Source organism: Dactylosporangium sucinum (assembly GCF_014647515.1).
Taxonomy (GTDB): Bacteria; Actinomycetota; Actinomycetes; order Mycobacteriales; family Micromonosporaceae; genus Dactylosporangium; species Dactylosporangium sucinum.
On the sequence record NZ_BMPI01000023.1, the window covers coordinates 1 to 115,343 of the forward strand.

The following is a 115,343-nucleotide window of genomic DNA, read 5'->3' on the forward strand; positions in this document are numbered from 1 at the left end:
CGAAGCGTTCATGAGCCTGGCCTGCTCCATCATCTGCTACCGCCGACTCATCAAATGATCATTCTGTTAGGACTTGTTAGGCCTTGCCCGCCCAGAACCGGTCCGGCTGGTCGCAGATGATGCTGGACGTCCATCACGTCATCTCCTGGGCCTGCCGGTGGGGGTGTGCCCCTACCCACCCCCGCGCGCCCGAACGGGCGTCACGCGCTGTGCAGTGCGAGCTCCAGTCGTGAGTACTCCTTGTGCGTGATGGGGGTCGACGTAGAGCAATGTTGGCGCTACGTTAGGTACCTCGCGATCTCTGTGCGTGATGTTCGTGCAGGGATGCCGCTCGTTGGGCAGGCGCCGCCGGACGTTGCCGCGGCCCGACGAGAGGTCGGCTGGACGGTTGAGCTCCGGAGGTGAGCGACGTGGATGAGCTGCCCATCGGCCGCCGCGTGGCGTACTGGCGGAAGCGGCGGAAGTTGTCGCAGCAGGTCTTCGCCGATCGGCTCGGCAAGTCGAAGAGCTGGGTCGACAAGGTGGAGCGCGGCGTGCGCCGGCTCGACAAGTTCTCCGTCGTGCACGAGATCGCCGACGTGCTGCAGCTCGACGCGCAGATTCTGCTCGGCAACGGCTCTGAGCGCCGCCCCGAGAACCTCAACGGTGTCGACCAGGTCGAGGTCGAGGAGATCCGCGCGGCACTGGAGCGCTACGACCAGATCACCGCCTTCTTCTACGCCCCGCCGGAGCCGCCGCCGCTGAGCGAGCTGCGCAAGGCGGTCACCCACGCCTGGCTGTCCTACCAACACGCGAGCTACGGCATGCTTGCCCGGACGTTGCCCCGCCTCCTGCGGGAGGCGCAGGCCGCCGACATCGCCTACAGCGACGGCCCGCACGCGAGGGAGGTCGCCCACCTGCTCGGGCAGGTCTACCAGATCTCGTCGGCGATGCTGCGCAAGCTGGGCGAGCACGAACTGTCCCGGATCGCCGCGGACCGCTCGGTCCTCGTTTCGCAGCGTACCGGCGACGAGATGCTGGCCGGTGTGGCCAAGACGCGGGTCGCGATGGCGCTGCTGTCCCTCGGGCGGGCCCGCCCCGCGCTGGAGATGACCCTCAACGTCGCCAACCGGCTGGCCCCCGGGACCAACGGCGGCGACAGCTCGCCTGAGCGGTTGTCCGTCTTCGGCAACCTGCTCCTGCAGGCCTCCCTCACCGCGGCCCGGATGGGTGACAGCGCCACCGTCCGCGACCTGCTGGGCAGCGCGCAGGAGGCGGCGACGGCCCTGGCCGGCGACCACAACCACTACCGGACCAGCTTCGGTCCGACGAACGTGCAGCTGTACCGCGCCGCCGCGGCCTTCGAGCTCGGCGAGGGCCGGGCGGCGGTGCAGGTACACGAACGGCTGGACCTCGACGGGTTCAACGCGCTGCTGCCGGAGCGCCGAGCGCAGCACTATCTCACCCAGGCCCGCGCCCGGGCGTTGATCGGCGACATCGACGCGGCCGGCGAGATGCTGCTGGAGGCCGACCGGCTCGCCCCGTCCGAGATCCGCTGCCGGCCGTTCGCTCACGAGGTGCTCAGTGACCTGCTACGCCGCACCCGGGGCACTCCGTCGGCCGCACTTGCCGAGCTTGCCGCACACCTGAGCGTCGGCGTGTAGAAGCCGAGCGCCGCCTGCCGACCTCCGCAACGGCGACGGTCGCCCGAGGCTCGATCGCGGTCAGCGTCGGGCCTCGAAGGCATGCGCGATGCGCAGGCAGTCCGCCTCGCGCCACGGCGCGGTGGCGATCTGGAGCGATATCGGCAGGCCGTGATCATCCGAACCGCACGGAACGACGACGCTCGGGTTGCCGGCGAGGTTGAAGACCGACGTGGTGCGGGCGACGACGGCGGCCAGCGGGTAGGTCTGCCCACCCAGCGTCACCGTCTCCTGCTCCAACAACGGCGCGGTGATGACGGACCCGGGCGTCGCCAGCGCGTCCACGCTCGCGAAGACCGCGGCGAGCTCGTGCTGGATGAGCGCGCGCATCCGCAGCGCGCGCAGGTAGTCGGGGGCGGCGACGAGCTGCCCCTCCAGCAGCAGCCCGCGGAACGCCTCGTCGAACTCGCCGATTCGGGTCAGGTGGCCCTCGTGCATCGAGGCGGCCTCGGCCGGGACGATGAGGTGCTTCAGCGCGTCCGGGTTGATCCGCCGCAGCAGCGGCAGCGAGACCGGCACCAGGGTCGCCCCGGCTCGGGCGAGCTCGTCGCGCGCGGCGGTGACCGCGGCCGCGATGGCGGGCTCGCACACCTCTTCGAACCACTCCTGCGGCACGCCGATCCGCATGCCCGTGATGTCGCCGTCCAGGCGGGCGGCGTAGTCGGCGTCCACCGGGGCGTCCACGCTGTACGGGTCGAGCGGGTCGTGGCCGGCGAGCACGTTGAGCGCCAGCGCCGCGTCCCGCGTCGACCGGGTGATCGGACCGAGGTGACCCAGGGTCCAGGAACAGGACACAGCGCCGCGGCGGGAGATTCGGCCGTAGGTCGGTTTGAGGCCGACCGCGCCGCACCAGGCGGCGGGCACCCGGATCGAGCCGCCGGCGTCGCTGCCGATCGCGAGCGGTAGCTGACCGGCTCCGACCGACGCGCACGGTCCGGAGGAGGAGCCGCCCGAGTTGCGGGTGAGGTCGAAGGGGTTGCGGGTCCGGTCGTTCTTGCCGGCCTCGAACTCGTAGGTCGCCAGCTTGGCGAGCAGGACACCGCCCGCCTCCGTGAGCCGGCGGTGGACTTCGGCGTCGGCCGCCGGCACGTGGCCCCGGTAGAGCGCGGACCCGTACTCGGTCGGGACGCCGGCGGTGTCGATGGTGTCCTTGAGCCCGTACGGCACGCCTTCCAGCGGCCTCGCGGTGCCGGCTCGCCAGCGTCGGCCGGCCTCGTCGGCGGCGGCCCTGGCCCGGTCGGCGAGCAGCGTGACGACCGCCCCGAGTTCCGGCTCGGTCGCTGCGATGGTGGCCAGGCAGTCCTCGACCGCGTCGCGTGGGGAGATGGTGCCGTCGGCGTAGCCGGCCAGCAGGTCGGCGACGCCGGGCATGCTCCGTCGGGTCGGTGTGGTGGCCGCCGTGGTCATGGCCGTCGCTCCGGGCGCAGCCAGCGCGCCGCGCTGGCGGGGAACACCGGATCGGCCGTCAGGTCGAGCGCGACGGCGCGGAGCCGGTCGCGGTCCGCCGCTTTGGCGGCCCAGCTCCGGACCGCCCGCGCCGTCGACTCCGGGTCGGCGGCCGGCACGCGGTCGCGGATCCAGCCAGCTGGGTCAGTGTTCGTCGGCACGGTTCACCGCCCGTACCGCTGGGTCAGGTGCTCCCGGTACGGTTCGGCGGACAGCGGGCCACCGGTCGCCCGTTCGACCAGCTCGGCCAGCGTGTACGTCCGGCCGGGGGCGTGTACGTTCCCGCGCAGCCAGTGGAGCACGGGACTGACATCGCGGGCGGTGAGCGCCCGGGTCACGCTGATGCCCTGGGTCTCCATTGCCCGCCAGAGCTGAGCCGACACCAGGTTGCCGATGACGTACGCCGTGAACAGTCCCATGTAGCGGTGGCACCAGTGCGGGTCCTGGAGGCAGCCCTCGCGGTCGCTGGGCACCGGCCGGCCGAAGTACCGCTCCGCGCGGGCGTTCCAGAACTCCGGCACGTCGTACACGTCGAGCTGCCCGGTCAGCAGCGCGCACTCGATCTCCCAGCGCAGCACGATGTGCAGGTTGAACGTCAGCTCGTCGGTGCCGGTGCGGATCAGCGACGTCGGGCCGTGGACCGCCGCCCGGTGCAGCGCCTCCGGCCCGAACCCGGGCGGCGGGTCGGGCACGTGGGGGACCAGCAGGTCGTAGGCCAGTGCGGCGAACTCGGGGGTGCGACCGACGATGTTCTCCCAGAACTTCGCCTGCGACTCGTGGACGTAGGGCATGATGCCCTTCGCCGCGGATGTGCCCCACAGGCCGGGCGAGATGCCCTGCTCGTAGAGGGCGTGGCCGAGCTCGTGGATCGCGGCCTTCAGCATGTCCGGGAAGGGAACGTCGTCGCGCAGGGTGAATCGCACGTCCCGGGGACCCGACGGGCTGGTGAACGGGTGCGGCGAGATGGCCAGCCCGCCGCGGTTCCAGTCGTAGCCGACCTGTTCGGCGAGGTCGTGCACGAACGCGAAGACCGCCTGCCGGTCGAGCACCGGCATGGGGTCCGCCGGCCGGGCGTTGACCGCCTCCTGCCGCTGCTCGTTGAGCCTGATGACGTCGTCGACCAGCGAATCGAGCAGTGCCTGCGTGTCGCGCCAGGACAGGGCCGGCTCGTACAGCGACAGGAGGGCGTCCATCGGGTGCTCGGGATAGCCGATCGCGTCGGCCAGGCGCAGGTTGATGTCGACGAGCTTGCGCAGCCACGGTGCGAATGCCGCCCAGTCCGCGTCGCGGCGGGCATCCCGCCAGACGACGAACGCTTCGGACGCGACGACCTGGAACTCGGTCAGCGCGTCGACCGGACGGCGCAGCTCGGCCTCGTAGTCGCGCCGGGCGACCCGGGCGATCGCCCAGGTGGCGAAGTCCCGCTCCGGATCCGGGTTGGTGGACTCGACAGCGGCGACCAGTTCGTCGAGCCGCGGATCGGCGGTGCGCTCGCGCATCCGCCGCTCCATCAGCCCGATCTGCCGCGCGCGGTCGGTGGTGGCCTGGTCGGGGAGGTAGGACTGCTGGTCGAACCGCAGGTGCTCGAAGACGCGCCGGTAGTCTTCGGTCTCACCGAGGTAGTCGCGCAGTTCGTCGATCTCGGGCATCGGTGCAGGAGCTCCTCCCGGTTGGTTCATGACCACACCGGTGCGCCGGACGCGGCCGGGGCCAGGTCGGCGGCGCCGGGCCGGAACGCCGTGACCACCTGTTCACCGGTCTTGATCATGAATTCGCTGACAAGGCGTTCGACCGCCGAGGTGTCGCCGTCGATCGCGGCCTGGGTGACCCGGACGTAGAAGGTCATGGCGAGCGTGATGTGCGCCGGGTCGTTGCGAAGCACCTGCGGGATCGAGTGCAACCGGGTCCGCAGGGACCGCACCAGGTCGAGGGCGGTGCGGTTGGTCGACGGCCGATACAGGGTCTCGCGAAACTCCCAGCAGGTGGTGAGCATCTCGTCGATGCGGTCGCCGTTGCGCAGCGCGATGATCTGGTCGAGCAGGGCGCGGAGCCGGTCCTTGTCCGCTTCGGACAGTCGCGGCACCGCCGTCCGGCAGATCAGCGCCTCGATGTGCGCGCGCAACTCGTAGACCTCCGTGATGGTGCTGCGCGACATCCCGTTCACCACCGCGCCGACCCGGGGGGCGAGCCGCACCAGCCCGCGCTCGTTGAGCACCCGGAGCGCCTCGCGGACCGGGCCGCGGCTGACGTTCAACTCGGCGGCGATCTCCGCTTCCCGCAGCCGGGCGCCGTCGGGCCACCGCTCGGCGACGATCCCGCGGGCGATCCAGTCGGCGATGGCGGCCGGAAGCGTCGGTACGTCCGTCCAGCTGTCGGGGGTCATCACGGTGGTTCTACCTACACCTTCGGTTGATGGTTGATTGTCAACAGTATGGGGGCACGACGCCGTGGCGTCGAGGTAACCGCCATGTTTCCGGTGTTTCGGCTGCTAGCTGGCCTGCCGAAGACTATTGACACTCACACCGGGAGATGTCAACAATCGACCACCTGCTTGTCGACAATAAACTTTCAACCGCAGGAGGAGTCATGGGAACTACGCTCAGTAGGCGCGGTCTGCTCTCCTTAGGCCTGGGCGTCGGCGCGGGCACCCTGCTGGCCGCGTGTGGCGGCGGGGAGTCCCCCAAGGCCGCCGGCAACACCCGCATCGTGGCCCGATGCTGGGGTGGCGTCTGGGAAACCGCCCTGCGGAAGGTCTCCCCGGGGTTCACCGCCGCCACCGGCGTGGAGGTGCTCAACGACCCCGGCAGCGACACCGTGCCCCTGCTGCAGCAGAAGCCCGGGCAGTACGACCTCGCGTGGCTGATCGGCAACGAGGCGGCCCGCGGCCTGACCAGCGGCGTGCTCGAACCCATCGACACATCCCGCATCGAGAAGTGGGATTCGATCGTCAAGCGGCTGACCGAGGGTCAGACCAAGGACGGCAAGGTCAGTGCCGTCCCGATCAGCTACACCGCGTCCGGAATCCTCTACAAGACGGACAAGGTCCCATTCAAGATCACCTCGTGGAAGGACCTCTGGCGGCCCGAGCTCAAGGGCCAGGTCGCGCTGCAGAACGCGCCGTCCATCGGTGGTCTCTTCCTCGTCTTCACCGGCGCCCGGCTGTTCGGCAACGGTCCGACGGACTACGAGGCAGGCTGGGCGGCCCTGGAGCGGCTCAAGGACAACGTCCAGTTCCTCTTCACCACCAGCACCGACGGCGTCAACAAGCTGGCCGCCGGCAGCGTCGCAGCGGTCGTCACCATCGCCGACCAGGGCATCCCGCTCAAGAGCCGGGGCGTCGAGACCGTGGTGCCGGCGGAGGGCTCGACCTGGAGCGTGCAGAACCTGACGATCCCCGCCGCCTCCAAGAACAAGGACCAGGCGTACGACTTCATCAACTACATGCTCAAGGACGAGACCCAGGTCCAGTGGGCGAGGGAGGGCAAGGCGGCGCCGGGCTCCACGACCGTGACGCTGCCCGCGGACGTCGCGGCCAACCTGGTCGAGACCCCGCAGATCGCCGAGAGCCTGTGGCCGATCGACTGGTACGAGTTCGGCGACAAGATCACCGAGTGGACGACCCGCTGGCAGAGGATCTTCGGCAAGTGACGGTCACTCCCGCTACCCGTCGGGCCGGAGGGCCTCCGGCGAGCGGCGCCCGCGACGCGCAGGGCGGCTGGCTGCTCGCCGCCCCGCTGCTGCTGTTCACCGCGTTCATGTTCCTCTACCCGGCGATCACCGTGCTCCGTACCAGCCTGGCCGAGAGCAACGACGTGGACGCGGGCGGCTTCACGTTCGGCCACTACATCTCCTTCTTCTCCGACGAGCTGTACGTCAAGGCGCTCACCAACACGATGCTCATCGCGGTGCTGACCGTGGTCATCACCGGCGCGATCGGCCTGGTCTACGCGTACCAGCTCGTCGTGCGACCGGGGCTGCGCCAGCTCCAGCTCGCGCTGTTGCTCACGCCGCTGCTCGTCAACGGCGTGGTGCGGATCTTCGGTCTGCAGCTCGGGCTGATCTCGGTGGACGACCTGCTGATGCGGGCCAACCTCGTCGACTCGCCGCTCGGCCTCAACTATTCGTTCGCCGGCATCGTCATCGCCCTGGTCATGTTCCAGTTCCCGTTCATGGCGATGGCGGTGTACGCGAGCCTGTCCAGGCTGGACACCTCGCTGCTGGAGGCGGCGCGCACGCTCGGCGCGGGCAGGCTGTCGGTGCTGGTTCGGGTGGTCTTCCCGCTCGCTGTGCCGGGCCTGGTCGCCGGCGGTGTGCTGACCTTCGCGGCGGCGGCGGGCACGTTCATCGTGCCGGCGATGATGGGCGGCGGCCGGGTGAACACCGTGCCGCAGATGATCTACACGTCGGTGAGCCAGTCCCAGCTGTGGGCGACCGCCTCCGCGTTCGCCGTGATCCTGGTCGTCGTCCTGGTCGTCCCCATCATGCTCGGCACCCGTTTCGGCAGCCGCGACACGTCGGGGGCGCGCTGATGGCCACCACGAACGAGACCCTGGTCGGCCCGCGGCGTCGCGTCGGGAAAGAGCGGCAGAAGGTCTCGGTGTTCACCCTCGTGATCACCGTGCTGCTGCTCCTGCCCCTGGTGGTCGTGGCCTTCGCGTCCCTGAACCCCGACCCCTACCTGCTGTTCCCGCCGGAGGGATTCTCGCTGCGCTGGTTCCGCGAGGCGTTCGCGTACCCGAGCTTCCGGACGTCGCTCACCCTCAGTCTCCAGATCGCGCTGATCGTGGTGGTGGTCGGCCTGCTCATCACGGTTCCCGCGGCTGTCGCGCTCACCCGGGGGAGCGGGCGGGTCCAGCGGACCGTCCAGCTCGCCATGGCCACGCCGCTCGTCACCCCGGACATCCTGCTGGCGCTCGGCCTGCTCATCATGCTGAGCCAGTTGTCGCTGTCGAACAGCCTGGTCGGGCTCGTGCTCGGGCACGTGCTGGTCGGCCTGCCGATCGCGCTCCAGGTGCTCGTCGCGGGTCTGGCCGCGGTCGACTCGAACCTGGAGTCCGCGGCGGCCACGCTCGGCGCGTCCCGGATGCGGGCGTTCGTCGCCGTCACGCTGCCCAGCATGCTGCCCGCGATCGGCAGCGCGGCGGTCTTCCTCTTCATCTTCTCGTTCGACAACGTGTCGATCTCGCTGTTCCTGTCCTCGCCGGGTCAGACGACGCTGCCGATCACCCTCTTCCAGTACCTGGAGAACAACGCCGATCCGACCGTAGCCGCCATGTCCACGATCCTCGTCATCGTGGGCATCGCCGCCGCCCTGCTCCTCGGGCGGCTCGGCGGCCTCGGCCAGCTCGCGGGCGGCGCCGAAAGGAGACGCCGATGACCGGAACCGACTACCTGACCATCTCGGGCATCAGCAAGCAGTACCCCACCGGTGGCGGCGTGACCGGCGTCGACCTGACGCTGCCACGCGGTGAGATGCTCGTACTGCTCGGGCCCAGCGGATGCGGCAAGACGACATTGCTGCGCGTGCTGGCCGGCCTGCTCGAGCCGGACGCCGGGCGCGTCCTGCTGGACGGCCGCGACCTCACAGCCGTGCCGACCCACCGACGCAACATCTCCATGGTGTTCCAGACCTGGGCGTTGTTCCCGACCATGTCGGTCCGCGACAACGTCGGATTCGGGTTGCGCATGCGGCGAGTGCCGCGCGTGGAGCGGCAGCAACGGGTCGACGAGGCCCTCGCGCTGGTCGGCCTCGCCGACTTCGCCGGCCGCAAGCCCAAACAACTCTCCGGCGGCCAGCAGCAGCGGGTCGCGCTGGCCCGGGCGATCGTCACCAGGCCCACGGTCATGCTGCTCGACGAGCCGCTCAGCAGCCTGGACCACCGGATCCGCGTCCAACTGCGCGGGCAGCTCAAGCGGCTGCAGCGGGAACTCGGCCTCACCGGTGTGTACGTCACGCACGATCACACAGAGGCGCTCGCGCTCGGCGACCGGATCGCGGTGATGGACTCCGGTCGGGTGGTCGAGACCGGCACCCCGATCGACGTGTTCAGCCGGCCCCGTCACCGGTACACGGCCGAGTTCCTTGGGCTCGCCAACGTCATCCCGGTCGTGCCGGACGGACGCCACCTGCGCACCGGGTTCGGCGACGTGATCGAGACGGACGCCCGGTCGGACACCGACGCGCCGGTGGTCGCGGTCGCGGTACGGCCGGACGCGATCCGGATGGTCGAAGCCGACCCGGGTGCGGGCGCCGGCGCCGACGTGCACCGCGGCGTCGTCTCCGCCGTCGAGTACCAGCCCGGCGGCGTCCTGCACGACGTGCGCCTGCCGGACGGCACGACCGTCCAGGTGGTGGTCGCGCCCGGCGAAGGGGTGTCCGTCGGTACGCCGGTCGACCTCGCCTTCGAGTGGAAGAAGGCCGTCCCCCTCATCGACTGAACAGCCCCGTCAGCCCCGATCCGAAAGGTCGCCATGAAGATCGACTTCCACACGCACGTCTGGAACACACAGCTCGACCAGGTGGACGAGTTCACCGGACGGTTGACCGAGTTGGGTATTGACGCCGGAGTCGTGCTGCCGATCGCCCCGTACATGACCAACGAAGCCGTCGCGGACCTTGTGACGAAGGGCGCCGGGAAAGTCATCGGCTTCGCCTCGGTCGTTCCGTTCGCGGAGACGACCGGCATTCCCCGCGAGGACCCGTTGGCCACGCTCGACCATGCGGTCAACACGCTCGGCCTGCGCGGCCTCAAGCTGCACCCGTTGATCCAGGGCTTCGCGCTCAACGACCCGGGCCTGGTGCCGGTCGTGTCGGCCGCCGGTGATCTCGGCATCCCGGTGCTCTTTCACACCGGCCCCGCCAACGGCCGCGCCGGGCGGATCGAGAACGGCCGGATCACCCTGCTGGACGATCTGGCGATCATGTGCCCGAACACGGTGCTGATCGCGGGACATGCCGACCCGCTCGGCGACGCGCCGTACCTCGCCCGTAAGCACAAGAACGTCTACCTGGAGACCTCGATCTCCTGGTCGCGCTGGGGGAAGTTGATCCCGGGCCTGGTCCGGCAGGTGGTCGAGGAATCCGGCCCGGACAAGATCCTGTACGGCACGGACTTCTCCCTCGGCCGCGACCAGCGCGTGGTCGACACCGATGCGGTCTTCGAATCCTCCGGCCTGTCCAGCGACGCCCTCGCGCTCGTCTACGGCGGCAACGCCGTCCGGCTGCTCAACCTGTCCTGACGTCCACTCCGCGAGAGGAGCAATCCATGACGCACACATCGTCCGAGCCGGCCGCGCCCGCACTCAAGTCGCCGAAGGAACTGCTGGACATCGACAAGGCGAGTCACGCACAGTTCCGGCTGCCGGTCGCGCGCCGGGCGTCCGGCGAAGACCTGTCGATCCGCGTGCACGTCGCCAAGGGCGCGTCGGACGGACCGACGCTCGGCCTGGTGGCCGCCGTGCACGGCGACGCCGTCTTCGGCAGCCACATCATCCGGCTCGCGATGCAGCGGCTCGACCTGACCAACCTGCGCGGCACGGTCGTCGCCGTGCCGGTGGCCAACCCCGTCGCGTTCGAGTCCGGCACCCGGACCACGGGCCAGGGCTGGAACACCGACATGAACAACATGAACCGGGTCTTCCCCGGTTCGGCCGAGGGCTGGATCTCACAGCAGATGGCGGCCGCCCTGTCCGAGAACGTGATCGGCCAGCTCGACGCGCTCATCGACTACCACTGCGGCGCGGACACCTCGATCAACTACACCCTCATCGACGGCGACAAGACGCAGGACGCCCAGCGCAACATCGACTTCAACCGGCTGATGGCCACCGACTTCATCTACACGCACGACGTCAACCCGTTCTCCGGCACCATCACCGGGCACGCGCGCGGCCTCGGCATCCTCAGCGTGGTCGCCGAGCAGGGCGGAAACATCCTGCCGCCGGGCTTCGACGAGCTGTCGCTGACGCGGATCGAAAACTACCTCAAGGCGCTCGGCATGATCGACGGCGAGCCGGTCCTGCCCGACACGCAACTCGTGATGAGCGGCGGCCGGACCCTGCAGCGAATCCGCCACGGCGGGCTCTTCTACCCCGAGGTCGGCATCGAGGGGCTCTCGGCCGTCGTCGAGGGTGGCACGGTGCTGTCCAGGGTGGTCGACCCGCACAGCTTCGAGGTCCTGCAGGAGATCCGGGCGCCCTACGAGAAGTCGGCCATCTTCCAGACCCGGCCGGGCTTCGGTCAGGTCAATCCCGGCGACTATGCGTACATCATCGGCGACGCCACCAAGGCGGTGGAGATCGAGCGGCTCAGCAGCTGGAGGTTCGAGCTGTAGGGAACCCCGCCGCACCGGGCCGTGAACTCGCCTCGTACGCGGGGCACAGGGGTGGGATGCCGACGACCGGGCGTCCCGCCCCGGCAGACCATCAACCCGAACACGGCGCGGCCGTCCAGAATCCGGGCGCGATCGGGCTATCGGGAGGTGTCGGCGCTCGCAGCGGTGATGGGAAGTTCTACGCGAAGGCTGGTGCCCGTCCCGCGGGGGCTGCGGAGAACGATCCGGCCGCCGAGCGTCTCGACGCGGTCCTTGAGCCCGACCAGGCCGGTGCCACCGGCGAAGTCGGCCCCGCCGATGCCGTCGTCGCGGACCGTGACGCGCAGGACGGCGCCGGCGGCGCCGGCGGTGTCGGCGGTGTCGGCGGTGTCGGCCTCGACGGTGACCGCGACGGCCGAGGCGTGCGCGTGTTTGGCCGTGTTGGTCAGCGCCTCGGCGACGACGTAGTACGCGGTGACCTCGAGGTGCTCGGGCAGCCGCCCGTCGGCGCGTATGTCGACGTCGACCGGGATCGGTGAGCGGCGGGCGAGCACGCGCAGCGCGGCGCCGAGGCCGCCCTTGGTCAGGATGGCCGGGTGGATGCCACGCGCGATCTCGCGCAGTTCGTCCAGCGCGCTGGTCGCCCCGGCGACGGCGAGGTCGAGGTGCGCGCCGAGCGGGGCCGGCATGGCCTCCTGCGCCGCGCGCAGCTGCAGCCTCAGCGCGACCAGTCGCTGCTGGGCGCCGTCGTGCAGGTCCCGCTCGATGCGCCGGCGGGTCTGGTCGGCGGTGGCGACGATCCGTGCGCGCGATGCGGTGAGGGCGGCCCGGCTTTCGGCGTTGGCGATGGCGGTGGCGATGAGCTCGGTGAAGTCGGCCAGCCGTTGCTCGGTGTCGTGGGGCAGCCGTTCGCGCCGCGACCCGACGCGCATGGCGCCCCAGACCCGGCCCTCGACCACGATCGGGCTGGCGACCGCGGATCGGAGCCCGGCGGCGAGGTCCTCGGGCGGGCCCGCCGTTATCAGGTCGTCCGGCAGGTCGTCAGCGTCGCGGCGAGCCGCGCGGCCGGTGGCCTGGACCAACCCCATCTCCGAGTCGGGGTCGGGCCGGCCGCGCGCGCCCGGCTGGGAGCGGTCGAGGCCGTGGCGTCCCATCACGGTCGTGTCCCCGTCCGGCTCGAACCGCACGATCGCTGTGCTGTCGGCGCCGAAGAGCGCGCCGACCTCGTCGGCGACCGCGGCGAAGACGACGTCGGGCCGGACGCCGCGGGCGACGAGTGTCGCCACTCGTCGCAGGGTTGTCTGCTCGTCGGCGATCTGACGGAACTCGGCGTAGAGCTGGGCGTTGTCGAGGGAGACGGTGAGCTGGCCGGCGATGAGCTTGACGCCGTCGAGCCGGTCGGTGGTGAAGGCGCCGCGCATGAGGCGGTTCTCGAGCAGCAGCACCGCTTGCAGCTTGCCGCGGCTGAGGATGGGCACGGCCAGCAGAGAGCAGCGGGTGACGTCGGCGAAGTACGGGTCGCGGGCGAAGCGCTCGTCGCGGGTGGCGTCGCCCACGACGAGCGGCGCACGCATGCGCCGGGCGTACCGCAGCACGGACATCGGGACCGCGTGTTCGTGGCCGGTGCCGATGTCCGTGGTGACCGGGATGACGCCGCCGCCGGGCGCGGGCAGCAGCCAGGCCTGCCGGTCGTCGCTCCACAGCAGCAGGTGTACATCGGTGGCGCCGGTCATCGCGCTGAGCACGTGGGCGACCCGCGAATGGAGCCCCTCGACGCTGGTCTCCGAGCTCAGCGCCTGCGACGCCGACAGGATGCCGAGCAGGTCGATGGTTCCGGTCGTGACAGTGGAGCGACGGCGGGATCGATCGTCGCTCTGGTCGGGATGTGGTCGCAGGGTGGGGTAGGCCCAGTCGAGTTGGTCGACCTTCGCGGTCGCGCCCCATGCGAGGTACTCCTGGCGGGCCTCGGCGAGCAGTTCGTAGCCGGCGTGCTCGAGGCCGTGGGCGAGGTAGAAGCGGGCCGCGCGTTCGGTGATCAGGGCCTGATGCCATGGGCGCTGCCGCTGGGCGACGTCGCGTCGCGCGGCGTCGAAGCCGAGGGCGGCGACGCGGAAGTCGCCGACCGCCCACGCCCGTTCCGCCTCGAGCAGCCGCAGCAGGTGCTGGAAGTTCTCCGGCGCGTCCGCGGCGCGTGCGGCCAGCCATCTCGTTACCTCGTCCAGCTCGGACAGCAGACGCGCGCGCTCGGCACCGTGGCTGGACCGGGCCTGCCCGGCGAGGGCCAGCCCGCGCAGCAGGCGTGCCAGGGCGGTTGCGTAGAAGCCCTGCTCGATCGCCGGGAGCCGCATCGCCGCCGCGCTGTGGCGTGCCAGGCCGGCCAGGTCATCGAAGACGGCGGCGGCGATAGCGCTGGTGATCTGCACCTGGAGCAGCGCCTGCGGGTTGTCGGCGTACCGGTCGGAGGGGACCGCCTCACCGGCCGCAGCAGCGCTTTCGCCGCGCAGCACGCCGGCCAGCCACCGGTACGCCTCGAGCCACTGGACGGTCTGCTCGCTGCCGGTTCGGTGCACGAACGCGAGCCCGGCCCCCAGCCGGCTGACGAAGTCGTCCAGCGATGGTGCGCATTCCAGCAGGCCCGTCGCGGTCGTGTAGTAGGTGTATCCGGCGTTGGCCAGGTCGCCACCGGCGATCAACCCTTCGCGGGCCCGCTGGGCCGCTTGGACACTGCTTTCGATCGGCTCGAACCAGAAGTTCAGCAGCGCGAACAGGAGACGCGTGTGCGAGGTCGTGGGCTCGTAGCCGCGCGCTTCGCCCAACGCCAGGAACCGCCGCAGCGTACGGTACGCGGCGGCGTAGTCGCCGCGCACCGTAATCGCGGCGAAGCTGATCTGGTTCACCGCGCCGAGCAGGACAGGGGCGGGGCCGTGCTCGGTCCAGATCCGTAGCGCCTCCAGGCTCAGCCAGCTGGCCGTGGTGTGATCGGCGCCGATGTAGGTCGACGGCAGGATCGCGTGGATCAGGCGGCTGGCGGCGAGCAGCTTCGGGTCGGTGATGTCCGGCCGGGTCAGTTCGTCGGCGTCGTCGGTGTGGTCCAGCCACCGGTACATGGCGTCGAGCCGGCGGTCGAGCTCCAGCTCGATCCGGTCCGCGGGCGGCACGGCGATGCCCAGCTCACGCAGCGACTTCAGGCAGAGCTCGATCGCCTCGGCGAAGCGGTTCCGGTGGGTGAGGCTGCGGGTCTGCACCGCCGTGGCGTCCGCGTGGTCCAAGGCGGTGGTGCACAGCCCCTCGATCGTGCGGTACTCCTCGTCCGCCTCGTCCAGGCGGCCCAGGCTGTACAGCGCGGCGTGGCGGCCGGTATGGACCTCGACGAGCGTGGCGTTCGCATCCGGGGCGATCAGTAGTAGCGCCGCGGTGAGCAGCGTGTTCACCAGCGCGTAGTTCCCGGTCAGCCGCGCCTGGTCGGCGGCCCGCCGCAGCAGCCCCACCACCACCTGCCGCTCGGCGGGGTCGTCGACCGCGTCGACCACCGGCAGGTACTGCTCCGCCGCGACCGCGAACAACTCCGGCACGGCCGCCAGCCGCCGGGCCATCGCCAGCCGCAGGGTCCGGAGCCGCTGCGGGCCGAGCCCGCGCAGGGTCGCCTCGCGGATCCGGTCATGGTGAAACCGCACCGCCGGACGCATCCCGGGCTCCACCACGAGCACGCCATCGTCGAGGGCGGGCGCCAGCCGCTGTTCCACCAGGTCCGCCGGCTCGGCGGTGGCGGTCTGCAACACGCTCAGCTCGACCCGTCCACCCAGACCCGCCATCGCCTCCACCACCTGCCGCGACTCCGGCGGTATGGCATCGACCCGCGCCGTCAGCAGCCCGGCGACCTCGGACCGACCCAGATGAGCGCGCACGGCCGCCGCGTCCCATCGCCAACCGGCGGCCGTGGCGGTCAGCACGCCGTCGTGTCGCAGCGCGTTGAGCAGCTCCACGATGTCGAACGGGTTGCCGGACGCGTACGGGTTGATCACGTCGACCAGGCCCTCCGCCGTGGCCCGGTCCGCGCGGAGCATCTCGGCAACCATCGTGACCGAGGCGGATACCGGCAGATTGGCCAGGCGCACGTGCCGCACTCCGGGCTGTTGAAGCCATCGGGACAGCGGCGCCGCCAGCGACTGCGCCGCGTCCACGTCGGCGTCGCGGTACGCGCCCACCAGGAGCAGGCCGTCGATCTGCTCCTCGCCGAGCACGAGGTCGACGAAGCCGAGCGGCGTGCGCCCGGCCCACTGCAGGTCGTCGACGAACATCACCACCGGCCGCTCTCGCGAGACGACCGCGCGCAACACGTCCACACCCATTCGCTGCGCCCGAACCTGCGCGGTCAGCGGATCCCCCGCATCGGGCGGCACGGCCAGCAGCGCCGCGAACTCCGGCGTTATCGCGGTCGCCAGCCCCGCGTTCGCGCCGAGCGACTCCAAGATCCGTTCGCGAAGCTTGCCGAGGTCGCCCTCCGGCTCGGCCAGCAACAGCCGACCCAACGCCCGAAACGCCTGACGGACCGCGTCGAACTCCAGATCCCGCCGATACTGGTCGGACTTGCCGGCCACGAACCAGCCGTCGCTGCCCGTCACCACCGGACGCAGCTCATCGACCAGCGCCGTCTTGCCCATCCCCGGGGCCCCACTGACCAGCACCCCCCGGCACCGGCCCGCCAGCGCATCCGCAAACGCCGCCGCCAGCTCCGCCACCTCGTCGTCGCGGCCCACCAGCCGCGACGGCGGCAACAGCCGCAGCGAGACATCATGCTCGCCGATGCGCAGGTCGGCGTCCCGCAACCGCTCCAGGTCGTAGACCACGCCGTCGGCCGTCTGGTACCGGTTGTCCGGTTCCTTCTCCAGCAGATGCATGATGATCTGGGACAACGGGCCGGGCACGGCCGGATTCACGTCGGCGGGCGGCGCCGGCGTCCGAGCCAGATGATCATGCGTGAGCCGCAACGGGTCTCCGGAACCGAACGGCGGCTCACCCGTGGCCAGCTCGTACAGCGTCGCACCCAGCCCGTACAGGTCGGCGCGCTGGTCCACCGACCGGCCGGTGCGTCCGGTCTGCTCCGGCGCCAGATACGCCAGGGTCCCGACGATCTCGGTGTGATGCGTGAACTCGGGACGAAGCTCCGCCAGCGACAGGGCCAGCCCGAAGTCCACCAGGCACACCGCGCCGTCGCCTGACATCACGACGTTCGCCGGCGTGATGTCCCGGTGCATCACACCCCGCCGATGCATCCCAGCCACCGCGTGGCCCAGCCCGACCGCGAGCCTGATCAGGTCGTCGACGGCCAGGGGTTTGGTGAACCCGGCCAGGCAGGTGCCACCGGCGTCCTCCACCACGACGGCCCCCGGCCACCGCGGCGGCTCCACCGGCTGCGCGACCCCCGCGACGCCGCGCAGCCGCTCCAGGATCGCCAGCTCGTGCCGCACGCGCCGCTGCGCATCCGGTCCCAGCGGCTCCTTGCGGATGACGGTGCGTCCAGCAAGAAGTACCCGGGCAACGCGCGTGCGTTCGCTCTCGTGCAATATGTCGGTCCGAACGGGTGGAAAACGGCCGGGCTGCACCTCGCCGACGCCCATCCGACACCTCCGCGGACGGTCGGATCTCATCTCGTACCGTTGTCAAGAGTGACACGAAATTACCTGACGTAGCAGGTCACGGGCCGATCGTGGAGGGCCTGCGACGACGGCCACGACCGCGGCGCGCGCATTGACAGCGGCCTGCCGGCTGCACTCCCGGCCCGCCTCCGTCGCCTCCCGGTATGCCATCGGGAATAAGGCACAAAATGTACAACTAAAGCATTCTACTTTTATCTCCCTATTTTGCGTGCGCGCCGAATCGCGAGTTTCCGCCGGACGAATCCGGGAAGCACGCCCACCGCGACCCGGCCAACTGTCGCTTGTACACACGGCGAACTGCGACAACGGGCGCGTACCTGTCCGATCCGAGGACCGGAGAACCGTGCCGTCGCGGACTCCGGCCGTCCGAGCCGGACGATCCACGCAACAGGGAGGCAAGCACAATCGTGAAGTTCGCACTCAAGGCCGGCGTTTGCGCGGCAGCGACCGCGCTCGCGGTCGGGGCGTTCGCTCCGAGCGCGTCCGCCCATTCGACGGACGAATGGCGCTTCTGGAAACCGTTCATCAACCAGTTCAAGAAGGTCGACGTCATCGCGTCGACGGTGCCGGCCAACGGGGATGTCAACCCGTACGGTGTCGCGGTGGTACCGCGCAGCAAGGACAAGCTGCGCAAGGGCGAGGTTCTCGTCAGCAACTTCAACAACAGCGACAACCACCAGGGCACCGGCACGACGATCGTGCAGATCAGCCGCGAGGGCAAGGTGAGCCTGTTCGCCCAGATCGACGCCAAGAAGCTGCCGGGCGCGTGCCCGGGCGGCGTCGGGTTGACCACCGCGCTCGTGGTGCTCCGTACCGGCTGGGTCATCGTGGGCAGCCTGCCCACCGCGGACGGTACCTCCGCGACGGCCCAGGCTGGGTGCCTGATCGTCCTCGACAGCAAGGGCCAGGTGCGCGAGACGTTCTCCGGACACGGCATCAACGGCCCATGGGACATGACCGCGGACGACAAGGGCGAATCGGTCAACCTGTTCGTCACCAACGTGCTGAACGGCATCGTCGGCGGCCAGCCCGCCACCACCAAGCAGGGGACCGTGCTGCGTCTCGAGTTGAAGATCAAGGGGGACCGGCCCCCGGTGCTGCGCAAGATCACGACCATCGGCTCGGGATTCACGGAGAAGACCGACCCGACCGCGCTGATCATCGGCCCGACCGGGGTCGGCCTGGGCAAGGACGGCACGCTGTACGTCGCCGACACCGTCGCCAGCCGCATCGCCGCCATCCCGGACGCGGACGACCGCAGGACCAGCGCCGGCACCGGACGCACGATCACCCAGGGCGGACGCCTGTCCGGCCCGCTCGGGCTGGCGATCGCACCCAACGGCAACGTGCTCACCGTCAACGGCGGCGACGGGAACATCGTCGAGACCAACCCGCGCCTCAGGATGCAGGTCGCGTTCCGCACCCTTGTCGAGAACGGTGCGGGCGCCCTGTTCGGTGTCGCGATCGCACCGGACAACCGCGGTGTCTACTTCGTCAACGACAACGACAACACGCTCGAACTGCTGCACTGACCCGAAGGCGCCACCGCCGGCACGTGCGCACCGACAGTCAGCTGCCGGTGCGCACGTGCCGCCACTACCACCGGGCAAGTCCGTCGGCCCGCACGCGGCCGTCGACGTCAAGGTCGCGGCGGGGGCGCGTCGTGTTCGAGGGTTGCCAGGGAGCATCACATCGGCGGGATCTGGGCCAGGTTCGGGTGGGGGCGCGGGCCGCCCTCGGCGAGGAGCGCGGTCGGGGCCGGGTCGCTCGCCACGTCGGCGAGCATGCCGGTGGCCGCCGCCCAGAACGCGGCGCGGTCCTCGGGCTCGTACCACTCGATGCCCGCCGACCACGGGTCGTACGGGTAGCCGGCGTCCGGGCCGGGCAAGGTGTCCGGCGACGCCAGCAGGTCGTCGTAGGCGGGAGCGTTCTCGTGCACGGCGTGGCGCAGGTTCTGGGCGTTGTCCAGGCCGATCCGCAGCCGCAGCCAGCGGTAGCGGGTCCACTGGGCGCCGTTGGCGAAGCGGCGGCTCAGGCGGGCGCCGGCCAGCGCGCCCCGCAGGGCCATCGACGCGATGATCTCGCGGGGCATGAACAGGTTCTCGCCGCCCTCGTCGGGGCGCTGGCGCACCCAGGCGACGCGCCCGCGATACCCCGGCATCCCCGTCTGCATCGTGTCACGCCAGTTCCGCGCGGTGTCGAGGATGGTCATGACGAAGCCGAACAGGGACCTCGGGACCGTCGTGGACGGCGCGCGGCTCGCCTGCCAGTCCTGCGGCAGCCACACGTCCTGGTGCGGGAACGCCTCCGGGTGGTCGCCGAGGTTCAGGCCGAAGGTCGGCCACGCCGGCAGGAGCGTGTCGAACAGGTGCACCGGGAAGTTCGACGTGATGCCGCCGTCGGAGAACCACAGCTCCTCGGGCAGCCGGTCGCCCTCCGCCGGCCACCGCAGGACGGTGCCGGACGCCGTGATGCCCCGGCCCAGGTCGTCGCGGATCGTCGTGGCGGGGTTGAGCCGGTACAGGCGGACCGCCTTGAACAGACCGGGCAGCGCCATGCTCAGCCGCACGGCGACGACCACGGGCAGGTCCCACGGGTCGGGCAGCCGGTGCAGGACCAGATCGCCGACCTTGACCTGCTGGGTCGCGCACATCGCGGTGACGACCGGCTCGGCGAAGACGCCCTCGATGTCCCCGGGGTAGAAGTACAGCGGCTCGGCGTCGGGGTCGAGGGGGAACACGTAGGGCCGCTGCCGGGTCAGGTCGGTGGTGACCAGCTGCAGGTTGACCAGGCGGGTGCGCGGGCCGGCGCCCCGCTGCCCGCCGCCCGGCCGGTACTGCGGCCCGTGCCACAGGTGGCCGAAGCGCAGCACCTCGCCGTGCTCCAGGCCGGCCAGCTCGCTGAAGCAGTCGCCGAGCCAGTGCACGACACCCCGGTCAACGTCGGGGTCGGGCGCCCCGGCGAGGAACTCGGCGAGCGTGCGCCGCACCCGGCCGGCCTCCGGCGCCCCGGCGAGCAGGCCGTAGCCGTAGTCGTGCTGCTTGCCGAGGTACGTGAGGATGGCGACGAGCACGACGGCGGCCATCGCGGTGCCGAGCACGATGCCGACGAGCAGCGCCGCGACCCAGTTCCACCAGCCGATCGCGGCGGCCGCCACGAGCGCGGCGGCGACCAGGAGCGCCGCGACGGGACCGAGCCTCCCCGATCTGGTGGTGATCCGACGGTACCGGCTGGAGACCGATCGCAACCGCTCCACCCACGGGGGCAGGCCGGTCGGTGCGGCGGCCTTCCGCGGCAACAGCGGCGCCGCGGTCAGCAGCGCGGTCGCCAGCACGAACGCCAGCAGCAGGTCGAGCGGGCCCCACCAGAACGACCCCGGCCGGTGCGGCGACGGCCAGGCCAGGTGCGTGCCGACCCACCCGGTGAGCAGCACCCCGGCCACGGTGAGCAGGGCGAGCGCGAGCTTGGACTTCCAGCCGAACGCGAGCAGCGCGGTGACCGGCACGGCCCACAGCCGCTGCCGCATCACGGCGACGATGATCGCGAACACCCGCCGGTCCCGCGGCTCGGGGCCGGCCCGGAACAGCTGCGCGAGCCGGTACCGGTCGCCGGTGCGCTGCTCGTCGCCCTTGCGGTCGAGCTGGCTGAGCCACGCGATGAGGTCGGACAGCCCGGCGAACCCGGACCGCACGTGCCCGGCCCGCCGGTCCTCGTCCGACAGCTCGGCATAACGCGCGTCGGCGACCCGCCCGGGCGCCAGCATCCGCCCGCTGCGTCCGAGCTCCGCGGCCGCGGTCGCCGCCGCCGCGATCGCCCCGGCCGACGCGCCGCCGACGTTGCGGACCCGGTACGTGCGGGCGATCTCGCACACGGCGAGCGGATACACGACCCCGGACGTCGTGCCGCCGCGCATCGCGAGGTCGACACTGCGCCGCCGGTACTCCTGCCGCTCCTCGCCGGTCCGCCCGGAGCCCTCCGGCAGCACGTCGTCGGGCGCGAGCCAGACGGCCGGCCCGGCCCCGTCCAGCGCGAACCGCTCCGGGTCCCCGTATCCACCGACGTCCATCGGCGGCGGGTCGGTCCACAGCCACTGCGTCCCGTCGACCCGCGGGTCGATGAGGCCGAAACCCTCGGGGAGATACCCCGGGAGCCGCCCGTCCGCACGCAGCAGCTCGGTGTAGGCCACCGGCTCCGGCCCGAGCAGCTTGCGCAGCACCTTGAGTGCTTGGTCGGAACTCGGCACCGCCATGGCGCGCTCCCTCGATGACCGTCAGCACGGACGTCCGGCGCCAAGCTACCGCGTCGCCGTACCGGAACGACACGCTCCATCGGTCTCGATCGGTCATGGTTCGGACGGGACGCCGCGGCAACCGGCCACGCGAAACCGGACAGGTCCGCGAGCGCTCAGCGGTGGGAGAGCCAGGCCCGAAGGTTGCCGACCCACAGCGCCACGGCGCTCGCGGCCAGCAGCGCGGCCACGGCGGTCCGCCAGTGGTTGGCGACGACCTCGACGACGGTCCAGCCGGCCAGCAGTACCGCGGCTGTCAGGGCGGCCCGCCACAGCAGGCGCAGCAGCCGGGCACGGGCCGCGGCCTCGACGGCGACGAGCAGCGCGAGCAGCGCCACGACCGACCAGAACACGCCGAACGGCGGACTGAACACGATCAGCGCGGCCCCGCCGAGCAGGACCGACGCCGACGCCGCCGACCACAGCAGCAGGAACCGGCGGCGCCCCACCCGCTCGGCGGGCGACGGCAGGCGGCGGTCCGGCGGCTGCGCGGGCGTGGGCGGCGGCTCGCCGTCCTCGAGCGCCACCCGCTCCGCCTGCAGGCGCTGGAGCTCGGGGTCGGCGCGGGTGCCGGCGGGTCGGCCCATCGCCCGGATGCCGGCGCTGCTGCGGCGGATTTCCCCGCGGTACCGCCGGATCAGCCGGACGACCTCGTGCAGGCGCTCGTCGGCGGCCGCGCCCGGATCGGGGCCCTCGGCGTCCAGTCCGGCCCAGGTGACCGGGTAGGCCCAGGAGGCGCGCACCGTCCCGTCGCGTTCGTAGCGGGGGCCGGCCGGGGCCCGCTCGCCGCCGAAGCGGTCCTCGGTGTCCAGCCCCCACAGGCCGCGGTACCCACGGATCCAGGGAGTGTCGTCGTCGACCACGACCGGCGTCCATGCGTGCTGTTCACCGGGTCCGATGCCGGGACCGTCACCGCGGTGGTAGTCGAGGAACGGCAGCCCGAGACCGGCGCCCGGGCCGTCGGCGGCGCGTCGGCGGGCCGACCGCCACCATCGGGTGACGGACTCCAGCCCCGGCCAGGTGACCGTCGTGACGTAGTCGCCGGGTGCGTAGGCGCCCGCGTGCGAGCCGCCACCGGCGTAGACCACGGGGTGGTCGCCGACGCGTTCCAGGCGCGGGTCGTCCCAGCGGCGGCGCAGCTGCGGGCCGGGCTTGTCGTGCGAGGAGTACACCACCCAGGCCGGGTCCGGGCCGGGTTCGGGGACGAAGACGGTGACCTGCTCCCAGTCGGCCTCGTGGTCGTTGACCCCGCCGAACGTGGAGCGCCAGTCGTTCATGGCGTAGAAGAACCAGTACTGCAGGACCAGGTAGCCGCCGTCGCGGAAGACCCGGCCGTAGTACGGGCGGACGCCGGGCGACGGGCGCCGGTCGTACTCGACGTGGGCCGCGGCCCGCGTTCCGCCCGGCACCGCGCCGCGCACGAGCAGCGACAGCCGCAGGGCCGCGTCGACCAGGCGGGCCGTCAGGCCGACGGCGGCGAACCGCTCGCCGGGCCGGAAGGCGCTCTCGCCCCGCTCGCGCCGCCAGCGCCGGTACTCCGCCCCGCGCAGCGGCCGCTCCACGTAGCGCAGGTACAGCACCTCGCCGCGGTGCCGGTCGCCGTACTCGGCGAGAGTGCGGGCGTCCAGTTCGCCGGCCGGCACCAGGCACTCGGTGTCCCCGCCGCGCCACAGCGCGGCCCGGTCCAGGAAACCGTCGACGTGCGTCGGCAGGAACAGCTCGCCCGCCGTGTATCGGATCACCGGCTCGTAGCGGGCGAGCAGTCGCAGTTCGTCGGACACCGGGCGCCGGTACCCCGGAGCGCATGGAAAAACCTGCGAGGCGGAGTTGCCGGTGATCTCACCGATCCTCCCGGCCGGACCATGCCGTTGCTACCAGCTTCGCCCGGTACGACCGTCTCGCAGGCACTTTTCATTCTATGCGCGGGTTTGCCGGGTGCGGGGTGAGCATCCGGGTGATCGGCGGCGCCGCGCGCGTCGGCATCGGCACGCTCGCCGGTGCTCGTTCGGGGCGTGGCTGTCCGACGTGCTGCCGCACCTCGCGTACGGCGGCGTCACCTACGCCGTCCTCGCCGTCCTGGACCGGGGCTCCGTCAGGCCCATTCCCAGTGGAAGCCGACGATCGCGCGCTCGACGGCGGTGAACCGGCAGTGCACCGAGCCCTCGTCGTCGAGCTCGACCGGCTCCTCCTCGGTGATCCGAGCGTGGTCGAGCGCGTCCCAGCGGGCCAGCCACACGCGGCGCGGCAGCCGGTCCGGGTGGAACGTCACCCAGATCGTGAGATCCTTCGTCGAGTTGAGCACCCCGCGGCGGAACTCCGGCGGCGGCGCCGTGCGGTAGAAGAAGTTCGTCCGGTACTGCATGAGCGTGCTCCGGCCGCGTCGCAGCGGCTCGGCGAGCAGGATGTCGACCGCGTACAGCGTGTCGGTGAGCCGGTAGACGTCGCCGACACTGCCGCCGCGCACGACCTCGACGACGAGCTCGTCGGTGTCGAAACGATAGGGCAGCGAGGCCAGGCCGTCGACCCGGGAACGCAGCACCTGGATGGTCTGGTGCTCCGCCGGCCGGCCGTCGGGGCCGAGCGTGTGCCGCTCGTGCAGCGACAGCGACTCGTATGCGGTGGCGTCGACCGCCCGGCCGAGCACGGCCGGCACGCGCACATCGTCATTGATCATCCGGAGGTTCGCCGATCCGCGCATGAGCCCGGCGAGGCGCTCGGCGTGCCGCGGGCGGACCCGGAACGCGGTGACGAAGCGGGTCAGCGTGTCGGGCGCGAGCGCCGTGCCCTCCAGGGCCTGGCGCGTGGCCTGGAGCGTCGAGCCCGGCGCGAGCGGGCCGGCCGGGGCGCCGTCGGCCTCGGCCAGGACCCGGGCCACCGCCGCGTAGTCGATCTCCTCCGGGGCGACCGGCCCGGCGAACCGCTGCCACGCGGCCCGGTAGTCGCCCGACCGGCGCAGCAACATCCGCAGGTACGCGCCGGTCTGCCGGACCCGGTCGTCGCCCACCGCAAGCCCTCCGTCGTCCGCGTGACGTTCCCGTGAGCTTAACCGGCCCGCCGGCTCGCCCGCATCGCCGCTCACCGCACGTCCGGCGACCCGAACAGACGATGGCCGATGCGGCGACCGGCGATGCGCCACGCCGCAGTTCGTCGGAGGCCGGGCGGTGGTAGCCCGGAGCGCATGGAAAAACCTGCGAGGCGGAGTTGCCGGTGATCTCATCGATCCTTCCGGTCGGACCTTGCTGTTGCTACCAGCTTCGCCCGCTACGACCGTCTCGCAGGTACTTTTCATCTTATGCGCGGATTTGCCGCGTGCGGGGTGAGCGTCCGGGTGATCCGAGCCGGTCCACGATCGAGGTCCCGAAAGTGTGCCAGGTGGGCGCGGCGCGGGCCGGCGGCGCCGGTGGATCGCGCATTGTCGGCGGTACCACCGGATCCACCGTCTGAAGGAGCACGCCGTGTCCCGCTCTCGCCGCCCCCGCCCGCCCGTTCTCGCCGCCGTCGCGTTCGCCGCGCTCGGGCTTGCCGCCTGTGACAAGCTGCCCGGCGCGTCCACCGAGTCGTCCACGCCCGCCGCTGCCCCGGCGTCGTCCGCGGCTGCTCCCGCGGCGTCTTCCGCGGCGTCGGGGAAGGCCTCGGCCAAGCCGTCCGGATCGGTGCAGGCCGCCGGGCTGCCCGACATCTGCACGCTGCTGACGAAGGCCGAGGTCGGCAGCCTCACCGGTGAGCAGGTCACCCTCATGACCGACGAAGGGGGCAACTCGCCGAACGCGCGGTACTGCCAGTGGCAGCTCAGCCAGGGCCAGCTCACCGTCACCGTGAACGTCGAGGACCGGGACAACTTCGAGATCCAGCACAAGGACGCCAAGAAGGTCGTCGGGCTCGGCGACTCGGCGTACTCGCTGAGCGGGCACCTCTACGTGTGGGAGGACGGGCGGGACGTCGACGTCTACGTGTCGTCGGAGTCCAGCGACGCGGCCAACCTCAACGTCGCCCGCCAGACGGCGCAGAAGGTGCTGCCCCGCCTCGCCGCGAAGAAGTAGCCGACGCCACCACGGCCTCGGCGACACCCGTTGCCGGGGCCGGGTTCCGGCCACGCGGGGCTGCCGGTCGGGCGGGGCTGACGAGCTGCACGCGGATTGCACGCGGGGTCACGCAGGCTCGCCCGCATGAGACGAATACTGACCGTGGCCGTCATGGCCATGCTCTCCGGAATAGCGCTGGCGGCACCCGCGGAGGCGGCGTCGATCTGCAGCCAGCCCGATCCGCCGCCGAGCTGCGAGGCGCCCGACCCCGACCCCGAGACCGGCGACAGCACCCCGCGCGGCGGGTTCGAGTCGGTGACGTTCACCGGCAACGGCGTGCGGGTGGTCGGCTGGGCGTTCGACTTCGACGAGCCCGGCGCGCTGCAGGTGCACGTGTACGTCGACGGTGCGTTCAAGGGCGCGCTGTCGGCCGGGGTCTACCGCCCCGACATCACGCGGACGCATTCGTACGTCGGCCCCTACCACGGCTACGACGGCGTGGTGCCGGCCCCGCACGGCGCGCACACCGTCTGCGTCTACGCGATCAACGTCGTGCCGCCGAACGCGTCCCCGCTGCCGAACCGCGAGCTGGGCTGCAAGCCGTACAACGCGCCCGCGATCAGCAACATCCAGTCGTACTACAGCGGCCAGTGGCTGCTCGCGTTCGACGACAACGTGCTCGGCGAGTCCGGCTTCCAGGTCACCTGGCAGTACTACACCTGGTACACGCTCCCCGGCGGCACCCGGATCGCCACCCCCCGCACGTACACGTACAAGGCGCCGGCCCACGAGGGCATGGGCCGGGTCACGGTCGCCGACTTCCGGCCCGCGAACTCGTACCGGGTCACCGTGACGGCCCCGGGATTCGGCAGCGCGAGCGCCGACCTGTAGGACCATGTCCCGGTACCACGACTCGGTCCTGGGACGGCCGCTCCGGCCGAGTGCACGCGAACTGCACGCGCCCCCCGCGACGCTGGCAGGCATGAGACGAACTCTGACGGGCGTCGCCCTGGCGGCGCTGCTCATCGCGCCCGCCGCGGCGGCGCCGGCACAGCATCGGCGGGCCGTCGCCGAGAACCAGGAGACCGAGGGCCCGCGGGAGCCTCCGGTACGGGGGTTCGCCGCCGACCGGCGCATCATCGTGTACTCCACGACCAGCTGACCAAGCGCCGGTCCGGCCCGGCGCGATACCCCCGAAGCGCCGGAGGAGCGGCGCGTCAACGGCGCTCCTCCGGCCGCGGTGGTGCTCAGCCCTGCGGGTTGAACGGGATGCCGGCGGGCTTGGACGCGGTGAGTAGCGACTCGAACCGGCCGTTGCTGATCTTGATAGTGGCCGAGCCGAAGTCGGCCGTCATCAGCCGGTCGCGCAGCGCCGCGGTGGGCCAGCCGTTCCAGTCCACCAGCGGCGGGTAGCGCCAGTTGTGGTAGTGGTTCTCCGGCGGCTCGTCGTTGGCGTTGGCGAGCCGGAAGAAGTGGGTCGACGCGCCGTCCTTGTGGTAGACGGTCTTGGGGTGGGTCCCGTCGAAGCGGACCTGCGAGCGCGGGTACGTCACCTGGCTGCTGTGCTGCGTGGTGGTCACGTACTCGACCTGGTTGCTCGCCTGGTTCACCCAGGAGATGACGTGCTCCCAGTCGTGCCGGTGGCCGCCGAGGCTGATGCCGGGCAGCGCCTGGTCCTTCTCGAAGTAGCTGGCGTAGACGATCGCGCACCAGCCGTTGTTGCACTTCGACCGGGCATACGTCTGCGACCGGTCCAGATCCGACTGGTCCCGGCAGTTGCCGTTGAGGGCGCCGGTGGGGTTGAGGCCCCCGTTGAGCGTGCCGGTGGGGCTGATGGCCGCGACGGCGTAGCAGCCGTCGGTGTCGTAGTCGTACGCGGGCGAGAACGACTGCTCGTACCCGCCCGCGTTCTGCGGCAGATTGGGCAGCGACTCGGCGTAGGCCGCCGTCGCGGGCAGCAGGACCCCGACCGCGGCCAGCACGGCCACGACGCATGCCGCGGCCCGGCGCCGTCCGGCGAGAACTGACACGTGTTCCAACGCTTACCTCTCGTTGATCGAGACTCGTGGTCTCGACAACTATCGATGAATAAGAGCGTGCACGCGACCGGCAAGGCGTGAACATCCCGTGGCCGCCTGACGAAACCGCGACCACTGAAGCCCATCAATGTTAGCGCTAACAGGATAGGTTCAGGCAGTTGTTATCACTGTTGACCACCAGCCGAGTGAGCGTTAACAATGAGCCGGTACACCCCTGAGGAAGGACAACCTTCAGTGGCCAATCGACGTCAGTTCCTGCAGGCCTCCGCGCTCGGTGCCGCCGCCGGCGCGGGCCTGCTCGCACCCGACTCCGCCTTCGCGGCGCCCGCCGGCGCCCTCCCCGCCGCCACCACCGTTCCGCCGCAGCCCGGGCCGGGCGGCACCGCGCCCGTCCGCCCGTTCCAGCTCGGCGAGGTCCGGCTCGGCGGCGGGCTGTTCCAGGAGAAGCGCGACCGCACCAAGGCGTTCCTGCGCGCCTACGACGAGCGCCGGTTCCTGGTGCTGTTCAACAACCAGGCCGGCCGGCCGAACCCCGCGGGCGTCTCGGTGCCGGGCGGCTGGGAGGACGGTGGGCTGCTCAGCGGCCACTGGGCCGGGCACTACCTGACGTCTCTCGCCCAGGCGTACGCCGACCAGGGCGAGGCCGTCTACAAGAACAAGCTCGACTGGATGGTGACCGAGCTCGCTGCGTGCCAGGCGGCCATCACCGCCCGGCTGGGCACCGGCGGCGGGGGCGAAGAGCCGCCGGCGCCGCAGATCGACCGGGTGCAGGGCCGGTTCGGCAACGCGCTCAAGCTCAACGGGACGAGCAAGGCGCAGTACTGCACCCTGCCCCAGGAGGCCATCAACCAGCTCACCGACTTCACGATCGCGACCTGGATCAACCTCGCCTCCACGGCGACCTGGACGCGGCTGTTCGACTTCGGCCAGAGCACCACCGTCAACATGTTCCTGACCCCCCGGGCCGGCGTGACCGGCAGCGTGCCGCGCTTCGCCATCACCGTCGGCGGGTCCGGGCAGGAGCAGCGGATCAACGGCACCACCGCGCTGCCGACCAACCAGTGGGTGCACATCGCCGTGACGCTGTCGGGTCAGACCGGCACGCTCTACGTCAACGCGCAGCCGGTCGGCACCAACACGAGCATGACGCTCAACCCGTCCAACCTCGGCAACCCCGGCAACCGGTGGATCGGGCGGTCGGCCTACGGCGACCCGTTCCTCGACGCCACCGTCGACGAGTTCCACATCTTCGACCGGGCGCTGAGCCAGACCGAGCTGCTGTCCATGCTGGACTCCGCGGCCGGGAGCACCGGCGGGGGCAACATCGCGTGGTACAAGTTCGACGAGGCCGGCGGCACCGCGCTCAAGGACGCCTCGCCCAACGGCCGCGACGCCGGCATCGTGGCCGCCTCCACGGCCGGGGCCGCGGACTGGATCCCGACGTTCCCGGGCTACCTCGGCGCGATCCCGGAGGACGCCGTGCTGCGCCTCGGCCCGCCCCGCTGGGCCGTCTACGGCGGCAACGCCCAGACGAACACGTGGGCGCCCTGGTACACCCAGCACAAGATCATGCGTGGCCTGCTGGACGCGTACTACCACACCGGCAACGCCCAGGCCCTCGAGGTCGTCACCAAGATGGCCGACTGGGCGCACCTGGCGCTCACCATCGGCGACAAGAACCACCCCGACTACCCGGGCCCGCTGACCCGCGACGACCTCAACTACATGTGGGACCTGTACATCGGGGGCGAGTTCGGCGGCGCCAACGAGGTCTTCCCGGAGATCTACCAGCTCACCGGCGACGCGAAGCACCTGGAGACCGCCAAGTGCTTCGACAACCGCGAGTCGCTCTTCGGCGCCTGCGTCGAGGACCGCGACATCCTCGTCGTCACGCCGCAGAACCGGCCGGGCCGCCGCCGCGCCGAGCGCCTGCACGCCAACACGCACGTGCCGCAGTTCATCGGCTACCTGCGCGTCTTCGAGCAGGGCGGGGGACAGGAGTACTTCGCCGCCGCGAAGAACTTCTACGGCATGATCGTGCCGCACCGCATGTTCGCCCACGGCGGCACCGGCGGCAACTACCCCGGCTCGAACAACAACCTCGAGCTGTTCCAGAACCGCGACAACATCGCCAACTCGGTGGCGACCAGCGGCGCGGAGACGTGCACCACCTACAACGTCATGAAGCTGGCGCGCAACCTCTTCCTGCACGAGCACGACCCGGCGTACATGGACTACTACGAGCGCGGCCTGGTCAACATGATCCCCGGGTCGCGGGCCGACACCAGCTCCACCGGCGACCCGCAGGTGACCTACTTCCAGCCGGTGGCGTCCGGCACCCAGCGCAGCTACGGCAACACGGGCACCTGCTGCGGCGGCACCGGCCTGGAGAACCACACCAAGTACCAGGAGACCATCTACCTCAAGTCCGACGACGGCAGCGCGCTGTGGGTCAACCTCTACCTGCCGTCGACGCTGACGTGGGCCGAGAAGGGCTTCACCGTCACGCAGGCGACCGCGTTCCCGCGGGAGGACCGCACGACGCTGACCGTCAACGGCAGCGGGCCGCTCGACCTGAAGCTGCGGGTGCCGGGCTGGGCGCGGCGGGGCTTCACCGTCACCGTCAACGGCGTCGCCCAGAACCTGAACGCGCAGCCGGGCACGTACGTGACGCTGAGCCGCACCTGGAACACCGGCGACGTGGTCGAGATCCGGATGCCGTTCAGCATCCGCGTCGAGCGGGCCGTCGACCGGCCCGACACGCAGGCGCTCTTCTGGGGGCCGGTGCTGCTGCAGATCCTCGGCAACCCGGGCAGCGGGGCGTGGCGGGAGCTGTCGCTGTACCGGCACCTCAAGCGCGACGGCGACTACTCCCGCGCGGCGGTGACGGCGGGCGCGGTGACGGCGGCCGGGGACCCGACGTTCACCGCGGGCGGGTTCTCGCTGCGGCCGTACCACATCAGCGACACCCAGGCCGCGTCGTCGTACTTCCGCCGGGTCGAGCCGACGATCGTCTTCGGCTCGATCGACTCGGGCGTGCCGAACCGCAAGCGCAACGACGGCCTGCCGAGGTACGACGTGCCCGTCTCCGGCGTCACGTCCCCCGGCACCGACGGCCCGACGTTCCTGGACCTGCTCTGGGACCAGGCGCCGTTCGCGAGCCACGCGCAGTTCGTCGCCGCGGTCACCAGCCTCGCGAACGCGTTCGTCGCCGCGGGCGTGTTCACCGCGGCCGAGAAGGACACGGTGGTGGCCAAGGCCGTCTCGGCCAACCAGGAGCTGTCCACCGGACCGGTCCTGGAGGTCGAGGCCGAGGCGAGCACCCGGCGCATCGGCACGACGATGTACGTCGCGGTCACCGCCCGCAACGCCGACAGCGTGCCGCTCACGCTGGAGCTCATCACGGCGTACGGCTCGCGCACCGTCGCCGACGTGGCCCCCGGCAAGTCGGCCTACCAGTCCTTCAACTCCCGCGCCGCGTCGATCCCGGCCGGCACCGCGACGGTCAAGGCAACGGGCGTGGTCGACGGCCAGACCGTGACCGCGCAGTTCGAGGTCGCCTACAGCTGAACCTTTCACGGCGCGGTGCGCCGGCACCTGGGTGGTCGAAGCGCTTCCTTGACACGGGTCCCGAGGGTCCCAAGCATGGGAGCGCTTCCATCCACCGTCTCCGATTGGACCGCCATGCAGATCGGAACTGCCCGCCGCACGGCCGTGGTCGCGGCGGCGTTGCTCCTCGGCGGAGCCGGGGCCGCCGTCGGGCTCGCGGCGCCCGGTGCGGCCGCCGACCCGCCCGCCACCGTCGTCACCGTCAACGCCAAGGCGGGGCTCGCGACGGTGCCCGACACCGCGTTGGGCGTCAACCACGCCATCTGGGACACCGAGCTCGGCACCACCGCCGTCTCCGGCCTCCTGCAGAGCGCGGGCGTCCAGATGATGCGCTACCCCGGCGGCTCGTACGCCGACATCTACCACTGGCAGACCCACACCGCCCCCGGCGGCTACGTCGCCCCGAACACCGACTTCGACACGTTCATGGCCGGCGTCAGAAGAGCCGGCGCCCAGCCGATGATCATCGCCAACTACGGCACGGGCACCGCGCAGGAGGCGGCCGACTGGGTGCGGTACGCCAACGTCACCAAGGGCTACGGCGCCAAGTACTGGACGATCGGCAACGAGAACTACGGCAACGGCCACTACGGCACCGCCTGGGAGGCCGACAACCGCGCCGACAAGAGCCCCCGCCAGTACGCGGAGGAGGTCGTCGCCTACGCCACCGCGATGAAGGCCGTCGACCCCACCATCAAGGTCGGCGCGGTGCTCACCACGCCCGCCAACTGGCCCGACGGCCTCGTCGGCGGCGGCGACGCCGGCACCTGGAACCAGGTGGTGCTGTCGATCGCCGGGCCGCACATCGACTTCGTGGACCTGCACTGGTACCCGGGCGGGAGCACCGCCGCCGAGTCGCTGGCGAAGACGGCGCAGATCGAGGACATCATGTTCCTCGCGCGGCAGCAGATCCAGCGGTACGGCGGGGCGAACGCCGACCGCATCAAGGTCAGCTTCACCGAACTGAACGTCGGCGTCGGCCAGAACACCCAGCCGGGCGCCCTGTTCCTCGCCGACGCCTACAGCTCGCTGCTGGAGCAGGGCGTCTTCACCGTGCAGTGGTGGAACGTCCACAACGGCATCGGCACCCCCTCCACCGTCGCCGGACAGCCCGACTACAACGACTTCGGCCTGCTCTCCAGCGGCACCTGCACCGCCGACAACAGCGTCTGCGAGCCGCCGCTCAACACGCCGTTCGCGCCGTACCACGCGCTGAAGGTCATGTCGCAGTTCGCGCGCACCGGCGACCAGCTCGTCCGGGCCGGCTCGCCGGACCCGCTCGTCACCGCGCACGCCGCCCGCCGCGCCAACGGTGATCTCACGGTACTGCTGGTGAACAAGGATCCCGACAACGCCCGCCCGGTCACCATCCGCTACTCGGGCTACAGCCCCTCGTCCGCCGCACCCGCCGTCGTGACGTTCAAGAACGGCGACTCGGCGCCGACCAGCGCGACGAGCGGCTCGGCCACCGCGCAGACGCTCCCGCCGTACTCGCTCACCCTGCTGACCCTGCACCCGAACGGGTCGACCGCCGGTGCGCCGGGCGCGCCCGGCAAGCCGACCGTGACCACGGTGACCGACCGCACGGCGACCATCGCCTGGCCGGCGGCCCCGGCGGGCGCCAAGCCGATCGCGAAGTACGAGGTCTACCGGCAGAACGGGACCGTCAGCGAGCAGCTCGGCGAGACCGCCTCGACCTCACTCACGGTGTACAACTTGAATCCCGGCAGCCGCTACACCGTCAACGTCGTCACGCGCGACACCGCCGGCAACGTGTCGTGGTCCTCGCCCCCGCTGACGTTCACCACCGGCGCCCCGGCGACGAGCACCTGCGCCGTGCGGTTCACCGACGCCAACGACTGGGGCAACGGCTACGTCGGCAACATCGACATCCTCAACACCGGCACGTCGGCGATCAACAACTGGACGCTGACGTTTAGCTGGCCCACCGGCTGGCAGAGCCTCAACAGCGGCTGGAACGGCACGTGGACCCAGACCGGCTCGACGATCCGCGTCACGCCGGCCGACTTCAACACCACGATCGCGCCGGGGTCGTCGACGAGCGTCGGCTTCGTCGGCTCGTACAACGGCCCGAACATCCTCCCGGCGGCGTTCACCCTGAACGGCGTCGTCTGCTCCGCGGCCTGACGAACGGACGGCGGGCGGTCCCGGGTCACCGGACCGCCCGCCACCGCGCGGAGGTCGTCGACACCGTCGCTAGGCTCGGCCCTGTGACGATCACGGACGGGGAGCTGGCGGTCGCCGCGGCCCAGGCGGGCGCGGCGGTGGTGCGGGCGCGGTACGGCACGGCGCTGGAGCGGTTCGGCAAGGGCGGCGGGGACTTCGCGACCGCGGCCGACATCGAGGCGGAGCAGGCGATCCACGCCGTGCTGCGCGCGGCCCGGCCCGGCGACGCGTTCGTCGGCGAGGAGACCGGGCAGACCGGGGACGCGCCGCGGACCTGGCTCGTCGACCCGCTCTGCGGGACGCTGAACTTCGCCGCCCGCACGCCGCTCGTGGCGGTCAACGTCGCGCTGCGGACCGCGGCCGGGGTGACGGCCGCGGCCTCCGCCGACCCGTTCGCGGGCGAGGTGTTCTGGACCGACGGCGACGGCGCGTTCCGGCGGCGGGACGGCCGCGACGAGCCGCTGGTGCCGGACGCCGGCTCCGCCCTCGCCGAGCTCGACGTCGACCCGCCGACCCCGAACGGGCCGGCGTTCCTCGCCGAGCGGCTGCTGCTCGAGCCCTCGTTCCGGGCGGCGTTCCGGCCCCGGGTGCTGTCGACCTCGCTGGGCCTGCTGTGGGTGGCGGACGGGCGGCGCGCGGTCTACGTCATCGACCGGGACCTGCGCGACGACGTCCACTTCGCCGCCGGGATCGCGGTGTGCCGGGCCGCCGGCTGCGCGCTGTCCGGGCTGCGCGGCGAACCGGTCGGCGCCGGCGCGCACGGCCTTGTCGCCGCGGCCGACGCGGGCACCCACACCGCGGTGCTCGCGGCCGTGGCCGCCGTCTGGGCCGGGGTCTAGCGGGCCGCCGCGATCAGCAGCTCGACGAGGTCTACGGTGGCCTCGCCGGTCCACACGACCGACGCCAGGGCCAGGGCCGGGATCAGGGCCAGGGCCGCCAGCAGCGCCATCCGGCCGGCGGCCGGGCGGGGGTGCAGCAGCAGGGCCACCCGGCGCGGCACCACGCCGGCCGGGAGGGCCGCGTGCAGGCCGCGCGGCCGGCCGCCGGAGGTCGCCAGCGCGGCCGTGCCGATCGCGTGGGCGACCGTCCGGCGGTTGCCCACGTGCGCGGCGGCGTCCTCGTCGGCGGCCCGCTCCACCAGGTACGCGACGTGGCGGCGGACCCACCACAGCGCCGGGTGGGCGGCGCCGGCCAGGTTGGCCAGCAGGACCAGTCGGTGGTGGCGGCCGGCGAGGTGGGCCCGCTCGTGGGCCAGCAGCGCCTCGAACTGCGGGTCGGTGAGCAGCTCGCGCATGCCGGTCGTGACCACCACGTGGCCGCGCCGCCCGTGGCCGCCGGGGACCGCGAACGCGTCGGCGGTCTCGTCGGGCACCAGGACCAGCGGGCGCTGCGCCGGGCCGCCCGCGGCGGCGAGCCGGAGGATCCGCAGATGGCCGCGCCAGCGGCGGCCGGCGGCGGCGGTCACCGCCGCGAGCATGGCCAGGCTCACCCACGGCACCCAGGGCACCGACGCGGTGTCGTGCGCCACCACGGCCGGCGACCAGCCCAGCACGGCGGCAACGGCGGGGACCTCGGCCAGGGCGGCCACGGTGAACAGCGCCAGGTTCGCGGTGCTCGCGGTCGCGGTGACAGCGGCGGACCAGGCGATGACGGCGGCGGCGCGGCCGGGCGGCAGCCGGTCGGCGAGCAGCCGGACGGCCACGACGACCAGTGGCGGTACGACCAGGACCGACCAGACGAAGTGATCGAACATGCCTCTCCGTTCCTGCCTCGCCGGGCCGATACAGTCGGTGCCGTGAGCACATCACACTCCGCCGACGACGACAAGGACGACAAGCCGGTCCGGCGCCGGCCGGGGCAGCTCGAGGCCGAGGTCATGCGGGTGCTCGGCGCCGCGTCTGGGCCGCTGACGCCGGGGGAGGTCCGCGACGTGCTCGACCCGGCGGGCGCCCTGTCGTACAGCACGGTGGTGACCGCGCTCAGCCGCCTGCACGAGAAGGCCGTCGTGACCCGGCACCGCGGCGACGGCCGCGCGTTCCGGTACGGCGCGCTCAGCGACCCCGCCGGCCTGGTCGCCGAGCGGATGCGCCGGCTGCTGGCCCGCGAGCCCGACCGCGCGTCGGTGCTGCGCCGGTTCGTCAGCACCCTCGACGCCGGCGACGAGCAGGTGCTGCGCGACTTGCTCAGCGAACCGGAGTAGCCTGGTTGACTTCTACATGACTGTAGAAGTCGGGAGGTCCGTTGAGCGTGACGCTCGACGACGCGCTGCTCGTCCTGCTCGGACGGGGGCCGTCGAGCGCGTATGAGCTGTGGCACGAGCACGCCCGCGTCCTCGGCACCGCCCGCCGGGTCGACATCGGCCGGGTCATGGCCGCCGTCAGCCGCCTGGAGCGCGGCGGTCTCGTGCGGGTCGAGGCGCCGCAGGAGGTCCGCACCGGCAGCGGCAACCGCCGCCCGTGCGAGCTGACCCCGGCCGGCCGCCGCCGGCAGGCCGCCTGGCTGTGCGCCGTGACCGCGGACACCGACGTCGAGGACATGTATGTGCGGGGCATGCTCGCCGTCGTGTCGGCCGACGACGAGACGTTCGCCGCGTTCGTCGAGCACGCCCTGGCCGCGACCCGGCTGCGCATCAGCCGGCTCAACCGCACGGCCGCCGAGGGGCCGGCCGACCGGGCCGGGGTCGCGTTCGACCAGGAGGTGGCCCGCGCGCTCGCGCTGTGGCTCAACCAGCTCCCGCACCACCGCGCCCCGGCCTCCCGCGCCGAGCACCTCACCGGCTGATTTGCCCCTTGTGACGTGGAACATCATGAGTTCCGCATGAAGTTTGGCTTATGCCGTCGATTGCTCTGTCCGGCTCGTCGGCGCGCCTGCCTATAGTCGGTCCGCTTCCGCGCCCCGCAGCCGACCGACGACAGGTGGAGTAGCCGTGAACCCCGACGAGTCCGGCCGCCGAAACCCCCGCCGGCGCATCGCGCTCCTCGCCGCCGGCGTCTCGGTCGCCGTTCTCCTCGGCGCGGGCGCCGTCGCCTACGCCGTGCGGCCGGGCGGCGGCGATCCGGCGGGTCCGGCCGCCGCCGCGAGTGAGGGCGCGAGCGGCGCCGTCGATCCCGGCGCCGGCCCGGCGAGCCCCGGCCCGTCGGGAGCAGCGGTCACCGGGAACGCCGCGCTCGGGCAGGCCAGCGGGCCGTGCGGGCGGGCCGCCGCCTCGGCGCCGGTCGTCAAGGTCACCGAGGTCAAGGTCGGCGTGACGGTCGCCGGCTACGGCCGCGAAGGTGACACCGACCCGCTGCCGATGGCGATCGCCGCCAGCCCCGAGGGCGGCTCGTGGCTGGCCTGGCTGGGCACCGGCGGCAAGGTGTACCTCGGCCGCCTCGACTGCGCCGACCAGCTCGTCGGCGCCCCGGCCAGCTTCGACGGCATCGACCTGCAGGACGTGTACGCCGACGCGAACGGCGGCGTGATCCTGCTGACCCGCAAGGGCACCTGCAACACCGGGCCGCTGTGCGGCGGCTCGTCGAGCCCGTGCAACACGATGCACCTGATCCGGTTCGACACCGCCGGCAAGCAGGTCTGGGAGCGGCAGGTCACCAACCTCACCGGGGCCCGGGGTGGCTACGACGACGGCGCGCGGTTCGTCTGGTGGTACCAGCACCACGGCCGGATCGCCTCCGACGGCGCCACGTTCGCCGCCTACTTCGGCGTTGCGATCACCGTGCGCAACGGCAACTGCGTCGACATCCACGAGGGCGACCGGATGCAGGTCGTCGGCGCGAACGGCGCCCTGGTGAGCGGCCACCGCGACAGCTTCGAGGTCGGCTGCAGCCACAGCTGGGGCACGCGGATCGTCTGGGATCCGCGGGTGAGCCGCTACGTCATGGTCTGCGCGACCGACAACAACTGCCGCATCGCCCAGCCGCACCCGTACCGCACCGTCGCCGCCGGCGCGTGCGACGGCACCCTGTTCGGCGGCGACCTGGTGCTGGCCAAGGGCCAGGGCTACTGGACCGCGTGGAGCCAGGGCGGCCAGGTGCGCCTCGACCGGTTCACGACCGGCGCGTCCACGTCGACGATCCGCACCGGCGCCGCATCGAGCCATCCACATCTGGTGACATACGGGGCGAACCGGATGCTGCTGTCGTGGGAGTCGGGCTCGCAGCTGGCCGCCCAGGTGTACGACGCGGGCACCGGCGGCACCGTGGGAGCCCGGTTCACGATCGGCGTCCGCGACCACAGCTTCCAGGCGTTCAAGGCGTATCCCGACGGCAGCGCCGCCTACCCGGCCGCCGGCAGCAACGGCACTTCGATCAAGGTCGCTCGGGTCATGCCGATGTCCTGAGTTTCGCCGAACCCGTGCACGGGAACCGATCGGCGGCTACGGGTACCGCTGGATCCGCTACTTCGCGTGAAGCTCGGCCAGGCGGCGCCACAGCGTCCGCTCCTCGTCGGTCGCGGGCCGCGGGACGGTGACCGAGACGACCGCGTACAGGTCGCCGGGGGCGCCGCGCGGGTTCGGCAGACCCTGCCCGGCCAGGCGCAGCCGCCGGCCGGACGAGGTGCCCGGCGGGACCGTGACCCGGACCTGGCCGGCCGGCGTGCCCATCGGCACGCTCGCGCCGAGGGCCGCGTCCCACGGCGCCACCGCGAGGTCCGCCACGAGGTCGCGTCCTTGCACGCGGTAGCGCGGATGCGGCTCGAGGCGCACCACCAGGTACAGATCGCCGGGCGGGGTCCCCGAGGAGCCCTGGCCGGCCAGCCGGATCCGCTGCCCGTCCACCACCCCGGCGGGGATCGTCACGTCGAGGGCGCGCCCCGGCAGCGTGACCCGCCGGCGGCCGCCGCGGAACGCGTCCTCGATGCTCAGGTCGAGCTCGGCCTCGGTGTCGGCGCCCGCCACCGGCCCGCCCCGGCCCGGCCGGTGCCCGCCGAAGAGGCTGGCGAACAGGTCGTCGAGGTCGACGTCGCGGGCGGCGCCGACGTTGCCGGGTCGTGGGGTGCGCATCGCCTCGTCCGTGACGTGTCTCCAGTCGCTGCCGAATTGGTCGTACTTCCGGCGCCGCTCGGGGTCGGACAGGACGTGGTACGCCTCGGTGATCTGCTTGAAGCGATCCTCCGCACCCGGCGAGCGGTCGACGTCGGGGTGGCTGCGGCGGGCGAGCTTGCGGTAAGCGCGCTGGATCTCGTCCTGCGGTGCGTCCCGGTTCACCCCGAGCACGCGGTAGTAGTCGACGGCCGTGTCAGTCGGCGCCATCCGGCCCGCCCGTCTGGTGCTCGCTGCCCATCGGAGGCGGCGCGCTGACCGCCACGACCGCCGGGCGCAGCAGCCGGTCGCCCTTGGCGAAGCCGGGCCGGATGATCCGCGTGACCGTCCCCGGCGGTGCGTCGCTGTCGCGGTCGACCTCGGCCGCCTCGTGCCGCAGCGGGTCGAACGGCTCGCCGGTCGCGTCGATCGGGGTGAAGCCGAGCAGGGACAGCACCCGCCGGGCCTGCTCACGCACCTGCTCGACCCCGGCCACGATCGACTGCGGGTCGGCCTCGGCGTGCTGCAGGGCCAGGTCGAGGTGGTCCAGCACCGGCAGCCACGCGGCGGACACCGCGAGGCGTTCGGAGAGGCGCTGGTCGGCCGCGTTGCGGGCGGCCCACTTGCGGGTGTTCTCGACCTCCGCGAGCGCACGCTGCCACTGGTCGCGCAGTTCGGCGTCCGAGCGTTCGGTGCTGTCCGCGGCGGTCTGGGCCGGGGTCTCGTTCACCTGGCTCATCGACGCTCACCCGGCCCCGGCGAGCAGCTGGCGTGCCTGGTCGGCGTGCTCGGCGTCGACCATGAGCGTGTAGGTGTCGGCCTGGATCGCGCTCGCCGACGTGAAGTCGCGCTGCCCGCCGGTCGCGGCGTGCGCGATCGCGCCGAAGGCCGCGCCCCACGCGAGGCCGGCGACGGCGCCGAGGAGTACGACCTTCCACCAGGCGTCGACCGCGAAGATGCCGAGCAGGAAGCCGATGAGCAACCCGAACCAGAGCCCGCTGCCGGCCCCGGCGAGCGCCGCCTTGCCGACCGTCATCCGGCCCAGCACCCGCTCGACGAGCCGGACGCCGGTGCCGACGATCGTCACCCGGTCGACCGGGAACTTCCGGTCCGACAGGAGGTCGACGGCGCGCTGGGCGCTCAGGTAGTCGGGGTACGTCGCGACCGCCACCATCGGACGGTTCTCGGTCCCGCTGCCGGCCATCGGCATCTGTGGCCGGCCGGTGCCTGGGAAGGGCATGGACGTGCGGATGTCGCCCCGGTTGCTCATGGCGACAACCTCCTCTCGCATGACGGGTCCCCCTCACCTGCCAGCGTTCGCCGGTCCGGGGGAGTGGTGCCCATCCGCCGGGGGTGAGTCTGCGCCGGCAGCGGCCGCGACCCGGCGGACGGCGGCCGTGACGATCACCGCCCGGCCCGCGACCGCCGCCGTCCGCCCGGCGCCGGCAGGTTCCCGGCGGTCACGGGATCGTGCCCGCGAGCTCCCGGGGCATGCTGCCCCGCAGGTCGTCCCACTCGCCCTCGGCGCCGAACCGCTTCAGCGCGGTCAGCACCGTCGACACGAGCGGCTCCAGGCCGCCGTCGACGTTGAACGGGAACTCCCGCCGGACCCGTTCGAAGAACTCGTCGCGGTGCATCTTCACCGGCACGTGGCTCGGCTCCCAGCCCTCGTAGTACAGGCCCCGCACCAGCATCGGCAGGCACGCGGCGAACTTCGCCGACTCCGCCACCGGCAGCCGGTCGCGCAGCGCGTGCAGCGTCGCCCGCAGCGCCGCGAACGACTGGTTGCGCCGTGAGCGCGGCCAGCCGTACGCCTGCTCGATCTCGTTGAGCAGATGGTTCGTCTTGTCCACTGTGGAATCGAACGTGTGGTAGCCGGTTCCCGACATCATCATCCCCCCTCCTGCTGCGTCGCCCCCGGGCTACCCGCGCCCGGGCGGTTCACACCCGTTGCAGGGGAGGGCCGGGGCGGCCCGGCGGCCGACGATGGAGGCGGTCACCCGACGAGCACGGAAGGAACCGAGCGCCATGACCCTCGCACCGTTCTCCGCCCGTCAGCGCGGCGGGCAACTGGCCAGAGGCCGCGGGTACGGCTGGGACCCGGCCCGCGAGATCGACGAGCTCATCCGCTCCTTCTTCGGCGGCGGCACGGCCGTCGGCGACCCGGCCGCCATCGCGGCGGCGCTGCGCCCACCGGTCGACATCGAGGAGACCGAGCAGGCGTACATCGTGGACGTCGACCTGCCCAACGTGTCCCCCGAGCGGATCGAGCTGGAGATGCGCGGCGAGGAGCTGCGGATCTCCGGCCGCTTCGAGGAGCGCAGCCGCAGCGGCGTGATGCGCCGCCAGAACCGGCAGGCCGGCGAGTTCGAGTACCTCGTGGACCTGCCCGGCGACATCGACACGGACAAGGTCGACGCGTCGTACGACAACGGCGTCCTCACCGTCACGATCGCCAAGACGCGCGGCACCCAGCCGCGCCGGATCGAGATCGAGCGAGGCCGCAAGCAGGGCGGCAACAAGCAGGGCGGTAAGCAGGGCGGCTGACCGCCCGCCGTCCGTGTCCGGCGGCCCGGGCCGCCGGACACCTCATCGCGTCGCCCGTCGCGCTCCGGAGGGTGCTTCATGGACTTCAACCGGCTCACCGAACGGTCCCAGCAGGCCGTCCACGACGCGCAGACCAAGGCCGTCCGGTTCGGGCACACCGACGTCGACGGCGAGCACCTCCTGCTCGCGCTGCTCGATCAGCCCGAGGGTGTCGTACCGCGGCTGCTGGAGGTCCTCGGCGCCGACAGCGAGCGGCTCCGTGAGCGCGACGAGGCGGAGCTGCAACGCCGGCCCTCGGTGTCCGGCCCCGGTGCCCCGCCCGGCCAGGTGATGATCACCCAGCGGCTGGCCCGGCTGCTCGACGCCGCCGACCGGGAGGCGCGGCGGCTCAAGGACGAGTATGTGTCGGTCGAGCACCTGCTCCTCGCGCTCGTCGACGAGGGCGCGCAGACCGCCGCCGGGCGGATGCTGCGCGACACCGGCGTCACCCGCGAGCATCTGCTCGGCGCACTCACCGGGATCCGCGGCGCGCAGCGGGTCACCTCCGCCAACCCGGAGGCGTCCTACGAGGCCCTCGCCAAGTACGGCCGGGACCTCGTCGCCGACGCCCGGGCCGGGCGGCTCGACCCGGTCATCGGCCGCGACGAGGAGATCCGCCGCGTCGTGCAGATCGTGTCGCGCAAGACGAAGAACAACCCGGTGCTCATCGGCGACCCCGGCGTCGGCAAGACCGCGATCGTCGAGGGCCTCGCGCAGCGCATCGTCGACGAGGACGTGCCCGAGGGGCTGCGCGACAAGAGCATCTTCGCGCTCGACATCGGCTCGCTCGTCGCCGGCGCCAAGTACCGCGGCGAGTTCGAGGAGCGCCTCAAGGCCGTCCTCGCCGAGGTCACCGCCGCCGCGGGGAACATCATGCTGTTCGTCGACGAGCTGCACACCGTCGTCGGGGCCGGCGCCGCCGAGGGCGCGCTCGACGCCGGGAACATGCTCAAGCCGATGCTCGCCCGCGGTGAGCTGCGGATGATCGGCGCGACCACGCTCGCGGAGTACCGGCAGCGCATCGAGCCCGACGCCGCCTTCGAGCGGCGCGTCCAGCCGATCCTCGTGGAGGAGCCGTCGCCGGAGGACGCCGTCACCATCCTGCGCGGCCTGCGGGAACGGTTCGAGGTGTTCCACGGCGTGCGGATCCAGGACGGGGCGCTCATCGCGGCGGTGCGGCTCTCCCATCGGTACATCCCGGACCGCTTCCTCCCCGACAAGGCGATCGACCTCGTGGACGAGGCCTGCGCAATGCTGCGCACCGAGATCGACTCGCAGCCGGCCGAGCTGGACGAGGCCACCCGCCACCTGATGCGCCTGGAGATGGAGCAGGCCGCGCTCGCCCAGGAGGAGGATCCGGCCAGCCTGGCCCGCGGTGACCAGATCCAGCGCGAGATCGTCGACCGGCGGGCCCAGGTCGACGCGATGCGCGCGCAGTGGAACGCCGAGCGCCAGGCGATCCGCAAGGTCCAGGAGCTGCGCGAGGAGATCGAGCGGGTGCGCCGCGAGGCCGACGCCGCCGAGCGCGCCTACGACCTCGACCGCGCGGCCCGGCTGCGCCTCGGCGAGCTGCCCTCGCTCGAGCGCAAGCTCGGCGTCGAGGAGGAGCGCCTCACCGCGAAGCAGGGCAGCCATCGCCTGCTGCGCGAGGTGGTGACGCCCGACGAGATCGCGCAGGTGGTGTCCCGCTGGACGCACATCCCGACCACCCGGCTGCTGGAGGGGGAGCGGGAGAAGCTGCTGCGGCTCGACGAGATCCTGCACGAGCGGGTCGTCGGCCAGGACGAGGCGGTCCAGGCCGTCGCCGACGCGATCGTCCGGGCCCGCTCCGGCATCCGCGACCCGCGCCGCCCGATCGGCTCGTTCCTGTTCCTCGGCCCGACCGGCGTCGGCAAGACCGAGCTGGCCAAGGCCCTGGCCGGGGCGCTGTTCGACACCGACCAGAGCATCGTCCGCCTCGACATGAGCGAGTACCAGGAGCGCCACACGGTGTCGCGGCTGGTCGGCGCCCCGCCCGGCTATGTCGGCTACGAGGAGGGCGGCCAGCTGACCGAGGCGGTGCGCCGCAAGCCGTACTCGGTCGTGCTGCTCGACGAGGTCGAGAAGGCCCACCCGGACGTCTTCAACATCCTGCTCCAGGTCCTCGACGACGGCCGCCTGACCGACTCGCAGGGCCGCACGGTGGACTTCCGCAACACCGTCATCATCATGACGAGCAACCTCGGCTCGCAGTACCTCCTGGAAGGCCTGACCGACGAGACCCGCGCGCAGGTGCTGTCCGCCCTGCGCACGGCCTTCCGCCCGGAGTTCCTGAACCGCATCGACGAGACGGTCCTGTTCAAGGCGCTCACGCTGCCCGAGATCGAGCAGGTGGTCGACCTGCTGCTGGACGACCTCCGGTCGCGCCTCACCACGGAGCGCGGCATCGAGCTGCGGGTGACCGAACCGGCCCGCCGGCACATCGCGTCGGAGGGCTTCGACCCGGTGCTGGGCGCCCGCCCGCTGCGCCGCTTCATCCAGCGCCGCGTGGAGACCCCGATCGCCCGCATCCTGCTGCGCGACGAGCCGGCGGACGGCGCGGTCATCACGACCGACCTGGCCGCCGACGGCCTGGCCATCACGTGGCACCCGGCCGAGGCCCCGGTCGCCTGACCGTCTCGGCGCCCGCCGCCGGCCGCGGTCCCGGGAGGCGGGCCGGTCGAAACCCGGGTGAGCCGGCGGCGTGGGGCGTGTGAGACTGGCGCGTGCCCACGACTGCCGAGCTGCTGCACCGCGGACCTACCTCGACGACGCCGAGCTCGACCGGGCCCGCCGCGTCGGGCACACGGTGTGGAGCCAGCTGAAACCGATCGTGCTCAACCACCCGGCCACGCTCTTCGTCCTGATCCACTTCAGCCTGCGCCACTCCGACCGGGACGTCGTGCGGTTCTTCCGCGAGCAGGAGGGGCTCGGCGTGCCGCTGGACAACGTCGTGCTGTGGGCGACCGAGGAGAGCCACCTGCCCGAGCAGCACACCAGCAGCCGGCCGGCACGCTGAGCGCGGTGCCGAAACTTTCACGGCTGTACCGTAAATTCGACCTCGCCAATCGCCTGAGGTCAGACGGAAGTCCCTGCTCAGCGCGCCATCCTCGTTCCGGAAACGTTTGACGCGTCCGTGCCGCCGAACGACACTGCCGTCATCGACGACTGTCGACCCGACTGCAGGAGAGGACGCGCATGAACGACGTGCCCGCACACCCCACCGGCCGCCGGCGCCGCCGCGCAACGCTGTTCGCCGGCGCCGCGTGCGCCGTCGCGGTCGCCGTGGCCTCGGTCGCGCTGACCGGCACAGCACACGCCGAGGCCGACCGCACCGTCACGGCGAACACGACCGGCACCCACAACGGGTACTTCTTCTCGTACTGGAAGGACAGCGGCAATGTCACCATGACGCTGGGCGCCGGTGGCTCGTACAGCGTCCAGTGGAGCAACATGAACAACACCGTCGTCGGCAAGGGCTGGAAGCCCGGCTCCAGCCACACCGTGAACTACTCCGGCACGTTCAACGTCAACGGCAACGGCTACCTGGCGCTGTACGGCTGGACCACGAACCCGCTCATCGAGTACTACGTGGTCGAGAACTTCGGCAGCTACAACCCGAGCACCGGCGCCCAGCGGCTGGGTTCGGTCACGACCGACGGCAGCACGTACGACATCTACCGCACCCAGCGGGTCAACCAGCCGTCCATCATCGGCACCGCCACGTTCTACCAGTACTGGAGCGTGCGGCAGCAGAAGCGGACCGGCGGCACCATCACCACCGCGAACCACTTCAACGCATGGGCGAGCCTCGGGCTGAACCTCGGCACGCACGACTACCAGATCCTCGCCACCGAGGGCTACCAGAGCAGCGGCAGCTCCAGCATCACCGTCAGCGAAGGCCCGGCCGGCCCCACGACGTCGTCGCCGCGGCCGAGTTCGCCGGGCGTGTCGAGCCCGCCGCCGGGCGGCGGCACCGCGGCGTGCCAGGTGACCAACGCGCTGAACGCCTGGAACAACGGCCTCACCGACAACATCACCATCACGAACACGGGCACCAGCCCCATCAACGGCTGGTCCCTGCGGTTCAACCTCGCGTCCGGGCAGACGATCACGTCCGGCTGGAGCGCCTCGTACTCGCCGAGCAGCGGTCAGGTGACCGCGACCAACGTGAGCTACAACGGCGCGATCCCACCGGGCGGCTCGACGACGATCGGCTTCCAGGCCACCCACACCGGCAACGCCGCCGCGCCGAGCGGGTTCACCCTCAACGGCGCCACCTGCCGCTGACCATGTCCCTGCGCGCCGGGCCCGGGGGAGTCCCCGGACCCGGCGTGTGCATCTCCAGCATCAGGCGCAGGCCGCCCTCGGCGACCTGCGCACCTTCGCCGCCGCCGCCGGGCCGTATCCGCCCCCGCTGACACTCGGACACGACGCCGCGGCGACCGCCGGCGCCGAGGTGGCCGCGCTGGCCGCGCTGGCCGCGCTGGCCATGCCGGCCGGCGCCGCCGCCATCCCGAAGCCGATCACGACCGTCATGGCGACGGTCAATGCCTGCTCATCGATGTCTCCCCGAGGTTCGTTCGCTGGATGGGACCACCATGCGCGATCATGGATGCGCAAACGTTGAAGAAACCTTGAATCGGCGGCCCCAGCCCGGAGAAGGACGGTCGAGGCGACGTTGGAATTCCGGCTGCTCGGAACCGTCGAGGCCGTCCGCGGTGGCGCGCCCGTCGCCCTCGGCCCCGCCCGGCAGCGCAGCGTGCTGGCGGCGCTGCTGGCCGACACCGGCCGGGTGGTGCGCACCGGCGACCTCGTCGAGCGGGTGTGGGGCAACGCCCGGCCGCGGCGGGCGGTGCCGACCCTCTACAGCTACCTGTCCCGGCTGCGAGCCGCGCTCGACGGCGGCCCGGCGCCGATCCGGCGGGCCGGCGGGTACCTGCTGGCGGCCGAGCCGGCCACGGTCGACCTGCACCGCTTCCGCGACCTGTGCGTGCGGGCCCGGGCCGCTGACGGCGACCGGGCCGCGGCGGCGCTGTTCGACGAGGCGCTCGGACTGTGGCGGGGCACCGCGTTCGCCGACCTCGACACGCCGTACTTCAACCTGCTGCGGGCGACCGCCGATCGGGAACGGCTGGCCGCCGAGGCGGACCGTGACGACCTCCGGCTGCGCCTCGGCCGGGCGGGCGAGGCGCTGGCCGGGCTGTTCGCGCGGGCCGAGGCGCACCCGCTCGACGAACGCACCGCCGGGCAGCTCATGCTCGCCCTGTACCGCGTCGGTCGCGCCGCCGACGCCCTCGCCCACTACCGGCTGGCCCGGGCGCGGCTGCGCGACGAACTGGGCAGCGACCCCGGCGAGGCGCTGCGGCGACTGCACGAGCAGGTGCTGGCGGGCGCGGTCCCCCCGGTCGTCGTGCCGCCCGTCAGCGCGTCGGCGGGCAACCCGCCACGGCAGCTGCCGGCACCGCCCGCGGTGTTCGTCGGGCGGGCCGGGGAACTGGCCCAGCTGGACCGGATCGCCACCGCGGACACGATGGGGATCGCGGCCATCGGCGGTACCGGCGGCATCGGCAAGACCTGCCTGGCCCTGCACTGGGCGCACCGCAACGCCGAGCGGTTCCCCGACGGGCAGCTCTACGCCGACCTGCGCGGCTTCGATCCGACCGGTGAGCCGGTCCCGGCGACCGTCGCCCTGCGCGGCTTCCTGGAGGCACTGGGCGTCGCACCCGGCGAGGTTCCCGACGACCTGGACACCCGGGCGGCGCTGTACCGCAGCCTCCTCTCCGGCCGCAGGATGCTCGTGCTCCTCGACAACGCGCGCAGCACCGCCCAGGTGGAACCGCTGCTGCCCGGCAGCCCGGCCTGCATGGTCCTGGTCACCGGGCGCCAGCAGCTGGCCGGGCTGGTCACCGCCGCGGGCGCCCGGCCACTGACGCTCGACGCGCTGCCCGGCGCCGAAGGGCGGGAGCTGCTCATGCACCACGTCGGCCGGGGCCGGGCGGCGCGCGAGCCCGAGGCCGCCGCCGCGCTCGTCGCCCACTGCGCCGGGCTGCCCCTCGCCACGAGCATCGTCGCGGCCCGGGCCCGTATCCAGTCGACGCTGCCACTGGCGGCGCTCGCGGAGGAGCTCGGCGACCGGGCGGCGCGGCTCGACGCCCTCGACGCCGACGACCTCGGTGCCGACCTGCGAGCGGTCTTCGCCGTGTCCTACCAGGCCCTGGAGCCCGCCCTCGCGCGGACCTTCGGGCTGCTGGGCGACGCGCCCGGGCCCGACATCGGGCTCCCGGCCGCGGCGGCGCTGACCGGGCAGCCGGCCGGACCGACCCGGGCGGCGCTGCGCCGGCTCACCGCCGCCCACCTCCTCCAGGAGCATGCCCCCGGCCGGTACCGCATGCACGACCTCGTGCACCTCTACGCCGCCGAGTGCTGCGCCCGGGACCAGCCGCCCGACGCGGTCGCCGCGGCCCGGGAGCGCCTCACCGCCTGGTACGCCGACACCGCCGTGGCCGCCGACCGCGCCCTGGCCCCGCACCGCACCCCACTCGACGGCGCCCCCGTCACCCGCGCCTTCTCCGCCGCCGACGCCATGGACTGGTTCGCCGCCGAGCACGAGTGTCTCGCCGCGGCCCAGCGGGCGGCGGCCGAGCACGGTTCCCGGGCCGCGGTGTGGCGCCTCGCCTGGGCGCTCGACACCTTCCAGTGGCGCTGCGGCCGGCTCGCCGAGCGGGTCGCGGCGCTGCGAGCCGCGCTCCCGGCCGCCACCGGCGACCCGGCCGCGGCGGCGCTGTGCCACCGGCTGCTGGGCCGCGCACACGTCCCGCTCGGCGAGCACAACCTCGCCCTGCACCACCTGGAGCGGGCGGCGGCGGGCTTCGCAGCGACCGGCGACGCCGACGGCCGGGCCCAGACACACCTCAACCTGGCCCTGGCCTGGGAGCGGGCCGGCGACGACGGGGAGGCGTTGCACCACGCCCGGGAGAACCTGCGGATCCGCGCCGGGCTCGGCAGCCCGGCTCGCGAGGCCGAGGCGCTCAACGCGGCCGGCTGGTATCACGCCCGTGTCGGGGACTTCGAGCCCGCCCGGGAGTACTGCCGGCGGGCACTGTCGGTGAGCCGGGCCCACGGGTTCCGGGAGATCGAGGCGTACACCAGGGACAGCCTGGGGTACATCGCCCACCGCGGCGGCCGGCCCGCCGAGGCCCTCGGGCACTACCGGGTCGCGCTGGACCTGCGCCGGGCGCTCGGCGACACCTATGAGGAGGCCGACACGCTCACGCACCTCGCCGACGTTCTCGTGGCCCTCGGCCGCGACGCCGAAGCGACGTCGGCCCGGCGCGCGGCGCTCGCGTTGTACGAGCGCCAGGGCCGTACCCGCGAGGCGGCCGCCCTCAGATAGCGCAGCGCGGCCGCGACCCCCGCAAGGGTCGCGGCCGCGGCTGTGGACGTCACGGGGTGAAGGCCTTCACCTCCAGCAGGCCGACCGAGTTGGTGCCGTTCGACTGGAGCACGACCCGCAGGCGGGTCGTCGAGACCGTGGTGAAGGTGACCGTGTTGTAGGCGTTCGCCGCCACCGGATAGCCGCTGGCGCCCGGCATGTCCGCGTAGGCGGAACCGGTCCAGTACTGCAGCTTCCACGACGACGGCAGGTCGATGCCCTGGTTGTCGTCGAACAGGTACACCTGCGCCTTGTTCAGCGACACCGCCGAGGACCAGGTGAGCTCGGCCCACTGCTGGCCGCTGTTGGGCCAGGTGCCCCAGCGCGGGTTCACGGTGTCGTTCGACGACGGCGGGTCGATGCCGTCGTTGACGGCGGCCACCGACTCCCACGCGTTCGTGTAGGACGCCGACGCCACGGCCTGGCCGGCGACGTTCTGGCCGCCCGCCGGCGGCGGTGTGGTGGTGCCACCACCGATGGCCAGCGCGTCGCTGGAGAACGTGGTGAACGACGGGTTGACGTCGGTCTCGCCGCCGGCGCCGTCGCAGCGGCGGTCCGGGTTGAAGGCGAGGTACGTGCCGGAGCCGCACGCGATCGCGAACTCGGCGTCGCCGCCGACCACGATGTTGCCCGACAGGTTGGCGCCGTTCTGGATCAGCGCGTTGTCCTTCACGATCGCGTTGCCGCCGACCGTGCCGCCGTTGACCCAGCCGAGGCCCTCGATGCGGGCGTTGCCGGTGACGGTACCGGCGTAGACCGCCGCCTTCGGGCCGACGTACGCCGACGCGGCCACGTTGGCGCCGGGGCCGACCCAGCCGCCGCCGTTGCTGTGCCAGTGCCCGCCGTTGGTCGCGGCCGGCTTCACGTAGCCCGGCTCGAAGCCCGACGGCGTGGCGCCCGAGACGCGGAACTCGTACGGGAAGCGGCGCGCCTTGTTGTAGCCGTCGAGGAACGCGTAGTGCGGCACCGCGTTCGGCGTGGCGGTGGCGACCAGCCACACCTCCCGCTCGCCGGACTGGAGCTGGAAGTCGATCTGCCCGTCGGTGCCGGTGTACAGCTGGGAGTACCGCGGCGTGCCGTTGCGCACCGCGACCAGGCCGAACGTCCAGCCGGTCGCGCCCGTCTCGGCGTGGCCCCTGAGCCGCAGCTTGACCAGCCCGCCGTCGGTCGCCGGCACCAGCTTGACCTTGTTGAAGCCGTAGTCCGACGGGGCGACCCGCGCGTTGATGCGGTAGTGGCCGAGGCTCTGGTTCACGGCCTCGACGTTGCCGCCGTTGTAGGCGTTGTTGAGGAACCCGGCGCCGTAGACGTTGTTGATGAACGGCATCAGCGTCGAGCGGTTGCCGAAGTCGTACGTCACGGTGCGGGTCGCGTACTCGCCCACCCGCCGGTTCAGCTCGGCCTGGGTGATGCCGGTGATCCGGCGGTACACCTCGAGGGGATGCTCGTTGCTGCGGGCCTCGTTCCAGATGCGGTTGAACATCGCCAGGCCGTCGCGGTCCTTGATGTACTGCAGGAGCATCCAGGCGCCGTAGTGGTGCCGGCTGGAGGAGTAGTACAGGTTCTCCGAGCGCAGCCACCGGGTCAGGTCCCCGGCCGCGGTGGTCGGCAGCGCCTGCATCGCCATGAACTCCGCGCTCGACTCCCAGAACGTGCCCGCCGACGGGTCGGTGAAGCCGTAGCCGGACCGGCCGAGGAACGTGTAGTTCTGGAAGACGTGGCCGAGCTCGTGCGCCAGGCCCCACGAGCCGGGCAGCGCGGCGCCGGGCGCGATGTTGATGACGCCGACCCGGCCGTCCACCGAGCCGCCGGTCGCCCAGGCGTTGAGCTCGGTGCGGTTCCAGGTGTTCGTCACGATGACGATGATCTTGTACTGTGCGAGCAGTCCCTGTTCCGGCGTGAACTGCATCGTGTTCACGTAGAACGAGTACAGGTTCTCCAGCTGGGTGATGATGCTGTTCGGGTCGAAGTTGTACGGCGAGGGCGCCGACGTCGGGTTGGTGCCCGACTTCTCGCCCCAGAGCAGGATGAAGTTCGTCGACTCCCGGGTGCGGTTCTGCGCCCACGGCACCTCGCCGGTCTGCGTCCAGCGGGCGGGGATGTAGACGGACTTGGCGGCGGCCGACGCCGACGGCGCCGACACGGTGAACAGCACGCCGGCGGTGAGCGCGAGCGTGACCAGGAGGGCCTTCATGCGGTGCCTCATGACGCGTAGGCCTTGACCTCGAGCAGGCCGACCGAGCTGGTGCCGTTGGACTGCAGCACCACCCGCAGGCGGGTGGTCGAGACCGTGGTGAAGGTGACGGTGATGTAGGCGTTGGCGGTCACCGGGTAGCCGCTGGCGCCGGGCACGTCGGCGTAGGCCGAGCCGGTCCAGTACTGCAGCTTCCACGAGGACGGCAGGTCGATGCCCTGGTTGTCGTCGAACAGGTAGACCTGGGCCCGCCTCAGCGACTGGTTGGACGACCAGGTGAGCTCGGCCCACTGCTGGCCGCTGTTGGGCCAGGTGCCCCAGCGCGGGTTCACGGTGTCGTTCGACGACGGCGGGTCGATGCCGTCGTTGACGGCTGCCACCGACTCCCACGGCGACGTGTAGGACGCGCTCGGCGTCGCGGACCGCGCGAGGTTCGGGTCCGGCTGCGTAGCGCCGCCCTTGATCAGGAACAGGTTGTCGGCGACGTTGAAGTTGTTCGCCAGGTACGAGCCGGCGGGCGGGTTGGTGTGGTAGTAGTCGTCGTGGTTGCAGTCGAGCCGGTCGTCGTGCGAGCGGTTGGTGCACACGGTGCGCACCACGACCTCGTCGCCGTCCTTGTAGCACATGACGTCCCACTCGTCGGTGCAGTGGGCGTGGCCCGACGCGTTGGGCGCGTTGTTGTTCACGGCGCCGAGCGTGTGGCCGAGCTCGTGCGCGGCGACGCCGGCGACCCAGCAGCCGTTGTCCGCGCGGGCGTACTCCGGGCCGCTGTTCGACCGGTTGGCGTCGGTCTTGCGCGTGTCGCCGGCGAAGCCGCCGATCCCGCAGTACACATTGGCGTCGACAAATTGCAGGTACTTGCGGTCGGTGCGGGTGTACCCGGCCGCCTTGACCGCGTTGAGCAGCGGCGCCCAGTCGTTGGCGTTCAGCGCCGAGTCGGGGATCTGCACGTCGCGCACGACGGGGCGGCAGGCCCCGTTCACGGTCTCGGTCACGTACCGCACGTGCCGCTCGCCGCCGGTCTCCTTGGCGCTCTCGTTGAAGATCGTGTCGACGCCCTCCGCGAGGCTGCGGAAGGTCTCCAGGTACTGCGGGTAGCGGCTGGTCGAGCCGTGGACGTACAGCACCTCGACCCTCCGGCCGCTGGTGCCGTCGCCCTCGCAGACCGCGAGCGCCTGCGCGGCGGCGGCCGGCGCCGCGGCCGCCAGCGCCGGGACGCTCGTCTTCACCGACAGGCCGGCGGGCACGGCGTCGGGGCCGTGCGTGCACATGACGGGGCTGGTGCCCTTGACCTCGAGCAGGTCGGGGCCGCAGGGCCCGGCGGCGCGGCGCTGCAGGCCGTTGTAGACCAGGCCCTTCGCGGGGTCGCCGGCCGGCAGCGCGGCGTTCTCGCCGGCGGAGGCCGTGCCGGCGACGAGGCCGGCGGCGACGAGGACGAGCCCGCCGACCGATATTCCGATGGTTCGAGCGGTGGTGGTACCGGCGAATCGTCGCCGGCGGAGGACGGATCCGGGCATGGTGAGGCTCCGATCGCGGATTGGCGGGCCCATGCGTTCCGGGCGCGGACCAAGCCGCGCGCCGCATGGACGAAATCCTTTTCGGCACCGTGCCAGCGCTATAGTCGACTGTCAATGCTTGTGACAAGCTGTTCCAAGACTTAACCCAGAACAAAGTGAGCGCGCTCGCCGAAAATGTTTCGGTGGCGGGTGCCCGCGAAACTTACAGCTCGGCGTAGCGGCTCACCGTGAGGCGGCGGCTCAGGCGGCCAGGAACTCGCGGGCGCCGCGCAGGCGGGTGGTCAGGCGGGCCTGCGTCGCGGCGCAGTCCAGGCGCACCGCGAGCGGGCCCGGGATGCCGGTCCCGGCCCGCCGCGCGGACGGCAGCCGCAGCGGGTCGAGGCCGTCGCGGCGGGCGATCAGCGTGCCCAGCTCGTGGCGGCTGACCGCGTCGGCGCCGGCGACGTGGTGCACCCCGCGGTGGCCGGACGCGGCCAGCTCCAGCAGCGCCGCCGCGAGGTCGGTGACGTGCACCGGGCAGCGCACGTCGTCGGTGAAGAGCGCGCCGGTCGCGGTGCCGGCGGCGAGGGCGTGCACGAACGTCTCGTGCAGCGACTCGCCGTGGCCGACGATGAGCGACGTGCGGGCGATCACCGCGGCCGGGTCCAGCCCGGCGACGGCGGTCTCGGCCGCGGCCTTCGCGGCGCCGTACGGCGTGACCGGGTCCGGCGGGCACGTCTCGTCGTAGCGCTCGGCCGTGCCGGAGAACACCGCGTCGCTCGACACGTGCACGAGCCGGGCCCCGATCGCGGCGGCGGCCGCCGCGACGTGCATGCCGCCGTCCGCGGTGGTCGCCCAGTCGGCCTGCCGGTACGCGGCGTTGACGACCACGTCCGGCCGCACGTCGGCGACGAGCGCCGCGACCGCCGCACGGTCGCGGATGTCGAGTGTGTGCCACACCGCGCCGGGGACGGGCGCCGCCCGCCGGTGGTACGTCGCCGTGGTGTCGTGACGGGCGTCCAGGGCCTGCCGCACGAGTTCGCGCCCGAGCAGCCCACTCCCGCCGACGATCAGAACGGTGCTCATGTGGCGGGGATGATACGGCGCGTCTCGTAGGCCCACATGGCGATCTCCACGCGGTTGCGGGCGCCGAGCTTGGCCATGAGGCTCGCCAGGTGCGTCTTCACCGTGCTCAGGCTGATGTGCAGGGTGTCGGCGATCTCGGTGTTCGTCAGGCCGCGGGCCACGGCGAGCAGGACCTCCTCCTCCCGCGCGGTGACGGGGGAGATCGGCTGCGCGGCCGGCCGCCCCGACGGCACGTCGGCGAACGTGCGCAGCAGCCGCACGGTGACGCTCGGCGCGATGAGCGCCTCGCCGTCGGCGGCCGCCCGCACGGCCTGGGCCAGCAGCTCCGGCCCGGCGTCCTTGAGCAGGAACCCGCGGGCGCCGTTGCGCAGCGCCCCGTAGACGTACTCGTCCAGGTCGAACGTGGTGATCACGACCACGACCAGCGGGTCGGGCACGCCCGGCCCGGCCAGCAGGCGGGTCGCCGCCAGCCCGTCGAGCTGCGGCATCCGGATGTCGAACAGGCAGACGTCGGGGCGCAGCTCGCGGGCCAGGCGCACCGCCTCCCGCCCGTCGGCGGCCTCGGCGACCACCTCGATGCCGGGCTGGGCGTCCAGCATGATGCGCAGCCCGGTCCGGATGATCGCCTGGTCGTCAGCGACGAGGACGCGGATGGCCACCGCTGTCCGTCCTTCCCCGCGGCAGCTCGGCCGCGACCCGCCAGCCGCGGTCGGGGCCCGGTCCGGCGCGCAGCTCGCCGCCGAGCAGCGTGGCCCGCTCGCGCAGGCCGGCCAGGCCGTAGCCGTCGCGGGCCCGGCCGGGCCGCGCGCCGTCGTCGGCGACGGTGATCCGGACCCGCCGCGGCTCGCCGGTGACCCGGACGACGACCTCGGTCGCGTCGGCCGCGTGCCGCATGGCGTTGGTCACCGACTCCTGCACGATGCGGTACACCGCCGCGTCCACCGCCGGCGGCAGCGCCTCGAGGTCGCCGTCCAGCCCCAGGTCGACCCGCAGCCGGCCGCCCGGGGCCCGCACCAGCCGCTCCAGGTCGGCGACGCCCGCCGGCGGCGCCAGGTCGGCACCGGCGCCGCGGTCGCGCAGCGCGGCGACCATGGCCCGCATCTCCTCCAGGGTGCGGGCGCCCTCCTCCTCGACCCCTTCCAGCGCCTCGACCGCGGCCGACGGGTCGTTGCCGGCGACGACCCGGCCGGCCTGGGCCCGGATCACCATCGCCGACACGTGGTGGGCGACCGTGTCGTGCAGCTCGCGGGCCAGCTGCTCGCGCTCGCGCGAGCGCACCCGGTCGAACTGCCGCTCGCGGGCCACCGCCCGGAACCGCACCGACGCCCCGACGACCCCGGGCAGCATCAGGAACGCGAAGCCGACGAGCAGCTCGACGAGCGGCGTGCCGTCGGTGACCGACGAGAACAGGACACCCGCGACGATCACCGCGGCGCCGACGACGACCTCCCGGCCCGAGCCCCAGCGCGGCAGCGCGTACACCAGCAGCAGCATGATCAAGCCCGTGTACGGCCCGACCGGCGCCGGCGGGTCGCCGATCAGCGTGGCCACCCCGACCGCGCTCACCGCGGCGAACGCGAGCACGACGGTGCCGAGCGGGTGGGTCCGGCGCCACAGGGTCAGCGCGACCAGCCAGACCCCGAGCGCCACGGCCACCGGCGGCCACACCAGGTCGTCGCGCAGCACGGCCTCGGCGGCGACGCCGGCCAGGCCCGCCGCGAGCACCACCCAGTCGCGCCACACGCGGCCGGGCGCGCCGGGCGGGCGCGGCTCGTTCCAGAGGGTTCGCAGGTCGTCGCGGAGCACGTTCCCAGCGTAGGGAGCCTGCCGTGGCGCGCATCGGCCGAAAGGACGGTGCGCCGCTCGGCCCGGGGACGGGCGCAACGGCGGCTTCCGCGCCGATGTCCGGCGGCGCCGCGACGGCGAACCTCGGCGGTGACACAAACCGTGACTTGGAGGAACCCGATGCTGTCGAATGCCCTCTCCCGCCTGGGCGGGAGCGCCGCCCGCCATCCGTGGCGGGTGATCGCGGCCTGGCTGCTCGCCGCCGTGGTCGCGGTGGTCGCCGCGGCCACCCTCGGCGGGCGGACCGCCGACGAGATGAGCGCCCCCGGCCTGGACTCGCAGCAGGCCGCCGCGCTCATCGAGCGGGCCGGCACCGGCGAGCAGGGGATGACCGCGCAGGTCGTCGTCACCCCCACGGCGGCCGGGACGCCGGTGCCGAAGGAGGCCCTGGCCCGCCTCCAGGACGAGATCCGCCGCCTGCCGCACGTCGTCGGCACCGCCGGGCTCGTCTCGCCGGACGGCCGCGTCGCCGTGGTGCGCGTGCAGTACCCCGAGCAGGACCAGCTCAGCGCCGCCGACCTCGACGCCCTCGTCGGCCTGGTCGAGCGCCTGCGTGGCGAGTTGCCCCTGCGCATCGAGATGGGCGGCGACCTCTTCTACGCCTTCTCCGACGCCGGTGCCGGCATCGGTGAGCTGATCGGCCTGCTGGCCGCGGCCGCGATCCTGTTCCTGGCGTTCGGCTCGCTCGTGGCCGCCGCGCTCCCGATCGGCATGGCCCTGTTCGGGCTGACCGTCGGCGTGTCCACGATGACGGTCCTGGCCGGCGCGATCCAGATCCCGACGTTCGCCCCGGTGCTCGGCAGCATGGTCGGCCTCGGGGTGGGCATCGACTACGCGCTCTTCGTGCTCGCCCGGCATCGGGAGTACCTCGGGCAAGGCGTCGAACACCATGAGGCCGCGGGACTGGCGGTCGCCACGGCCGGACGCCCGGTGGTGTTCGCCGGCGGTACCGTCGTCGTCTCGATCCTCGGCATGGCGGTCGCGAACGTGCCGTTCATGACGATCGGCGGGCTCGCCGTCTCCATCGTCGTGCTGGTGATGGTGGTCGCGTCGGTGACCCTGCTGCCCGCGTTCCTCGGCCTGGCGGGTGCGCGGCTGGCCCGGTCCCGCGGGCTGCGTGTCGCCCGCGGCGTCGGCTGGCGGCCGTGGATCCGGCACGTCAACCGCCACCCGGCGCTGTACGCGCTCGGCGCGACCGCCCTGCTCGTGGCCGCGACCCTGCCGCTGTTCGCCCTGCGGGTCGGCCTGCCCGACGACGGCTCGATGCCGGCGAGCCGCACCGAGCGCCAGGCCTACGATCTCGTCGCCGCGGCGTTCGGCCCGGGCACCAACGGCCCGCTCGTCATCGCCGTCGACCTGGCCGGCGACCCGGGCGTGGCCGACCGCCTCGCCACGGCCGTCGCGGCCGACCCGGGCATCGCGTCGGTCGCCCCGCCGCAGGTCGACGCCGCGGCCGGGGTCGCCACGCTGGTGGTGTTCCCGACCACGGGCCCGCAGGACCGGGCGACCGCCGACACGGTGTCCCGGCTCCGCGCGACGGTCCTGCCCGGGGTCGTCGGCGCCGGCCCGGCCTCCGCGCACGTCGGCGGCGCCGCGGCCGCCCTGTCGGACGTGGGCCGGCGCACCAGCGAACGCCTCCCGTTCTTCGTGGCGGCCGTCCTGGCGCTGTCGTTCGTCCTGCTGCTGCTGGTCTTCCGCTCGGTCCTGGTCCCGCTGAAGGCGGTGCTGCTCAACCTGCTGAGCATCGGCGCCTCCTACGGCGTGCTGGTCGCGGTGTTCCAGTGGGGCTGGGGCGGCTCGCTCATCGGCCTGGAGTCGACGGTACCGATCGTGTCGTTCATCCCGATGTTCCTGTTCGCGATCCTGTTCGGCCTGTCGATGGACTACGAGGTGTTCCTGCTCTCCCGCGTCCGCGAGGAGTACCAGCGCACCGGCGACAACGCCGCCTCGGTCGTGGAGGGCGTCGCGGGCACGGCCCGGGTGATCACGTCGGCGGCCCTCATCATGGTGGCGGTCTTCCTGTCGTTCTCCTTCGCCGAGGACCCGTCGACGAAGATGTTCGGCCTGGGCCTGGCCACCGCCATCTTCGTGGACGCCACGGTGGTCCGCATGGTCCTGGTCCCGGCGACGATGACGCTGCTGGGCCGGGCGAACTGGTGGCTCCCGGGGTGGCTGGACCGCCTGCTGCCCGGCTCGTCGGGCCCCGGCCGGTCGCCGGTCGGGCCGGAGGCGCCCCCGGCCCGCGAGGTGGTGCACCAGCCCTGACAAGCCGTCCGCGCAGCACCGCGACGACAACGCCGCGGTGCTGCGCGGTCTCAGTCGTCCGGCGATCTCGTCAGGTCGTCGATCAGCTGGTGCACGACGGGGACGTCCTGCGCGTCCAGCCGGGCGATCGCGGCCTCGTCGAACCGGGGCCCGCCGAGCGTCGTGCGGAGATCGCGCAGTTGCCTGGCCTCGTCCCGGGCGCAGCCGGTGTCGTCGTCGGCGAGGTGCAGCATCATGGCGTGGATGTGCAGGACGACCGCGGTCGCCGGGTCCCCGGCCGCCCGCACGAGCGTGCCGAGGAGGCTGGCCGCGTCCGCCCGCGGGCGGAGCTCTCCGGCCTCCTCCGCCGCCGCGAGCGCCTCGGCGCCGTACTCATACGCCTGATCGACGTCGCCCCGGTCGGCGGCGATGCGCGCCAGCGCGAGGTTGGCCGTGGCGGCCGCCGCTCGGTCGTCCAGCTCGACGGCCAGGTCGGCGGCGGAGCGGTGGTGCGTCTCGGCCTCGTCCGGCCGGCCGCGCCGCATCGCGAGCGCACCGAGGTGCTGGTGACACTCCAGCAGGCCGCGCCGGTCACCGTGTTCGGCGAACGTCGCGACGACGGACTCCGCGAGGGCAGCCGCGTTCTCCAGGTCGCCGGCGGCGCCACGCACCCGGCTCAGGTCCAGCGTGCATCGGGCCAGCTCCATCGCGAAGGCGGCCGGGTTGTCCGCGGCGAGCGCCCGCGCCGTCGCCACCGCCTCCTCGGCGGACGCGGCCGCTTCGGCCAGCCGGCCCAGGCCCAGGAAGATCCGGGCGGTCGTGGCCAGGGCCGCCATGAGCAGCGGGGTGTTTCCCGGGTCGGCGCCGGCCAGTTCCCGGCACAGCGCGAGGCCCTCGTCGGCGGCGCGGGCCGCGGACTCCAGCCGGCCGTCCTCGGCGTCCGCGCCGGCGAGGTTGTTCAACGCGACGGCGAGGTTCGTCCGGTACGCGGGCCGCACGCCGGCGATGGCGCGCACCATCGCCACCGCCTCCACGGCGGCGGTGCGGCTCTCTTCGGCCCGGCCGGTCCGCCGGTACGCGCTGGCGAGGTTGTTCAGCGCGGACGCCAGCGCCACGTCGTCGTCCCGGTCGTCCGCGAGCGTCCGCAGGAGCGTGACCGCCTCCTCGGCGGCCGGGACCGCCGCGGCGTAGTCGGACGTGTCCTGGTACAGCGCGCCGAGCGTGTCGAGGGCCAGCGCCAGGACACCGGTGGTACCGCCGCCGTCCTGGCCCCGGGTCACGCTGACGGCCTCCTCGCACAGGGCGACCGCTTGGGCGAACCGGCCGACGTCGCGGTACCGCTGCGCCAGCGTCACGAGCATGCCGGCGAGCTGGACCGACGACGGGCCGTCGGCGGTGAGCTGGCGCATGAGGCCGACGGCCTCGGTCGCCGGGCGGATCGCGTCGAGCCGTTCGCCGCTCTCGCTGAGCACGACGCCGAGGTCGTGCAGGGCGAGGGCGAGCCGGCGGCGGGCGTCCTCGGTCTCGGCCACCTCGGGCGGCAGGTCCCGGCGCAGCTCCACCGCCTCCTGCAGGCAGCGGACCGCGGCGCGGGCCTCGCCGCTGTCGCTGTGCACGAGACCCTGGACGGCGAGCGCGGTCGCCAGCCCGTCGGTCGTCGCCGGGCCGGACGGCAGCGCGCGGTACATCTCGATCGCCTGCGCGGCGAAGGACGCGGCGCGGCGCGGCCGGCCGGCGTCGAACTGCAGCCGTGCGGCGCCCGTCAGGGCGGCCGCGAGCGCGTGCTCGTCGGCGGCCCCGACCCGGCGCAGGTCGCGGCACACCTCGACGTGCTGCTCGGCCACGCGCGCGGCCGCGTGCCGTTCACCCGCGGCGGCGAGCGCCTCGGCCAGGTCGTCCAGCGCGCCGGCCAGCTCGGGCCAGTGCCCCGGGTCGGTCGCCGCGAGGCGCTCGTAGATGCGGACGCGCCGGCGCAGCGTCTCGAGGGCCTGCGACGGGGCCTGCCATGCCCTGTCGGAGGCGAAGCTGTGTGACCGGACCGTGTCGGACGCCGGCCCGGCGGACAGGCGGCGGCGCAGCCGGTCCAGCTCCATGATGGTCTGCTCGCCGCGTTCGACGTCGCCCAGCGCGGCGTACGACGCCGCCAGTCCCTCCAGGGCCGCCAGCAGCAGGTTCGACCGGGCCGGGCTGGCCGGCAGCTCGGACAGCACCTGGACCGCCTCGCGGCCGGTGCCCACCGCGTCGTCGAGGCGGCCGGCCAGCCGGTAGTCGAGCGCCGCGGCCTCCAGCGCCTCGCCGAGCCGGTCGGTCAGCGCGGGATGGCGCGCCGCGAGCTCGCGCAGGCCGTCCAGGCCGGGCCGCCCGGCCCGGCTCGCGTGCTCGCCGAGGTAGCGCTCCAGGTACGGGTTGATGCGACCACTCATGCCGCGTCCCGCAGCTGGCGCTCGGCGAGCGACCGGAGCGCCTCGAAGACCCGGCCCGCCCGCTTGTCCTCGATCTCGACGGTGCCCCGCAGGTGGTCGACCAGCCGGCGGTGGTAGAGCCGGTAGACCGCCTGCTCGTCCTCGCTCGAGGAGATGACGTAGCGGCCGTAGTTCTCGCCGAGCTCGCCGAGCAGCGTGTAGATGTCCGACTCGCGGAACTCGAAGCCGTCGTTGCGCAGCGCGGTGGCCGCGGCCGGCCAGACGTCGCGCGCCGGGAAGCCGTTGCCGGCGGCGAAGGCGAGCGCGTACATCAGGTCCCGGGCGGCGCCGGGCACCGGCCGCCCGTCGCGGCGCAGCTCGGGCCAGCGGCCCAGATCGAGGTCGAACGCCTCCTCGATCGAGGCGGGGAGCCGCGCGTCGCCGGCCGCGTCGTCCACGTGGGCGGTGAGCACCCGGGCGAGCAGGAAGCTGCCGCCCTGTTCGTCCGCCATGGCGAGGTCGGCGATGGGCGCCACGGCACGCCGGTGGTGCAGCCCGGCGAGCCGCCGGTGGACGTACTCCTCGACGTCGGCCCGGACCGTCGCCGCGTCGACGTCGCCCAGATCGACCACCGTCGTCGACGGTGCCGCGAGCGCCTGTGGCAGCGACTCCACCTGGCCGGCCAGCGCGGCGCCCGCCTCGAACGGCCGGGTCGCGACGAGCACGCAGCAGACCTCGCTGAGGCGGCCGATCGCCGTGGCGAGGCGGCGCGCCTCGGTGCCGGCCTCGTCGAGCCCGTCGACGATGATGACCGGGGGCCTTGGACGCCGGCTCGCCAGGTCCATGAGCGCCCAGATGGTGCGGGCGTCCGGCTCGCCGAGCTGCGCGCCGAGTTCGGCGACGAGGTCGTCCGGTGTCTTGTTGCGCAGGTTGAGGTTCGCGCTGACCGAATGCGGGCCGGGATCGGGGTCGTCGGCGCCCAGCGGCGCGTACCGCAGGACGTTGGCCCGCTCCCCGGCGTCCGACAGCGCGGCCAGGCGGCCGAGGACGGCCGACTTGCCGCACCCGCCGGGGCCGGTGACGACGACGATGCCGGGCTCCGGTTCGCGGATGCGCTCGACCAGCGGTCGCAGGACGTCCTTGCGGCCGCTGAAGTACCAGGCCTGCTCACCGGGGTCGGCGCCGCGCGACGCGGCGAGCAGGTGCGCGACCAGCACCTCCCCTCCCGGCTGGTACCGCGGGTTCGGCAGCAGCAGGCCGGGGTGCCCCTGCGTCGCCTGGTCGAGCTTGTGCCGCGCGTCGCCCTTCCACTCCTGCACCAGTCCGAACAGGAGCTCGTCGCCGCGGAGGAAGCGGGTGTGCGGGTTCCACACCGGCGCCAGGGCCGGCGTCGAGGGCCCGCTGGCCAGCATGGCCCGCAGGTGGCCCAGCAGCGCCCCCTCCCGGGCCTTGGTGTAGCTCATCGACGCGGCGAGGACCCCGATCCAGACCACCGGCGTTTGCATCGCGGCGTCGGTGGCCTTGCGCACGGTCGTCAGGACCGGCACCACGCCCGCCCCCGCGTGGCAGGTGTCGATGATCAGCAGGATCTGCTCGGCGCCCGACTCGACGGCCAGCTCGGCGAGCGCGCTGGGCGGGTAGGTGCCGTTCTGGTTCGACCGGGCGGTGTCGCGGGTGATGAGGCGCAGGTCGCCATGGACGCTGGCGCCGTGGCCGGACCAGACCAGGATGAGGCTGCGCCCGTGCAGCCCGCCGCCCGGCAGCGCCTGGTCGAGCTCGTCGCGCAGCTCCTGCATCGGCGCGTCGGCGATGACGCGCGACTGGGCCGACAGGCACTCGGCGACCGCCCGCAGCAGCGGCACCGTGTTGGCCAGCAGCGGGTACTTGTCGGCGTGCTGGTACTTGCCCATGGCCACGCCGACGACCGCGAGCTCGCGCGGCTCCTCCGGCGGGCTACTCGTCATCGGCGGCCGCCGGGTCCCACACCAGCGTCGCGGCGGTGACCGGAGTGGCGGGATTGGCGTCCGGGCCGTCGCGGTCGACCGCGATGACGTAGCCACCGGCCGGCAGCGGGTCGAACGACGCGGAGAAGCTCCCGGGCTCGTCGCGCCACAGCAGGCTGGAGCCGACGACGGTGCCGGTCTCGTCGGAGACGGTGGCGCGCAGCCGCACGTTGCCGCTCGACGCCGCGACCCGGACCTGGACCGCCTCGCCGGTCAGGTGCGTCGGGGCGACCTCGACACCCAGCCGGGCGGCGTCGGCGTCGGCGTCGAGGTACACGCGGCGCGTCCCGGTCAGCACGGTGTAGAGCTGCTCGAAGGTGTGGTCGTGGTGCTGCAGCGAGCCGTGCTGCTCGCTGACGCCGACGATGGAGGGCGCGTCGAGCAGGACGCCGGGAGGAGACGCGGCCAGCCGGGGCACGGTCCCGTCACCGCCGAGGTCCTGGCCGTCGATCAGGTCCGACAGCAGCAGCTCGCCGCCGTCGAGCCGCACGGTCGTGCGGGTGGGCTGCCTGATGCCGACGATCGTGTGCAGGTCGTAGCCGGTCGAGCCGTGCGCCGGCGCCGGGTGCAGCAGGTCGTGGAACGCTTCCCGGGCCCGGGTCGCCCGCTGCCGGTCGAGGTTCGGCAGCGTCGTCTCGTGCGGGGCCCGGAGCCCGGCGTCGACGTGGACGCACCGATAGGCGGGCAGCAGCTCGTACATCGACGGGAAGCTGCGCACGGCGTCCGTGAGGTCGAGGGCGATGGGGCCCAGCCCCCTGCGCACGCCGTTCACGATGCTGTCGAGGGCGTTGGCCGACCCGCGGTGCGGCGTGCCGATCGTCACCACCGCGCGGACGAACTCGGCGCCGCCGAGCCGCTCCGCATACCACCGGGCGACCAGCCCGCCCATCGAATGGGCGACGAGGACCAGGCGGGCCTGGCGGAACGGCCCGCCCTGCGCGCGCCAGGCGTGGAGCACGGGCTCGACGGTCTCCTGCAGCAGCCGCGCGTTGTACCGGTTCGAAAGCCGCCAGTCGTACGGGAAGCGCACGAAGTTCGGCACCGGGTGCTGCTGCGCCGGTGGGGTGCTCCGGTCGTACTCGAACAGGTGGAAGGTCCGGGTCAGCCAGGACACGAGCCGGCTGTACCCCAGCTGCACGGTCCACACGCCGGGGATGACGTGCAGGTCGGGCACGAGCGCCGCGGCCTCGATCCCGTCGTCGGCCGGCCCGTCCTCGGGCACCTCGTCCAGCCGCAGCCGGGTGACGCTGCGCCCGAAGGTGCGCACCGCCGCGCCGAGCGCGCCCACGCTCGGCGCCCAGACCGGCACGGTCCGGCCGTTGCCGCGCCGGACCAGCGTCGAGCCGGTGATGCCGGGGATCACCACAACTACGTCCGTGATTGCCTCGGTCATCGCCCCGTCCTTGGTCGGCCCGGTCATTGTGCCCGTCCCGGCCGGGCACCGGCAGGTGGGCGCGCACCGCTTTCAACCGGACGTCCGAGCCGATGTGTCCGGTCGGCCCACCGCGTTCCAGGTCGCGGGAGCGGGCGGACGGGCGATTGCCCGCGGCGCGGGGCCGGGTTACGGTTCGGCCGTGGCGGAGGAGTCCGGCGACGACCTGGCCACCGCCGTCGCGCACGCTCGGCAGGGCCGGGCGCTCGCCGACCGGCACGACGACCGGGGCGCCGTCGGGTGTTACCGGGCCGCGTTGCCGCCGGCCGAGCGGGCGCTCGCGGCCGAGGGCACCGACGACCACATCCGGTTCGTGGTGTACCTGCACGACATGCTCGGTGTCCTCACGCTCGGGCAGTCGTGGCACGACGAGGCGGAGCGGCACTTCACCGCCGCCCTCCGGCTCAGCCGGGAGCGGGATCCCGGCGGGACGGACGAGGCGAAGTTCGTCAACAACCTCGGCGCGGTCGCGCGGGCTCGCGGTGACCAGCGCGGCGCGTTGCGGCGCTACCGTGAGGCGCTGGAGATCGCCGGCCGGATCGACCCGCCGCCGGACGCGATCGGCAGCTACCTGAGCAACACCGGCACGGCGCTGCTCGCGCTGGGCCGGCTCGACGACGCGCTGGCCTTCTTCCGGCGGGCGCTGGAGATCGACGAGCGCGTCGACCCGGCCGCGGCGGCGACCGACCGCAGCCTCATCGCCTCCGTGCTCATCGAGTACGGCGACCTCGAGGAGGCACGCGGCCACTACGCGGCGGCGCTCGCCTTCCACGAGGCGCACGATCCCGGCTCGTTCGAGACCGCACGGGAGCTGGTCAACGTCGGCTACGTGCACCGGCTCACCGGCAACCTGGACGAGGCGCTGCGGCAGTACCTGCGGGCGCTCGACATCGACCAGCGGATCGCGCCGGACGGCGCGGAGACCGCCGCCGACCTCAACAACATCGCCCGGGTGTACCGCGAGCGCGGCGACCTCGACCGGTGCCGCGGCTACCTGTCCCGGGCCGTGCAGATCAGCCGCCGCGTCGCCCCGCTGTCGCAACGCACCGCCGTGCGGCTGAACAACCTCGCCGAGCTGGACCACCAGGCCGGCCGCCGGGAGGAGGCGCGGCGCGGGTTCACCGAGGCGTTGCGGATCGACGAGGCGGTGGCGCCGCTGTCCCTGGAGACCGCCCGCGACCTCAACAACCTCGCCGCGCTGGCCCTGGACGAGCACGACCTCGACACCGCCCGCGACCTCACCCGGCGGGCGCTGGAGATCTCGCTGCGCGTCGCGCCACAATCCCACCACACCGCGAGCGGCTACGGCACCCTCGCCGTGATCGCCAACGAGCGGGGCGCGCCCGGCGTCGCGATCCGGTGGGCGCGGGCCGCGCTCGCCATCGACCGCCGGCAGACGCCGCTGGCCGCGTCGACCGTCGCCGACCTGGTGAACCTCGCCGTGCTGTACACCGAAGCGGGCGACGCCGACCGGGCCGTGCGGCACTACGCCGAGGCGGTGTCGGTCGTCGAGTCGATGCGGACCCGCGCCGGGCTGCCGCTCGCCCGGGAGGAGGTCTTCGCGCTGCACCAGCGGCCGTACTCCGGGCTGATTCGCGCGCTGCTGACCCGGGACGGGCCGGGTGACGCCGAACGGGCGTTCGCGGTCGCCGAGCAGGGCCGGGGCCGGGCCCTGGCCGACCTGCTCCAGCAGCGGCGGCTCGACCTGCGGCCGCGCGGCGAGACGCAGCGCGAGCTGCTGGCCGAGCAGCGGCGGATCGAGGCGCGACTGCACCACGCGCGGCAGCACGGCCGCGACGACGACCACGACCTGGCGGAGCAGCTCGAACGGGTGCAGCTGCGGATCCGGCGGGAGTTCCCGGCGTACGCCCAGCTCCGCGAACCGAGCCCGGTGGACCTGACCGGCGCGCGGGCGCTGCTCGACGACGCGACGCTGCTGCTCGCGTACCACGTGGACGCCGGCTTCTGCGTCGCGTGGGCGGTCCGCCGCACCGGCTGCGCGGTGCTGCCCGTCCGGGCGACCGAGGACCGGATCCGCGGCCTGGTCGAGGCGGTCCTGCGCGCCTGCGCCACCGGCGACGAGGCGGCGGACGGCGTGCCCGGCGCCGCCGAGCTGGCGGAGCTGCTCATCGCGCCGGCGCAGCTGCTGGACGGCGTGCGACAGCTCGTCGTCGTGCCCGCCGGGCCGCTGGCCTACCTGCCGTTCGAGCTGCTGCCGTACCGTGCGGGCTGCCTGGGCGACCGGATCGCCGTGTCCTACCTGCCATCGGTGACCGTCGGCGCCGACCTGCGCGAACGCCGGGCCGATCGGCCGGCGAGCTGGTCGCGGCGGCCGTTCGCCGGGTTCGGGCTGGATGAGCACCTGCCGGGCACCCGGGAGGTCGTCGAGATCGCCGCCGAGTACGGCCCCGGCGCCCGGGCCTGGACCGGCCGGGAGCTGACGAAGGCCCTCGTACGGCGCGAGAGCGCGGGTCACCGGGTGGTCCACTTCGCCACGCACGGCGTCGTCGACGACCGGGACCCGCTCGACTCGGGCCTGACCCTGGCCGGCGGCGCGGTGTTGCGCGCCGCGGAGATGTTCGACCTGCGCCTCGACGCCCAGGTCGTGGTGTGCTCGGCCTGCGAGACCGCGACCGGCCGGATCCGCGCCGGCGAGGGCCTGGTCGGCATGAGCCGGGCCCTGTTCTACGCCGGGGCCCGCAGCCTGGTCGTGAGCCTGTGGCCGGTCGCCGACCGGCCGACCCGCCGGCTGATGCGGCGCCTGCACGACCACCTGCGCGCCGGCCACGCGCCGGCGGACGCGCTCTGGCGGGCCAAGCGGCAGGTGCGGCAGAGCCATCCCCAGGTGTACCGCCACCCGCGCGAATGGGCCGGGTTCATCCTGCTCGGCGACGGGCACCCGGGGGAGGCCGGATGAGCGAGACCGTCCGCGAGGCAGCGGAGCTGCTGGTCCGCGCCCGCAGCGAGCCCGGCGCCGACGACGCGCTGCTGCGCCGCAGCATCGCACTGTTCCGCGCGGCGAAGGCGGCGGCGGACACGGAACCGGGCGCCCTGGCGGCGAACCTCGGCGTCGCGCTGCGCATGCTGGCCGAGCGCACCGGCGAGCCGGACGTAGCGGCGGAGGCGGTCGCGGAGCTGCGGTGCGCGCTCGACGTACGGGCGACCTCGGGGCGCTACCTGAACCTCGCCAGCGCCCTGCACGTCCGGTTCCTCGTCACCGGCGACGACGCGCACCTCGGCGCGGCCGTCGACGCCGCCCGCGCCGCCGTCGACACCTGCGACGACGACCTGCTCCGGCCGGCGCGGCTGGCCAGCCTGGCCGGCCTGCTGCTCGACCGGGCCGGGCGCTCCGGCGACCGGGGCGACGTCGACGAGGCCCTCGCCCTGACCGGGCGCGCGTTCGAGCTGCCGACCCCGGAGGACGACTTCTGGTCGGTCGTGGCCGGCAACCGGGTGCTGGCCCTGCGGATGGCCTACGAGCGCGCCGGCGATCCCGAGGTCGCCGAGGAGGCGATCGACATCGGCCGCGAGACGCTGCGCCACCTGCCGGCCGGCTCCGCCGGACGGGCGAGCACCGCCGGGAACCTCGGGCTGACCCTGCTCTCGCGCTACCGGGCCGGCCGCGACGCGCGGGATCTGCGCGCCGCCGTCGAGGCGCTGACCGTCGCCGCCGACCACCCCGGCCCGCTGCGGCACCTGTGGCTGAGCAACCTCGTGACCGCCCTGACCGACGGTTACCGCGACGCCCCGGACGAGGCGACGTTCGCGCTGATCACGGCGGCCGGGCGGGCGGCGCTGGACGCGCTGGGCGAGGACGACCCGCGCCGCGGGCCGCTCCTGGTGAACCTGGGCGGCGCCCACCTCGAACGGTACGAGCGCACCGGCGACCCGGGTGCGCTCGACGAGGCCGAGCGGCTGCACCGGGCGGGAGTCGAGGCCACGGCGGACGCGCCGGTGCATCGGACGCTCGCGTACGGCGGCCTCGCGGTCGTGTGGCAGCGGCGGGCCGCCGCGACCGGCGACACCGGGCTGCTCGACCGGGCCGTCGAGCTCGGCCGCGAGCTGGTCGACGCGCCGTACGCCGACCCCGCCGACCGGGCGAACGCCCTGTCCACGCTCGGGCTGGCCCTCGCCGACCGGTTCGTCGCCACGGGATCCGTCGAGGCCGTGGCCGAGGCCGCCGCGCGGCTGCGCGACGCGGTCGAGGCGCTGCCGCCCGGCCACGCCGACCGCCTGCAGCACCTGTCGAACCTGACCGTGCTGCTGCAGTCGTGGGCCGAGGCCACCGGCGAGCAGCGGGTGACCGACGAGGCGATCGCCGCCGCCCGCGAGGCCGTCACCGCGAGCGGTGACCTGCCGGTCCGGGTCGGCTACCTGGCGAACCTCGGCGGCGCGCTGTGGCGCCGCTACGTGCGCACCGGCGATCCGGCGGCGCTCGGCGAGGCGGTGGAGGCGGCCCGGGCCGCGGTCACCGCGACGCCGCCGGACCACCCCGATCGCCCGATGTACCTGTCGAACCTGTCCGGCATGCTGGCCCGGCAGGACGACAGCGCCCGCGACCCGGCGGCCATGCGCGAGGCCGTCGCCTGCGCGCGGGAGGCGGTCGAGCGCACCGCCGCCGGACACCCGGACCGGCCGATGCGCCTGTCCAATCTCGGTCTCGTGCTGCGGTACCACTGGGAGCACCACGGCGAGCCGGGCGCCCTCGACGCGGCGGTCGAGGCCGCGCGGGAGGCCGTGGCCACCACGCCGGCCGGGCACCACGCGCTGCCCGGCCGGATGAGCAACCTCGCGGCCACCCTGCTGGTGCGGCACGGCGCCGCGGACCGGGCCGAGGCGGCGCGGCTGTTCCACGACGTGGCCCGCAGCGAGGTCGCCCCGGTGCCGCTGCGCGTGCAGACGGCCGCGAGGGCCGGCGAGCTGGCCGCCGGCGCGGGCGAGTGGACCCTGGCGGCGGAGGAGTTCGGGCTGGCGGTGCGGCTCATGCCGCGGCTGGCGACCCACTACACCGACCGGGCCGACGAGGAGCACGAGCTGGCCCGCTTCGCCCAGGTGCCGGGCGACGCCGCGGCCTGCGCGCTGCACGCCGGAAACGCCCGGCTCGCCCTGGACCTGCTGGAGGTCGGCACCGGCGTCATGCTCGCCCGCACGCTGGAGCTGCGCACGGACCTGACCGAGCTGCGCGAGCGCTTCCCGGACCTCGCCGTGCGGCTCCAGCAGGTGGCCGGCGCGATCGGTGCCGACGGACCCGTGGCGAGCGGGGTGGCGGCAGCCACCCTCGAGGGCATCCGGCGGCGCGGGATCGACCGGGCCTGGCGCGACCTCGTCGCCGAGATCCGCCGGCTGCCGGGTCTCGACCGGTTCCAGCTGCCCCCGTCGGAGGCCGACCTGCGGGCGCTCGCCGCGCCGGGCCCGATCGCGGTCGTCAGCACCAGCCGGTACCGCTGCGACGCGCTCCTGGTCACCGCCGACGGGCAGGTGCGCCCCGTGCCGCTGCCCGGGCTAGCCCACGACGACGTGGTCGCTGCCGCCGGGACCGTGCTCGCCGCCGGCCCGGACGACGACCCGGCGCCGCTGCGCGACCTGCTCGCCTGGCTCTGGGACACCACCGCGGAGCCGGTCCTGGCCGCCCTGCCGGCCGGCGGCCCGGCGCAGCGACTGTGGTGGATGCCGGTCGGCGTCCTCTCGCTGCTGCCGCTGCACGCCGCGGGGCACCCGGGCGGGCCGTACGTCGACGACCGGGTCGTGGCCGGCTACACCCCGACGCTCGGCGCGCTGCGGCACCACCGGGCCCGGCCCGTCCCGGCCGACCTCACGGCGGTCGTCGTCGGCGCGCCGGACACCGCCGTCCCGCTCCCGGGCGCCGCGGCCGAGGCCGCCCGGGTCGCCGCCCTGCTCGGCGCCCGCGGCACGGCGCTGCCCGGCGACGCCGCCGACACGGCCCGGGTCCTGCCCGCCCTGCACGCCCACGGCTGGGTGCACTTCAGCGGGCACGCGACGGCCGACCTCGACCAGCCGTCCCGCAGCCACCTGCTGCTGGCCGACGGGCCGCTGAGCGTCGCCGACCTCGCCGCCCGGCGGCTCGACGGCCAGGTCGCCGTGCTCTCCGCCTGCAGCAGCAACCGCACGCGGGCCGATCTGGCCGCCGAGGCGGTGCACATCGCGGCCGCATTCCACCTCGCCGGGTTCGGCCAGGTGGTCGGCACGCTGTGGCCCGTCGCCGACCGGGTCTCGCTGCGGTTCGCCGACCGGCTGTACCGCGGCGTCGTCGACGGCGACCGGCTGCGGCCGGAGCGGCTGGCGGGCGCGGTGCGCGACGCGGTGCGGCACCTGCGCGCGCGCTGGCCGGACCGGCCCGGCGTCTGGGCACCGTACGTCCACCTGGGCCGCTGACCTACATTGAAGTCATGGGGTTCCCCACGGCCGTCCGGATGGGCTTCGTCGTGGACGTCGCCGGCTACGGCCGGCGCTCCGCACCCGAGAAGATCGACCTGCAGCAACGGGTGGCGGCATTCGTCGCCGAGGTCCTGCGCGACCTGAACCTGCGCATCGACGAGACCCACCACCACGGCACGGGCGACGGCATGGTGGTCTTCCTGCCCAGCGAGCTCGACGTGCACCGCGCCCTGGCCCGGCTGCTGCGCTCGGCGGCCGAGGCGCTTGCCGAGGACAACCGCCGCTACCGGGACCGGATGCGGCTGCGGATCGCCGCCGTGATCGGCCCGCTGGGCCCGGCGGCGATCGGCTTCTCCGGCGACGCGATCGTGGAGGCGGGTCGGCTGGTCGACAGCGACGCGCTGCGCGGGGCGCTCGCCGACCGCCCGGACAGCGACCTGGTGTTCGCGGTGTCCGACCAGCTCCACGAGTACGCCGGGCTGCGGACCGACGAGTTCCGGCCGGTCGACGTCCGCGTCAAGGAGTTCCAGGGCCGGGCCTGGCTGTGGAACGGACCCGCCGGCGGGGAGCCGGTCGCGCACCCGGGCCCGCCCGTGTTCACGCTCGCACCACCGCACCCGCCGGACTGTGTCATCGGGATCCGGCCCGGCCGGATCATGCGCGTCCACGACGTCGACATCTGGGTGAACAGCGAGAACACCGACATGGAGATGGCCCGGTTCAACGAGTTCTCGATCTCCAGCATCATCCGGTACAACGGGGCCCGCCGTGACGCCGCGGGCCACGTCGTCGACGACGTGATCGCCGACGCCCTCGCCAAGGCCGTCGACGGCCGCCGGCCGGTCGCGCCGGGCGCGGCGTTCGTGACCGGCTCCGGCTGCCTGGCCGGCACCAACGCGGTCCGGTGGATCATCCACGTCGCCGCCGTGCACGGCGAGCCCGGTGCCGGCTTCCGGCAGGTCCGCCGGGTCGGCGTGTGCGTCGCCAACGCGCTGGCCCAGGCGGAGCGGCTGGCGCGGGAGGACGCGGAGGTGCGGACGATCCTGTTCCCGATGCTCGGCACCGGTGGGGCCGGAGCGCCCGCGCCGGCGACCGCCGGGGAGCTGGTCGACGCGGCGGCGTTCCACCTGACGACGACGCCCGGGACCCGGCTGCGCGGCATCTACTTCCTGGCGTTCACCGACGCGGAGCGGGCCGCCCTCGAAGGCGCGCTCGCGGGCCATCCCGCGCTGCGCCCGGCGGCCCACGGTCCTATGTGGACATAGGCGGTCCAGGGCGGCGGACCGCGCCGGCGCAGCGCCGCACCAGCGCCCGGAGGTCAGCCGGCCGCGGCGCCGCCGGTGTGCCCGCCGTGCGGGCCGAGCGGCGGGCACGCCTCGAGCAGGGCCCGCACGTAGGCGGCCGCGACGGCGGCGGCGTAGCGCCGCCAGTCGGTGCCGATCCAGCGGTCGCCGTAGTCGCTGATCCCGCGGACCACGAACCAGTCGCGGCCGTCGGCGTGGCCGGCCCGGCCGATGCCCTTGCCCTCCATCTCGATCGCCCGCAGCTGGTGGCGCCGGGCGACCTCGTCGCGCGCGGCCGCGTTGCGCACGGACCGCTCGGAGCTGCCGATGCGCCCCTCGTGGACCTTGGGGCGGCCGGGCCGGTGCCCGCTGCGCGCCGGATCGGGGTGGGGCACGACGCGGGCGAAGTCGCTGTCGTCGGAGAACAGCACGTCGGTGCGGTCGTCGGGCCGGGCGAACAGCGCCAGCTCGGCGGTCAGCCGGTCCAGGTGGGCCTCCCACGGCCGCTCGTCGCGCAGCTCGCCGGCCGTCAGCATCTTCACCCGCCCGGCGAGCAGCGCGGAGCGGCGGGGGAACTCCTGCCGGCGCTCCGGACCGGTCGCCCGGTCGACGACGTGATCGAAGTCGACCACGTTCCAGGTGCCGACCACGATGTCGCCGAGCCGCACGTGGGCGGCGGGGTCGCGGGGCGCGGGCACGCCGGCGGCGATGCCCACCATGACGATCTGGTCGACCGACGGGAAGCTGCGGACCAGGTGGGCCGCGGCGTGGGCGGCCGCGTCGTTGCCGGTCTCGGCGAGCAGGGTCAGGACCACCTCGTGCGGGCGGGCGGGGTCCACGCTCGGCACGGTGGCCCGCCGGTATTCGGCCCGGTCCCGCGCGACCGCCGTGCCGGCCGCCCCGTCGAGCAGGGCGAGCATCGCGGCGAACTCCTCGGGCAGCGCCGTCACCAGGCCGATGGTGGGCAGCGGCCGGTTCGTGCCCGCAGTGGCGCGCACCGCGGAGCGCCGCACGTGCCGGCGGTCGAACTCGAGCTGCCGCAGGAGCGTGGCGGCGGCGGCGAGGTCGGCGGCGAACGGGCCGCCGGCCGGCTCGGCCAGCCCGGCCACCCGCAGCGACTCCGCCATGTTGTCGCGGGCGATCTCCACCGCGTCGCCGAGCCCCTCCAGCCACTGGTCGGCGTCCGGCAGGTCGGTGAGCCGCGCCGCCATCGCGTCCCGGGCCCGCCGCTCGTAGGCGGCCTTCGCCGCGTGCAGCAGATACTGGGTCAGCGGGGACAGCTCGGTGCCCCCGCGCGACCAGACCAGCGCGCTGAGCCGGTCCTCGTCCCGGGCGTCGGCGAGCACGACGAGCCGGCGCCGGCGGCCGTCGCCGGCCGGCGGCAGCTGCCACAGCACGGCCTCGCCCAGCGCGGTCGCCTCGGCCTGCCAGAAGTCGTCCGGAGTCTGCGGGAGCGCGCCGGCCACCGCCCGGGCGGTCGCGGCCGTGGGATGCGGGCGCCATTCGACGGTACCGACGAAGATCGTCACGACGGCGATGAGCGGGCCGTCGTCGCCGCCGGCGCCGGCCTCGGCCCACCGGCCGGCCCACTGGGCCCACGTGGCCGGCGGCGCCTCGGCCGCGACCGAGAGCACGAGCACGTCGTGCTCGCGGCGGACGATCGCCTGCACCTGCCCGGACCCCGGCTCGGACCGCCGGGCGGCGACCGCGGCCGGGCGCCCGGGCAGCTCCGCGGGCAGCGTGGCCGGCAGGCCCAGGGCCTCGACCGGGTGCACCGCGCCGAGGACGTCGCCGCAGGCGGCCCACAGCTGCCGGATCCGCTGCCACGCGGCCGCCGCGCCCGGCCCGTCGGCCGGCGCGAAGGCGTGGACGACCAGGGTCTGCTTGACCAGGCCGGTGGTGGCCGTGTCGGCCCGCGCCAGCGGCACCGGCTCGCGCGGCAGCGGCGCCACGGCGCCGTCCAGCGCGTGATACAGGTGGTTCTGCAGCAGCTGCAGCGGGGACGGGGGCGGCACCACCGGCTCCGAGCCGAGCGGCGTGACCCGGATCGGGCTGGCCACCTCGAGCCGCGCGGTGGCGGCGTCGAGCGCCGTCGAGTCCCCGGCCGCCACGGCGTCGGCCATCGCCTGGACGAGCCGCGTGATGTGCGGCCACCGCTCGGCCGGCAACCGCCATTCGGGCACGTCGCCGAGCACGGCGAGCGCGTCGGCGACCACTCCGGGGGCCAGCACCGCGTCCTCGGGCACCATGGCTCGTCACTGTACCGGCCCGGCGCGCGCCGTCTTCCCATCGTCGCACGGTGCTGTCACGATCGGGCGATGGTGCGTCTCGTCCGGCTGTTCCTGGTCGCCGCGCTCGTGGCCGGCTGCGCCGGCGACCCGCCGGGCGGCGCCGCCCAGTCGCCCGAAGTGGTCGTCGAGCGGACCCTGCAGCTCGCCAACGGCGCCGACCGGCCGCTGCCCACGCTCCTGCTCCACCCCGCGGCCGCCACCGGCCGGCTGCCCGTCGTGGTGTTCAGCCACGGGTATACCCGGCGGCCCGAGGACTACCTGCCGCTGCTGCGGACCTGGGCGGCGGCCGGGTTCGTGGTGGCGGCGCCGACGTACCCCCACTCGGCCCGCGGCTCGCGGCAGCTCGACGACGACGACATCGTGCACCAGCCCGCCGACGCGGCCGTGGTGCTCACCGCGGTGCTCGACCTGGACACCACGGCCGGCGATGCGCTGGCCGGGCACGTCGAGCGCGCGAAGGTCGCCGCCGCCGGGCACTCGCTCGGCGGGATGACCACCGTCGGGATGTTCACCCGGCACCGCGACGAGCGGCTCACCGCGGGCGTCGTGCTGGCCGGCGGCCAGTGGCCGTTCGGTGTCGGGTACTCCGGTGCCCCCGCACCGATCCTCTTCGTCCACGGCCGCCAGGACACCGTCGTGAAGTTCGCGGGCTCCACCGAGGCGTACGATCCGCTGCCCTGGCCGAAGGCGCTGCTCGACCTGCCCAACGGCGACCACCTCGACCCGTACCTCGGCCCCGGTCGCGACTTCACCGCCGTCGCCGCGGTCACCACCGACTTCCTGCGCTGGGCCCTGCGCGGCGACGCCCAGGCCCGGGCCCGGATGGCCGGGGACTCGGGCGGCCGCGCCACGCTGGAGGACCGTCTCTAGCGCGTCCTGGCGCAGCCTCCTCCGAAAAGGAGGACCGTGGGGTACCCCACGGGCCGCCGTTTGAACGCGCGGATAGTGCCAGCACGACGGGGAAGGGGGTAGCCCATGCATGCTGGGCTGATTCCCCGGATGATCGTCGGCAGCGGCCTGCTGCTCCTCATCGTCGGCGCGGTGTTCGGCGTCCTGGTCGCCGCGATGAACGAGCAGCGCGCGATCCCGCATCCCGCGTCGCGGTCGGCGCAGACCATCGCCACGGAGGCCGAGATCGAGGAGCTGCTGCTCGACCTCGACCGCACCGAGCGGGGCTTCGTCGTCACCCGCGACGCGGGGCTCATGGCCGACTGGACGAGACAGCGGGAGCTGCTCGCCGAGAAGTGCGCGCGGCTGGAGCGGCTGGCCCGCACGCCGGCCCAGGTCGAGCAGGCCCAGCGCATCACCCGGTACAGCCGGTCCTACACCGATCAGCACGCGGCAGCGGTACTGCAGGCAGCCCAGCGCGGCGACCCCTCCGCCGGCAGCGTCGAGACGCTCCGCGAGGACGAGCGGCGGGTCGTCGAGCTGCGGGCCGAGCTCGACGCGCTCGCCGCCGCGGAGCAGCGCCTGGCCGCCGCCCAGGCCGCGGACGCCCGCGCGGCCGCCCGTCAGGCGATCAGCACCATGGTGACCGGACTGGCGGCGGCGGCCCTGGTCGGCGGCTGCATGATCGCGTACCTCCACCGGGTGGTCGTCCGGCCGGTCCGCGAGGCCGCCGCCATGGCCGACCGGGTCGCGCACGGCCGGCTCGACACCCGGGTCCCGGACGACGGGGCCGGCGAGGTCGGCCGCCTCAACCGGGCCCTCAACACCATGACGGGCTCCATCCGGCGCAACGTGGAGGACCTCGTGCGGTACGGCCGGACCCAGGCGGCCCTGCGGCGCATCGCCACGCACGTGGCCCGCGGCGCCGCCACGGCGGAGGTCCTCGACGCCGTCGCGACCGAGCTGGGCCGCCTGTCCGGCACCGACGGGGCCCACATCGCCCGGTTCGAGCGCGACGGTACCGCGACCGTCGTCGCCGCCTGGGGCGCGCCCGGCATCGGCCTGCCGGTCGGCACGTCGCTGAGCCTGGCCGGGGACAGCGTCTCGGCGCGGGTGTACCGGACCGGCCGCCCGGCCCGCATGGACAGCTACGCCGGCGCGCAAGGTCCGCTCGCCGAGCACCTGCTGCACCAGCACGTCCGCAGCGCGGTCGGCGCCCCGATCGTGGTCGAGGGCCGGCTGTGGGGCGTGGTGACGGCGACCGTGACCACGGAGCCGTCGCCGGCGCACGACGCGGAGTCGCGGCTGGCGGAGTACGCCGAGCTCATCGCCACCACCGTCGCCAACGCCCAGGCCCGCGCCGACCTGGCCGCCTCCCGCGCCCGGGTGGTGGTCGCCGCCGACCAGGCCCGCCGCCGCATCGAACGCGACCTGCACGACGGGATGCAGCAACAGCTCATCGCGATCGCCATCGACGTGGCGGACGGCGAGGCGAGCGTCCCGCCCGACCTGGCCGAGCTGCGCGGCCGCCTGTCCCGGGTGACCCACCGCCTCACCGGCGCCCTGGAGGACCTGCGCGAGATCTCCCGCGGCATCCACCCGACCATCCTGACCGACTGCGGCCTGCGTGCGGCCCTGAAGTCGCTGGCCCGCCGCTCGCCGGTGCCGGTGGAGCTCGCCGTCCGCCTGGGGTCCCGCCTCCCGGAGCCGGTCGAGGTCGCCGCGTACTACATCGTGGCCGAGGCCCTGGCCAACGCGGCCAAGCACGCGAAGGCCACCTACGTCCGCGTGGAGGCGACGGCGGACGTCACCCGCCTGTACCTGACGGTCCGCGACGACGGCGTGGGCGGCGCGGACGCGCGGGCCGGCACGGGCCTGACCGGCCTGGCGGACCGCGTCCACGCCCTGGGCGGCGCGCTGGACCTCGCGAGCCCGCGGGGCGGGGGCACGACGCTGCGCGTGGAGCTCCCGCTGACCGCCGCCGAGGAGGCCGCCCTCCTGTCCCGGCCCCGCCCCACCGAGGCGTGACGACCGTGTTCGTCACCGGGGACAGCATCGCCTCGGGGGCGTTGTCGGCCGGGGCGCGGCCGTCGCGGGTGGCGAAGCCCTATCGGCCGGGTCGCCCCGCGGTCAGGTGCCGCGCACGAGCAGGGCGTGGCGGAACTCGGCCGCGGTCTGGAAGCCGATCTCGGGGCGGTCGCGCAGCGCGGTGTCGAGGACCTCGGCGAGCGGGCGGGGGATCGCCGGGTCGCGCTCGCGAATCGGCACCGCCTGCGTCTGCAGCACCACCTGCCAGGGGTCGCGGTCGGACGGGAACGCGCGCGGATAGGCGCCGGTGAGCATGTGGTACAGGCAGGCGGCGAGCGCCCACACGTCGACCGCCGGCTTGGCGTGGCGGAAGTTGACGATCTGCTGGTAGGGCATGAAGTACGGCTTGCCGGCCGCCGTGCCGGTGCGGGTCAGGCCGCTCAGCCCGGCCTGGTCGAACGCCTTGGCCAGGCCGAAGTCGGCGAGCTTCACCAGCGGCTCGGTGCCGTCCGTGAGCAGGATGTTGTGCGGGGTCACGTCGCGGTGCACCACGCCCTGCTCGTGGGCGTACCGCAGCGCGTCGAGGGCCTGCAGCGCCAGCGGTACCGCCAGATCCACCGGCAGCGTCCCGCCGTGCCTGGTCATGAGCTCGCGCACGCTGCCCCCGGCGCAGTACTCGACGGCGAAGAAGAACGCGCCGCCCGCGCTGCCCGTGTGGTGCAGCGTGGCGATGTGCGGGTGGCGCAGCGCCTGTCCGATGGCGATCTCGCGCAGGAACCGGGCGCGGTCGGACTCGTCGGCGGCGACGTGCGGCAGCATCACCTTGAGCGCGACCTGGTCGCCGGTCGCGGTGTTGCGGGCGAGGTACACCCGGCCCATGCCGCCCGCGCCGAGCTCGCGCACCACCTCGTAGCCGGCGAAGCCCGGGCCGGCCCCGGCGAGCGCGTCGCGGACGAGCGAGGCGGGCTCCAGCCGGCACTCGGCGCACACGTAGTCGCCGCGGTGCTCGCCGATCTCGTCGGCGACGTCGCGCCCGCAGCTCGCGCAGCGCGGGAGCACCCGGGTCACGGACGGCTTCTCGACCCGGACGTGGAACGTGGTGGGGCCGAGCCGGAACTCGTCGCCGTCGGCGAGGTCGTGCTCGGGGAACCGGACCCCGGCGGCCTCCTCGGCGCTCTGCCCCTCGGCCCGCTGCCCGATCTTCTTGCGGTTGAGGTACGTGCCGTTGAGGCTGCCGAAGTCGCGGATGCGCACGTCGGGCGGGTTGATGTCGAGCAGGCAGTGGTGCCGCGAGACGGTGCGGTGCTCGTGGTCGTCGGGCAGCTGCGGCGAGCAGTCGTCGGCCCGGCCGAGGATCAGGGTGGTCCGCTCCTCGAAGCGGAACGTCCGCCCGCTCAGCGGACCGGCCATGATGGTGAGCTGCACCGAGGGTCGCATCGGCGCCAGCATAGCCGCGGCGCTGGCCGACGCTATCGCCGCCATCGATCCCGCAGGGTGGCCCAGACCTCGCTCGCGTCCGGGGCCGCGCGGATCTGCTCGGCGACCCGGGCCGCCGCCGCGCGGTACGACGGGTCGTCGAGCACGTGCCGGACCGCCCCGGCGGACCGGGCCGGGTCGTCCACGACCACGCCGGCGCCCGCGGAGGCGACGCGTTCGGCGTTCATCGGCTTCTCGGCGCCCTTCGGCCACAGGACCATCGGGATGCCCTCGCTCATCGCGGCCAGGACGGTGCCCGCGCCGCCCGCGGCGACGACGACCGAGATGCCCGCGGCCAGCAGGCCGGCCATCGGGACGAAGCCGACGAAGTGCACGTTGGGGCGGCTGTCGGCGAGGGTGCGCTCGACGCCCGGTGGGACCGCGGCGAGGACGTCCACGTCGCCCAGGGCGGCCACGGCGTCGACGAGGGCGTCGAGCAGCGCGCCGTCCAGCAGGACGGTGCCGAGGGTCACCAGCACCCGAGGGCCGCGGGGCGGCGGGAGGCGGACCGGCACCGGGCCGGCGTACGTCCGGGGCCGGATCGGCAGGCGGTCGGCCGGCGGGGACCAGCCCGGGCTGTGCAGCGCCGGCGGCCACGGGTCGACCAGCGCCACGCGGTCCACCGGCGCCAGGCCGCGTTCGGCGTACCGCGGCGCCAGCAGGGCCGCCATCGCCGGCACCAGCGGCGGCGGGGCGACCGGGAGGCCGATCGCGTGGCGGACCAGCGGCAGGCGCAGGGCGGCCGCGACCATCGGGCCGATCGTGTCGTAGTCGTCGGCGACGACGACGTCGGCCCCGAAGTCGCGCGCCTGGGCCAGGGCCTCGTCGAACGCCAGGTCGACGCGGGTGCCGGCGAACAGCGACGCCACCGGGAAGATGTCCGACAGGTCGGCCAGGTCGGCACCGCCGGTGCGGCGATCGTTCTCGGCCAGCAGCGCGGCGATGTCCGGGCCCACCGCCAGAGCCGGCAGGTCGCCGACGAGGTGGGCCAGCGCCGGCGGCACGGCCACGGCGGCCTCGTCGCCGGCGGCGGTCACCGCCTCGGCCAGCGGGACCAGCGGCAGGAGATGGCCGTGGATGGGTACCGCGGTGAAGAGCACACGCACAGCGCCGAATTATCCGGCGCCACCGCCGAACCTGCGACCCCGTCCGGCCACGGCCGCTCGATGGCGCCTCCAGCCGACCGGCTCAGCCGTTCCGGTGGTGCTTCTTGACGAAGGTGTACCCCGGGGCGAGCGGCTCGCTGAGCAGCTCGCTGTCGACGGCCTGCTGGTGCAGCGACCGCTGCCGGGGCGATGGCTGGGACCCCGGCGGGAGCTTGCGCACGAAGCCGCTGACCCAGTGCTCGCGACGGTCCGACGAGCCGTGCTCGCCCTCCTCGTCGGGGAGCGGGGCCGGCTCGACGAGCGGCGCGTAGAACAGCATCTCGACCGGCTCCTCGCCGTCGACGGCGGGGTAGGAGGGCCGGCCCGACGCGTCGAGGCTGCCGGTGACCCGGGTGACGAAGCCCTCGCGGATGAGCTGGTCGACCGCGTTGCGGAGCAGGAACGTGCCGCGCTTGCCGCGGCCGAGCCCGCTGCGCCGGACGAGGTCCGCCTCCGGGAACAGGGCGGTGCCGTCCTCGTACACCCGGCCCAGGCGGCGCACGGCGGCGAGCACCTGCCCGCGGTTGGACGGGCCGGGCCGGCACTCCCGCGTGACGACCTCCGGGTCATAGTCGTGGTAATAGGCGACGCCGTCGATGCGCATCGGCTCGTCGAGCACGGCGGTGCGCACCACGACCTCGTCCCGCGCCGGCCGCCAGGCGACGGTCACCAGCACGCCGGGCCGCAGGTCGTCCGGCCACGCGACGCCGTCGAACCACCACTCCTCGTCGTCCTGCCGCAGCGTGACCGGGTACTCCAGGTGCGTCGGGGTGACGCCGTGCACACGGTGGTCGAGGGCGATCGTGATGGCCGGGCGATCCCGCAGCACCGCCGCGACGCCCTCGGGGACGAGGCAGGTGGCGTCGTCGAGGTCGGACTGCCGCAGCGCGAACCGCCGGGTCGCCGCTCTCATCCGCCCACCTCCGCCTGCGCCGCGCCTGCCGACGATACCCGGTGGCACATCACGGTCGTGCTCACCGTCTGAGCCAGCGCAGGGCCGCGTCGGCGGTGTCGTCGGGCGTCCGGTTGAACGCGACGGCCGCGCCGGGCGCGTGCTCGCGGACCAGGTTGACCACCCGCTCGAAGAGGCCGAGCAGCGGCTCGTGCCCGCGGATCCCGCCGCCGATGACCACGCACGCGTAGTCGTGCCGCCGCAGCGCATCGGCGACCGCCGCCTCGGGCCGGTCCTCGGGGTCCACGAGACAGAAGTCGGCGTCGATCCCGAGCTCGACGAACCGCGCCCGCCCCCGGTCGATCGCCGCCAGGACGGGCGCCGGATCCCACCCCGGGATGCGGGCCGGGTCGACCCCGATCACCAGCACCCGCTCCGCGGCGGTCATCTCGACGACCCGGCCACGCCGACGACGTCGCCCTCCGGATCGGCGAAGCGACCGACGGTGCTGATCTCGCAGCGCACAACGGGCATCCCCATGCCCTGATCCTCTCGCACAAGGCGGGGTTCCAGAACGTTGACCGAACGGATCGCCGGCGCCATCCTCCTCGCGGTGCCCACGGTCGCCATCTTCCGCGGAGGCGACGGTCCGTTCGGCCCTCTCTGTCCGGCTTCGGTGTCCCTACACTCGGCCGCGTGACGACGGCCCTTGGTGCCGCGTTCGCCGGTGCCGCCGACGCGATCGAGCCCTTGCTCGCCGCGCTCGAATCGACACCGGCGCCCTGCGGCGGCTGCCGCGCTGGAACGGGGCCGGGGAGACCGGAGTGCCTCCCCGCCGCGCAGGAGTCGACCGCGGTGCGGGCCGCCGTCGCCGACCTGGTGGTCGCTCTCGCTAGCCTATGGTCGCCGCCGGGAGCCTGGACGACCCGCAGACGCTCGGGCCGTCCGTGCGCGCCGCGGTCGAGCGGTTGCTAGCGCCAGACCGTGCCTAGCCAGACGGTCGCCGCGGCCGTCGCCAGGAGCGCGATGTTCAGCCCGATCAGGCGGGCCTCGCCGCGGGACAGGTGCAGGGCGATCCCGCCGACCTGGATGAGGGCCAGGCCGGTCGCGGCGGCCACCGCCAGCCACGGGGCGATGCCGGTCAGTGGGGGCAGGATGAGGCCGAGCGCGCCGAGCAGCTCCAGCGTGCCGATGGTCCGCACCAGCGGCATGGGGACCCGGTCGACCCAGCCCATCATCGGCTGGAGCTGCTCGCGGGACTGGGCGACCTTCTTGCCGCCGGCGTAGGCGTAGAAAAGCGCGAGCACAGCGGCGACGATCCGGTACGCGAGTTCCATTCCAACCGCCTCTCTGTCGGGTGCGGACCATGATGGGGCACCATCGGGAGGCGTACAAAAGGCACACGTGTGTGCGTAGGGCACAGGGGGTTGTCATGTCGCAGTACGAACACACCTGCATGATCCGCGGGGACGGGGGGCAGACCCTGCGGGCGATCCTGGATCAGATCTGCAACAAGTGGACACTGCTGCTGGTGGCGACCCTCGACCAGGGCCGCCTGCGCTTCAGCGACCTGCACCAGCAGATCCCGGGCATCTCCCAGCGGATGCTGACGCTGACCCTGCGCAACCTCGAGCGCGACGGCCTGGTGGCCCGCACGGTGTACGCCGAGGTGCCGCCACGGGTGGAGTACGAGCTGACGCCCATGGGCCGGAGCCTGATCCCGCCGGCGCTGGCGTTGGCCGGCTGGGCCATGGAACACGTCCCGCACATCGAGGCGAGTCGCGCCCGCTACGCGCAACGGGGTTAGCCGCGGCGGCTACGGTACTGGCCATGCACAGCTGGTACCCCGTGCGCCGCACGGTCGCGATCGCGCTGACGCTGGTCGCGCTGGTGGGCGCGCTCCGGCTCGTCGTGCCGGCCACCGGCGGGGTGGACCGGCAGCTCCCGTTCCTGCGCGCGGCCCTCGACGACGGCGCCGCCGACGAGGCGCAGGGCCTGTTCCCGGAGGGGTACTTCTTCCTGCACGTCCTCTACGGCCTCACCTGGGTCGAGCTGGGCCGCCGCGACCCCGCCGGGCACCGGGCGCGGGCGGTGCGCGAGGCCCGCTGGGCGCTCCAGCGGCTCGACTCGGAGGCCGGCCGGGCACCGTTCAGCCCCGGCCTGACCCCGCAGTACGGCGTCTTCTACCGCGGCTGGACCAACTGGCTGCGCGGCGGCCTGCTGACCCTGGACCGCGACCCGGCGGAGGTGCGGCGCTTCGCCGACGACTCCGCGGCGCTCGCGGCGGCCTTCGACGCCGCACCGACGCCGTACCTCATGGCGTATCCGGGCCAGGCGTGGCCGGTCGACTCGACGGTCGCGATCGCGTCGCTGCGGCTGCACGACGCCGTGCTGCCGCCGCGGTACGCCGCGACCGTCGAACGCTGGCTCGCCGGCGTGCGCGACCGGCTCGACCCGCGCACCGGCCTGCTCCCGCACCGCGCCGACCCGGTGACCGGCTCGCCGGTCGAGGTGGCTCGCGGCACCTCGCAGAGCGTCATCCACCGCTTCCTGCCGGACATCGATCCGGCGTTCGCCCGCGAGCAGTTCCTGGCCTTCCGCGAGCGCTTCGTGGTGCGGCCGCTCGCACTGGGCCCGGCGGTCCGCGAATATCCCGAGGGCGTCGACGGTACCGCGGACGTCGACTCCGGCCCCCTCCTGCTGGGCGTGAGCCTGTCCGCGACGGTGGTGACGATCGGCGCCGCGCGGGTCAACCACGACACGGCGTTGGCCGGGGCCCTGGCGAACTACGGCGAGCTGGCCGGCGTCCCGGTCGACACGCCGTGGACCAAGCGGTACGCGTTCGGCCTGGCGCCGATCGGCGACGCCTTCCTGGCCTGGTCGAAGACCGCCCGGCCGTGGGTCGCCGCGCAGCCGGCGCCGCCGTCACCGGGGGTGCCGTGGTGGTGGCGGGCGCCGCTGCTCGCGGTGCTGCTCGTCCTCGGCGCCGGACCCTGGCTCCCGGCCCTGGCCCGGCGCCGGCGTCACGCGTAGTAGCCTTCGACGGCCGCGCGGGCCGCCTCGAACAGGGCCGGTCCGTGCTGGGGGACCCGCGGGGGACCGCCGGACGGCTGGAGCGCCCCGAGCTGCTCGCTCGACAGGGCGTACACGACCCGGCCGAGGCCGGAGCGGTCGATCGCTCCCGTGCACATGCCGCAGGGCTGGCAGCTGGTGTACATCGTGGTGCCGGCGGCGTCCGCGGGGCGCAGGTGGCGGGCGGCCCAGCGGGCCAGCTTCAGCTCCGGGTGGGCGGTGATGTCGCCGTCGGACAGCACGGTGTTGTGCTCCTCGGCGAGCACCCGCCCGCCGGCGTCCACGAGCAGCGACCCGAACGGCGCGTCGCCGCCCGCGCGCGACCGGACGGCCAGCTCGACCGCGCGGCGCAGGAACGCCTCGTCCTCGGGGGTCACGCCGCCTCCGGCACGAGCATGGTGCCCTGCGCGACCACCAGGCCGGAACCGCTGATGCGCACCCGCGAACCGGCGACGGTGACGACGATCGTGCTCGGCCGCCCCATGCTGTGGCCCTGCTCGACCACGACCCTGGCCTCGCCCGCCGGCCTCGGCGCGACGTCGCCGCCGTCGACGAGCAGCGCGGCCAGCGGGCCGGCCGCGGTGCCGGTGGCCGGGTCCTCCGCGATGCCCATCGCCGGGTTGAAGAACCGCGTGTAGGCCGTGGCCGCGGGGTCGACGGTGTCGTGCGTGTACAGGTAGCAGCCCTCGCCGCCGGCCTGCCGCAGGACCGCGGTGAGGCGGCCGGCGTCGGGCGCGGCGCGGTCGACGCCGGCCCGGTCGCGGACCGGCACCAGCAGGTGACCGGCCCCGGTCGACACCACCCGGGCGTCCCGGTCGGCCACCAGGTCGTCCGGGCTCAGCCCGAGCGCACCCGCGAGGCCGGCGCGATCGGTGGCCACGGCGCCGAAGACCGGCGCCGACTGCTCCATCGTGACGACCGCCGGCCCGCCGTCCGGGCGCTCGACGTGGACCGGCAGCACGTCGTCGCCGATGTGCTGGACGAAGGTCCCGCCGTCGCCGTCGAGCCGCCCGGACTGCGCGAGCCACAGCCAGGCGCCGAGCGCGTTGTGGCCCGCGCCGAAGACCTCGGCGCCGGACGGCGTGAACGAGCGCAGGCGGTACGTCGTGCCGGGCCGCACCGGGCGCTGGACGAAGGTGGTCTCGGACTGGTTGAACTCGCGGGCGACGGCCCGCATCTGCTCCTCCACGATCCCGTCGGCGTCGGGCACCAGCGTGAGCGGCGCGCCGGTCAGCGGCTTCGCGGCGAAGACGTCGACGTAAGCGAACGCGACGTCGGTGGCTCCGGTATCTGTCACGCCTACGACGCTACGGCCGCCCGGCGCCGCGGAGGAGTCCGATCCTGCGGTATCCCACGCGGGTCACCGCAGGATTTGCGGTACTGTGCCGCGATGACCGCGCTCGACGAGGTGGACCGGCAACTGCTCGGCGAGCTGCAACGGGATGCCCGGGCCTCGCTCACCGCCCTGGCCGGCGCGATCCACCTCGGCGTGTCCGCCACCCGGGCCCGGCTGCGCAGCCTGGAGGAGCGCGGTGTGATCACCGGGTACACCGCACGGGTCGATCCCGTTGCGTGCGGGCTGCCCCTGCGGGCGGTCGTGCGGATGAAGGTCCACGGCGCGCTCTACGACCAGGTCGCGGCGATGCTGGCCCGCGAGCCGCAGATCGTGCGGTGCGTGCGGGTCACCGGCGAGGCCTGTTACGTGGCGGAGGTGCTCGCGGCCGACATGCCGGACCTCGCCCGCATCACATCGGAGCTGGCCCGGGTCGGTTCGATCACCACCGATCTGGTGTACGAGGTCGTGGTTGACCGGGGCGTGCCTTAAGGCATGGCCTTAAGGGCAGGGTCGTTGCGGCTCGGCGCGGATCGCGACCTGGAGCTGGCTGCCGGGGCTGCTGATCGACAGCACCGCGGGCACGTCGCGGACGAGCTTGCAGTACACGAGAAAGGCGCCGGGCGGCGCGGTTTCCTCGGCGGGGACCCAGCCGCGCCCGCGGAGGTCCTCGTCGTAGACGGCGGCGAGGTCGGCCCGGGAGTATCCGCGGGACAGCTCGAAGAGCTGCATGACGTTGGCCGACGAGGTGTCCTCGAAGTTCAGCACGCGGCACCCGTGCTCGGCCCGCGGCTTCCCGACGCGCTTCGCGCCGGGCGGCTCGACGTCGAACACCGGCTCGTCGGCGTAGGCGTCGAGCAGCTGCTCCTCGCCGGCCGGGGGCGTGCACCCGGCCCGCAGCTCGGGCTCGCGGGCGCATCCGGCGGCGCCCAGTGCCACGAGCAACGCGAGAAGGAGACGGCCGGCGCGCACCCCCCGAGGCTACGGCAGCCGGCGCCCGCCGTGGGGGCGCTGGTCGACCTGGGTGATGAGGCCGCGGACCGATGTGACCCGGTCCGCCGGATCAGGGTGCGCGCCGGGTGGCCAGCCGCAGGCCCGCGTGGTCGAGCGTGCGGGGCAGTGGCTCAATCAGCGGGCACGGGTTGCGCAGGTCCGGGAAGCGGGCCAGCAGGGCCGCGATGAGCGTCGTGGTGCTCAGCAGGACCAGGTTGCGGCCGGGGCAGGCGCCCGGCCCGGCGCTGAACGGGTAGATCGTCGCGCTGCGCCGGGGCGCGCCGGACAGCCACGCCTCGGGGTCGAACGCGTCCGCGTTGTGCATCGCCGTCTCGTCGCGGTGGTGGTACGAGCTCGGCAGCATGAACGTGGTCCCGGCGCGCAGGGTCGTGCCGCCCCAGTCGGTGGCCGTCGTGCTCTCCCGCAGCACGATCAGCGTGGTCGGCCACAGCCGCGCGGTGTCCTGGACGCACGCGCGCACGAAGGGGTACAGCGGAGGCGCGTCGCCGGCGGCCGTGGCCCGGCGGGCCGGATCGGAGCCGAGCAGCGCCAGGGTGCGCAACGCGGTCATCCCGGCGGCGTCGAACGCGAACAGCCAGTGCGGCACCTGCCCGGCCGGGTCAACGCCGCCGGCCGCCGGGGTGCCGGCCATCGTGCCCGCGAGGCTGCCCGGCTCGGCGGCGGCGACGTAGGCGTCGACCCGCCGCTGGAAGCGGCCCCGCAGGTGCTCCTGGCGGGGCCGCAGGTAGGCCCAGTTGGCGGCGTCGCGCAGCCGGTTGAGCTCGGTGGTGAGCCGGGTGTCGTCGCGGGCGGCGGTGCCGAGCACGATCCGGCGGACGATCCGCTGCCACATCGCGTCGAATGCCGGCCAGTCCAGCTCCGGGGCGGCGGCGAGCCGGGCCGCCTCCGCCCGGACGACCGCGGTGATGGCGTCGGCCAGGCGGTGCATCGGGGCGTCCGCGTCCAGGACCGTGTCGTTGTAGCGCCGCCGCGCGGCCCGGATGCCGCCGGTGGAGACCAGCACGCCGTGCGGCTGGAAGTGCCGCAGCGCCGCGACCTTCTCGCTGGTGGCGAGCGCGAACGGCGCGGGGGAGCCGGCCAGGACCCGCTCGACGTCGGCCGGGTCGAGCACGACGACGACCGACCGGCCGGGCAGCGTCAGGCGTAGCGGGCCGTCGCCGTGGCGGGCCCGCAGCCGGTGCAGGATCCGGGCGCCGCGCCGGTTGAGGTCGAGGCGCTGGGCGAGGCGGACCACCCGGTCGCGCCGGTGGATCACGCCCTGCGCCAGGATCGGCGCCAGCACCCCGGCCGCACAGCGGACGGTGTCGAGCAGGCCGATCCGCGTCGCCGCGCGCTGCTCCTGCCGGGCCGGGAGGGTGACGTCGAGGGTCATGGTGGTCGCGTACCCGGGTCGGCCCGCGGGAAACGGCGTGTGCGGCACCGCGACGGAATGGGGAACAAGTCCGCCGGAGCGGCCTGCGACCAGGCCGTCGGCCACGAGCCGCTGCCCGGCCCCGGTGACCGGCGTGGCCGTCTTCGGCCAGTGGGCGAAGGTGACCATGGCGGCTGACGGCGGCACGGCGTTCCCGGCGACGTTTCCGCGCGCCGTGTGGAGCGCCGGCTAGGGCAAGGGGCGCTGCAGGCCGAGCTGGGCGAGCCAGTCGTCGACCGGGAAGCCCAGGTCCTCGGCCGCGGCGAGCCAGCGGGCCGCCGCGTCCGGGTCGGCGGCGATGCCGTCGCCCGTCAGGTGCATGACGCCGAGGGTCGCCGCGGCCCGGCGGTCGGTCTCGGCAGCCTCCTCGACCAGGTCGAGGTCCGGCTCGGTGGCGGCCAGCGCGACCAGCGCCCCGCCGTCCGCCTCGTCGAACATCACCGCCGCAGGCTACCCGGTGCCGTCCCGCGGCCGGGGCGGCACCGGGTCGTCGGGGTCACCGGTCAGCTGAGCATCTGGTAGAGCGCGTCGGGAGCCGGGACCGCGCCGGCCGGGGCGGAGACGGGCAGCACCGAGCCGAAGCCGGCGAACGTCAGCGAGATCGCCAGGTCCGGGTCGACCGACGCGCCGTCGACGACGAACGAGGTCAGCCGGCCCTTGTCGTCGACGGTGGCCGTGAACGGCAGCTGCTTGGCCTTGTCGCCGGCCTTCTCCAGCACCTTGTCGCTCGGCGTCAGCACGCTGTCGGTGACGGTGATGTCCACGGTACCGCTGAAATGCGTCGCGTCGGTCCGCCGGACGTCGGCGAGGCCGTCCTTGAACAGGTCGGTGACGCCCAGGTCGGGCGTGCCGCTCGGGTCGATCGGCAGCGTGGTCGAGGCGCCGAGCTTCGTCTTGTCCAGGCGCATCCAGCTGCCCGGCTTCAGGCCCCACAGCTCGTTGAGCTCGGCGCCGAAGTCGGCCTTGACCCAGACGTCGGGGGCGATGACCGTGAACGCCATCGAGATCTCGAGGTCCTCGGCCTGGCCGCGCATTTCCATCGTGGCGGCCTTGGCGGCGTGGTCGACGCGGCCGCTGCCGGTCGACGTGCCCGCGTTGAGCTCGAAGTTGTGCGAGGTGGCGTCGAGCGCCTGCACGGCCGCGCGCAGCGCCTCGGCCGGCGGCACGTCGCTGGCCGCCGCGCCGACGGGCCGGGCCTGCGCCGGCGACCCGGCGGTGAACTCGGCGTCGCAGGCGGCCACGCTGCCGGCGGCGAGGACGAGCGTGAGCAGAACGGTTATGTGTTTCATCGGTGGATGTCCTCCCAATCAGGGCGCGCCCCCGATCGGGAGGCGCAACCGTTACGGAAGGTACGGAAGTGGTGGCCCGAAAACTGTCGCCGACCGGCCGCTGTGACGCTCACCGGCCTGTCGGAAACAGGATCACGGCTCAGGCGATCGGCAGCCGGAAACGCGGCCCGGTGCGGTTCGCGCCACGCCGAGGTCATGGTGACCGGTGGAGGCCGAGCGCGGTGAGGAAGTCGTCCGCGTCGAACATCGCGCCCGCGGACGCGACGCCGGCCGTGCGGGTCCGTCCCGTCAGGATGCGGTCCACCGCCTCGACGGCGAGGGGTGCGCTGACGGCGTAGATGTCGCGGCCGCTCGCCACCGCCCGGCGCCGCTCGCTGCCGCGGTGGACCACGACGTCCACGACGAACGACTGGGCCGACCGGCCGCTCGCGTCGGCGGCCACCGGGGCCGGCGCGTCCGGCGCGACCACGTCGCGGGCCGCCTCGACGGTCAGGTACGAGCGCACCTCGGGCACCGTCAGGTGGCTGGGGACCGTGACGACGTCCGCCATCGAGAACTCGGCGACGACCTCCCGCTCGCCGGTCGGTGCCGGGAACGACCAGCGCTCGGTGGCCGGGGTGTCGTCGTGGTACCGCAGCCGGCCGCCCGCGTAGCGCACCCGCCGGCCGGCGCGCCGCTCCCGGGAGACGACGCCCGACAGCCGGGTGCCGGCCGTCGGGTGCCAGCTGTCCAGGCCGTAGGCCACGTCCACGCGGTCCGCCTCGGTCCAGTCGCCCATCGCCGCGGTGGCGAGCAGGTCGCCGAGGCCGCCGTAGAAGGCCATCGCCGGCACGATCACGGCGCCGGCCGCCCGGGCCCGGTCGCCGAACCGCGCGAACGTGTCGGCATTCGCCTCGATCTCGGCGGCGACATCGACGTACGGGACACCCGCGCGTAGCGCCGCCTCGATCGCCGGGCCGGCGGTGACGGCGAACGGCCCGGCGCAGTTGATCACGGCGGCCGACCCGGCGAGCGCGCGGTCGAGCGCCGCGGGGTCGTCGACGGCGGCCGGCCGGACCTCGTGCTGCCCGGCCATCGCGGCGAGCCGTGCCGGGTCCCGGCCGGACAGCACCGGGAGGTAGCCGCGTTCGATGAGGGTTGCCACGACGAAGCGGCCGGTGTGCCCGTACGCGCCGTAGACGGTCACGTTCCTGTTCTCGACATCCACCCGGACATCGTGGCGCCCACCGGGCCCGCGGCGTGAGTGTCGGAAACGACGTGGTGCGTACAATTTCCGACGTGAACACAGTCGCTGTGGCCGTGGCCGACGGGATCCTCAACTTCGAGTTCTCCCTCGCCTACGAGCTGTTCGGCACCGCGCCGCTCGGCGACTGGTATGAGCTGGTCATCTGCGGGGCCGGTCCGGTCCGGGCCGACGGCCGGTTCCTGCTCGAGCCCGACGACGGCCTCGACCGGCTGGTGCGGGCCGACACCGTGATCGTCCCCGGCTGGGCCGAGCTCGACGCCGACCCGCCGGCCGACCTCGTCGCCGCCGTCCGCGCCGCGCACGACGCCGGCGCGCGGGTCGCGTCGCTGTGCACCGGGGCCTTCGTGCTGGCCGCGGCCGGTCTGCTGGACGGCCGGCGGGCGACCACCCACTGGCAGTACGCGGAGGCCCTCGCCGCCCGCTATCCCCGCGTCGAGGTCGACCCCGACGTCCTCTACGTCGACGCCGGCAGCGTGCTCACCTCGGCCGGCAAGGCCGCCGCCCTGGACCTCTGCCTGCACCTGGTCCGGCGCGACCACGGCTCGGCCGTCGCCAACGCGGTGGCCCGCCGGCTCGTCGTGCCGCCGCACCGGTCGGGCGGCCAGGCCCAGTTCGTGTCCACGCCGGTGCCGGAGCCGGAGCAGCGCCCGCTGAGCGCGGTGCTCGCCTGGGCGGCCCAGCGCCTCGACCAGCCGCTGACCGTCGAGGACCTGGCCCGCCGGGCCAACCTCAGCTCGCGCCAGCTCGCCCGGCACTTCCGGTCGGCGACCGGCACCACGCCGCTGCGGTGGCTGCTGACCCAGCGGATCCGGCGGGCGCAGGAGCTGCTGGAGACCACCGGCGACGGTGTGGACGCCGTCGCCGCCGCCACCGGCATGGGCACCGCGGCGACGCTGCGCCGGCACTTCAACCGGGTCGTGGGGGTGTCCCCGGCGGAGTACCGGCGCACGTTCCGCTGAGACTCCACCGAGACTCCGCCGAGGCTCCGCCGAGGCTCCGCCGAGACTCCGCCGAGACTCCGCCGAGGCTCCACTCAGATAACAGAAATTTGTGTCATCTCAGTTATATCTGTTAGCCTCGTAGCATGCCGAGGGACGAGGAGCTGCTGTTCGCCGACCACGTGGGGCGGTTCTACGCCGGCCACCACGGGTTCCCGCCGATGGCCGGCCGCCTGCTCGGTTACCTGCTGATCTGCGACCCCCCGCAGCAGACCATCGACATGCTCGGCGAGGCGCTGATGGCCAGCCGCAGCGCCATCACGGGCGCGGTCAAGCTGCTGGAGAGCTACGGCTACGTGGCCCGGACCCGCCGCGCCGGCGAGCGGTTCGACCGGGTCGGGCTGCGGGCCGAGGCTCTGGAGCCGCGCAACGCGGAGGCCGCGCTCTTCAAGGAGCAGGCCGCCCTGCTCCGCGAGGGGCTCGCCATCCTCCCCGAGACCCAGACCGCGCAGCGGGCCGCCCTGCTGGAGCTGCTCGCTCTCGCCGAGTTCTTCCAGGTGCGGCTGCCGCAGCTGATGGACGAGTGGCGTGAGCACCGGGCCGCCCTGCGCGCGGAAGGCAAGCTTCCCGAATTGGAGTAGTCGTGCCCGACCGCCCCGCCATCCAGGTCCGTGGGCTCCGCAAGGCCTACCGGTCCCAGACCGTGCTCGACGGCGTCGACCTCGACGTCCCGGCCGGCACCGTGTTCTCGCTGCTCGGCCCGAACGGGGCCGGCAAGACGACCACCGTCAACGTCCTCACCACCCTGATCCGCGCCGACGCCGGCGAGGCGTTCGTCGCCGGGCACAGCGTCGCCGCCGCGCCGGCCGCGGTCCGCGCCGCGATCGGTGTCACCGGCCAGTTCTCGGCCGTCGACAAGCTGCTCACCGGCGCCGAGAACCTGGCCATGATGGGCGACCTGCAGCACCTGCCGCGGGCCTGCACCCGGCAGCGCGCGGCCGAGCTGTTGGAGCGCTTCGACCTGGCCGACGCGGCCGGGCGGCGTGCCGGCACCTACTCCGGCGGCATGGTCCGGCGCCTCGACCTGGCGATGAGCCTGATCGGCGAGCCGCGCGTGCTGTTCCTCGACGAGCCGACCACGGGCCTCGACCCGCGCAGCCGGCGCACCCTGTGGCGGATCATCCGCGGCCTGGCCGACGGCGGCGTGACGGTCTTCCTCACCACGCAGTATCTCGAGGAGGCCGACGAGCTGGCCGACCGCATCGCCGTGCTCGACCGCGGCCGCCTGGTCGCCCAGGGCACCCCGGCCGAGCTGAAGCGCCTCGTGCCCGGCGGGCACGTCAGCCTCCAGTTCGCCGACGCGGCCGGGCTGGCCGCCGCCGCCCGGGCGCTCGGCGACCCGCCGGCCAACCCCGACGCGCTGACCCTGCAGGTGCCCTCCGACGGCTCGGTCGCCGCGGTGAAGGCGCTGCTCGACCGGCTCGACGGCACGACCGTGACCAGCCTGTCGATCCACACCCCCGACCTCGACGACGTGTTCCTCGCGCTGACCGCAGAGCAGGTGACCGCGTGAGCGGATCCGGAGCGAAGCGGAGGAGGCCGCTCATCATGGGCTCAGTGTGGAGCTCAGGCGGCCGGAGCGAAGCGGAGGACGCGTGAGCGCGCTGGCCTATGCCCTGACCGACTCCTCGACGATGCTGCGGCGGGTGCTGCGGCACACCACCCGCAACCCGTCCACGCTCATCATGTCGATACTGCTGCCCGGGGTGCTGCTGCTGTTGCTGAACTACGGGTTCGGCGGCGCCATCGAGACCGGCGGGGTGCGGTATCTCGACTACCTGATCCCCGGGATCATCATGATGGGCGCCTGCTACTCGGTGAGCGCGACGGCGGTGTCGGTCGCCACCGACGCGAGCGAGGGCATCATCGACCGCTTCCGGACCATGGCGGTGGCCCGGTCGGCGCTGATGACCGGGCACGTTGTCGGCAGCCTTCTGCGCAGCCTGTTCGGGACGAGCCTGGTGGTACTGGTGGCGCTGGCCCTCGGCTACCGCCCGACCTCGGACCCGCTGCGCTGGCTCGCCGTGGCCGGGCTGGTGACCCTGCTGCTGTTCGCGATCGCCTGGCTGGCGGCCGCGATCGGGCTGGCCACGGGCAACGCCACCGGCGCGGCCAGCGCGTCCGCGATCTTCCAGATCCTGCCGTTCCTGTCCGGCGCGTTCGTGCCCACCGAGACGATGCCGGGCTGGCTGCAGGCGTTCACCGCCAACCAGCCGATGACCCACATCGTGGCCGCCCTGCGCGGCCTGCTCAACGACGCCCCGGTCGGCGACCACGCCTGGATCGCCGTGGCCTGGTGCGCGGGCACCGCGCTGCTCGGCGTCCTCTGGGCCCGCTCGGCCTACAACCGTCGCGCCACCCGCTAGCGCGCCGTCGCCGCCGTCCGTTACGCGGGGGGCGGGGCGGCGGCCAGGCCGGTGCAGCGGCGCAGGTCGATGAAGCGTTTCGTCAGGGCCGACGCCGCGGTGCCGGTCAGGAGCCTGGGCCGGCCGGTGTCGCTCACCACCGCCGGGACCAGCTCCGCCTTCACCACCGACCGGCCGTGCACCTGGACCCGCAGGACGCCCGTGTCGGCGGAGCCCACGTACCAGACGAAGTTGCCCAGGCCGTAGGCCACGTACGTGCGGCCCAGCCAGCCGTCGCCCTGCAGGACGTGCGCGTGGGCGCCGATGATGAGGTCGGCGCCCGCGTCGGCCAGCGCCGCGGCGAAGCTCTTCTGGTCCTTGTTCGGGCAGGAGTCCCGTTCCGTGCCCCAGTGGTTGAAGACCACCACCAGGTCGGCCTGTGAGCGGGCCGCCCGCACCGCGGCCACCGCGCGGTCCACGTCCCACGCCAGCGCGATGCCGGGCGTCGTCGGGCCGGCCTTCCAGGACTCGGCCAGCGTGTGGATCTGGCTGAAGCCCACGATCGCCACCCGCACGCCCTGCACCGGGAGGATCAGTGGCGCGTACGCCTCGTCGATCGTGCGCCCGCCGCCGAAGACCGGCATGCCGGCCGCCGACGCGGCGTCCAGCGTGTCGGCGAAGCCCACGCGGCCGTAGTCGAGCGCGTGGTTGTTCGCGATCGACACGGCGTCGACGCCGGCCGCCTTGACCGCCTCGTACGCCGTTGCCGGGGCGCGGAAGTGGAACTCCTTCGGCTCGGGCGTGCCCCGCGTGGTGATCGCCGTCTCCAGGTTGACGACGGCGAGGTCGGCGGCCGACAGCACCTCCGCGACCGGGCCGAACGCGGTCGCCGGGTTCTTCAGCAGGCCCGCCGTGCGGCCGGTGAAGTGCACGTCGCCGCCGAAGGCGAGGGTGAGGTCGACTGGCGCGGCCGCGGACGGAGACGGTGCCGGTGAAGCGGACGCAGACGCGGATGGTGACTGCGACACCACAGCGGGTGGCGGCGGCGTGCAGCCACCCAGCAGTACCACCGACGCCAACAGCACCCGAAGCCGCACAGCGGACAGGTTACTTCGCGGGCGTGCCGGCCGAGACGGCGCGCAGGCCCTCGTACATCGCGGCCGCCACCTTCGCCGGCGTCTGCTGGAGGCGGGAGCTGTCGACGTACAGCTTGCGGTAGCCGGTGTTGGTGTAGATCGTGCCGCCCGCGTCCAGCAGCGTCTTCTGGTCCTTCGCCGACATCATCTCGCCCGGGTTGGCCACCAGCCAGTTCAGGTTCGCGGTGTTGTGGAACGCGAGCAGGATGCCCTGCGGGATGAAGCGCTCGCCGAGCGGGACCTGCGCGTAGGGGTACACCTCGATGAGGTTCTTCCCGGCGGCGGCGACGGTGAAGGATGCGTCGGTGACGAGCTTGGCGTAGTCGGCCTTCGAGATCATCGTCTTGATCATCAGCAGGGCCAGGCCGACCTGGTAGCCGGCGAGGGTGCTGTTGATCGTGTTCTTGTCCGGGACCAGGCGGCCGATCGGCTCCTTGGCGCCCCACAGCGGGCTGGTGTCGAGCCGCTCCATGTTGAAGCACAGCTCGTCGACCACGTACTCCTGGCCCGTGACGCTGGAGCGGGGCAGCGCCGGGACGATCTCCGGGTGGGCGTTGGCCCGCGCCCAGTCCAGGTACGCGCCCAGCTCCACCCGCTGCGCGACGCGGGCCGCGGCCAGCTTCGGCTCGTCGTCGAAGGCGATGCTGTCGGCGGCCGGGAACCGGTAGTTGCTGGCATACTCGGCGAGCTTCCGCATCGGGTCGGCGGCGGCCGTGGGACTGGCGGCGGCGGACGGGGCCGGAGCAGACGCCGGGCCGTCTTCGGAACCGCAGCCGGCGACGACCGCCGTCGCGCCGAGCATCGCCAGAAAGCCGCGACGATCCATGCCGAGAGTCCTCCACAGAGCAGAATGCACAGTCGCCACCGATCCTGCCGACCGGGCGCTCCGGAACGTCATCGCCCGATCAGCCGCCGGTGGTGGATCCTGACCGAACGAACGGCGGATTGACTGGGCCCTGACCCGGCTGCGCCGGCGGGCCGGCCCGGCACGCGGCGCCCGGCTGACCCGCGCCCGCCTGGCCGTCGAGCGCCGCCGCTCGGGCGCTTGCTCCGTTCAGGCTCATTGACAGGAGTCTTCACAGAGTCGTACTGTCGCAGCGCTTACTCGGTTCAGTAACGTAACTGAACCGAACGACCGGGCGCCGCCTCGTCCGGCCGGGAAAGGAGTGTTCCCGTGCGTTTGCCCAGACTCGGGCGCGGGCTCGCGGTGGTGGCCGTCCTCGCCGCCGCCCTGCTCGCCGCGCCGACCGCACCCGCCCAGGCGTTCCCCGCATCGACGCGGGCCGCGCTCGTCAACTACCTGCAGAGCATCTCGGGGCAGTACACGATCACCGGCCAGCACAACCGTGAACCCAACTCCGACCCGACCAAGTGGACCCGGGTCGCCCAGCAGCTCACCGGGCAGACGCCCGGGCTGTGGGGCGGCGACTTCCTCTTCCAGGCCGCCGACGTCGCCGCCCGCCAGACGATGGTCAACGAGGCGATCCGGCAGTGGCAGGGCGGCTCGCTCGTCGCGCTGACCTGGCACATGTGCCCGCCGACCGTCGGCTCGACGTGCGGCTGGGACAGCAACGGCGTGCTCGCCCACCTCTCCGACAGCCAGTGGAGCCAGCTCGTCACCGACGGCACCGCGCTGAACACCGCCTACAAGAACCGGCTCAACGAGGCCGTGCCCTACCTGCGGCAGCTGCAGAACGCCGGCGTGCCGGTGCTGTGGCGGCCCATCCACGAGATGAACGAGGGCTGGTCCTGGTGGGGCGGGCGGCCGGGCGCCAACGGCAGCCGCAAGCTGTTCCAGATCACCCGGGACCACTACACCGCTCAGGGGCTCACCAACCTGGTCTGGGTCTGGAACGTCAAGGACGTCAACATGGGCTCGATCGGCGACTACTGGCCGGGCGCGTCCGCCGTGGACCTCGCGACGCTCGACATCTGGGTCAAGCTGGCCCCGAGCGCGAGCGACTACCAGGCGATGCTCACCGTGGCCGGCGGCAAGCCGATCGCGCTCGCCGAGGTCGGCCAGGTGCCGAGCGTGGCGCTGCTGCAGGCGCAGCCCCGGTGGACCTACTTCATGGTGTGGGCGGAGTACCTCACGGACCCGGCCTACAACAGCAATGCCGCGGTGCAGAACACGTACTTAAACAGCCGGGTGCTGGTGCGGGGCGAGTTCACCGTGCCGGGCGCGGGTGGCGGTGGCGGCTCCGGGACCGGCCCGGTCGTCGGGCTGGCCGGCAAGTGTCTCGACGTGGCCGCGTCGGGGACCGCCAACGGGACGAAGATCCAGCTGTACACCTGCAACGGCACCGGCGCCCAGAACTGGACCGTCGGGGCGGACGGGACGCTGCGGGCGCTCGGCAAGTGCCTGGACGTGGCGGGCGGCGTCAACGCCGACGGCACGAAGGTGCAGCTGTGGGACTGCGTCGGCAACGCCAACCAGCAGTGGTCGCGCAACGGGCAGCGGCTGGTCAACCCGGCGACGGGCCGATGCCTCGACGTCACCGGGCAGAACAGCGCCGACGGCACGCAGATCCAGATCTGGACGTGCAACGGCCAGACCAACCAGAACTGGACGCTGCCCGCCTGAGCCTGTTGTGGCGGCTTGATCGGGTGCCGTCTATCGGGGTGACGCCGTGCTGTCGCGGACGACCAGCACGGCGTTGCCCGCCCGCACGCTGCGGGGTGGTCCGCCGTCGAGCCACTCGAAGAGCAGCCGCGCGGTGCGCATGCCGTAGTCGGCGATGTTGCGCTGCAGGACCGTGAGCGCCGGGTGCACGACCTGGCACAGCGGCGAGTCCTCCCAGGCCATGATCGAGACGTCGGCGGGGACCCGGACGTCCATCTCGGCGGTGACGCCGAGCCCGGCCAGGGCCATCAGGTCGTTGTCGTAGACGATCGCGGTCGGCCGGTCGGCGGCGCTGAGGATGCGGCGGGTGGCCTGGGCGGCGGCCTCGCCGGTGTAGTCGGCGGCCACGGTCCGCACCTGCAGCAGTCCCGTGGCGTCGAGCGCGGCGGTGCGGGCGGCGGTGTGGGCCAGGTCGGCCGGCCCGCTGATGCGGACGACCCGGCGGTGGCCGAGCGCGGCGAGGTACCCGGCGACCTTCCCCGCCCCCGCGTGCTCGTCGGTGCTGAGGTTCGCGAGCCCCGGCAGCGGCGCGCCCCCGCCGGCGACGACGGCCGGCAGCCCCAGCTCGCGGACCGCGTCGAGGCGGGGATCGTCGACGCGGAGATCGCACAGGATGACCCCGTCGACCCGCCGCTCGGCGTGCCACCGCCGGTGGATCGCCACCTCCTCGGCGCCGCCCTCGACGAACTGCAGCGCGAGCCCGAACCCGCGGGCGGACAGCTCCACCTGCAGCCCGGCGACGAACTGCCGCCGGAACACCTCGCTGCCCAGCGCCGCCGTGGTGCGCCGCAGCGTGAGCCCGATGACGTCGGCCCCGGCGCCGTGCATGGCCCTGGCGGCCCGGTGGGCGGTGAACCCGAGCTCCTCGGCGACCTCCCGGATGCGCTCGCGCACCTCGTCGGAGACGCCGGGCCGGCCGTTGAGCGCGTACGACACGGCGACCCGCGAGACACCGACGCGCCGCGCGATGTCACTCATCGTCGGCCGCCGCCCCGCCATCCCCGCCCCCGTTCCGTCCACCCCGGTCGTGCGCAACGAAGCGTAACCGCTTCACCTCGCGGATGGTGACGCCGCCGGGCCTGCGGCCGGGCGCGTCGCGGGCGGACCGGCGGCCACCGGCTGCGCGAGGCGAGTCGGGCCGTGCGGGTCAGCGCGGTGGTGGGGCGATGCTGTCCCGGAGCAGGAGGCGGGGCGTGGCGTCCTGGAAGTCCTGCGCCGGGGCGCCGGCCAGCAGTGACAGCAGGACGCGGGCCGCGTTGGCGCCGTAGGCGTGGACGTCGCGGGACAGGGCGCTCAGGGCCGGGTACGCCATCTCGCACAGCTGGGAGTCGTCGCCCGCCACGATCGACAGGCGGCCCGGGACGTCCACACCCAGCTTGCGGGAGACGTGCAGGCCCGCCGTCGCCATGATGTCGTTGTCGAACATGATCGCCGTGGGGGGCTCGGCCGCCGTCAGGAGGCGCTCCGTGGCCCAGGCGCCGGCCTCCCAGGTGTAGTCGGTGTCGACCACCTCGGCCGACGTCAGGCGGTGGCGCCCGGCCGCCGTGCGGAAGGCCGCCGTGCGGATGCGGGTGTGCTCCAGGGACACCAGGCCGCCCACCCGGGCGATGCGGCGGTGGCCGAGGCCGGCCAGGTACGCGACGGCGTCCGTCAGCGCGGCCGCGTCGTCGCTCCACACGGCCGGCATGCTCGTGCCCGGTCGCGGGTGGCCGACGAGGACGCCGGGCAGGCCCAGGCGGTCGAGCGCCGCCACCCGGTCGTCGTCGACCCAGAGGTCGGTGAGGATCGTGGCGTCGATGCGGCGGGCCGCCCACAGGGACTGCAGGGCGTCGACGGCGCGGTCGTGGTCGCCGACGACCTGCAGCACCAGCGCCGTGCCCGTCGCCGAGAGCTCGGTCTCCAGGCCGGCGATGAACTTCATGTAGAACGGCTCGACGCCCAGCGTGGCCGCGTCGCGGGCGATCACCAGGCCGATCGCCTCGGCGCGCGCCACCGACAGGTTGCGCGCGGCCGCGTTGGGCTGCCAGCCCATCTCGCCGGCGATCGCCAGGATGCGCTCGCGGGTGGCGGCCGAGACGCCCGGGCGGTCGTTGAGCGCGAAGGAGACGGCGCCCTTGGAGACGCCGGCCGCCTCGGCGATGTCGCTGATGGTGGGGCGCTTCACCGGCGTTGTCCCGCCTCGGCGGTGTCGCCGGCAGGGTGGCGCTTCACAGGCTTCCTCGCGGTGCGGCCGTCATCCTCCCATTGTCCGCCATGGTGCCGGTCACTTCGTGGCACCCGAGGTGAAGCCGTTGTAGATGAACCGCTGGAGCAGCAGGAACAGCAAGAGCGTCGGCACGATGACCAGGATCGCACCGGCGGAGATCGTCTCCCAGTGGGCGCCGAACGGGCCCTTGAACCGGAACAGCGACGTCGAGATGGTGCCGAGCCCCTCCGAGGGCATGTACAGGAACGGGATGTAGAAGTCGTTGTACACGAAGATGCCCTTGATGATCACGACGGTGGCGATCGCCGGCTTGAGCAGCGGCAGGATGATCGTGCGGTAGATCTTGAAGGCGGACGCCCCGTCGAGCCGCGCGGCCTCATCGAGCGACACCGGGATGCCGCGCATGAACTGCACGAAGATGTAGATGGCCACGATGTCGGTCCCCATGTACAGCAGGATCGGCGCCCACCGCGAGTCGAACAGCCCGAGCCGGTCGACCACCTGGAACGTCGTCACCTGCGTCGTCACCCCCGGCACCAGCGTGGCGACGAGGAACGCACCGACGACGAGCTTCTTGAACCGGAAGCGGAACCGGTCGATCGCGTAGGCGGCGAGCGTCCCGACGACGATCGTGCCGGCCACCGACACCAGCAGGATGACGGCCGTGTTGGCGAACGCCGTGAGCATCTTGCCGTTGGCGAACGCGGTGACGTAGTTGTCGAAGTTGAGCCAGTTCCGCGGCGGCGCGAGGGTGTCGCCCGACGCCATCTCCTCGGGCGTCTTCAGCGAGGTCAGGAACACGGTGACCAGCGGCAGCAGCACGACGATCGACGCTGCGACGAGGGAGAGGTACCGCAGGGTGCCGAAGACGGCGGCGCGCGCGTTCACGTCAGGTCGGTCCTTTCCTCCGGTACCAGCCGGCGCTGGACCCAGGTGATCAGCAGGACGATGAGGAGCAGCACGACGGCGGCGGCCGAGGCGAGCCCGAACTTGTTGAACTGGAAGGCGAGTTTGATCGTCTGGATGACGAACGTCTTGCTCTCGCCGGCGCCGCCCGTCATCACGAACGGGATCTCGAACACCGACAGCGAGCCGGAGATCGCCAGGATCACGCTCAGGCTGATGATCGGCCGGATGCCGGGGGCGACGATGTGGCGGAAGACCTGCCAGCGGTTCGCGCCGTCGAGCTCGGCGGCCTCGTAGAGCTCGCCCGGGATGGCCTGGATCGCGCCGAGGAACAGCACGAAGTTCAGGCCCAGGAACCGCCACACGGACACGCCGGACAGCGAGGCGTTGACCAGGTCGGGGTCGCCGAGCCAGAGCTTGTCCGGGTGCGCGCCGAACAGGGCGAGCACGGAGTCGAGGGTGCCGTGCGGGCGGAAGAAGTACAGGAAGACGAACGAGACGGCGACGCCGTTGATGAGGTACGGGAAGAACAGGATGCCCTTGAAGAGGCCGCGCAGCCGGGTGTTCAGGCTCAGGATGAACGCGAAGTAGAGCGCCACCACGATCTGTACCGCGGCGGCGGCCAGGTAGTAGAGGCTGACGAAGAAGACCTGGAACAGCTCCGGGCGGGTGAACAGCTGCACGTAGTTGTCGACGCCGACGAAGGCGGGGTCGGCGCCGAGGCCGTCCCAGTCGGTGAAGCTGTAGCCGACCATGCTGCCGACGGGGATGTACGTGAACGAGATGAGCAGCGCGAGGGCGGGCAGCAGGTACAGCCAGGGCATGAGGGCGGCGTTGACCCGGCTCAGCCGGGCCGGGCGCGCGCTGCTGGGCGGTCCGGCGGGGGCGCGCCGGGCCGGTGGTGCGTCGATCATCGGGTCTCCTTCTGGCGAGTGCGGGCCGGCCCGGGGTCGGCGGGCCGGCCCGCATCCGGTGGGGCCGTCAGCCGGCGGTCTTGGCGGCTTCCTGCCAGCGCTTCGACAGGTCGGCGAAGATGGCCTCGGGCGTGCCGGGGGCGGCGCCGCGGGCGGTGTCGACGAGCTTCTGGCGGTAGTCGGGCTTGCTGATGCCGACCTCGGAGGCGTTGTCGATCTTCGTCAGCTTGGCCGACTCGGCCTGGGACAGCTCGATGAACTGCACGCCGGCGTCGGTGAACGGCTGCAGCGCCGGCGGCATCGGGGCGCCCTTGACGGCGGAGACGGCCTGATTGACCGCGGCCGAGTCGGACTTCTCGATGAACCAGTCGAAGAACGCGCGGGCGGCCGGCTTGTTCTTGGAGTGGGTGTTGATCGCGTACTGGTAGTCGGGCGCGACCACCGAGCAGAACTTCCCGCCGACCTGCTTCGGGAACGGCATGTACCCGATCACGCCCGGGTCCTTGCCCGCCTTCTTCGCCGCGTCCTGCATCTGCACGATGGCCCACGACCCGAGCCACATCGTCGCGATCTTCCCGGTGGCGATGGCCCCCTTCGAGTCCTCCCAGTTCGTGGTCGTCGGGTCGGTCTCCGACAGCTTGTTCTTCACGATGTCGTACAGCAGGCTGTCGCCGGTGCGCAGGTCGCTGCCCTGCGCCCACGGGTCGCTCGCCGCGAGCTTGTCGTTGGCCTTGGGGTCGCAGGTGACCGAGCCGACGACCGAGGACCAGGAGCTGAGCGGCCAGCCGTCGTGGTAGTTGGTGTAGTACGGCGTGGCGGAGGTCTTCGCCTTGATGGCCTGCAGCGCCGCGACGAACTCCTCGGGCGTGGTCGGCCACTTGGTGACGCCGGCCTGGCTCCAGACGTCCTTGTTGTAGACGAAGCCGTTGACGTAGGCGAACCCGGCCACGCCGTAGACCTTGTCGCCGACCTTGGCCTTGTCGGTGTAGTTGTACTTGGCGGCCAGGTTGCCGGCGCTGCCGAGGGAGGCGAAGTACTTCGGGTAGTCGTCGGTCGACACGGTGTTCGGGATGAGCAGGACGTCACCGTAGTTCTCGGTGTTCATCCGGATCTTGACTTCGCCCTCGTAGTCGGTGACGCCCTCGAACTTGACGTTGACCTTCGGGTAGGTCTTGCGGAACTCGTCGGCGTACTTCTGCATCGTCCCGTCGGTGACCAGGTCGGTGCGGTTGGTGAGCACCGTGATGTCGCCGGAGACGGCGTTGGGATCGGTGGGTGACAAGGCTTCGTCCGACGAACCGGCCTTGCTCGAACCGCCGCAGCCGGCCGCCGCGAGGGCGGTGGCGGCCAGCACGGCGACGAACGCTCTTCTCAACATGGGGTGCGCTCCATTCGGGACCTAAAGCGGTTTAGTTGAGCGATGGCAATATGGCACCGCGTCCGCGCGGCCGGGAAGCCCCCGTTACCGAACCGTTACCGCGGGATGGCACCCGCGTTGCACCGCCCCAAGCGCGTCGATCTTGCAGTTGTGGTGGCGACAAATCGCCTTGAGATGGGGTGTTCCGGGCACCACAGGTGCAAGATCGACGCGAAGGTGGCGGGCTGGGGTGGGTGTGGGGCGGTGTTACGAGGCGGGGTGGCGGGCGGTGCTGCCGCGGGGAGTCAGGTGGGCCGGGGCGCCGTGGGCGCTCTCGACCGGGGCGCCCGCCACGGCCGCCAGGAGCATGCGGGCCGCGGCCACGCCGTAGCCGCCGATGTCCCTGGTCAGCGCCGTCAGCGACGGGTGCAGCAGGCGGCAGATGGGTGAGTCGTCCCAGGCGACGATCGACAGCTCCGACGGCACCGCGATGCCCAGCTCGTGGGCCACCGTCAGGCCGGCGACGGCCATCACGTCGTTGTCGTAGATGATCGCGGTCGGGCGGGTCGTCGCGGTCAGGAGGCGGCGGGTGGCCCGCGCGCCGGACTCGCCGCTGTAGTCCGTCGGGGCCGTCACCGCCTCGGCCAGGGACAGGCGGGCGCAGACCTCGGTGAACGCCCGCGTGCGGATCGCCGTGTGGGCCAGCTCCGGGATGCCGCCGACGCGGGCGACCCGGCGGTGGCCGAGGGCGGCGAGGTACTCGACCGCCTCGACCATCGACTGCGCGTCGTCGGACCAGGCGCTGGGCAGGCGGCCGCTCACGTCCGGCGGGCCGATCACGACCGCCGGCAGGCCCAGTTCCTCCAGCACCGCGATGCGCGGGTCGCCGGTGCGGACGTCGCAGACCAGGACGCCGTCCACGCGGCCCTCGCTGAACCAGCGGCGGTAGAACGCCAGCTCCTCGTCGCGGCTCGGGGCCATCTGGAGCAGCAGCGCGTACGACTGGCGGGACAGCTCCAGCTCGACGCCGCTGATGAGCTCCATGAAGAACGGCTCGATGCCCAGCGTGCTCGGCGGGCGCTGCAGGGTCAGGCCGACGACCCGGGCCTTGGCGCCGGCCAGCGCGCGGGCGTTGCTGTCGGCGTGGAAGTTCAGCCGGTCGGCCACGGCCAGGATGCGCTCGCGCGTGGCAGGGGAGACGCCGGGCTGGCCGTTGAGCGCATACGAGACGGCGCCCTTGGACACCCCGGCCTCGCGGGCGATGTCGGCGATCGTCGGTCGTTTCACGGGCGGCCCGCCTTTCTCGGTTCACCGATGCTAGCCGCCGCGCAGCCCGCTGTCGCCCTCGAACGATCCCAGACGTTGACAGCCACCGCGACCCGCGGCTACGTTGAGCGCCGCTTACTCGGTTCAGAGGCAAAGGGACTCCCATGTACCGCTCGCTGCATCACGGCTGGACCGTCGCGCCCATCGGCCGGGAGGAGCCGGCCGAGACGCCCGCGACCGTGCCCGGCTGCGTGCACACCGACCTGCTCGCCGCCGGCGCCATCCCCGACCCGTACGCGGACGACAACGAGCTGCGGCTCGGCTGGATCGGGCGCACCGACTGGCGGTACAGGACCTCCTTCGACTGGCAGGACGAGGGCTTCGACCGCGTGGACCTGGTGTGCGACGGCCTCGACGCGGTCGCCTCGGTGTGGGTCAACGGCACCGAGGTGGGCCGCACGCAGAACATGCACCGCCGCTACCGGTTCGACGTCACCGGCCTGCTCCGGCCGGGCGCCAACGAGCTGCGGGTCGACTTCACCGCCCCCTACACCTACGCGGAGGCGGAGGCCGGACGGCTCGGCGCCCGGCCCGGGCCGTACGCCGAGCCGTACCCGTTCATCCGCAAGATGGCCTGCAACTTCGGCTGGGACTGGGGCCCGACGCTGGTGACCGCCGGCATCTGGCGCGCGATCGGGCTCGACTCCTGGTCCGGGGTGCGCATCGCCGAGGTACGGCCGAGCTCCCGCACCGACGGCGTCGACGTCGGGATCACCGTCGAGCGCGCGGCCGAGGGCGCCGTCGAGGTGGCCGCCACCGTCGGCGACGTGCGGGTCGAGGGCAAGCTCGCGCCCGGCCAGGCCGCGACGACCCTGCGCGTGGACGTGCCCGGCGCCCGGCTGTGGTGGCCCCGCGGGCACGGTGAGCCTCACCTGTACCCGCTCGTCGTCACGGCCGGCGACGACAGCCGGACGACCCGGGTCGGCCTGCGCAGCGTCGAGCTCGACCCCGACGCGTTCCGGGTCAGCGTCAACGGCGAGCCGGTCTTCCTGCGCGGCTTCAACTGGATCCCGGACGACACCTTCCCGGCCCGCACGACCGCCGCCGACCTGCGGGAGCGGTTCGGCCAGGCGATCGACGCCGGCGCCAACGCGCTGCGCGTGTGGGGCGGCGGCGTCTACGAGTCCGACGCGTTCTACGCCCTCGCCGACGAGCTGGGGCTGCTGGTCTGGCAGGACTTCCCGTTCGCCTGCGCCGCGTACCCCGAGGAGGAGCCGTTCGCGAGCGAGGTCGAGGCGGAGGCGCGCGACAACATCGCCCGGCTGATGGGCCACCCGAGCCTGGTGCTGTGGTGCGGCAACAACGAGAACATCGAGGGCCATCAGCACTGGGGCTGGCCGGCCGAGCTTGACGGCCGCAGCTGGGGCGCCGGCTTCTACTACGACCTGCTGCCGCGGCTGGTCGCCGAGCTCGATCCGGGCCGCCCGTACTGGCCGGGCAGCCCGTACTCCGGCGCGCCCGACCGCGACGTGCACGACCCCGCCACCGGCACCGTCCACATCTGGACCGTCTGGGGCTCGCGGGACTACACGCACTACGCCGACTACACGCCGCGGTTCGTGGCCGAGTTCGGCTTCCAGGGCCCGCCGACGTACGCGACGCTGCGCGCCGCCGTCAGTGACGAACCCCTGGCCGCCGACTCGCCCGGGGTACACCACCATCAGAAGGCCGTCGAGGGCAACGAGAAGCTCCTGCGCGGGCTCGGCGACCATCTGCCGGCACCGGCCACGTTCGACGACTGGCACTACTTCACGCAGCTCAACCAGGCGCGGGCCATGTCGTTCGGGGTCCGGCGGTTCCGGGCGCTGATGCCGTACTGCATGGGCACGCTCGTCTGGCAGCTCAACGACTGCTGGCCGGTCACGTCGTGGGCGGCGGTCGACGGCGGGCGGCGGCGCAAGCCGCTGTGGTACGAGCTGCGCCGCGCCTACGCCCCCCGCCTGCTCACCTTCCACGAGGACGCCGTCGCGGTCGTCAACGACACCGCGACGCCGTGGACCGGGCTGCTGCGGCTGACCCGGCGCGCGCTCGACGGGACGGTCCTCGACGCGGTGTCGCTGCCGGTCTCGGCCGGCCCGCGGGCGGTGGCCTCGGTGGCGGTGCCGTTCGCGGCGGGCGACGTGCGGCGGGAGCTCTTCGTGGCCGAGCTCGGCGCCGCGCGGGCGCTGCGGTTCCTGGCCGAGGACCCGGTGGTGGACTACCCGCCCGCCGAGCTGTCGACCGAGGTCACGCCGGTCGACGGGGGCTGCGCCGTGCGGGTCGTCGCGCACACGGTCGTGCGGGAGCTGGCGCTGTTCCCGGACCGGCTGCACCCGTCGGCGGTTGTCGACGATCAGCTCGTCACGTTGCTGCCGGGGGAGAGCGTGACGTTCACCGTGCGCAGCGACGTGCCGCTCGACCCCGCGGCGCTCGTCGCGCACCCGGTGCTGCGCTGCCTCAACGAGGCCCGGCCGTGACCCGCGCGCTCGCGGTCGACGGCGCGGCCGCGCTCGCCCTGGCGGCGTCATGAGGCCAGGTTTCCGCTGGGGCGTGGCCACCTCGGCGTACCAGATCGAGGGCGCCGCCGCCGAGGACGGCCGCGGACCGTCCATCTGGGACACGTTCAGCCACACGCCGGGCGCGATCGCCGACGGCGGCACCGGCGACGTGGCCTGCGACCACTACCGCCGCCTCGACGAGGACCTCGGCCTCCTGAGCCGCCTCGGCGTCGACACCTACCGGTTCTCGGTCGCCTGGCCGCGGGTCCAGCCGACCGGCACCGGCCCCGCCAACCCGGCCGGCCTGGACTTCTACGACCGGCTGGTCGACGGCCTGCTGGCGCGCGGGATCGATCCGTGGCTCACGCTGTACCACTGGGATCTCCCGCAACCGCTGGAGGACGACGGCGGCTGGCCGGAGCGCGACACCGCCCACCGCTTCGCCGAGTACGCCGGCCTCGTCCTGGACCGCCTCGGCGACCGCGTCCCCGTCTGGACCACGCTCAACGAGCCCTGGTGCGTGGCGATGTACGGCTACGCCGACGGCATCCACGCCCCCGGCCGCCGCGACTTCCCGGCCGCGATCCGCGCGGTGCACCACCTCCTGCTGGGCCACGGCCTGGCCGCGGCGCGGATCCGGGCCCGGCCGGTGCGGGTCGGCATCACGCTGAACCTCGCCAACACGCTCCCGGCCCCGGGCACCACCGGCCTCGACGACGAGATCCGCCGCTTGGACGGCCTGTCGACCCGGATGTACCTCGACGCGTTGGTCCACGGCCGCTACCCGGACGACGTCCTGCGGGACCTCGCCGCGCGCGGCGCACCGCTGCCGGTCGAGGACGGCGACGCGGCCCTGATCGCGGCCCCGCTCGACGTCCTCGGCGTGAACTACTACTTCGACACGGTGCTCGGCGCGGACGGCACCGAGGTCCGGGCGGGCCCCGTGACGGGCATGGGCTGGCCGGTCACCCCGCACGGCCTGACCGCGCTGCTGCTGCGCCTGCATCGCGAGTACCCCGGGCTGCCGGTGGTCGTGACGGAGAACGGCACGGTCATGCCCGACGACGCCGACCGCACGGCGTTCCTGTCCGCCCACGTCGACGCCGTCGAGCGGGCGGTCGCGGCGGGCGCCGACGTGCGCGGCTACTTCGTGTGGACGCTGCTGGACAACTTCGAGTGGGGTCACGGCTACGGGCCCCGGTTCGGCCTGGTCGAGGTCGACCACGCGACCCAGCGCCGCACCCCGCGCGGCAGCTTCCACTGGTACCGCGCCCGGATCAGCGGCTGACGGGTGCCGTCCGGCGGGGACCACCGCGGCGGTGCGGGCGGCATTCCCGGACGAGGTCTTCAAGGTCGACACCGGCACGGCCCAGGGCACCCTCGTGGCGGCGGTCGGCGTGCCTGCCGAGCGCGACTGCGGCAGTAGGTTCAGCCCGCGTCGCGGGCGAGCAGGTCGTCCAGGGACTCCCGGCGGACCAGGACCCGGGCGCGACCGCCGGCCACAGCGAGCAGCGCCGGGCGCCTGACCAGGTGGAAGTTGGTGGCCCGGGCGTGGTGGTAGGCGCCGGTGCCGGCGACGGCGAGCAGGTCGCCCGGGTGCACGTCGGCGGGTAGCTCCGCGTCGGGCACGACCACGTCGTCGGCGTCGTTGTGCCGGCCGACCACCACGGCCGGCCCGGCGGCGGCGCGGCCGGTGCGGCCGATCAGCACGGCGCTGTGCCGGCTGCCGCACAGCGCGGTGGCCGGGCAGTCCGTCATCCCGCCGTCGACGGCGACGAGCCGGTCGCCGGCCTGGGTCCGGGTCACGGCGAGGACGCGGTACACGGTCACGCCGGCCCGGGCCACCACGGCCCGGCCGGGGGAAACGGTGAGCCGGGGCGCGGGCAGGCCGTGCCGGCCGGCCTCCAGGTGCAGCACCGACCGCATGCGGGTGGCGAACCCCGCCAGTGCCAGGTCGAACTCCTCCGGGCGGTAGGCGACGGCGTGCCCGCCGCCGAGGTTCAGCCGCTCCGGTGCGACGCCGTGCGCGCGGTACATGACGGACGCGAACTCGCACAGCCGGCTGATCTCCCGTTCGTACTGGCTGAACCGGCTGAGCTGATGCCCGATCGAGCAGTCGTAGCCGGCCAGCCGCAGCCCGGGCTGGCCCGCGATCCGGGCGACGGCCGCGGCCGCCTCGCCGCCGGCGACCCGCAGGCCGAACCGGCGGTCCGGCCCGTCGACGATCCTGAGGAGCACCCGCTGTCCCGCCGGCGCGGTCGCCGCGAGCCGGGTGATCTCGCCCATGGACTCCACGACGACAGTACCGACGCCGGCGCGGTACGCGACGTCGAGATCCTCGGGGGACTTCGCGCTGCCGTAGAGCACCACCCGCCCCATGTCGAACCCGGCGCGCTCGGCGACCCGGACCTCCCCGGCCGAGCCCGCGTAGAGCCCGAGGCCCTCGGCGGCGATCCAGCGGGCCACGTCGACGGTCAGCAGGGCCTTGCCGGTGTACGCCACGTCACCGGCCCCGAAGGCGCCCGCGTAGGTGCGGCAGCGCTCGCGGACGTCCTCCTCGTCGAGGACGAAGGTGGGTGTACCGTGCTCCGCCGCGACGGCGGCCAGGCTGACCCCGCCGGCCCGCAGGTCACCGGCGTCGCCCCAGTGGGCGGTCCGTGGCCAGACGCCGGTGTCGAGGCGGGCCGGCAACGACGAGCGCAGCGAGGGGATGATGTCGGTGAGCGTCATGCGGTCAACGCTGGCACCGCCGCTCCGGCCCGCCCAGACGTCCTGACGCAATCCCTACGCCGGCCCGCGTGAAGATTTCGTCAGGATCGCCGGCCCGGAGGGTGTCGTGGCCCACCCGGCTGAGCCGTGCCGCCCGCCTCCTCCTCGCCGAGGCCGCAGAAGTGATCGTGCGATGAGTTTGACCGTCGCCGGCGGTCCTACCCGTGTGGAGATCTCGCTGGCGCTCGGCCCGGTGGTCGCGCGGTCCGACATCGGCGGGCTGTGCGCCGGGCTCGCCGAGCGGCTGCGCGGCGGGCCCGGCGGCACCGTCGTGTGCGACGTGGCCCGGGTGGCCCGGCCCGACGTGGTGACGGTGGAGGCGCTGGCCCGGCTGCGGCTCACCGCCCGCCGGCTCGGGTGGCGGCTGGTCGTCACCGGGGCCGGGCCGGCCCTCGTTGAGCTCGCCGGGCTGCTCGGGCTAGTCGAGGTGGTCCGGGAGGCCGAAAAGTGGGAACAGCCGGGCGGTGTCCAGGAAGTTGTTGACGCCGGCGATCCGCCCGCCTGACAGCTCCAGCACGATCAGCGCCCAGGGGCCGGTCGTGCGGTACTGGCCGAACGCCGGCATGCCGTTGGCCACGACCGGGACCAGGCGCGAGCCCTGGCAGCCGGAGCCGGTGCCGGCCATCCAGGCGCGGATGTCGGCGGGGCCGCGCAGCCACAGCGGGAGCGGCGGCATCGACAGGGTCGCGTCCTCGTGCAGCAGCGCGGTGAGCGCCTCGAGGTCGTACGCCTCGAACGCCTTGACGTAGCGGCCGAGGAGCGCCCGCTGCTCGTCGTCGAGCGGCCGGTGCACGTCGGCGGTGACGTCCGCGGTCGCCAGGGTGGCCCGGGCCCGCTGCAGCGCGCTGTTGACGCTGGCCACCGAGGTGTCGAGCAGCTCGGCCACCTCCTGCGCCGACCAGGCGAGGACCTCCCGCAGGATGAGCACCGCACGCTGCCGCGCCGGCAGGTGCTGCAGCGCGGCGACGAACGCGAGCCGGACCGACTCGCGCCCGGTGACGACGTCGGCCGGGTCGGCGCGCTCCGGCAGCACCCGGTCGTCGGGCACCGGGCCGACCCAGATCTCCTCCGGGCGCGGCTCGCCCGGGTCGGTGGCGGTCCCCGAGCCGGCCGGGCCGAGGTCCATCGGGCGGATCCGGCGCTGGGCGCTGGTCAGCATGGTCAGGCACACGTTGGTGGCGATGCGGTACAGCCAGGACCGCAGTGACGAGCGGCCCTCGAACTGCTCGGACCCGCGCCACGCCCGCACGAACGCCTCCTGCACGGCGTCCTCGGCGTCGAAGGCGGAGCCGAGCATCCGGTAGCAGTACCCGGTCAGCTCGGCGCGGTGCGCTTCCAGTTCGGCGGTGTTCACGATGCCCAAAATATCTTCCGGCGGGACCGATGAGTTACGGGCGGCGGCCTGGTCTGCACCGATGACGGTATGACAGCCACGCTGAGGAGCGCACGATGACCTACGCCGACGTCAACGGGATCAACCTGTACTTCGAGACGCACGGGACGGGGCGGCCGCTGGTCCTGCTGCACGGCGGCCTCGGCTCGGGCGAGATGTTCGCGCCCATCCTGCCGGCGCTGACCGACCACCACCAGGTCATCCTGGTCGACGTCCAGGGCCACGGCCGCACCGCCGACATCGACCGGCCGCTCGACGTGCGGCTGATGGCCGACGACGTCGCGGCGCTCATCGACCACCTCGGGCTGGACCGCCCGGACGTGGTCGGCTACTCGCTCGGCGGCGGCATCGCGTTCAACGTCGCGATCCGGCACCCGGAGAAGGTCGGGCGGCTGGTCGCCGCGTCGGCGAACATCCGCCGCTCGGCCATCTACCCGGACATGCTGGCCCAGCAGGGCCAGGTGAGCGCGGCGGCCGCCGAGTTCATGAAGGAGACGCCGATGTACGAGGCGTACCAACGGCTGGCGCCCCGCCCGGAGGACTTCCCGCGCCTGCTGGACAAGATCGGCCAGGCGATGGCGCAGGACTTCGACTTCACCGAGGAGGTGCGCGGCCTGCAGGTGCCGACCCTGGTGGTCGCCGCGGACGCCGACATGGCCCCGCCGAGCCACTTCGTCGAGGTCTTCAACCTGCTCGACGGCGGCCTGCGCGACGGCGGCTGGGGCGGCGAGGGCCGGCCGAAGGGCGGCCACGCCCTGGCGATCCTGCCCGGCCTGACGCACTACGACCTGTTCATGTCCCCGCTGTTCGCCACCGCGACGCTCGCGTTCCTCGACCAGGACCGCTGACCGCCCTGTTCCTGGACGTTGGCCGGTCTATCACGGGGTAGATCGGCCAACGTCCTGTTCCCGGCGGAGGGGCCGGCAAGGGACGCTACGAGCGGTCGGCGTCGTAGTCCATGCGGGGCATGCCGTACTCGTCGACGACGCGCACCGACGGGGCGTCCGTCGACGCCACGTAGAGCTGGGACGCCTTGAGGTGCGCGCGCGTCACGCGGCCGGCCAGGTCGGCGTCGCCCGCCTCGATGGCCTTGAGGATCGAGTCGTGCGCCCGCAGCACCTCCCGGCGCAGCTCCACCGACGGATAGCTGGCCTCGTCGGCCGCCCGGCGGGCCCAGCCGCGCTCCTGGACGCTCCAGATGCTCTCCATCATCCCGGCGAACATGCGCAGCGTCTGGTTGCCGGCCGCGTCGACGAGCGCCTCGTGGAACTTGACGGAGGCGCCGGTGAACGCCGGGCCGTCGGCGACGACCGCCTCGGCCTCGTCGTTGAGCTCGCGCAGGCGCTGGCCGACGGCGCCGTGGTCGTCGCGCAGCGCGGCCTGCTCGGCGCAGAACGGTTCGAGGAGGTTGCGGGCCGTGGCCAGGTCGGTCAGCGGGATCGAGCGCGAGTGCAGCAGGAGGCCCATGTGGTAGGCCGCCGAGTGGGCGGTGGGGCTGCGCACGACGATGCCGCCGACCTTGCCGCGGCGCACCGTCAGCAGCCCCTCGGTCTCCAGGATGCGGATCGCCTCGCGCAGGCTCGGCCGGCTGGCCGGGAACTCCTGCAGCAGCTGCGCCTCCGGGGGCAGCTCGGCGCCGTCGACCAGGTCGCCCTCGAGGATGCGCAGCCGCAGCTGCGCCGCCACCGCCTCGGCCACGCGCGGGGTGCGCAGCGGCATGCGATGCTGGCGCCCGGGCAGCTCTGACATCTCGGACTCGGACACTAGAGGGTCTCACCGCCGTCGACGAAGATGGTCTGGCCGGTGATGAAGGACGCGAGGTCGCCGGCCAGGTGGACGGCCAGGGCGCCGAGCTCGGCGGCGTCGCCGGTGCGGCGCATCGGGATGCGTTCGCGCAGCCAGGCCTGGCCCTCGGGGCTGTCGTGCAGTGCCTTGGTCATGCTGGTGCGGAAGTGCCCGGGCGCGATCGTGTTCACCGTGACGCCGTACGCGGCCCACTCCTTGGCGAGCGAGCGGGTCAGCTGCAGCAGCGCGCCCTTGGCGACCTGATAGCTCACGGTCAGGTTGGCCGACCGGGCCACGCTGCTCGACGCGATGTTGATCACCCGGCCCCGTCCCTGCGAGAGCATGCCCGGCACGAACGACCGCACCAGGTGCAGCGAACCGCGCACGTGGGTGTCGAGCACCGAGTCCCATTCGTCGTCGGTCATGGCGACGCTCGCCGGGCCCGAGCCGGGCTGGCCCACCGGCCCGTCGGTCGGCAGCGGCACGACCGGCTTCTTCACCAGGTTGCCGGCGTTGTTCACCAGGATGTCGACGACTCCGACCTCGCTCAGCACCGCGTCCCGTAAGCGGTCCAGGTCGTCAGGTTGCCGGATGTCGGCCGGGAAGGCAACCGCCCGGCCCCCGACGGTCGCGACGAAGTCCTCCAACTCGGCGGCGTTGCGCGAGACGACGCAGACGGTGGCACCCGCCTCCACGAACGAGGTGGCGATCGCGCGGCCCAGCCCGCGCCCGGCCCCGGAGACGAGCGCGCAACGATTGGCCAGTGAGCTCATGACCTTCCCTTCGGCAGTCCCAGTGCGCGTTCGGCGATGATGGTGCGCTGGATCTCCGACGTGCCACCGTAGATCGTGGCGCCGAGCGAGTCGAGGCGCTCGTCGAAGTACGCCGGGTCGTCGAACGCGGCCGGCCCGGCGACCTCCAGCGACAGCAGCGCGGCCCGCTGGACCGACTCGGAGCCGAGCAGCTTGAGGATCGTCCAGGCCTGCGACGGCACGTCGGCCCAGCGCTGGGCGGCCGTGCGCAGCCCGGTGAGGCGCAGGCTCTCGGTGTCGGCGAGCGCCCGGCCGAGCCGGACCAGCTGCGCCTCGGACAGCTCGCCGGCGTGCAGCGTCGGCGCCAGCGCGCGGTTCGCCTCCAGCCAGGTGTTCAGCCAGATCATGTCGCGCTCGTGCTCCAGGCTGGCCATGGCCACGCCCCAGCCGCCGTTGAGCAACCCGAGCAGCGCGTCCTCGGGCACCTTGACGTCGTCGAGGAACACCTCGCAGAACGACTCGATCGCCTCGCCCGCGGTGCGGATCGGCCGGACGGTCACGCCCGGGCTGCGCATGTCGAGCACCAGGCACGAGATGCCGCGGTGCGGCCGGGCCTCCGGGTCGGTCCGCACGTACAGCGTGCACCAGCGGGCCTCGTCGCCCTGGGTGGTCCACACCTTCTGGCCGTTGACCGTGAACACGCCGTCGGCGAGGACGGCGCTCGTGCGCATCGACGCGAGGTCCGAGCCGGCGCCGGGCTCGGACATGCCCAGCGCCCACACCTCGTCGCCGCGCGCGGCCGGCCGCAGCAGCCGCGCCTGCTGGGCCGGGGTGCCGAACGCGCGGATCGCCGGGGCCGCGACCCCCGCGCCCTGGATGTTCAGCAGGCGTGGCACGCGGCGGCGGGCGCCGGTCAGCCGCACGGCGAGCGCCTCGGGCCCGGACAGCTCGCGCCCGCCCTCGTCGCGCCCCCACTCGGGGATGAGCCACCCGGCGTCGAACGCGGCGGCCTGATAGTTCCTGCGCAGTTCGAGATCCCGGCGGTACCGCTGGTACTCCGCCTCGTAGTCGGCCGGCAGCACCTCGTCGAGAAAGTCGTCGAACGCCGTCATCGGGCCTCCCGGGCAGCCGCCAGATACAGGTCGTCGGGTGTCCCCAGCAGCCCGGCCGTCTGGTGCGCGCGGCGCAGGAACAGGTGACAGTCCGCCTCGAAGGTGACCCCCATCGCGCCCATGAGCTGGGTGTACCGCGACGCGACCCGCACGGCGGCCTCCGCGGCCACCGCGTTGGCCAGCAGCGGCGACGCCTCGCCCAGCGCGGCGCCGTAGGTGAGGCTGCGGGCCCGCTCGACCTCCACGTACGCGTCGGCGAGCTGGTGCTTGACGGCCTGGAAGGCGCCGATCGGGTGCCCGAACTGCCGGCGGGCCTGCGCGTGAGCGACGGCCGCGTGGAGGGCGCCGGCCGCGGTACCGACGAGGTCGGCGCTCAGGCAGACCCGGCACTCGGCCAGGGCCGTGTCCAGCTCGACGGCGCGCTCGGCGAGGCAGGCGGCCCCGGTGAGCCGGTACGCCGGCAGCGGCCGGGAGGGATCGATCACCGTCGTCTCCTGGACGAGGTCGACCCCGTCGGCGCGCGGGTCGACGACCACGACCCAGGCACGCTCGTCCCCGGCGACGACCAGCGTCAGGGTGGCGGCGCCGAGCCCGCCGAGGACGTGGGCCCGCTCGACGCTGCACCGCCCGTCCGCGACGGTGCCGCGGGCGAGCGCGAACCCGGCGGGCGCGGCCCGGAACTCGGCCCGGTGCACCCCGGCGGCGAGCTGCGCGCGGGTGGCGAGCGCGGACGGCAGCAGCCCCGGCGTGAGGAGCGTGCGCCCGGCGGCCTCCAGCACGACGGCGAGGTCGATGAGGCGGCCGGCGCCGCCGAGGTCCTCGGGGACGGCAATGTCGGGGTACCCGCCGTCGAGCAGCACCTTCCAGCCGTCGTCGGGCGGTGCCGTCCCGGCGTCGATCGCGGTCCGTATCGCCTCCGGCCCGCGCAGCGCGGCGAAGTGCGCCCCGGCGGCCTCATCGAGGGCCCGCGCGTCGTCGTCCGGCGCGAGCAGCGTCCAGTCGGTCATGATGGCCAGGCGCCTCCCTCCAACCCGTGCAAGCACGCTATATCATTTAGATGTTAAGACGCAACGACCCGCGAGCCGGACGGGTGCGGGCGTGCCAGAATGCGGCGCATGGACGACGTGCGTTCCACCGCCGAGCTGCTCGCTCGCGCCCGGCGAGTTGTCGTGTTCACCGGGGCCGGGATGTCGGCCGAGTCCGGGGTGCCGACCTTCCGCGACGACCTGACCGGGCTGTGGGCGCGGTTCGACGCCGAGCAGCTCGCCACCCCGGAGGCGTTCCACGCCGACCCCGACCTCGTCTGGGGCTGGTACGAGTGGCGGCGGGCCCGCGTGCGGCGGGCCGTGCCCAACCCGGGGCACCTGGCCGTCGCCGCCATCGAGGCCCGGATCCCGCACACCGTCGTCATCACCCAGAACGTCGACGACCTGCACGAGCGGGCCGGGTCCCGGGAGCCGGTGCACCTGCACGGCAGCCTGTTCGCCCCGCGGTGCATCGGGGCGGCGCCGCACCCGGCCTCCGTCGGGGAGCCGGCGGACGATGACGGGGGCCGGATCCCGCCGCCCCGGTGCGCCGAGTGCGGGGCGCTCGTGCGGCCGGGCGTGGTGTGGTTCGGCGAGGCGCTGCCCGGGGACGCGCTCAGCGCGGCCGTCGACGCCGCCGCGCGCTGCGACGTGCTGCTGACCGTCGGCACGTCCGGGGTCGTGTACCCCGCCGCCGAGATCCCGCGGGTGGCCGCCCGCGCCGGGGCCGCGGTCGTCCAGGTCAACCCGGAGCCGACGCCGCTCGATGCCGTCTGCGCGGTCAACCTCCGCGGTACCGCCGCTCAGACGCTCCCGGCGCTGGTGTCGGCGGCCTGGGACGGCAGCCGCCAGACCAGCGGGACGCCCGTGTCGGCGCCGGAGTAGTCGTCCTCGACCTCCAGCAGCTCGGCCATCCGGGCCTGCCAGGGCACGTTCGCCGGGTGGTCGCGCAGCGCCGCCCGCATCGCCGCGTAGTCGTCGACGTCGACCAGGTGGAACAGGTCGCGCCCGGAGCGCCAGATGCGCCAGTCGCGCACGCCGGCCGCCCGCAGCGCCGCGTCGAGCTCGGGCGGGATGACGGCGTGCACGGCGTCGTACTCGGCCTCGCGGCCCGGCTTGAGCCGGGTGTGCAGCGCCACCTGCGGCATGCGATCGCCTCCCAGCGTGGGTCAGCGGCGCCGGGCCCGCAGCACCGCGTCGTGGATCGTAACCTCCCCGCCGTGCTCGGGATGCGCGACCGTCCGCGGCCGCGCATCGGCGGCCTGCACTTCCCAGGCGCCCGGGTCGAGCGCGGCGGCGAGCTCGTCGGCGGTGAAGAACAGCTCCGGCACGTCCGGCCGCGGCACGACACCGACGTCGGACGGGTGGTGGCCGGCGATGAGCAGCGTCCCGCCCGGCGCCACCGCCTCGGCCAGCCGCGCGAACAGCGGCTCCCGCAGCCCGGCCGGCACGTGG

Annotated in this window: 93 protein-coding genes and 1 pseudogene (1 of these 94 running past the window's edge); 43 read left to right on the top strand and 51 right to left on the bottom strand. The window is 73.6% G+C overall.

Annotated features, from left to right (window positions below; genetic code table 11):
• Positions 1-410 precede the first annotated feature (410 nt).
• On the top strand, positions 411-1,643 hold the full coding sequence (locus tag IEZ31_RS23265) for a helix-turn-helix domain-containing protein (protein ID WP_190252063.1): 1,233 nt from the start codon (positions 411-413) through the stop codon (positions 1,641-1,643).
• A 60-nt stretch (positions 1,644-1,703) separates the two neighbouring features.
• Here IEZ31_RS23265 and IEZ31_RS23270 read toward each other — a convergent pair whose 3' ends face one another.
• The 4 genes from IEZ31_RS23270 to IEZ31_RS23285 are packed head-to-tail and all read right to left on the bottom strand — an operon-like array spanning position 1,704 to position 5,511.
• Positions 1,704-3,089, bottom strand: coding sequence for an amidase (locus IEZ31_RS23270; RefSeq protein WP_190252064.1), 1,386 nt, complete (start codon positions 3,087-3,089; stop codon positions 1,704-1,706).
• The gene (locus IEZ31_RS23275; RefSeq protein ID WP_190252065.1) at positions 3,086-3,289 is read right to left on the bottom strand and encodes a hypothetical protein; all 204 of its coding nucleotides are present in this window, start codon (positions 3,287-3,289) and stop codon (positions 3,086-3,088) included. Before IEZ31_RS23275 ends, IEZ31_RS23270 begins: the two co-directional genes overlap by 4 nt.
• Positions 3,290-3,292: 3 nt before the next feature.
• Positions 3,293-4,777 carry a gluzincin family metallopeptidase gene (locus IEZ31_RS23280; protein WP_190252066.1) on the bottom strand — a complete coding sequence of 495 codons (1,485 nt, stop codon included), beginning with the start codon at positions 4,775-4,777 and terminating at the stop codon, positions 3,293-3,295.
• A 26-nt stretch (positions 4,778-4,803) separates the two neighbouring features.
• Positions 4,804-5,511: a GntR family transcriptional regulator gene (locus tag IEZ31_RS23285; protein ID WP_190252067.1), complete on the bottom strand. Its 708-nt coding sequence runs from the start codon at positions 5,509-5,511 to the stop codon at positions 4,804-4,806.
• A 203-nt stretch (positions 5,512-5,714) separates the two neighbouring features.
• On the opposite strand from IEZ31_RS23285, the gene IEZ31_RS23290 reads away from it, so the two are divergent.
• The 7 genes and pseudogenes from IEZ31_RS23290 (at position 5,715) to IEZ31_RS23315 (ending at position 11,461) form a co-directional block, all read left to right on the top strand.
• A complete protein-coding gene (locus tag IEZ31_RS23290; protein ID WP_190252068.1) occupies positions 5,715-6,776 on the top strand; it encodes an ABC transporter substrate-binding protein in 1,062 nt (353 codons plus the stop codon).
• Positions 6,773-7,657: an ABC transporter permease gene (locus tag IEZ31_RS23295; RefSeq protein WP_190252069.1), complete on the top strand. Its 885-nt coding sequence runs from the start codon at positions 6,773-6,775 to the stop codon at positions 7,655-7,657. Before IEZ31_RS23290 ends, IEZ31_RS23295 begins: the two co-directional genes overlap by 4 nt.
• Positions 7,657-8,505, top strand: coding sequence for an ABC transporter permease (locus IEZ31_RS23300; protein WP_190252070.1), 849 nt, complete (start codon positions 7,657-7,659; stop codon positions 8,503-8,505). Before IEZ31_RS23295 ends, IEZ31_RS23300 begins: the two co-directional genes overlap by 1 nt.
• A 74-nt stretch (positions 8,506-8,579) precedes the next feature.
• A pseudogene (locus IEZ31_RS60000) lies at positions 8,580-8,981 on the top strand (ABC transporter ATP-binding protein); the annotation flags it as partial.
• Between the two features lie 147 nt (positions 8,982-9,128).
• Positions 9,129-9,566 (top strand): TOBE domain-containing protein, encoded by a 438-nt coding sequence (locus tag IEZ31_RS60005; protein WP_444542470.1) that lies wholly within the window; start codon positions 9,129-9,131, stop codon positions 9,564-9,566.
• A 33-nt stretch (positions 9,567-9,599) separates the two neighbouring features.
• Positions 9,600-10,367, top strand: coding sequence for an amidohydrolase family protein (locus IEZ31_RS23310; RefSeq protein WP_190252072.1), 768 nt, complete (start codon positions 9,600-9,602; stop codon positions 10,365-10,367).
• A 26-nt stretch (positions 10,368-10,393) separates the two neighbouring features.
• The gene (locus IEZ31_RS23315; protein ID WP_190252073.1) at positions 10,394-11,461 is read left to right on the top strand and encodes a succinylglutamate desuccinylase/aspartoacylase family protein; all 1,068 of its coding nucleotides are present in this window, start codon (positions 10,394-10,396) and stop codon (positions 11,459-11,461) included.
• A gap of 137 nt (positions 11,462-11,598) precedes the next feature.
• Here IEZ31_RS23315 and IEZ31_RS23320 read toward each other — a convergent pair whose 3' ends face one another.
• Positions 11,599-16,908 (bottom strand): AAA family ATPase, encoded by a 5,310-nt coding sequence (locus IEZ31_RS23320; RefSeq protein ID WP_190252074.1) that lies wholly within the window; start codon positions 16,906-16,908, stop codon positions 11,599-11,601.
• A gap of 596 nt (positions 16,909-17,504) precedes the next feature.
• On the opposite strand from IEZ31_RS23320, the gene IEZ31_RS23325 reads away from it, so the two are divergent.
• Positions 17,505-18,629, top strand: a complete 1,125-nt coding sequence (locus IEZ31_RS23325; RefSeq protein ID WP_190252075.1) for an NHL repeat-containing protein — start codon at positions 17,505-17,507, stop codon at positions 18,627-18,629.
• Between the two features lie 155 nt (positions 18,630-18,784).
• On the opposite strand, the gene IEZ31_RS58910 is transcribed toward IEZ31_RS23325, so the two are convergent.
• The 3 genes from IEZ31_RS58910 to IEZ31_RS23340 form a co-directional block, all read right to left on the bottom strand.
• The gene (locus IEZ31_RS58910) at positions 18,785-21,346 is read right to left on the bottom strand and encodes a patatin-like phospholipase family protein (RefSeq protein WP_190252076.1); all 2,562 of its coding nucleotides are present in this window, start codon (positions 21,344-21,346) and stop codon (positions 18,785-18,787) included.
• Between the two features lie 155 nt (positions 21,347-21,501).
• Entirely contained in the window at positions 21,502-23,166 is a 1,665-nt protein-coding gene (locus IEZ31_RS23335) for a hypothetical protein (RefSeq protein ID WP_190252077.1), read from the bottom strand.
• Between the two features lie 311 nt (positions 23,167-23,477).
• Positions 23,478-24,389: a hypothetical protein gene (locus IEZ31_RS23340; RefSeq protein ID WP_190252078.1), complete on the bottom strand. Its 912-nt coding sequence runs from the start codon at positions 24,387-24,389 to the stop codon at positions 23,478-23,480.
• Between the two features lie 451 nt (positions 24,390-24,840).
• On the opposite strand from IEZ31_RS23340, the gene IEZ31_RS23345 reads away from it, so the two are divergent.
• The 3 genes from IEZ31_RS23345 (at position 24,841) to IEZ31_RS23355 (ending at position 26,569) form a co-directional block, all read left to right on the top strand.
• Entirely contained in the window at positions 24,841-25,425 is a 585-nt protein-coding gene (locus IEZ31_RS23345) for a hypothetical protein (RefSeq protein ID WP_190252079.1), read from the top strand.
• Between the two features lie 126 nt (positions 25,426-25,551).
• Complete coding sequence (locus tag IEZ31_RS23350; RefSeq protein ID WP_190252080.1) at positions 25,552-26,298, top strand: hypothetical protein; 747 nt, start codon at positions 25,552-25,554, stop codon at positions 26,296-26,298.
• 91 nt (positions 26,299-26,389) lie between these two features.
• Entirely contained in the window at positions 26,390-26,569 is a 180-nt protein-coding gene (locus IEZ31_RS23355) for a hypothetical protein (RefSeq protein WP_190252081.1), read from the top strand.
• An 85-nt stretch (positions 26,570-26,654) separates the two neighbouring features.
• On the opposite strand, the gene IEZ31_RS23360 is transcribed toward IEZ31_RS23355, so the two are convergent.
• Positions 26,655-27,437 (bottom strand): NPP1 family protein, encoded by a 783-nt coding sequence (locus IEZ31_RS23360; protein WP_229835768.1) that lies wholly within the window; start codon positions 27,435-27,437, stop codon positions 26,655-26,657.
• A 243-nt stretch (positions 27,438-27,680) separates the two neighbouring features.
• On the opposite strand from IEZ31_RS23360, the gene IEZ31_RS23365 reads away from it, so the two are divergent.
• From IEZ31_RS23365 to IEZ31_RS23375, 3 genes are all read left to right on the top strand, one after another.
• The gene (locus tag IEZ31_RS23365; protein WP_229835769.1) at positions 27,681-31,016 is read left to right on the top strand and encodes a beta-L-arabinofuranosidase domain-containing protein; all 3,336 of its coding nucleotides are present in this window, start codon (positions 27,681-27,683) and stop codon (positions 31,014-31,016) included.
• 75 nt (positions 31,017-31,091) lie between these two features.
• The gene (locus IEZ31_RS23370; protein WP_229835770.1) at positions 31,092-33,203 is read left to right on the top strand and encodes a cellulose binding domain-containing protein; all 2,112 of its coding nucleotides are present in this window, start codon (positions 31,092-31,094) and stop codon (positions 33,201-33,203) included.
• 83 nt (positions 33,204-33,286) lie between these two features.
• On the top strand, positions 33,287-34,081 hold the full coding sequence (locus IEZ31_RS23375; RefSeq protein ID WP_190252084.1) for an inositol monophosphatase family protein: 795 nt from the start codon (positions 33,287-33,289) through the stop codon (positions 34,079-34,081).
• Here the strand turns inward: IEZ31_RS23375 and IEZ31_RS23380 are convergent.
• Complete coding sequence (locus tag IEZ31_RS23380) at positions 34,078-34,995, bottom strand: M56 family metallopeptidase (RefSeq protein ID WP_190252085.1); 918 nt, start codon at positions 34,993-34,995, stop codon at positions 34,078-34,080. The two genes, IEZ31_RS23375 and IEZ31_RS23380, sit on opposite strands and share 4 nt — an antisense overlap.
• Positions 34,996-35,037: 42 nt before the next feature.
• On the opposite strand from IEZ31_RS23380, the gene IEZ31_RS23385 reads away from it, so the two are divergent.
• The 3 genes from IEZ31_RS23385 (at position 35,038) to IEZ31_RS23395 (ending at position 37,578) form a co-directional block, all read left to right on the top strand.
• Positions 35,038-35,442, top strand: coding sequence for a BlaI/MecI/CopY family transcriptional regulator (locus IEZ31_RS23385; protein WP_229835771.1), 405 nt, complete (start codon positions 35,038-35,040; stop codon positions 35,440-35,442).
• 47 nt (positions 35,443-35,489) lie between these two features.
• Positions 35,490-36,023, top strand: coding sequence for a PadR family transcriptional regulator (locus IEZ31_RS23390; RefSeq protein ID WP_190252086.1), 534 nt, complete (start codon positions 35,490-35,492; stop codon positions 36,021-36,023).
• Between the two features lie 145 nt (positions 36,024-36,168).
• Positions 36,169-37,578, top strand: coding sequence for a hypothetical protein (locus tag IEZ31_RS23395; RefSeq protein WP_190252087.1), 1,410 nt, complete (start codon positions 36,169-36,171; stop codon positions 37,576-37,578).
• Positions 37,579-37,635: 57 nt separating this feature from the next.
• On the opposite strand, the gene IEZ31_RS23400 is transcribed toward IEZ31_RS23395, so the two are convergent.
• The 4 genes from IEZ31_RS23400 to IEZ31_RS23415 all read right to left on the bottom strand — a co-directional run bounded on the left by IEZ31_RS23400 (position 37,636) and on the right by IEZ31_RS23415 (position 40,154).
• Positions 37,636-38,490 carry a DnaJ C-terminal domain-containing protein gene (locus IEZ31_RS23400; RefSeq protein ID WP_190252088.1) on the bottom strand — a complete coding sequence of 285 codons (855 nt, stop codon included), beginning with the start codon at positions 38,488-38,490 and terminating at the stop codon, positions 37,636-37,638.
• On the bottom strand, positions 38,477-38,998 hold the full coding sequence (locus tag IEZ31_RS23405; RefSeq protein WP_190252089.1) for a nucleotide exchange factor GrpE: 522 nt from the start codon (positions 38,996-38,998) through the stop codon (positions 38,477-38,479). The genes IEZ31_RS23400 and IEZ31_RS23405 overlap by 14 nt, the downstream gene beginning before the upstream one ends.
• A gap of 6 nt (positions 38,999-39,004) precedes the next feature.
• On the bottom strand, positions 39,005-39,469 hold the full coding sequence (locus tag IEZ31_RS23410; RefSeq protein WP_229835784.1) for a YflT domain-containing protein: 465 nt from the start codon (positions 39,467-39,469) through the stop codon (positions 39,005-39,007).
• 250 nt (positions 39,470-39,719) lie between these two features.
• Positions 39,720-40,154: a DUF2267 domain-containing protein gene (locus IEZ31_RS23415; RefSeq protein ID WP_229835772.1), complete on the bottom strand. Its 435-nt coding sequence runs from the start codon at positions 40,152-40,154 to the stop codon at positions 39,720-39,722.
• A 133-nt stretch (positions 40,155-40,287) separates the two neighbouring features.
• Between IEZ31_RS23415 and IEZ31_RS23420 the strand changes: the two genes are divergently transcribed.
• From IEZ31_RS23420 to IEZ31_RS23445, 6 genes are all read left to right on the top strand, one after another.
• Positions 40,288-40,806, top strand: coding sequence for an Hsp20/alpha crystallin family protein (locus IEZ31_RS23420; protein WP_190252090.1), 519 nt, complete (start codon positions 40,288-40,290; stop codon positions 40,804-40,806).
• 78 nt (positions 40,807-40,884) lie between these two features.
• Positions 40,885-43,497 carry an ATP-dependent chaperone ClpB gene (gene clpB, locus IEZ31_RS23425; protein WP_190252091.1) on the top strand — a complete coding sequence of 871 codons (2,613 nt, stop codon included), beginning with the start codon at positions 40,885-40,887 and terminating at the stop codon, positions 43,495-43,497.
• A gap of 79 nt (positions 43,498-43,576) precedes the next feature.
• Positions 43,577-43,882: a hypothetical protein gene (locus IEZ31_RS23430; protein WP_190252092.1), complete on the top strand. Its 306-nt coding sequence runs from the start codon at positions 43,577-43,579 to the stop codon at positions 43,880-43,882.
• Positions 43,883-44,061: 179 nt separating this feature from the next.
• On the top strand, positions 44,062-45,153 hold the full coding sequence (locus IEZ31_RS23435; RefSeq protein ID WP_190252093.1) for a glycoside hydrolase family 11 protein: 1,092 nt from the start codon (positions 44,062-44,064) through the stop codon (positions 45,151-45,153).
• 46 nt (positions 45,154-45,199) lie between these two features.
• The gene (locus tag IEZ31_RS23440) at positions 45,200-45,493 is read left to right on the top strand and encodes a hypothetical protein (protein ID WP_190252094.1); all 294 of its coding nucleotides are present in this window, start codon (positions 45,200-45,202) and stop codon (positions 45,491-45,493) included.
• A gap of 51 nt (positions 45,494-45,544) precedes the next feature.
• Positions 45,545-48,259, top strand: coding sequence for an AfsR/SARP family transcriptional regulator (locus IEZ31_RS23445; RefSeq protein ID WP_190252095.1), 2,715 nt, complete (start codon positions 45,545-45,547; stop codon positions 48,257-48,259).
• A gap of 49 nt (positions 48,260-48,308) precedes the next feature.
• Here the strand turns inward: IEZ31_RS23445 and IEZ31_RS23455 are convergent, their stop codons facing one another.
• The 5 genes from IEZ31_RS23455 to IEZ31_RS58210 all read right to left on the bottom strand — a co-directional run bounded on the left by IEZ31_RS23455 (position 48,309) and on the right by IEZ31_RS58210 (position 54,880).
• Complete coding sequence (locus IEZ31_RS23455; RefSeq protein ID WP_229835773.1) at positions 48,309-50,492, bottom strand: DUF6055 domain-containing protein; 2,184 nt, start codon at positions 50,490-50,492, stop codon at positions 48,309-48,311.
• Between the two features lie 8 nt (positions 50,493-50,500).
• Positions 50,501-52,009 (bottom strand): DUF7402 domain-containing protein, encoded by a 1,509-nt coding sequence (locus IEZ31_RS56775; protein ID WP_229835774.1) that lies wholly within the window; start codon positions 52,007-52,009, stop codon positions 50,501-50,503.
• Between the two features lie 240 nt (positions 52,010-52,249).
• Complete coding sequence (locus IEZ31_RS23465; protein ID WP_190252096.1) at positions 52,250-53,074, bottom strand: sugar nucleotide-binding protein; 825 nt, start codon at positions 53,072-53,074, stop codon at positions 52,250-52,252.
• Entirely contained in the window at positions 53,071-53,733 is a 663-nt protein-coding gene (locus IEZ31_RS23470; protein WP_190252097.1) for a response regulator, read from the bottom strand. Before IEZ31_RS23470 ends, IEZ31_RS23465 begins: the two co-directional genes overlap by 4 nt.
• Positions 53,708-54,880, bottom strand: coding sequence for a sensor histidine kinase (locus IEZ31_RS58210; RefSeq protein WP_190252098.1), 1,173 nt, complete (start codon positions 54,878-54,880; stop codon positions 53,708-53,710). Before IEZ31_RS58210 ends, IEZ31_RS23470 begins: the two co-directional genes overlap by 26 nt.
• Positions 54,881-55,039: 159 nt before the next feature.
• Between IEZ31_RS58210 and IEZ31_RS23480 the strand changes: the two genes are divergently transcribed.
• Positions 55,040-57,184, top strand: a complete 2,145-nt coding sequence (locus IEZ31_RS23480; protein WP_190252099.1) for an MMPL family transporter — start codon at positions 55,040-55,042, stop codon at positions 57,182-57,184.
• A gap of 50 nt (positions 57,185-57,234) precedes the next feature.
• Here IEZ31_RS23480 and IEZ31_RS23485 read toward each other — a convergent pair whose 3' ends face one another.
• Genes IEZ31_RS23485 through IEZ31_RS23495 form a run of 3 tightly spaced genes read right to left on the bottom strand, consistent with a single transcriptional unit; the run spans position 57,235 to position 62,961 of the window.
• Entirely contained in the window at positions 57,235-59,586 is a 2,352-nt protein-coding gene (locus IEZ31_RS23485) for a tetratricopeptide repeat protein (RefSeq protein ID WP_190252100.1), read from the bottom strand.
• A complete protein-coding gene (locus IEZ31_RS23490) occupies positions 59,583-61,529 on the bottom strand; it encodes an ATP-binding protein (protein WP_190252101.1) in 1,947 nt (648 codons plus the stop codon). The genes IEZ31_RS23485 and IEZ31_RS23490 overlap by 4 nt, the downstream gene beginning before the upstream one ends.
• Positions 61,519-62,961, bottom strand: a complete 1,443-nt coding sequence (locus IEZ31_RS23495) for an alpha/beta hydrolase (RefSeq protein WP_190252102.1) — start codon at positions 62,959-62,961, stop codon at positions 61,519-61,521. The genes IEZ31_RS23490 and IEZ31_RS23495 overlap by 11 nt, the downstream gene beginning before the upstream one ends.
• Positions 62,962-63,142: 181 nt before the next feature.
• Here IEZ31_RS23495 and IEZ31_RS23500 point away from each other — a divergent pair, with 181 nt between their 5' ends.
• From IEZ31_RS23500 to IEZ31_RS23510, 3 genes are read left to right on the top strand one after another with little or no spacing between them, the layout of a single operon-like run.
• The gene (locus tag IEZ31_RS23500; protein WP_190252103.1) at positions 63,143-65,917 is read left to right on the top strand and encodes a CHAT domain-containing protein; all 2,775 of its coding nucleotides are present in this window, start codon (positions 63,143-63,145) and stop codon (positions 65,915-65,917) included.
• Positions 65,914-69,393, top strand: a complete 3,480-nt coding sequence (locus IEZ31_RS23505; protein WP_190252104.1) for a CHAT domain-containing protein — start codon at positions 65,914-65,916, stop codon at positions 69,391-69,393. Before IEZ31_RS23500 ends, IEZ31_RS23505 begins: the two co-directional genes overlap by 4 nt.
• A gap of 14 nt (positions 69,394-69,407) precedes the next feature.
• On the top strand, positions 69,408-70,661 hold the full coding sequence (locus IEZ31_RS23510) for a macro domain-containing protein (RefSeq protein ID WP_190252105.1): 1,254 nt from the start codon (positions 69,408-69,410) through the stop codon (positions 70,659-70,661).
• A 53-nt stretch (positions 70,662-70,714) separates the two neighbouring features.
• Here the strand turns inward: IEZ31_RS23510 and IEZ31_RS23515 are convergent, their stop codons facing one another.
• A complete protein-coding gene (locus IEZ31_RS23515; protein WP_190252106.1) occupies positions 70,715-72,928 on the bottom strand; it encodes a CATRA conflict system CASPASE/TPR repeat-associated protein in 2,214 nt (737 codons plus the stop codon).
• Between the two features lie 69 nt (positions 72,929-72,997).
• On the opposite strand from IEZ31_RS23515, the gene IEZ31_RS23520 reads away from it, so the two are divergent.
• Complete coding sequence (locus tag IEZ31_RS23520; RefSeq protein WP_190252107.1) at positions 72,998-73,840, top strand: alpha/beta hydrolase family protein; 843 nt, start codon at positions 72,998-73,000, stop codon at positions 73,838-73,840.
• 105 nt (positions 73,841-73,945) lie between these two features.
• Positions 73,946-75,886 carry a sensor histidine kinase gene (locus IEZ31_RS23525; RefSeq protein WP_190252108.1) on the top strand — a complete coding sequence of 647 codons (1,941 nt, stop codon included), beginning with the start codon at positions 73,946-73,948 and terminating at the stop codon, positions 75,884-75,886.
• 102 nt (positions 75,887-75,988) lie between these two features.
• On the opposite strand, the gene IEZ31_RS23530 is transcribed toward IEZ31_RS23525, so the two are convergent.
• The 5 genes from IEZ31_RS23530 to IEZ31_RS23555 all read right to left on the bottom strand — a co-directional run bounded on the left by IEZ31_RS23530 (position 75,989) and on the right by IEZ31_RS23555 (position 80,736).
• Positions 75,989-77,323 (bottom strand): protein kinase domain-containing protein, encoded by a 1,335-nt coding sequence (locus tag IEZ31_RS23530; RefSeq protein WP_190252109.1) that lies wholly within the window; start codon positions 77,321-77,323, stop codon positions 75,989-75,991.
• A gap of 32 nt (positions 77,324-77,355) precedes the next feature.
• Positions 77,356-78,468, bottom strand: coding sequence for a glycosyltransferase (locus IEZ31_RS23535; protein ID WP_190252110.1), 1,113 nt, complete (start codon positions 78,466-78,468; stop codon positions 77,356-77,358).
• 82 nt (positions 78,469-78,550) lie between these two features.
• The gene (locus tag IEZ31_RS23540; RefSeq protein WP_190252111.1) at positions 78,551-79,420 is read right to left on the bottom strand and encodes a hypothetical protein; all 870 of its coding nucleotides are present in this window, start codon (positions 79,418-79,420) and stop codon (positions 78,551-78,553) included.
• Between the two features lie 61 nt (positions 79,421-79,481).
• Positions 79,482-79,847: a hypothetical protein gene (locus IEZ31_RS23545; RefSeq protein ID WP_190252112.1), complete on the bottom strand. Its 366-nt coding sequence runs from the start codon at positions 79,845-79,847 to the stop codon at positions 79,482-79,484.
• 523 nt (positions 79,848-80,370) lie between these two features.
• Entirely contained in the window at positions 80,371-80,736 is a 366-nt protein-coding gene (locus IEZ31_RS23555) for a DoxX family protein (RefSeq protein WP_190252114.1), read from the bottom strand.
• 95 nt (positions 80,737-80,831) lie between these two features.
• Here IEZ31_RS23555 and IEZ31_RS23560 point away from each other — a divergent pair, with 95 nt between their 5' ends.
• Both IEZ31_RS23560 and IEZ31_RS23565 read left to right on the top strand, forming a co-directional pair.
• A complete protein-coding gene (locus IEZ31_RS23560) occupies positions 80,832-81,206 on the top strand; it encodes a winged helix-turn-helix transcriptional regulator (RefSeq protein WP_190252115.1) in 375 nt (124 codons plus the stop codon).
• A gap of 23 nt (positions 81,207-81,229) precedes the next feature.
• On the top strand, positions 81,230-82,432 hold the full coding sequence (locus IEZ31_RS23565; protein WP_190252116.1) for a hypothetical protein: 1,203 nt from the start codon (positions 81,230-81,232) through the stop codon (positions 82,430-82,432).
• Here the strand turns inward: IEZ31_RS23565 and IEZ31_RS23570 are convergent.
• Both IEZ31_RS23570 and IEZ31_RS23575 read right to left on the bottom strand, forming a co-directional pair.
• Positions 82,423-82,848 carry a nucleoside deaminase gene (locus IEZ31_RS23570; protein ID WP_190252117.1) on the bottom strand — a complete coding sequence of 142 codons (426 nt, stop codon included), beginning with the start codon at positions 82,846-82,848 and terminating at the stop codon, positions 82,423-82,425. The genes IEZ31_RS23565 and IEZ31_RS23570 overlap by 10 nt on opposite strands.
• The gene (locus IEZ31_RS23575; RefSeq protein ID WP_190252118.1) at positions 82,845-83,768 is read right to left on the bottom strand and encodes a PhzF family phenazine biosynthesis protein; all 924 of its coding nucleotides are present in this window, start codon (positions 83,766-83,768) and stop codon (positions 82,845-82,847) included. Before IEZ31_RS23575 ends, IEZ31_RS23570 begins: the two co-directional genes overlap by 4 nt.
• 93 nt (positions 83,769-83,861) lie before the next feature.
• Here IEZ31_RS23575 and IEZ31_RS23580 point away from each other — a divergent pair, with 93 nt between their 5' ends.
• Positions 83,862-84,296 (top strand): Lrp/AsnC family transcriptional regulator, encoded by a 435-nt coding sequence (locus tag IEZ31_RS23580; RefSeq protein WP_190252119.1) that lies wholly within the window; start codon positions 83,862-83,864, stop codon positions 84,294-84,296.
• 9 nt (positions 84,297-84,305) lie between these two features.
• On the opposite strand, the gene IEZ31_RS23585 is transcribed toward IEZ31_RS23580, so the two are convergent.
• From IEZ31_RS23585 to IEZ31_RS23605, 5 genes are all read right to left on the bottom strand, one after another.
• Positions 84,306-84,776 carry a hypothetical protein gene (locus IEZ31_RS23585; RefSeq protein WP_190252120.1) on the bottom strand — a complete coding sequence of 157 codons (471 nt, stop codon included), beginning with the start codon at positions 84,774-84,776 and terminating at the stop codon, positions 84,306-84,308.
• Positions 84,777-84,867: 91 nt separating this feature from the next.
• Positions 84,868-86,358 carry a cytochrome P450 gene (locus IEZ31_RS23590; RefSeq protein WP_229835775.1) on the bottom strand — a complete coding sequence of 497 codons (1,491 nt, stop codon included), beginning with the start codon at positions 86,356-86,358 and terminating at the stop codon, positions 84,868-84,870.
• A 60-nt stretch (positions 86,359-86,418) separates the two neighbouring features.
• Positions 86,419-86,670: a hypothetical protein gene (locus IEZ31_RS23595; RefSeq protein WP_190252121.1), complete on the bottom strand. Its 252-nt coding sequence runs from the start codon at positions 86,668-86,670 to the stop codon at positions 86,419-86,421.
• A gap of 62 nt (positions 86,671-86,732) precedes the next feature.
• The gene (locus IEZ31_RS23600; protein WP_190252122.1) at positions 86,733-87,518 is read right to left on the bottom strand and encodes a hypothetical protein; all 786 of its coding nucleotides are present in this window, start codon (positions 87,516-87,518) and stop codon (positions 86,733-86,735) included.
• 193 nt (positions 87,519-87,711) lie between these two features.
• Positions 87,712-88,725, bottom strand: a complete 1,014-nt coding sequence (locus IEZ31_RS23605) for a saccharopine dehydrogenase family protein (protein WP_190252123.1) — start codon at positions 88,723-88,725, stop codon at positions 87,712-87,714.
• A gap of 71 nt (positions 88,726-88,796) precedes the next feature.
• Between IEZ31_RS23605 and IEZ31_RS23610 the strand changes: the two genes are divergently transcribed.
• The 4 genes from IEZ31_RS23610 (at position 88,797) to IEZ31_RS23625 (ending at position 92,128) form a co-directional block, all read left to right on the top strand.
• Complete coding sequence (locus IEZ31_RS23610; protein WP_190252124.1) at positions 88,797-89,723, top strand: helix-turn-helix domain-containing protein; 927 nt, start codon at positions 88,797-88,799, stop codon at positions 89,721-89,723.
• Between the two features lie 125 nt (positions 89,724-89,848).
• Positions 89,849-90,343 carry a GbsR/MarR family transcriptional regulator gene (locus IEZ31_RS23615; protein ID WP_190252125.1) on the top strand — a complete coding sequence of 165 codons (495 nt, stop codon included), beginning with the start codon at positions 89,849-89,851 and terminating at the stop codon, positions 90,341-90,343.
• Positions 90,344-90,345: 2 nt separating this feature from the next.
• Positions 90,346-91,275: an ATP-binding cassette domain-containing protein gene (locus IEZ31_RS23620; RefSeq protein WP_190252126.1), complete on the top strand. Its 930-nt coding sequence runs from the start codon at positions 90,346-90,348 to the stop codon at positions 91,273-91,275.
• An 82-nt stretch (positions 91,276-91,357) separates the two neighbouring features.
• The gene (locus tag IEZ31_RS23625) at positions 91,358-92,128 is read left to right on the top strand and encodes an ABC transporter permease (protein WP_229835776.1); all 771 of its coding nucleotides are present in this window, start codon (positions 91,358-91,360) and stop codon (positions 92,126-92,128) included.
• A 20-nt stretch (positions 92,129-92,148) separates the two neighbouring features.
• On the opposite strand, the gene IEZ31_RS23630 is transcribed toward IEZ31_RS23625, so the two are convergent.
• Together IEZ31_RS23630 and IEZ31_RS23635 are read right to left on the bottom strand one after the other, a co-directional pair.
• Positions 92,149-93,204 (bottom strand): CapA family protein, encoded by a 1,056-nt coding sequence (locus IEZ31_RS23630; RefSeq protein WP_229835777.1) that lies wholly within the window; start codon positions 93,202-93,204, stop codon positions 92,149-92,151.
• 10 nt (positions 93,205-93,214) lie between these two features.
• The gene (locus IEZ31_RS23635; protein WP_190252127.1) at positions 93,215-94,069 is read right to left on the bottom strand and encodes a twin-arginine translocation signal domain-containing protein; all 855 of its coding nucleotides are present in this window, start codon (positions 94,067-94,069) and stop codon (positions 93,215-93,217) included.
• A gap of 348 nt (positions 94,070-94,417) precedes the next feature.
• On the opposite strand from IEZ31_RS23635, the gene IEZ31_RS23640 reads away from it, so the two are divergent.
• Entirely contained in the window at positions 94,418-95,827 is a 1,410-nt protein-coding gene (locus IEZ31_RS23640) for a lectin (protein ID WP_229835778.1), read from the top strand.
• Positions 95,828-95,857: 30 nt separating this feature from the next.
• Here IEZ31_RS23640 and IEZ31_RS23645 read toward each other — a convergent pair whose 3' ends face one another.
• The 6 genes from IEZ31_RS23645 to IEZ31_RS23670 all read right to left on the bottom strand — a co-directional run bounded on the left by IEZ31_RS23645 (position 95,858) and on the right by IEZ31_RS23670 (position 102,536).
• A complete protein-coding gene (locus IEZ31_RS23645; RefSeq protein ID WP_190252128.1) occupies positions 95,858-96,865 on the bottom strand; it encodes a LacI family DNA-binding transcriptional regulator in 1,008 nt (335 codons plus the stop codon).
• Positions 96,866-97,013: 148 nt separating this feature from the next.
• Positions 97,014-98,030, bottom strand: a complete 1,017-nt coding sequence (locus tag IEZ31_RS23650; RefSeq protein WP_190252129.1) for a LacI family DNA-binding transcriptional regulator — start codon at positions 98,028-98,030, stop codon at positions 97,014-97,016.
• A gap of 99 nt (positions 98,031-98,129) precedes the next feature.
• Positions 98,130-98,960: a carbohydrate ABC transporter permease gene (locus IEZ31_RS23655; protein ID WP_190252130.1), complete on the bottom strand. Its 831-nt coding sequence runs from the start codon at positions 98,958-98,960 to the stop codon at positions 98,130-98,132.
• On the bottom strand, positions 98,957-99,892 hold the full coding sequence (locus IEZ31_RS23660) for a carbohydrate ABC transporter permease (protein ID WP_190252131.1): 936 nt from the start codon (positions 99,890-99,892) through the stop codon (positions 98,957-98,959). Before IEZ31_RS23660 ends, IEZ31_RS23655 begins: the two co-directional genes overlap by 4 nt.
• Positions 99,893-99,959: 67 nt before the next feature.
• The gene (locus IEZ31_RS23665; protein ID WP_190252132.1) at positions 99,960-101,270 is read right to left on the bottom strand and encodes an ABC transporter substrate-binding protein; all 1,311 of its coding nucleotides are present in this window, start codon (positions 101,268-101,270) and stop codon (positions 99,960-99,962) included.
• Between the two features lie 246 nt (positions 101,271-101,516).
• A complete protein-coding gene (locus tag IEZ31_RS23670) occupies positions 101,517-102,536 on the bottom strand; it encodes a LacI family DNA-binding transcriptional regulator (protein WP_190252133.1) in 1,020 nt (339 codons plus the stop codon).
• A 143-nt stretch (positions 102,537-102,679) separates the two neighbouring features.
• Here IEZ31_RS23670 and IEZ31_RS23675 point away from each other — a divergent pair, with 143 nt between their 5' ends.
• Both IEZ31_RS23675 and IEZ31_RS23680 read left to right on the top strand, forming a co-directional pair.
• The gene (locus tag IEZ31_RS23675; protein ID WP_190252134.1) at positions 102,680-105,031 is read left to right on the top strand and encodes a glycoside hydrolase family 2 protein; all 2,352 of its coding nucleotides are present in this window, start codon (positions 102,680-102,682) and stop codon (positions 105,029-105,031) included.
• 49 nt (positions 105,032-105,080) lie between these two features.
• On the top strand, positions 105,081-106,340 hold the full coding sequence (locus IEZ31_RS23680; RefSeq protein WP_190252135.1) for a GH1 family beta-glucosidase: 1,260 nt from the start codon (positions 105,081-105,083) through the stop codon (positions 106,338-106,340).
• A gap of 140 nt (positions 106,341-106,480) precedes the next feature.
• Here IEZ31_RS23680 and IEZ31_RS23685 read toward each other — a convergent pair whose 3' ends face one another.
• Positions 106,481-107,782, bottom strand: a complete 1,302-nt coding sequence (locus IEZ31_RS23685; RefSeq protein WP_190252136.1) for a diaminopimelate decarboxylase family protein — start codon at positions 107,780-107,782, stop codon at positions 106,481-106,483.
• 172 nt (positions 107,783-107,954) lie between these two features.
• On the opposite strand from IEZ31_RS23685, the gene IEZ31_RS23690 reads away from it, so the two are divergent.
• On the top strand, positions 107,955-108,326 hold the full coding sequence (locus IEZ31_RS23690) for an STAS domain-containing protein (protein ID WP_190252137.1): 372 nt from the start codon (positions 107,955-107,957) through the stop codon (positions 108,324-108,326).
• Here the strand turns inward: IEZ31_RS23690 and IEZ31_RS23695 are convergent.
• Positions 108,240-109,175 (bottom strand): sigma-70 family RNA polymerase sigma factor, encoded by a 936-nt coding sequence (locus tag IEZ31_RS23695; protein ID WP_373294672.1) that lies wholly within the window; start codon positions 109,173-109,175, stop codon positions 108,240-108,242. The two genes, IEZ31_RS23690 and IEZ31_RS23695, sit on opposite strands and share 87 nt — an antisense overlap.
• A 95-nt stretch (positions 109,176-109,270) precedes the next feature.
• Here IEZ31_RS23695 and IEZ31_RS23700 point away from each other — a divergent pair, with 95 nt between their 5' ends.
• Complete coding sequence (locus tag IEZ31_RS23700) at positions 109,271-110,062, top strand: alpha/beta fold hydrolase (protein WP_190252138.1); 792 nt, start codon at positions 109,271-109,273, stop codon at positions 110,060-110,062.
• Between the two features lie 85 nt (positions 110,063-110,147).
• Here IEZ31_RS23700 and IEZ31_RS23705 read toward each other — a convergent pair whose 3' ends face one another.
• Genes IEZ31_RS23705 through IEZ31_RS23720 form a run of 4 tightly spaced genes read right to left on the bottom strand, consistent with a single transcriptional unit; the run spans position 110,148 to position 113,870 of the window.
• A complete protein-coding gene (locus IEZ31_RS23705) occupies positions 110,148-110,963 on the bottom strand; it encodes a FadR/GntR family transcriptional regulator (RefSeq protein ID WP_190252139.1) in 816 nt (271 codons plus the stop codon).
• A 14-nt stretch (positions 110,964-110,977) separates the two neighbouring features.
• A complete protein-coding gene (locus IEZ31_RS23710) occupies positions 110,978-111,772 on the bottom strand; it encodes an SDR family NAD(P)-dependent oxidoreductase (protein WP_190252140.1) in 795 nt (264 codons plus the stop codon).
• Complete coding sequence (locus IEZ31_RS23715) at positions 111,769-112,863, bottom strand: acyl-CoA dehydrogenase family protein (protein ID WP_190252141.1); 1,095 nt, start codon at positions 112,861-112,863, stop codon at positions 111,769-111,771. The genes IEZ31_RS23710 and IEZ31_RS23715 overlap by 4 nt, the downstream gene beginning before the upstream one ends.
• On the bottom strand, positions 112,860-113,870 hold the full coding sequence (locus IEZ31_RS23720) for an acyl-CoA dehydrogenase family protein (protein WP_190252142.1): 1,011 nt from the start codon (positions 113,868-113,870) through the stop codon (positions 112,860-112,862). The genes IEZ31_RS23715 and IEZ31_RS23720 overlap by 4 nt, the downstream gene beginning before the upstream one ends.
• Positions 113,871-113,978: 108 nt before the next feature.
• Between IEZ31_RS23720 and IEZ31_RS23725 the strand changes: the two genes are divergently transcribed.
• Positions 113,979-114,773 (top strand): SIR2 family NAD-dependent protein deacylase, encoded by a 795-nt coding sequence (locus IEZ31_RS23725; protein ID WP_190252143.1) that lies wholly within the window; start codon positions 113,979-113,981, stop codon positions 114,771-114,773.
• Here the strand turns inward: IEZ31_RS23725 and IEZ31_RS23730 are convergent.
• Positions 114,692-115,036, bottom strand: coding sequence for an L-rhamnose mutarotase (locus tag IEZ31_RS23730; protein WP_190252144.1), 345 nt, complete (start codon positions 115,034-115,036; stop codon positions 114,692-114,694). The two genes, IEZ31_RS23725 and IEZ31_RS23730, sit on opposite strands and share 82 nt — an antisense overlap.
• A 21-nt stretch (positions 115,037-115,057) precedes the next feature.
• A protein-coding gene (locus IEZ31_RS23735) for a class I SAM-dependent methyltransferase (protein WP_190252145.1) crosses the window boundary here: on the bottom strand, positions 115,058-115,343 show its end. The gene runs 335 nt beyond the window's last position; 286 of the gene's 621 nt are visible here — the last part of the coding sequence; the start codon falls outside the window, past its right edge; its stop codon occupies positions 115,058-115,060.

Excerpts from the sequence above, each read along its gene's own strand:
- IEZ31_RS23270 (WP_190252064.1), bottom strand. The coding sequence starts at position 3,089 with ATGACCACGGCGGCCACCACACCGACCCGACGGAGCATGCCCGGCGTC.
- IEZ31_RS23280 (WP_190252066.1), bottom strand. The coding sequence starts at position 4,777 with ATGCCCGAGATCGACGAACTGCGCGACTACCTCGGTGAGACCGAAGAC.
- IEZ31_RS23285 (WP_190252067.1), bottom strand. The coding sequence starts at position 5,511 with ATGACCCCCGACAGCTGGACGGACGTACCGACGCTTCCGGCCGCCATC.
- IEZ31_RS23290 (WP_190252068.1), top strand. The coding sequence starts at position 5,715 with ATGGGAACTACGCTCAGTAGGCGCGGTCTGCTCTCCTTAGGCCTGGGC.
- IEZ31_RS23300 (WP_190252070.1), top strand. The coding sequence starts at position 7,657 with ATGGCCACCACGAACGAGACCCTGGTCGGCCCGCGGCGTCGCGTCGGG.
- IEZ31_RS60005 (WP_444542470.1), top strand. The coding sequence starts at position 9,129 with ATGGACTCCGGTCGGGTGGTCGAGACCGGCACCCCGATCGACGTGTTC.
- IEZ31_RS23310 (WP_190252072.1), top strand. The coding sequence starts at position 9,600 with ATGAAGATCGACTTCCACACGCACGTCTGGAACACACAGCTCGACCAG.
- IEZ31_RS23315 (WP_190252073.1), top strand. The coding sequence starts at position 10,394 with ATGACGCACACATCGTCCGAGCCGGCCGCGCCCGCACTCAAGTCGCCG.
- IEZ31_RS58910 (WP_190252076.1), bottom strand. The coding sequence starts at position 21,346 with ATGGCGGTGCCGAGTTCCGACCAAGCACTCAAGGTGCTGCGCAAGCTG.
- IEZ31_RS23350 (WP_190252080.1), top strand. The coding sequence starts at position 25,552 with ATGAGACGAATACTGACCGTGGCCGTCATGGCCATGCTCTCCGGAATA.
- IEZ31_RS23355 (WP_190252081.1), top strand. The coding sequence starts at position 26,390 with ATGAGACGAACTCTGACGGGCGTCGCCCTGGCGGCGCTGCTCATCGCG.
- IEZ31_RS23370 (WP_229835770.1), top strand. The coding sequence starts at position 31,092 with ATGGGAGCGCTTCCATCCACCGTCTCCGATTGGACCGCCATGCAGATC.
- IEZ31_RS23380 (WP_190252085.1), bottom strand. The coding sequence starts at position 34,995 with ATGTTCGATCACTTCGTCTGGTCGGTCCTGGTCGTACCGCCACTGGTC.
- IEZ31_RS23400 (WP_190252088.1), bottom strand. The coding sequence starts at position 38,490 with ATGGCGCCGACTGACACGGCCGTCGACTACTACCGCGTGCTCGGGGTG.
- IEZ31_RS23405 (WP_190252089.1), bottom strand. The coding sequence starts at position 38,998 with ATGAGCCAGGTGAACGAGACCCCGGCCCAGACCGCCGCGGACAGCACC.
- IEZ31_RS23410 (WP_229835784.1), bottom strand. The coding sequence starts at position 39,469 with ATGCCGATGGCCGGCAGCGGGACCGAGAACCGTCCGATGGTGGCGGTC.
- IEZ31_RS23415 (WP_229835772.1), bottom strand. The coding sequence starts at position 40,154 with ATGATGATGTCGGGAACCGGCTACCACACGTTCGATTCCACAGTGGAC.
- IEZ31_RS23420 (WP_190252090.1), top strand. The coding sequence starts at position 40,288 with ATGACCCTCGCACCGTTCTCCGCCCGTCAGCGCGGCGGGCAACTGGCC.
- clpB (WP_190252091.1), top strand. The coding sequence starts at position 40,885 with ATGGACTTCAACCGGCTCACCGAACGGTCCCAGCAGGCCGTCCACGAC.
- IEZ31_RS23435 (WP_190252093.1), top strand. The coding sequence starts at position 44,062 with ATGAACGACGTGCCCGCACACCCCACCGGCCGCCGGCGCCGCCGCGCA.
- IEZ31_RS23455 (WP_229835773.1), bottom strand. The coding sequence starts at position 50,492 with ATGAAGGCCCTCCTGGTCACGCTCGCGCTCACCGCCGGCGTGCTGTTC.
- IEZ31_RS56775 (WP_229835774.1), bottom strand. The coding sequence starts at position 52,009 with ATGCCCGGATCCGTCCTCCGCCGGCGACGATTCGCCGGTACCACCACC.
- IEZ31_RS23465 (WP_190252096.1), bottom strand. The coding sequence starts at position 53,074 with ATGAGCACCGTTCTGATCGTCGGCGGGAGTGGGCTGCTCGGGCGCGAA.
- IEZ31_RS23480 (WP_190252099.1), top strand. The coding sequence starts at position 55,040 with ATGCTGTCGAATGCCCTCTCCCGCCTGGGCGGGAGCGCCGCCCGCCAT.
- IEZ31_RS23485 (WP_190252100.1), bottom strand. The coding sequence starts at position 59,586 with ATGAGTGGTCGCATCAACCCGTACCTGGAGCGCTACCTCGGCGAGCAC.
- IEZ31_RS23490 (WP_190252101.1), bottom strand. The coding sequence starts at position 61,529 with ATGACGAGTAGCCCGCCGGAGGAGCCGCGCGAGCTCGCGGTCGTCGGC.
- IEZ31_RS23495 (WP_190252102.1), bottom strand. The coding sequence starts at position 62,961 with ATGACCGAGGCAATCACGGACGTAGTTGTGGTGATCCCCGGCATCACC.
- IEZ31_RS23505 (WP_190252104.1), top strand. The coding sequence starts at position 65,914 with ATGAGCGAGACCGTCCGCGAGGCAGCGGAGCTGCTGGTCCGCGCCCGC.
- IEZ31_RS23510 (WP_190252105.1), top strand. The coding sequence starts at position 69,408 with ATGGGGTTCCCCACGGCCGTCCGGATGGGCTTCGTCGTGGACGTCGCC.
- IEZ31_RS23515 (WP_190252106.1), bottom strand. The coding sequence starts at position 72,928 with ATGGTGCCCGAGGACGCGGTGCTGGCCCCCGGAGTGGTCGCCGACGCG.
- IEZ31_RS23520 (WP_190252107.1), top strand. The coding sequence starts at position 72,998 with ATGGTGCGTCTCGTCCGGCTGTTCCTGGTCGCCGCGCTCGTGGCCGGC.
- IEZ31_RS23525 (WP_190252108.1), top strand. The coding sequence starts at position 73,946 with ATGCATGCTGGGCTGATTCCCCGGATGATCGTCGGCAGCGGCCTGCTG.
- IEZ31_RS23530 (WP_190252109.1), bottom strand. The coding sequence starts at position 77,323 with ATGCGACCCTCGGTGCAGCTCACCATCATGGCCGGTCCGCTGAGCGGG.
- IEZ31_RS23540 (WP_190252111.1), bottom strand. The coding sequence starts at position 79,420 with ATGAGAGCGGCGACCCGGCGGTTCGCGCTGCGGCAGTCCGACCTCGAC.
- IEZ31_RS23545 (WP_190252112.1), bottom strand. The coding sequence starts at position 79,847 with ATGACCGCCGCGGAGCGGGTGCTGGTGATCGGGGTCGACCCGGCCCGC.
- IEZ31_RS23555 (WP_190252114.1), bottom strand. The coding sequence starts at position 80,736 with ATGGAACTCGCGTACCGGATCGTCGCCGCTGTGCTCGCGCTTTTCTAC.
- IEZ31_RS23560 (WP_190252115.1), top strand. The coding sequence starts at position 80,832 with ATGTCGCAGTACGAACACACCTGCATGATCCGCGGGGACGGGGGGCAG.
- IEZ31_RS23565 (WP_190252116.1), top strand. The coding sequence starts at position 81,230 with ATGCACAGCTGGTACCCCGTGCGCCGCACGGTCGCGATCGCGCTGACG.
- IEZ31_RS23580 (WP_190252119.1), top strand. The coding sequence starts at position 83,862 with ATGACCGCGCTCGACGAGGTGGACCGGCAACTGCTCGGCGAGCTGCAA.
- IEZ31_RS23590 (WP_229835775.1), bottom strand. The coding sequence starts at position 86,358 with ATGGTCACCTTCGCCCACTGGCCGAAGACGGCCACGCCGGTCACCGGG.
- IEZ31_RS23600 (WP_190252122.1), bottom strand. The coding sequence starts at position 87,518 with ATGAAACACATAACCGTTCTGCTCACGCTCGTCCTCGCCGCCGGCAGC.
- IEZ31_RS23615 (WP_190252125.1), top strand. The coding sequence starts at position 89,849 with ATGCCGAGGGACGAGGAGCTGCTGTTCGCCGACCACGTGGGGCGGTTC.
- IEZ31_RS23635 (WP_190252127.1), bottom strand. The coding sequence starts at position 94,069 with ATGGATCGTCGCGGCTTTCTGGCGATGCTCGGCGCGACGGCGGTCGTC.
- IEZ31_RS23645 (WP_190252128.1), bottom strand. The coding sequence starts at position 96,865 with ATGGCGGGGCGGCGGCCGACGATGAGTGACATCGCGCGGCGCGTCGGT.
- IEZ31_RS23660 (WP_190252131.1), bottom strand. The coding sequence starts at position 99,892 with ATGATCGACGCACCACCGGCCCGGCGCGCCCCCGCCGGACCGCCCAGC.
- IEZ31_RS23665 (WP_190252132.1), bottom strand. The coding sequence starts at position 101,270 with ATGTTGAGAAGAGCGTTCGTCGCCGTGCTGGCCGCCACCGCCCTCGCG.
- IEZ31_RS23675 (WP_190252134.1), top strand. The coding sequence starts at position 102,680 with ATGTACCGCTCGCTGCATCACGGCTGGACCGTCGCGCCCATCGGCCGG.
- IEZ31_RS23680 (WP_190252135.1), top strand. The coding sequence starts at position 105,081 with ATGAGGCCAGGTTTCCGCTGGGGCGTGGCCACCTCGGCGTACCAGATC.
- IEZ31_RS23685 (WP_190252136.1), bottom strand. The coding sequence starts at position 107,782 with ATGACGCTCACCGACATCATCCCCTCGCTGCGCTCGTCGTTGCCGGCC.
- IEZ31_RS23690 (WP_190252137.1), top strand. The coding sequence starts at position 107,955 with ATGAGTTTGACCGTCGCCGGCGGTCCTACCCGTGTGGAGATCTCGCTG.
- IEZ31_RS23700 (WP_190252138.1), top strand. The coding sequence starts at position 109,271 with ATGACCTACGCCGACGTCAACGGGATCAACCTGTACTTCGAGACGCAC.
- IEZ31_RS23705 (WP_190252139.1), bottom strand. The coding sequence starts at position 110,963 with ATGTCAGAGCTGCCCGGGCGCCAGCATCGCATGCCGCTGCGCACCCCG.
- IEZ31_RS23710 (WP_190252140.1), bottom strand. The coding sequence starts at position 111,772 with ATGAGCTCACTGGCCAATCGTTGCGCGCTCGTCTCCGGGGCCGGGCGC.
- IEZ31_RS23715 (WP_190252141.1), bottom strand. The coding sequence starts at position 112,863 with ATGACGGCGTTCGACGACTTTCTCGACGAGGTGCTGCCGGCCGACTAC.
- IEZ31_RS23720 (WP_190252142.1), bottom strand. The coding sequence starts at position 113,870 with ATGACCGACTGGACGCTGCTCGCGCCGGACGACGACGCGCGGGCCCTC.
- IEZ31_RS23725 (WP_190252143.1), top strand. The coding sequence starts at position 113,979 with ATGGACGACGTGCGTTCCACCGCCGAGCTGCTCGCTCGCGCCCGGCGA.
- IEZ31_RS23730 (WP_190252144.1), bottom strand. The coding sequence starts at position 115,036 with ATGCCGCAGGTGGCGCTGCACACCCGGCTCAAGCCGGGCCGCGAGGCC.